General features: G+C 62.9%; 87 protein-coding genes, 4 tRNA genes, 3 rRNA genes and 2 pseudogenes (2 of these 96 cut by a window edge). 49 read left to right on the plus strand and 47 right to left on the minus strand.

Annotated elements, in window-relative coordinates:
* On the plus strand, positions 1-742 hold the 3' portion of the coding sequence (locus tag ACX5I4_RS02655; protein ID WP_461838629.1) for a PEP-utilizing enzyme. It extends 410 nt beyond the left edge of the window; 742 of the gene's 1,152 nt are visible here — the last part of the coding sequence; the start codon falls outside the window, past its left edge; it ends in the stop codon at positions 740-742.
* A gap of 1 nt (position 743) precedes the next feature.
* Positions 744-1,379 (plus strand): TetR/AcrR family transcriptional regulator, encoded by a 636-nt coding sequence (locus tag ACX5I4_RS02660; protein WP_461835280.1) that lies wholly within the window; start codon positions 744-746, stop codon positions 1,377-1,379.
* Positions 1,380-1,488: 109 nt separating this feature from the next.
* Here ACX5I4_RS02660 and ACX5I4_RS02665 read toward each other — a convergent pair whose 3' ends face one another.
* From ACX5I4_RS02665 to ACX5I4_RS02680, 4 genes and pseudogenes are all read right to left on the minus strand, one after another.
* Positions 1,489-2,649 (minus strand): globin domain-containing protein, encoded by a 1,161-nt coding sequence (locus ACX5I4_RS02665; protein ID WP_461835281.1) that lies wholly within the window; start codon positions 2,647-2,649, stop codon positions 1,489-1,491.
* A gap of 152 nt (positions 2,650-2,801) precedes the next feature.
* Positions 2,802-3,251, minus strand: coding sequence for an RrF2 family transcriptional regulator (locus ACX5I4_RS02670; RefSeq protein ID WP_461835282.1), 450 nt, complete (start codon positions 3,249-3,251; stop codon positions 2,802-2,804).
* 24 nt (positions 3,252-3,275) lie between these two features.
* The gene (locus tag ACX5I4_RS02675; RefSeq protein ID WP_461835283.1) at positions 3,276-3,728 is read right to left on the minus strand and encodes a hypothetical protein; all 453 of its coding nucleotides are present in this window, start codon (positions 3,726-3,728) and stop codon (positions 3,276-3,278) included.
* A 30-nt stretch (positions 3,729-3,758) separates the two neighbouring features.
* Positions 3,759-5,209 (minus strand): annotated as a pseudogene (locus ACX5I4_RS02680) (phosphomannomutase/phosphoglucomutase).
* Positions 5,210-5,299: 90 nt separating this feature from the next.
* Here ACX5I4_RS02680 and ACX5I4_RS02685 point away from each other — a divergent pair.
* The gene (locus ACX5I4_RS02685; RefSeq protein WP_461835284.1) at positions 5,300-7,471 is read left to right on the plus strand and encodes a RecQ family ATP-dependent DNA helicase; all 2,172 of its coding nucleotides are present in this window, start codon (positions 5,300-5,302) and stop codon (positions 7,469-7,471) included.
* Complete coding sequence (locus ACX5I4_RS02690; protein WP_461835285.1) at positions 7,468-8,907, plus strand: MFS transporter; 1,440 nt, start codon at positions 7,468-7,470, stop codon at positions 8,905-8,907. The genes ACX5I4_RS02685 and ACX5I4_RS02690 overlap by 4 nt, the downstream gene beginning before the upstream one ends.
* A gap of 97 nt (positions 8,908-9,004) precedes the next feature.
* Here ACX5I4_RS02690 and ACX5I4_RS02695 read toward each other — a convergent pair whose 3' ends face one another.
* The 3 genes from ACX5I4_RS02695 to ACX5I4_RS02705 form a co-directional block, all read right to left on the minus strand.
* Positions 9,005-10,102 (minus strand): hypothetical protein, encoded by a 1,098-nt coding sequence (locus tag ACX5I4_RS02695; protein ID WP_461835286.1) that lies wholly within the window; start codon positions 10,100-10,102, stop codon positions 9,005-9,007.
* A 155-nt stretch (positions 10,103-10,257) separates the two neighbouring features.
* Positions 10,258-10,345: transfer RNA gene (locus ACX5I4_RS02700), tRNA-Ser, on the minus strand.
* A gap of 96 nt (positions 10,346-10,441) precedes the next feature.
* Positions 10,442-12,703, minus strand: a complete 2,262-nt coding sequence (locus ACX5I4_RS02705) for a prolyl oligopeptidase family serine peptidase (RefSeq protein ID WP_461835287.1) — start codon at positions 12,701-12,703, stop codon at positions 10,442-10,444.
* Between the two features lie 59 nt (positions 12,704-12,762).
* Here ACX5I4_RS02705 and ACX5I4_RS02710 point away from each other — a divergent pair, with 59 nt between their 5' ends.
* Entirely contained in the window at positions 12,763-14,751 is a 1,989-nt protein-coding gene (locus ACX5I4_RS02710; protein WP_461835288.1) for an FAD/NAD(P)-binding protein, read from the plus strand.
* Positions 14,752-14,847: 96 nt separating this feature from the next.
* On the opposite strand, the gene ACX5I4_RS02715 is transcribed toward ACX5I4_RS02710, so the two are convergent.
* The 4 genes from ACX5I4_RS02715 to nirB all read right to left on the minus strand — a co-directional run bounded on the left by ACX5I4_RS02715 (position 14,848) and on the right by nirB (position 24,266).
* Complete coding sequence (locus tag ACX5I4_RS02715) at positions 14,848-19,347, minus strand: ExeM/NucH family extracellular endonuclease (RefSeq protein WP_461835289.1); 4,500 nt, start codon at positions 19,345-19,347, stop codon at positions 14,848-14,850.
* A 365-nt stretch (positions 19,348-19,712) separates the two neighbouring features.
* Positions 19,713-20,492 carry a VOC family protein gene (locus ACX5I4_RS02720; protein ID WP_461835290.1) on the minus strand — a complete coding sequence of 260 codons (780 nt, stop codon included), beginning with the start codon at positions 20,490-20,492 and terminating at the stop codon, positions 19,713-19,715.
* Between the two features lie 111 nt (positions 20,493-20,603).
* Complete coding sequence (locus tag ACX5I4_RS02725) at positions 20,604-21,482, minus strand: undecaprenyl-diphosphate phosphatase (RefSeq protein WP_461835291.1); 879 nt, start codon at positions 21,480-21,482, stop codon at positions 20,604-20,606.
* A 162-nt stretch (positions 21,483-21,644) separates the two neighbouring features.
* On the minus strand, positions 21,645-24,266 hold the full coding sequence (nirB, locus tag ACX5I4_RS02730; RefSeq protein WP_461835292.1) for a nitrite reductase large subunit NirB: 2,622 nt from the start codon (positions 24,264-24,266) through the stop codon (positions 21,645-21,647).
* A 280-nt stretch (positions 24,267-24,546) separates the two neighbouring features.
* Here nirB and nirD point away from each other — a divergent pair, with 280 nt between their 5' ends.
* The gene (gene nirD, locus ACX5I4_RS02735; RefSeq protein WP_461835293.1) at positions 24,547-24,915 is read left to right on the plus strand and encodes a nitrite reductase small subunit NirD; all 369 of its coding nucleotides are present in this window, start codon (positions 24,547-24,549) and stop codon (positions 24,913-24,915) included.
* A gap of 207 nt (positions 24,916-25,122) precedes the next feature.
* Here nirD and ACX5I4_RS02740 read toward each other — a convergent pair.
* Positions 25,123-25,210: transfer RNA gene (locus ACX5I4_RS02740), tRNA-Ser, on the minus strand.
* Between the two features lie 113 nt (positions 25,211-25,323).
* On the opposite strand from ACX5I4_RS02740, the gene ACX5I4_RS02745 reads away from it, so the two are divergent.
* The 6 genes from ACX5I4_RS02745 to ACX5I4_RS02770 all read left to right on the plus strand — a co-directional run bounded on the left by ACX5I4_RS02745 (position 25,324) and on the right by ACX5I4_RS02770 (position 29,510).
* Entirely contained in the window at positions 25,324-26,307 is a 984-nt protein-coding gene (locus tag ACX5I4_RS02745) for an NAD(P)H-quinone oxidoreductase (RefSeq protein ID WP_461835294.1), read from the plus strand.
* A gap of 31 nt (positions 26,308-26,338) precedes the next feature.
* The gene (locus ACX5I4_RS02750) at positions 26,339-26,920 is read left to right on the plus strand and encodes a PadR family transcriptional regulator (RefSeq protein ID WP_461835295.1); all 582 of its coding nucleotides are present in this window, start codon (positions 26,339-26,341) and stop codon (positions 26,918-26,920) included.
* 26 nt (positions 26,921-26,946) lie between these two features.
* Positions 26,947-27,444 (plus strand): GNAT family N-acetyltransferase, encoded by a 498-nt coding sequence (locus tag ACX5I4_RS02755; RefSeq protein WP_461835296.1) that lies wholly within the window; start codon positions 26,947-26,949, stop codon positions 27,442-27,444.
* Positions 27,441-28,094, plus strand: coding sequence for a bacterial proteasome activator family protein (locus tag ACX5I4_RS02760; RefSeq protein WP_461835297.1), 654 nt, complete (start codon positions 27,441-27,443; stop codon positions 28,092-28,094). The genes ACX5I4_RS02755 and ACX5I4_RS02760 overlap by 4 nt, the downstream gene beginning before the upstream one ends.
* Positions 28,095-28,102: 8 nt before the next feature.
* Positions 28,103-28,570, plus strand: a complete 468-nt coding sequence (locus tag ACX5I4_RS02765) for a hypothetical protein (protein WP_461835298.1) — start codon at positions 28,103-28,105, stop codon at positions 28,568-28,570.
* Between the two features lie 100 nt (positions 28,571-28,670).
* The gene (locus ACX5I4_RS02770) at positions 28,671-29,510 is read left to right on the plus strand and encodes an aldo/keto reductase (RefSeq protein ID WP_461835299.1); all 840 of its coding nucleotides are present in this window, start codon (positions 28,671-28,673) and stop codon (positions 29,508-29,510) included.
* Between the two features lie 72 nt (positions 29,511-29,582).
* Here the strand turns inward: ACX5I4_RS02770 and ACX5I4_RS02775 are convergent, their stop codons facing one another.
* The 5 genes from ACX5I4_RS02775 to ACX5I4_RS02795 form a co-directional block, all read right to left on the minus strand.
* Entirely contained in the window at positions 29,583-32,003 is a 2,421-nt protein-coding gene (locus ACX5I4_RS02775) for a DUF4855 domain-containing protein (RefSeq protein ID WP_461835300.1), read from the minus strand.
* Between the two features lie 822 nt (positions 32,004-32,825).
* Positions 32,826-34,094, minus strand: a complete 1,269-nt coding sequence (locus tag ACX5I4_RS02780; protein ID WP_461835301.1) for an ABC transporter permease — start codon at positions 34,092-34,094, stop codon at positions 32,826-32,828.
* Between the two features lies 1 nt (position 34,095).
* Positions 34,096-35,025, minus strand: a complete 930-nt coding sequence (locus ACX5I4_RS02785) for an ABC transporter ATP-binding protein (RefSeq protein WP_461835302.1) — start codon at positions 35,023-35,025, stop codon at positions 34,096-34,098.
* Positions 35,026-35,199: 174 nt separating this feature from the next.
* A complete protein-coding gene (locus ACX5I4_RS02790; RefSeq protein WP_461835303.1) occupies positions 35,200-35,583 on the minus strand; it encodes a hypothetical protein in 384 nt (127 codons plus the stop codon).
* A gap of 419 nt (positions 35,584-36,002) precedes the next feature.
* Positions 36,003-36,075, minus strand: a tRNA-Thr gene (locus ACX5I4_RS02795).
* 221 nt (positions 36,076-36,296) lie between these two features.
* Between ACX5I4_RS02795 and ACX5I4_RS02800 the strand changes: the two genes are divergently transcribed.
* Positions 36,297-37,040, plus strand: coding sequence for an HAD family hydrolase (locus tag ACX5I4_RS02800; RefSeq protein WP_461835304.1), 744 nt, complete (start codon positions 36,297-36,299; stop codon positions 37,038-37,040).
* 75 nt (positions 37,041-37,115) lie between these two features.
* On the opposite strand, the pseudogene ACX5I4_RS02805 reads toward ACX5I4_RS02800, so the two are convergent.
* From ACX5I4_RS02805 to tmk, 3 genes and pseudogenes are all read right to left on the minus strand, one after another.
* Positions 37,116-38,710, minus strand: a pseudogene (locus ACX5I4_RS02805) (alpha/beta hydrolase).
* Between the two features lie 49 nt (positions 38,711-38,759).
* Positions 38,760-39,908, minus strand: a complete 1,149-nt coding sequence (locus tag ACX5I4_RS02810; RefSeq protein WP_461835305.1) for a DNA polymerase III subunit delta' — start codon at positions 39,906-39,908, stop codon at positions 38,760-38,762.
* Positions 39,905-40,549 carry a dTMP kinase gene (gene tmk, locus ACX5I4_RS02815; protein ID WP_461838630.1) on the minus strand — a complete coding sequence of 215 codons (645 nt, stop codon included), beginning with the start codon at positions 40,547-40,549 and terminating at the stop codon, positions 39,905-39,907. Before tmk ends, ACX5I4_RS02810 begins: the two co-directional genes overlap by 4 nt.
* A gap of 174 nt (positions 40,550-40,723) precedes the next feature.
* On the opposite strand from tmk, the gene ACX5I4_RS02820 reads away from it, so the two are divergent.
* Together ACX5I4_RS02820 and ACX5I4_RS02825 are read left to right on the plus strand one after the other, a co-directional pair.
* Positions 40,724-41,908 carry a trans-sulfuration enzyme family protein gene (locus ACX5I4_RS02820; protein ID WP_461835306.1) on the plus strand — a complete coding sequence of 395 codons (1,185 nt, stop codon included), beginning with the start codon at positions 40,724-40,726 and terminating at the stop codon, positions 41,906-41,908.
* A gap of 10 nt (positions 41,909-41,918) precedes the next feature.
* Positions 41,919-42,257 (plus strand): DUF2516 family protein, encoded by a 339-nt coding sequence (locus ACX5I4_RS02825; protein WP_461835307.1) that lies wholly within the window; start codon positions 41,919-41,921, stop codon positions 42,255-42,257.
* Positions 42,258-42,266: 9 nt separating this feature from the next.
* Here ACX5I4_RS02825 and ACX5I4_RS02830 read toward each other — a convergent pair whose 3' ends face one another.
* On the minus strand, positions 42,267-43,079 hold the full coding sequence (locus ACX5I4_RS02830) for a class I SAM-dependent methyltransferase (protein WP_461835308.1): 813 nt from the start codon (positions 43,077-43,079) through the stop codon (positions 42,267-42,269).
* A gap of 143 nt (positions 43,080-43,222) precedes the next feature.
* On the opposite strand from ACX5I4_RS02830, the gene ACX5I4_RS02835 reads away from it, so the two are divergent.
* Positions 43,223-43,969, plus strand: coding sequence for a phosphoglyceromutase (locus ACX5I4_RS02835; RefSeq protein ID WP_461835309.1), 747 nt, complete (start codon positions 43,223-43,225; stop codon positions 43,967-43,969).
* An 84-nt stretch (positions 43,970-44,053) separates the two neighbouring features.
* Here the strand turns inward: ACX5I4_RS02835 and phoU are convergent, their stop codons facing one another.
* The gene (phoU, locus tag ACX5I4_RS02840) at positions 44,054-44,707 is read right to left on the minus strand and encodes a phosphate signaling complex protein PhoU (protein ID WP_461835310.1); all 654 of its coding nucleotides are present in this window, start codon (positions 44,705-44,707) and stop codon (positions 44,054-44,056) included.
* A 206-nt stretch (positions 44,708-44,913) separates the two neighbouring features.
* On the opposite strand from phoU, the gene ACX5I4_RS02845 reads away from it, so the two are divergent.
* Together ACX5I4_RS02845 and ACX5I4_RS02850 are read left to right on the plus strand one after the other, a co-directional pair.
* A complete protein-coding gene (locus ACX5I4_RS02845) occupies positions 44,914-46,119 on the plus strand; it encodes a sensor histidine kinase (RefSeq protein ID WP_461838631.1) in 1,206 nt (401 codons plus the stop codon).
* Complete coding sequence (locus tag ACX5I4_RS02850) at positions 46,116-46,796, plus strand: response regulator transcription factor (RefSeq protein WP_059388662.1); 681 nt, start codon at positions 46,116-46,118, stop codon at positions 46,794-46,796. Before ACX5I4_RS02845 ends, ACX5I4_RS02850 begins: the two co-directional genes overlap by 4 nt.
* 115 nt (positions 46,797-46,911) lie before the next feature.
* Here ACX5I4_RS02850 and ACX5I4_RS02855 read toward each other — a convergent pair whose 3' ends face one another.
* The gene (locus tag ACX5I4_RS02855; RefSeq protein ID WP_461838632.1) at positions 46,912-47,463 is read right to left on the minus strand and encodes a hypothetical protein; all 552 of its coding nucleotides are present in this window, start codon (positions 47,461-47,463) and stop codon (positions 46,912-46,914) included.
* A 295-nt stretch (positions 47,464-47,758) separates the two neighbouring features.
* Here ACX5I4_RS02855 and ACX5I4_RS02860 point away from each other — a divergent pair, with 295 nt between their 5' ends.
* The 5 genes from ACX5I4_RS02860 to rlmB all read left to right on the plus strand — a co-directional run bounded on the left by ACX5I4_RS02860 (position 47,759) and on the right by rlmB (position 52,256).
* A complete protein-coding gene (locus tag ACX5I4_RS02860; RefSeq protein WP_011690592.1) occupies positions 47,759-48,241 on the plus strand; it encodes a CarD family transcriptional regulator in 483 nt (160 codons plus the stop codon).
* A gap of 109 nt (positions 48,242-48,350) precedes the next feature.
* Entirely contained in the window at positions 48,351-49,133 is a 783-nt protein-coding gene (gene ispD / locus ACX5I4_RS02865) for a 2-C-methyl-D-erythritol 4-phosphate cytidylyltransferase (RefSeq protein ID WP_461835311.1), read from the plus strand.
* 26 nt (positions 49,134-49,159) lie between these two features.
* Positions 49,160-49,669 carry a 2-C-methyl-D-erythritol 2,4-cyclodiphosphate synthase gene (gene ispF, locus ACX5I4_RS02870; protein ID WP_461838633.1) on the plus strand — a complete coding sequence of 170 codons (510 nt, stop codon included), beginning with the start codon at positions 49,160-49,162 and terminating at the stop codon, positions 49,667-49,669.
* Between the two features lie 57 nt (positions 49,670-49,726).
* The gene (gene cysS / locus ACX5I4_RS02875; RefSeq protein WP_461835312.1) at positions 49,727-51,181 is read left to right on the plus strand and encodes a cysteine--tRNA ligase; all 1,455 of its coding nucleotides are present in this window, start codon (positions 49,727-49,729) and stop codon (positions 51,179-51,181) included.
* 79 nt (positions 51,182-51,260) lie between these two features.
* Positions 51,261-52,256 carry a 23S rRNA (guanosine(2251)-2'-O)-methyltransferase RlmB gene (rlmB, locus tag ACX5I4_RS02880; protein ID WP_461835313.1) on the plus strand — a complete coding sequence of 332 codons (996 nt, stop codon included), beginning with the start codon at positions 51,261-51,263 and terminating at the stop codon, positions 52,254-52,256.
* 80 nt (positions 52,257-52,336) lie between these two features.
* Here rlmB and ACX5I4_RS02885 read toward each other — a convergent pair whose 3' ends face one another.
* On the minus strand, positions 52,337-53,149 hold the full coding sequence (locus ACX5I4_RS02885; RefSeq protein WP_461835314.1) for a carbon-nitrogen hydrolase family protein: 813 nt from the start codon (positions 53,147-53,149) through the stop codon (positions 52,337-52,339).
* A gap of 280 nt (positions 53,150-53,429) precedes the next feature.
* On the opposite strand from ACX5I4_RS02885, the gene glgX reads away from it, so the two are divergent.
* Genes glgX through ACX5I4_RS02900 form a run of 3 tightly spaced genes read left to right on the plus strand, consistent with a single transcriptional unit; the run spans position 53,430 to position 56,442 of the window.
* Positions 53,430-55,535, plus strand: a complete 2,106-nt coding sequence (glgX, locus tag ACX5I4_RS02890) for a glycogen debranching protein GlgX (protein ID WP_461835315.1) — start codon at positions 53,430-53,432, stop codon at positions 55,533-55,535.
* A gap of 12 nt (positions 55,536-55,547) precedes the next feature.
* Positions 55,548-56,075 carry a guanyl-specific ribonuclease gene (locus ACX5I4_RS02895; RefSeq protein WP_461835316.1) on the plus strand — a complete coding sequence of 176 codons (528 nt, stop codon included), beginning with the start codon at positions 55,548-55,550 and terminating at the stop codon, positions 56,073-56,075.
* Between the two features lie 7 nt (positions 56,076-56,082).
* Positions 56,083-56,442 carry a barstar family protein gene (locus ACX5I4_RS02900; RefSeq protein WP_461835317.1) on the plus strand — a complete coding sequence of 120 codons (360 nt, stop codon included), beginning with the start codon at positions 56,083-56,085 and terminating at the stop codon, positions 56,440-56,442.
* 40 nt (positions 56,443-56,482) lie between these two features.
* Here the strand turns inward: ACX5I4_RS02900 and glgP are convergent, their stop codons facing one another.
* A complete protein-coding gene (glgP, locus tag ACX5I4_RS02905) occupies positions 56,483-59,101 on the minus strand; it encodes an alpha-glucan family phosphorylase (protein ID WP_461835318.1) in 2,619 nt (872 codons plus the stop codon).
* A gap of 131 nt (positions 59,102-59,232) precedes the next feature.
* On the opposite strand from glgP, the gene ACX5I4_RS02910 reads away from it, so the two are divergent.
* From ACX5I4_RS02910 to ACX5I4_RS02955, 10 genes are all read left to right on the plus strand, one after another.
* Positions 59,233-61,311: an alpha-1,4-glucan--maltose-1-phosphate maltosyltransferase gene (locus ACX5I4_RS02910; RefSeq protein WP_461835319.1), complete on the plus strand. Its 2,079-nt coding sequence runs from the start codon at positions 59,233-59,235 to the stop codon at positions 61,309-61,311.
* A gap of 5 nt (positions 61,312-61,316) precedes the next feature.
* Entirely contained in the window at positions 61,317-63,113 is a 1,797-nt protein-coding gene (gene treS / locus ACX5I4_RS02915) for a maltose alpha-D-glucosyltransferase (protein WP_461835320.1), read from the plus strand.
* Between the two features lies 1 nt (position 63,114).
* On the plus strand, positions 63,115-66,789 hold the full coding sequence (locus tag ACX5I4_RS02920) for a 1,4-alpha-glucan branching enzyme (RefSeq protein ID WP_461835321.1): 3,675 nt from the start codon (positions 63,115-63,117) through the stop codon (positions 66,787-66,789).
* 498 nt (positions 66,790-67,287) lie between these two features.
* Positions 67,288-68,810 (plus strand): 16S ribosomal RNA (locus ACX5I4_RS02925).
* Positions 68,811-69,346: 536 nt separating this feature from the next.
* Positions 69,347-72,481: ribosomal RNA gene (locus ACX5I4_RS02930) — 23S ribosomal RNA — on the plus strand.
* 152 nt (positions 72,482-72,633) lie between these two features.
* Positions 72,634-72,750 (plus strand): 5S ribosomal RNA (rrf, locus tag ACX5I4_RS02935).
* Together the 16S, 23S and 5S rRNA genes form the textbook arrangement of a ribosomal RNA operon.
* A 213-nt stretch (positions 72,751-72,963) precedes the next feature.
* Positions 72,964-73,458: an SRPBCC family protein gene (locus ACX5I4_RS02940; RefSeq protein WP_461835322.1), complete on the plus strand. Its 495-nt coding sequence runs from the start codon at positions 72,964-72,966 to the stop codon at positions 73,456-73,458.
* A complete protein-coding gene (locus ACX5I4_RS02945) occupies positions 73,451-74,020 on the plus strand; it encodes a GNAT family N-acetyltransferase (protein ID WP_461835323.1) in 570 nt (189 codons plus the stop codon). The genes ACX5I4_RS02940 and ACX5I4_RS02945 overlap by 8 nt, the downstream gene beginning before the upstream one ends.
* Positions 74,021-74,146: 126 nt before the next feature.
* Entirely contained in the window at positions 74,147-75,505 is a 1,359-nt protein-coding gene (locus tag ACX5I4_RS02950) for an FAD-binding oxidoreductase (RefSeq protein WP_461838634.1), read from the plus strand.
* Positions 75,506-75,637: 132 nt separating this feature from the next.
* A complete protein-coding gene (locus ACX5I4_RS02955; protein ID WP_461835324.1) occupies positions 75,638-76,954 on the plus strand; it encodes an MFS transporter in 1,317 nt (438 codons plus the stop codon).
* 93 nt (positions 76,955-77,047) lie between these two features.
* On the opposite strand, the gene ACX5I4_RS02960 is transcribed toward ACX5I4_RS02955, so the two are convergent.
* The 6 genes from ACX5I4_RS02960 to ACX5I4_RS02985 all read right to left on the minus strand — a co-directional run bounded on the left by ACX5I4_RS02960 (position 77,048) and on the right by ACX5I4_RS02985 (position 84,349).
* A complete protein-coding gene (locus ACX5I4_RS02960) occupies positions 77,048-78,277 on the minus strand; it encodes an amidohydrolase family protein (protein ID WP_461835325.1) in 1,230 nt (409 codons plus the stop codon).
* A 25-nt stretch (positions 78,278-78,302) separates the two neighbouring features.
* Entirely contained in the window at positions 78,303-79,325 is a 1,023-nt protein-coding gene (locus tag ACX5I4_RS02965; protein WP_461835326.1) for an ABC transporter ATP-binding protein, read from the minus strand.
* An 8-nt stretch (positions 79,326-79,333) separates the two neighbouring features.
* Entirely contained in the window at positions 79,334-80,404 is a 1,071-nt protein-coding gene (locus tag ACX5I4_RS02970) for an ABC transporter ATP-binding protein (RefSeq protein WP_461835327.1), read from the minus strand.
* On the minus strand, positions 80,401-81,402 hold the full coding sequence (locus ACX5I4_RS02975; RefSeq protein ID WP_461835328.1) for an ABC transporter permease: 1,002 nt from the start codon (positions 81,400-81,402) through the stop codon (positions 80,401-80,403). Before ACX5I4_RS02975 ends, ACX5I4_RS02970 begins: the two co-directional genes overlap by 4 nt.
* Before the next feature lie 84 nt (positions 81,403-81,486).
* On the minus strand, positions 81,487-83,211 hold the full coding sequence (locus ACX5I4_RS02980) for an ABC transporter substrate-binding protein (protein WP_461835329.1): 1,725 nt from the start codon (positions 83,209-83,211) through the stop codon (positions 81,487-81,489).
* 82 nt (positions 83,212-83,293) lie between these two features.
* Entirely contained in the window at positions 83,294-84,349 is a 1,056-nt protein-coding gene (locus tag ACX5I4_RS02985; protein ID WP_461835330.1) for an ABC transporter permease, read from the minus strand.
* Positions 84,350-84,603: 254 nt separating this feature from the next.
* On the opposite strand from ACX5I4_RS02985, the gene ACX5I4_RS02990 reads away from it, so the two are divergent.
* A complete protein-coding gene (locus ACX5I4_RS02990) occupies positions 84,604-85,275 on the plus strand; it encodes a GntR family transcriptional regulator (RefSeq protein WP_461835331.1) in 672 nt (223 codons plus the stop codon).
* 5 nt (positions 85,276-85,280) lie between these two features.
* Here ACX5I4_RS02990 and ACX5I4_RS02995 read toward each other — a convergent pair whose 3' ends face one another.
* The 4 genes from ACX5I4_RS02995 to ACX5I4_RS03010 all read right to left on the minus strand — a co-directional run bounded on the left by ACX5I4_RS02995 (position 85,281) and on the right by ACX5I4_RS03010 (position 90,369).
* Positions 85,281-86,690, minus strand: coding sequence for a DUF4032 domain-containing protein (locus tag ACX5I4_RS02995; RefSeq protein ID WP_461835332.1), 1,410 nt, complete (start codon positions 86,688-86,690; stop codon positions 85,281-85,283).
* Between the two features lie 96 nt (positions 86,691-86,786).
* Positions 86,787-87,869 (minus strand): ABC transporter ATP-binding protein, encoded by a 1,083-nt coding sequence (locus ACX5I4_RS03000; RefSeq protein ID WP_461835333.1) that lies wholly within the window; start codon positions 87,867-87,869, stop codon positions 86,787-86,789.
* Between the two features lie 195 nt (positions 87,870-88,064).
* Entirely contained in the window at positions 88,065-88,889 is an 825-nt protein-coding gene (gene otsB, locus ACX5I4_RS03005) for a trehalose-phosphatase (RefSeq protein WP_461835334.1), read from the minus strand.
* On the minus strand, positions 88,879-90,369 hold the full coding sequence (locus tag ACX5I4_RS03010) for an alpha,alpha-trehalose-phosphate synthase (UDP-forming) (RefSeq protein WP_461835335.1): 1,491 nt from the start codon (positions 90,367-90,369) through the stop codon (positions 88,879-88,881). The genes otsB and ACX5I4_RS03010 overlap by 11 nt, the downstream gene beginning before the upstream one ends.
* A 182-nt stretch (positions 90,370-90,551) precedes the next feature.
* Between ACX5I4_RS03010 and ACX5I4_RS03015 the strand changes: the two genes are divergently transcribed.
* Together ACX5I4_RS03015 and ACX5I4_RS03020 are read left to right on the plus strand one after the other, a co-directional pair.
* Positions 90,552-91,430 carry a DsbA family protein gene (locus ACX5I4_RS03015; RefSeq protein WP_461835336.1) on the plus strand — a complete coding sequence of 293 codons (879 nt, stop codon included), beginning with the start codon at positions 90,552-90,554 and terminating at the stop codon, positions 91,428-91,430.
* 313 nt (positions 91,431-91,743) lie between these two features.
* A tRNA-Thr gene (locus tag ACX5I4_RS03020) sits at positions 91,744-91,817 on the plus strand.
* Positions 91,818-92,266: 449 nt separating this feature from the next.
* Here ACX5I4_RS03020 and ACX5I4_RS03025 read toward each other — a convergent pair.
* The 6 genes from ACX5I4_RS03025 to ACX5I4_RS03050 form a co-directional block, all read right to left on the minus strand.
* Positions 92,267-92,497, minus strand: coding sequence for a hypothetical protein (locus tag ACX5I4_RS03025; RefSeq protein WP_461835337.1), 231 nt, complete (start codon positions 92,495-92,497; stop codon positions 92,267-92,269).
* A gap of 51 nt (positions 92,498-92,548) precedes the next feature.
* The gene (locus ACX5I4_RS03030; protein ID WP_461835338.1) at positions 92,549-92,932 is read right to left on the minus strand and encodes a nuclear transport factor 2 family protein; all 384 of its coding nucleotides are present in this window, start codon (positions 92,930-92,932) and stop codon (positions 92,549-92,551) included.
* A gap of 164 nt (positions 92,933-93,096) precedes the next feature.
* Positions 93,097-94,095, minus strand: a complete 999-nt coding sequence (locus tag ACX5I4_RS03035; RefSeq protein WP_461835339.1) for a sugar phosphate isomerase/epimerase family protein — start codon at positions 94,093-94,095, stop codon at positions 93,097-93,099.
* Between the two features lie 127 nt (positions 94,096-94,222).
* Positions 94,223-95,794, minus strand: a complete 1,572-nt coding sequence (locus tag ACX5I4_RS03040) for a GMC oxidoreductase (RefSeq protein WP_461835340.1) — start codon at positions 95,792-95,794, stop codon at positions 94,223-94,225.
* Positions 95,778-96,866 carry a sugar phosphate isomerase/epimerase family protein gene (locus tag ACX5I4_RS03045; protein ID WP_461835341.1) on the minus strand — a complete coding sequence of 363 codons (1,089 nt, stop codon included), beginning with the start codon at positions 96,864-96,866 and terminating at the stop codon, positions 95,778-95,780. Before ACX5I4_RS03045 ends, ACX5I4_RS03040 begins: the two co-directional genes overlap by 17 nt.
* Positions 96,866-97,261 carry a C-glycoside deglycosidase beta subunit domain-containing protein gene (locus ACX5I4_RS03050; RefSeq protein WP_461835342.1) on the minus strand — a complete coding sequence of 132 codons (396 nt, stop codon included), beginning with the start codon at positions 97,259-97,261 and terminating at the stop codon, positions 96,866-96,868. Before ACX5I4_RS03050 ends, ACX5I4_RS03045 begins: the two co-directional genes overlap by 1 nt.
* Positions 97,262-97,703: 442 nt before the next feature.
* Between ACX5I4_RS03050 and ACX5I4_RS03055 the strand changes: the two genes are divergently transcribed.
* The 6 genes from ACX5I4_RS03055 (at position 97,704) to ACX5I4_RS03080 (ending at position 104,010) form a co-directional block, all read left to right on the plus strand.
* Positions 97,704-98,975 carry an ABC transporter substrate-binding protein gene (locus ACX5I4_RS03055; protein ID WP_461835343.1) on the plus strand — a complete coding sequence of 424 codons (1,272 nt, stop codon included), beginning with the start codon at positions 97,704-97,706 and terminating at the stop codon, positions 98,973-98,975.
* Between the two features lie 95 nt (positions 98,976-99,070).
* On the plus strand, positions 99,071-99,931 hold the full coding sequence (locus ACX5I4_RS03060) for a carbohydrate ABC transporter permease (RefSeq protein WP_461835344.1): 861 nt from the start codon (positions 99,071-99,073) through the stop codon (positions 99,929-99,931).
* Positions 99,931-100,770: a carbohydrate ABC transporter permease gene (locus ACX5I4_RS03065; RefSeq protein WP_461835345.1), complete on the plus strand. Its 840-nt coding sequence runs from the start codon at positions 99,931-99,933 to the stop codon at positions 100,768-100,770. Before ACX5I4_RS03060 ends, ACX5I4_RS03065 begins: the two co-directional genes overlap by 1 nt.
* On the plus strand, positions 100,767-102,152 hold the full coding sequence (locus tag ACX5I4_RS03070) for a TIM barrel protein (RefSeq protein ID WP_461835346.1): 1,386 nt from the start codon (positions 100,767-100,769) through the stop codon (positions 102,150-102,152). The genes ACX5I4_RS03065 and ACX5I4_RS03070 overlap by 4 nt, the downstream gene beginning before the upstream one ends.
* Entirely contained in the window at positions 102,133-103,185 is a 1,053-nt protein-coding gene (locus ACX5I4_RS03075; RefSeq protein WP_461835347.1) for a Gfo/Idh/MocA family protein, read from the plus strand. Before ACX5I4_RS03070 ends, ACX5I4_RS03075 begins: the two co-directional genes overlap by 20 nt.
* 3 nt (positions 103,186-103,188) lie before the next feature.
* On the plus strand, positions 103,189-104,010 hold the full coding sequence (locus ACX5I4_RS03080; RefSeq protein ID WP_461835348.1) for a GntR family transcriptional regulator: 822 nt from the start codon (positions 103,189-103,191) through the stop codon (positions 104,008-104,010).
* Between the two features lie 58 nt (positions 104,011-104,068).
* On the opposite strand, the gene ACX5I4_RS03085 is transcribed toward ACX5I4_RS03080, so the two are convergent.
* Genes ACX5I4_RS03085 through ACX5I4_RS03095 form a run of 3 tightly spaced genes read right to left on the minus strand, consistent with a single transcriptional unit; the run spans position 104,069 to position 108,157 of the window.
* Complete coding sequence (locus tag ACX5I4_RS03085; RefSeq protein ID WP_461835349.1) at positions 104,069-105,202, minus strand: Gfo/Idh/MocA family protein; 1,134 nt, start codon at positions 105,200-105,202, stop codon at positions 104,069-104,071.
* Positions 105,203-105,247: 45 nt separating this feature from the next.
* A complete protein-coding gene (locus tag ACX5I4_RS03090) occupies positions 105,248-106,900 on the minus strand; it encodes a thiamine pyrophosphate-binding protein (RefSeq protein ID WP_461835350.1) in 1,653 nt (550 codons plus the stop codon).
* A 54-nt stretch (positions 106,901-106,954) separates the two neighbouring features.
* The gene (locus ACX5I4_RS03095) at positions 106,955-108,157 is read right to left on the minus strand and encodes an FAD-dependent monooxygenase (protein ID WP_461835351.1); all 1,203 of its coding nucleotides are present in this window, start codon (positions 108,155-108,157) and stop codon (positions 106,955-106,957) included.
* Positions 108,158-108,341: 184 nt separating this feature from the next.
* Here ACX5I4_RS03095 and ACX5I4_RS03100 point away from each other — a divergent pair, with 184 nt between their 5' ends.
* From ACX5I4_RS03100 to ACX5I4_RS03115, 4 genes are all read left to right on the plus strand, one after another.
* Positions 108,342-108,974 (plus strand): IclR family transcriptional regulator, encoded by a 633-nt coding sequence (locus tag ACX5I4_RS03100; protein ID WP_461835352.1) that lies wholly within the window; start codon positions 108,342-108,344, stop codon positions 108,972-108,974.
* Positions 108,975-109,283: 309 nt separating this feature from the next.
* Complete coding sequence (locus tag ACX5I4_RS03105) at positions 109,284-110,357, plus strand: maleylacetate reductase (RefSeq protein ID WP_461835353.1); 1,074 nt, start codon at positions 109,284-109,286, stop codon at positions 110,355-110,357.
* Positions 110,354-111,265, plus strand: coding sequence for an intradiol ring-cleavage dioxygenase (locus ACX5I4_RS03110; protein ID WP_461835354.1), 912 nt, complete (start codon positions 110,354-110,356; stop codon positions 111,263-111,265). Before ACX5I4_RS03105 ends, ACX5I4_RS03110 begins: the two co-directional genes overlap by 4 nt.
* Before the next feature lie 200 nt (positions 111,266-111,465).
* Entirely contained in the window at positions 111,466-112,554 is a 1,089-nt protein-coding gene (locus tag ACX5I4_RS03115; protein ID WP_461835355.1) for an ROK family transcriptional regulator, read from the plus strand.
* A 934-nt stretch (positions 112,555-113,488) separates the two neighbouring features.
* On the opposite strand, the gene ACX5I4_RS03120 is transcribed toward ACX5I4_RS03115, so the two are convergent.
* The 3 genes from ACX5I4_RS03120 to mobF all read right to left on the minus strand — a co-directional run.
* Entirely contained in the window at positions 113,489-114,703 is a 1,215-nt protein-coding gene (locus tag ACX5I4_RS03120; RefSeq protein ID WP_461835356.1) for a site-specific integrase, read from the minus strand.
* A 25-nt stretch (positions 114,704-114,728) separates the two neighbouring features.
* On the minus strand, positions 114,729-114,941 hold the full coding sequence (locus ACX5I4_RS03125; RefSeq protein ID WP_234751373.1) for a helix-turn-helix domain-containing protein: 213 nt from the start codon (positions 114,939-114,941) through the stop codon (positions 114,729-114,731).
* Between the two features lie 112 nt (positions 114,942-115,053).
* On the minus strand, positions 115,054-115,343 hold the 3' end of the coding sequence (mobF, locus tag ACX5I4_RS03130) for a MobF family relaxase (protein WP_461835357.1). Its footprint extends 3,283 nt past the window's final position; 290 of the gene's 3,573 nt are visible here — the last part of the coding sequence; its start codon lies beyond the right edge, outside the window; the stop codon is at positions 115,054-115,056.

Here is a 115,343-nt window from a genome sequence, read left to right on the forward strand (position 1 = left end):
CGAACCGGTGCGGCGGAGGGTGCTCGCCGCCGTGGAGGCTGTTCGAGCCGGAATGGCATTCCGCGAGGATAGCCACTTCTACGCCACCAAAGTCATCCCGCCGATCCGCCGCGCCTACCGGGAGCTCGGCCGCAGGCTCGTGCTGGCCGGAGTGATCGACGAACCCGACGACATCTATCACCTGAGGTTCGAGGAATTGGAGTCCATCACGGACGCGGACGACGACGGCGCGCTGCCGCCTTCCCTGCGGGATCGTTACCGGCCGCTGGTGTTGGCGCGAGCGGCGAAACGGCGGGAACTCGAAGGTATTCCGCTGCTTGATCCGGCTTTGCTCTTTGGCCGAGACCACCGCGGTCAGGGTCACCTTCGTCGAGGTCACCTTGGTCGGGGCCGCCGCGTGGTTGGGGCCCTTGTCTCCGGTACTCCGGCCAGCCGCGGCCAAGCAAGCGGGATTGTCCGTGTGATCCGTGGGCCGGCCGAGTTCGGCCAGCTCCGCAGCGGTGAAATCCTGGTCTGCCCTTATACCAACCCTTCGTGGACGCCGTTATTCCAACGGGCTGCCGCAGTTGTAGTGGACGCCGGTGGACTCGGCTCCCATGCGGCGATCGTGGCGAGGGAATACGGAATTCCGGCAGTCATGGGTACCGGTTCGGGAACCAGCATCTTGGCCGCAGGGCAGCGGGTACTCGTGGACGGAAATCGGGGAGTGGTCCTGCCGGCCGCTTCGGCGGGGAGTGCTTGACATGGCGGAGCAGCAGGACCACCGCAAGCTTCCGCGCCGGCGCGGAGCTGCCCTGAACAGCGCAATTTTCGAAGCTGTCCGGGCCGAGATCGCCGAATCCGGGTACGCCGCGTTGACCATGGACAGCGTCGCCGAGCGCGCCAGGGCGAGCAAAGCCTCGCTTTACCGCCGGTGGCCCGGGCGCGCGGCGTTGGTGCTTGAGACAGCCTACGATGCCATGCCCAGTCCGTCGTCCACGCCGGATACAGGTAGCCTGCGCGAGGATGCCCTGGCGATCCTGCGGCTTGTGGCCCACCAACTGGAAGGAACAGTGGGGCAAGCCATGCGTGGGCTATTGGGGGAGGCACTCCAGAACCCAGCGGTGGCTGCTGAAGTCCACGAATACACGCGTGGCAACGTAGGAAAGATCATGCGCGCCATCATTGAGCAGGCAGCGGCGCGCGGCGAATGCGATCCCAGTGTGGCCACGGAGACAAGAATCGAGGCCGGCCCCGCCTTGCTGCGTCAGCGTTTCATCTTCTCGGGAGCACCGATCGATGACGATTTCCTGGTGAAGGTGGTGGACGAGGTGATGCTGCCACTGCTGATGGTCAGGCCGACGGGGGCGGTCGCCAGCCCGCCGGGGCAGCCCAACTAACTCGCAGTTGTTGTCGTTATGCGGCCTCTAAACGACGTCTACTGCTTGGGCCCACGCCGCCAGGGTTCCCTGGCCGTGGGGACTTGCGAGGCGAGGGCGTCGGTGGGGACTAGTTGGCTAGCCAGATGTCCGGTCCGAAGACTTCGTAATGAATCTTCGTGGCGGGGATTCCGGCGTTGATGGCCTCGTTGCGGATGTGCTTCATGAACGGCAGCGGCCCGCACAGGTACAGCGAAGCGTCGGCCGGCAGGTCCACTTCGCGCAGTGACATGAAGCCCGCGTTGGACCCGGGCTGCGGTTCCTCCAGCCAGAGCTGGAGTTCCGCTGCGCTCAAGCGCTCGACGTCGTCCGTCATCTGACCACGTAACGCCCAGCTTTCCAGGTTGCTCTCCGCGTGCAGGACCAAGACCTGGCGGTCCGAGCCGGAATCTGCGAGCGAGCGCAGGATGGAAGCCGTGGGCGTGCAACCGATGCCGGCCGAGGCGAGGATCACGGGACCGTCGCCATCCTTCAGCGTGATCTCGCCGTAGGGGTTGGAGATCTCCAGGACATCGCCGACCTCCACGGTGTGGTGCAGCACGGGCGAGACCTCGCCGCCGTCGTCGATCTTGGTTGTGAAGCTCCGCTGGGCGCCTGCGCCGCCGGAAAGCGAGTATTGCCGGACCTGGCGCAGGCTGTCCGGGAGCGTGACTTTGACGCTGATGTACTGACCGGGTAGTGCTTCGGTGATGGGGGTATCATCGGCCGGGTCCAAGGTGAAGGTCATGGATCCAGTCCCTGCAGGAGACTTGGACACGACCTTCCACCGGCTCCACATCTTGCCATTGGCCTGCTCTGCGTACAGCCCCTTTTCCATTTTGATCAGTGCGTCCGCCATGAGCCAGTAGACCTCTGTCCAGGCTTCGGCAATTTCCGGCGTGATGACTTCGGCCAGGTCCTCTGCGATGGCGGCGAAAAGGTGCTCGTAGACCACGTGGTACTGCGGCTCGGTGATGCCGAGTGAAGCGTGGCGATGCGCGATACGGGACAGCACTGTTTCCGGCAGGGTTCCCGGGTTACTGACCAGGTGGCTTGCGAAGGCGGCGATGCTTCCGGCCAGGGCCTGCTGCTGGGTGCCCGAGCGTTGGTTCGAACGGCTGAATAGTCCATCAAGCAGTTCCGGGTGCGCAGCGAAGAGCCGGTCGTAGAACTTGGGGGTGATGTCGCCAATCCGGGAGCCGACCAATGGCAATGTGGCCTCGATGATGGGGAAAGACTTGTCCGAGAGCATAGGAATTCCTGTCGTAGTGGCCCGTGTGTTGCGCAGGGACCGGGTTCAATACTTGTATTCGAAATGCAAGTATCTATAGCTAATTTCTACACGCCGTAGAAGGATTTGGCTAATCGACCAGGCTGGAGACGCGTGGGCGTTTCCGCAGGGCCCTACAGTCCGGGGCGCAACCCGATCGCCTGGAATACCGGCGTCATTTGCCTGAGGCGAGGCAGGGAAGAGACGACGACGTCGTCCAGCTCCCGGTAGAAGGCTTCCCGCGCGCGGGCCAGGGCATGGCGCAAGCCGCATTCGGTGATGAGCGGGCAGTCTCCGTGGGCGGATTGGCACTCCGCGGGATCCGGCCTGGTATTCAGCTCCCGCAGGAGCTGGCCCACTGTGGCTTTCTGTCCGGCCGCGCTGAGCCGGGATCCGCCATTGCGGCCGCGCTCGACGTCGATCAGGCCCAGTTCCCGCAGCCGAACGATGGCCTTGCTGACGTGGTGGTAGGGAGTCCCCACGGCGTCTGCGATGTTTTGGGTCGTCAGGAGTTCACCTGCGGGCGCGGACGACAGAACCAGGAGCGCACGCAGGCTCACATCCGCGAAGGCATTGATCTTCATGCCAATAAGCTTACGGAGTCAGGTCTAGTCCACCCAGACAGCACGTTCATGTCCATCCGCTTCCGCAGTTCCGAACGTGAAGCCTTCGGCTGTCTGGACATATGGGACCACGGCCGCCATTAGCCCGCCGCTGCGATGTTCAGCCGCGGCGTGGATCCCGTCTGAGCTGTGTTCCGGAAGGATCACATCGCTGGCGATGGCAACCGCGCGGTATCCGTCACGGCCTTGGCGGAGCAATTCGAGGATGTCGGCCAGCATCGTCTCTGTGTCGACGTTTCCTTCGTCGTCCGGCTCGCCGGGTGTGACGAAGACGAGCCGGAGCTCGTCGTCGTCCGCAAGGGTGACTGCGAAGGGCATGAAACCACCGTTTTGCTCCAGGTGTTCCTGGGCTGTTGCCAGGGCGGTTCCAAGGGTTTCACGGACTTCGCGGAGTTCGAGTTCCTCAGTACTTTCAAGGCCGTTAACCTGGGAGTTCATGCTGTCCATATTGCTCGTCGCGATGGCCGGTTAGGACCGGACCAGTGCAAGGACGCGATCGCGTACCTTTTCCATCGTGGCCACGTCCTTCGCCTCTGCGTTCAGTCGCAGGAACGGCTCAGTGTTGGACGGGCGAAGGTTGAACCACCAAGTGCCGTCCTTCGCGGTGAAGGTGCTGCCATCCATGGTGTCGACGTCGACGTCCTCGCCATCAAAATCGGCACGGACGCGCTCAATAGCTCCCGCCTTGTCTTCAATTTCGGAATTGATTTCGCCGGAGGAGACGTACGGCTCGTACTGACGGCCAAGTTCGGACAGCGGGCCGTCCTGCTCACCCAGTGCTGCCAACACATGCATGGCTGCGAGCATGCCCGTGTCTGCGTTCCAAAAATCGCGGAAGTAGAAGTGCGCAGAGTGTTCGCCGCCGAAGACGGCACCTTCTTCAGCCATGACGGCTTTGATGAACGAGTGCCCCACCCGGGTGCGGACGGCGCGGCCACCATCCGTGGCCACGAGCTCCGGCACAGCCCGCGAGGTCAGCAAGTTGTGGATGATCACGGGAGTTTCTTCACCGGCGGCCTGGGCGCGCGCGATTTCACGACGCGCCACCATGCCTGTGATGGCAGAGGGGGACACAGGTTCGCCCTTCTCGTCGATCACGAAGCAACGGTCGGCGTCGCCGTCGAACGCGAGACCGATGTCCGCGCCGTGCTCGATGACCGCGGCTTGCAGATCGCGCAGGTTTTCGGGCTCAAGCGGATTGGCCGGGTGGTTCGGGAAAGAGCCATCCAGCTCAAAGTACAGAGGGACGATCTCGAACGGCAGGGCAGGAAGCAGTTCGTTACCGAGCACGGCAGGAGTGGTCAGCCCAGCCATCCCATTCCCGGCGTCGACGACGATCTTCAACGGACGGGAGCCCTTGAGGTCAACCAGGCTACGCAAGTACTCGGAATAGTCCTTCAGGACGTCGCGGACGCTGATCTTGCCTTGCACATCTGCAGCCGGGATGTTGCCTTCGTTGAGGTACTTCTCGGCCAGTGCCTGGATTTCCTTCAGGCCTGATTCCGAGGAGATCGGTTGGGCGCCGGCCTTGGACATCTTGATGCCGTTGTATTCAGCCGGGTTGTGGCTCGCGGTGAACGTAGCACCGGCAGCATTCAGGGCGCCGCAAGCGTAATAAAGCTCGTCGGTGGAAATGAGGTCCAGCAACTGGACATTGGCACCGCGGCGGGCAGCACCGTCTGCGAACGCCTTGATGAATTCGGGGAGGAGGGGCGCATGTCGCCGCCCACCAGCACCGTCTCGCCCGCGAGGCCCAGAGTGTCGACGAACGCGGCGCCGACAGACTCCACGATGTGGGACGTGATGGATTCGCCGACGATTCCCCGGACGTCATAAGCCTTGAAGGAAGCCGAGAGGTCGAATGTCTTGTTCTGCTCGTTAGTCACGCGCTCAATCTTACTGTGGAGTGCGGTAGGCACTACGCCAGCGCCCTCCTATGTGGAAAACGTTTGTCCACATAGATGAAGTCCTGGGTCCTGGCTGTCTGCGGGTGCTGGAATACTGAAGCCATGCCCAACAACCCGGATGCTGCCCTCCTCGCAGCGGAACAGTCCACCACCCGACTGCAGGCCCTTGAGGTACTGAGGGAGCTTGTGGGAAACGCGGACGCCCGATTCCACGACGGCCAGTATGAGGCGATCGAGGCCCTCGTTGACGCTGGCCGCCGCGCTTTGGTGGTGCAGCGGACGGGCTGGGGCAAGTCGGCCGTGTACTTCGTCTCGTCGTTGTTGCTGAGGCGTCGGGGAGCCGGGCCTACGCTCATCGTTTCCCCGCTGCTCGCCCTTATGCGGGACCAGGTGGCGGCAGCCGCACGTGCCGGTGTGCGCGCCGTGGCGATCAACTCCGCGAATCAGCTCGAGTGGGACAACGTTCGCGAGCAACTGGCTGCGGACCAGGTGGATGTTCTCCTGGTTTCTCCGGAACGGCTCACCAATCCTTCGTTTCGCGAGAACCAGCTTCCCGAGCTCATCCGCCGCACCGGCCTCCTCGTGATTGACGAGGCACACTGTATTTCGGACTGGGGCCACGATTTCCGCCCCGATTACCGGCGTATTTCCGATCTCATCGAGCAACTTCCGGAAAGCGTCCCCGTGCTGGCAACCACCGCCACGGCCAACTCCCGGGTGGTCCATGACATCGAGGAACAACTTGGAGCCGGCGTGCTCACCATCCGCGGGACACTTGGCCGTGAGTCCCTGCGTCTGGGTGTCCTGAAGCTCGCAGACTCAAGGGATCGCCTTGGCTGGCTGCTGACACATCTGGCCGACATGCCAGGCAGCGGGATCATCTATACGTTGACCGTTTCCGCCGCGGAGGACACCGCTCGGCTGCTCTCAGAGGCAGGCCACAATGTCTTGTCCTACACCGGCCGCACAGACCCCGCCGACCGCGAACGGGCTGAACAACTCCTCAAGGACAACCAAGTGAAGGCGCTCGTGGCCACCTCTGCGCTTGGCATGGGATTCGACAAACCGGACCTCGGTTTTGTCATCCACCTTGGAGCCCCGTCATCACCCGTTGCCTACTACCAGCAAGTGGGCCGCGCAGGCCGTGGCGCCGCGAATGCCGATGTGCTCCTCCTGCCCGGATCCGAGGACCGGGAGATCTGGCGGTACTTTGCCACAGCTTCCATGCCGTCAGAGGAAAAGGCTGCCGCCGTACTCAACGTCCTGGCCGAGTCCGGCTCGGCCCTGTCCACTGTGGCTCTCGAAGCAAGGGTGGACTTGCGCCGGACGCCTTTAGAACTCCTGCTGAAGGTCCTCGCGGTTGACGGCGCGGTCGAGCGCGTGGGTGGCGGCTGGAGGTCTACGGGACGTCCCTGGATCTACGACGCCGAGCGCTATGCCCGTATCGCCGAGGCCCGGGTGGACGAGCAGGATTCCATGGTGATCTACCAGGACACGGCTGGATGCCGTATGGAATACATCACCGCTGTCCTGGACGACGAGTCGGCACGTGCATGTGGTCGCTGCGACAATTGCGCTGGCACGTGGTTCCCGGCGGACGTGGCGGCAGCAGCCGCCGACGCCGCAGGGCAGACCCTCCGGCGCGCGGGTCTTGCGCTGGAGCCACGGCTTCAATGGCCCAGCGGCATGGATCGGCTCGGCGTTGCCGTGAAGGGCAGGATCAAGCCCGACGAGCTTCTGGGCGAAGGCCGCGTCCTGGCACGGCTGACCGATCTCGGCTGGGGAGGCGCCCTCCGTGAACTCTTTGCCTCCGGCGCAGCTGACCGCAATGTCGAGCCCGCCATGCTGCAGGCCTGCGTGCAGGTGTTGCGCGAATGGGCCGCGGGAGACGGTCGATCTGCAGGATGGAGTGGCCAAGGGCGCCCTGCAGCTGTGGTGAGCATTCCGTCCAGGAACAAGCCCGTGCTTGTCGAATCCCTCGCCCGCGGGATAGCCGGGATTGGCCAGATGCCATATCTAGGTTCCCTCCAGCTCCAGCACGGTGGGCCAACTGGCGGGAGGGGTGGCAACAGTGCCTACCGGCTGGCCGGCGTGTGGGACCGCCTGGTTGTGGGTCCGGAACTTGGACAGAACCTCGCCGCGCTAGGCGGTCAGGGCATCCTCTTGGTCGACGATCTTGCGGACAGCCGCTGGACCGTGACGGTTGCGGGGCGCGTCCTCAGGCAAGCCGGAGCGGGTTCGGTGTTGCCTCTCGTCCTCGGTCAAGCAGCTTGAGCAGCGCGGCATCGGACGTCCAGTCCGAGTCCCAATGGCAGCCGAGGCTCGCGTTGCTGGTTGCCGCCACTTTCTTCATGGAGTTCCTGGACGGCACGGTCCTCACCACAGCCATGCCGAGCATCGCCGCTGATTTCAAAGTGGCTTCGGCCGATGTCAACGTCACGATGACTGCCTACTTGGTGACCGTGGCCATGGGAATTCCGCTAAGCAGTTGGCTCGCAGAACGCTTCGGGGCACGTCGGATCTTCTGCCTGGCGATCGCGGTGTTCACTGTGGCGTCACTGCTGTGCGCGGTGAGCCAAGACCTCACTTGGCTGACTCTCAGCCGGGTGGCACAAGGGGCTGGCGGTGCAATGATGGTGCCCGTAGGAACCCTTGTAGTTCTGCGCGGCACGCCCAAGTCGGAGCTCCTCCGGGCCACGGCGTTCCTGGTCTGGCCTGGCTTGTTGGCTCCCGTTCTGGCGCCCCTCGTGGGCGGAGCCTTCACTACCTACCTTTCGTGGCACTGGATCTTCCTCATCAACGTACCGCTGGGGATTGCTGCGTTCATTGCGGCCCTGAGGCTGGTTCCGCGCACGGGAGGCAATGCGGGCCGCCGGCTCGACTGGCTAGGGCTCACGCTGACTACGTTCGGCGTCGGATCCCTTGTGGCGGGGCTGGAAGGAGTTGGTGGTCACGGCGCGGGCCTGGTTCCGGCAGTTGTGCTGTTGGCCGGAGCCTCGGCTTTGGCCGGGGCAGGATGGTGGATGCTCAAAGCCAAGGCTCCGCTGTTCGACCTCCGGGTCTTCGCTACACGCACGTTCCGGGCCACTTCCACCGGAGGGTTCGTTTATCGGCTAACCATCAGTTCGGTGCCTTTTCTTTTGCCGCTGTTGTTCCAGGACGGTTTTGGCTGGGATCCGCTCAAGTCCGGAGCGATGGTGGCTGCGGTGTTCATTGGCAACATCGGCATCAAGCCTGCCACGACGCCCATTATCCGGCGGTTCGGCTTTAAACCGGTGTTGGTTTTTGCTTCGCTCGCCTCGGCTGTCACTTTTGCCGCGTGTGCCTTGCTCACCCCCGAAACCCCGGAACCGTTGATATTTGCCTTGTTGCTGGCCAGCGGCGCCTTCCGTTCGATCGGGTTCTCGGCCTACGCATCCGTGCAGTACGCGGACATCGTTCCTGGGGAGCTTCCCTCGGCCAATGCGGTTTCAGCCACTCTGGTACAACTGGCTGCGGGTGCCGGAATTGCAGTAGGTGCGCTCTTCCTGCGCCTTTTCGATCATGTGTCGCTCTTCGGCGACGGCCGTTCCTCGGCGTACCGTGGGGCGTTCCTCGCCATGGCCGCCGCGATGCTCTTAAGTACGGTGGACAGCCTCACGCTGCACAGGCACGCCGGAGCTGAAGTCAGCCGCAGTGCTGTGCGCAAGCCCGAGAATCGCCGCGGCTAGGAGCGCTAGGAGCGCTGGGAGCAAAAGTCGCCGGAACCTCCATCACGGAGATTCCGGCGACTCTTGGCTGCCCGGCGTCTTGCCCGGATCGCTTTAGCTAGGAAGCGGGGTGCGTGAACGGGATCCGCTCGAACGACACCACGCTTTCTGAATCCTCCGGATTGACCGTGACCTTGAGCCAGTCCTTTGCATTATTGGAGCCGTCTACAGTGACCCGCGTCAGGTTCTTCGCCGCCGTGGCCTGGCCGTAGAAGGACAGCCACGCCGAACCGGCCGCGAGGGGGTGGTCCTGGTTGTATACGTGGCTATCTCCGTTGATGAGATATACCGGGCCACCGAACGAGTTCGATTCCTCGATCAGTGTCTGCACCAGGGGCTTGAAGGCGCCAAAATCCGCCTGGGAAGGAGCAGCGATTGTCGGGTCGAACATATCGGCCTGCGTCATCACGACGACGGCCCGGTCGCCATTGTTCCGCGCCTTCCGGAAGGTATCCCTCAACTCCTGGATGTCAGCCTCGGTCCGCTGCTGCACCTCGTTCAGTTGGGCCGCGGTGGGCTGGGTCTGGCCGAGTCCCGTCCAAGGGAGCATCGAGTTATTGCTGCCCGGAATGTTGACCGCGGTGAAGGCGACCTCATGCTTGCGGAAGCTGACGTTTTCCGGGAAGCCTTCCTTGGCCTGTGACTTCACCTGCATGGGCGAACCAAGCGTGACGCCCGGCTTCGGGAAGAAGACTTCACGAACCTTAGCCAGTCTCTCCAAGGGGTTGTAGGCTCCATTGTTCGTTCGGTGGCAGTCGGTCCACTCGTTGTCGCCCGGGGTGTAGACGAGCGGCGCCGTAAAGCTGTCGAAATTCTTCTTGATGGCTTCGAAGTACTGGTCCGTGCACTGGGAGGATCCATTCTTGATGTCGCCCACGTGTGCTACAAAGCTCAATTCCGTATGTGCGTTGAGGTCCTGGATGTAAGACGGGAACGCTTGGATCTCGGCGTTACCGTAGGGCACGTCTCCGATCACTCCGAAGCTGAAGCCATTGGTGTTGCCTTGATGCCCGTTGCCGTTAGAGCCATTCTGTCCTGCCTCAGCACCGTCGATTGCGGCACCGTTGCCAGCCGCCAGGGCAGGCGGAGCGAGCAACGTGGTTGACAGCAGGACGGCTCCGACCGTTGCGATCGCGAATCTTGACATTGAACGCATGAAACTCTCCTCGTCGTTGGTCTCGGTTACCCGGACGAGGCTATTGGCGCGAGCTGAATTCGAAGAGTCGGTGACATGAATCTTCCCCGACGGAATCCTCCACTGAGGGTCCCGGAACGCAAAAAGGCCCCGGTCGAAAGACCGGGGCCAAAACGCGGAGACGGGGGGATTTGAACCCCCGGTGGAGTTGTGCCCCACACTTCATTAGCAGTGAAGCCCATTCGGCCGCTCTGGCACGTCTCCAGTTGCTATTGCTAGCCAACCAAGGATACGCAGAACTGGGCACCCAGCGCAAAACGGGGGCGCGGGCCGCCGTCGGGCGCTCCATCGCTGAGGGTGTTACTGCCCGGCGCCCTGCTTGCCGGCAAGTGCACGCCACAGGAAGTGTTGGCTGCGGGCCTGGAGGGAGGCCGCTTGGCGGTTGTCCGAAGCGCCTGCGTGACCGCCTTCAAGTGCTTCGTGGAACCACACGTTCGGGATGCCCATCGCCTGCATCCGGGCGGCCATCTTCCGGGCTTGGACCGGGCCCACGCGGTCGTCGGACGTGGCTGTCCAGATGAACGTCTCCGGGTAGTCCACGCCGTCGCGCAACAGGTGATACGGCGAGAAGGTGCGGATGTAGTCCCATTGCTCCGGGACGTCGGGATCGCCGTACTCGGCGATCCAGGAGTAGCCGGCAGAAAGTTTGGTGTAGCGGCGCATGTCCAGCAACGGGACGCCGCAGGAGACTGCGCCGAACAGTTCCGGATACTGGGTCAACATGTTGCCCACCAGCAGCCCGCCGTTGGATCCGCCCACGCAGCCGAGCCGGCGCGGACTGGTGACGCCCCGTGAGATGAGGTCCCGAGCCACTGCCGCAAAGTCCTCGAACGCGCGGTGCCTTTTTTCCTGCAATGCGGCACGGTGCCAGGCTGGGCCGTACTCGCCGCCGCCGCGGATGTTGGCCACGACGTAGACGCCGCCACGGGAGTGTGCCCCGGAGCCGTCGTCGGATTTGATGGTTTCGCTTCGGCGCTCCAGCCAGGCGCGCCCGATGGCTCCGCTGTAGGCAGGGGTCCGGGAGACCTCGAACCCGCCGTAGCCCGAAAGCTGCGTGGGGTTCTCGCCGTCGAGGTCCAGGTCTTTGGATGCCACTTGGAAATAGGGCACGCGGGTGCCGTCTGCCGAGGTGGCAAAGTGCTGCTGGACCTCGTAGTCCGCCTCGTTGAAGAACGACGGCGATGACTTCACCACGGCGTGCGTGCTGGACACCCCGCCGTCGTGGCCTGCGTCGAGGCTGTAGGTGGCGATGCCTTGGGACAGTGTGCCGCGCATGAGCGTCGTGGGAGTGGTGAAGCCGGTTGCCACGAGCCAGTAGTCATTGCCGGCGTTGTCTCCTTCCGCTTCGTCCTCGTCGTCTATCGCGTAGGCGTTCACGTCGTGCAGGGGCGGGCACGCATCGAGCATGGTCACGGCCCACCCACCGGCCGAGTCCTTGTGAGCGGGGTCGAGCACCCTGATCTCGGAAGAGACATCGTGCAGCAGGTTCAGGAGCAAGTAGTCCCGCGTCCAACTCCAGGACTGCAGGGAAGTGTGCTCGTCCGGGGTGAAAAGCACCGTGAAGTCGCGTTCCCCGGACAGATAGTCCTCGAAGTCGGCAGCAAGTAGCGACCCCGCCGGGTACGTGGTTCCCTCCACGTTCCAATCCTGCCGTGGACGGAACATGAGCCATTCGCGGTGGGAACTGAGGCTGACGTCTGTGGGGACGTCAATGGCAAGCCACGCGTCGTCACGCAGCACGGAGGTGGTTCGGTTGAAGAAGTCAATCCAGTCCACGGCGAAAGTGCGTTCGAATCCTGGGGTGGAGTCGTGGGCGACGAGCGCCATCATGTGGTCTTCGGGGATCTCGAAGATCCGCTCGGCTTCAGTCAGGGTCTGGCCGCGACGAAGCTTCACGCCGGTCCTCGCGTAAGAGGAACTGGTTTTAGGTAGTCCGTCCGCTGTCGTGGATACCAGCAGCGTGTCGGCGTCTAGCCAGGATACGTTGCCCTTAGCGGTCGGAAGGTCGAAGCCGCTCGCGGCAGGGTCCACTAAGGTGCGGGTCTCGACGTCGAACTCGCGATGGCGGTTGGCGTCGCCGCCGTCGGGGGACAGGGCGATGATGGCGAAGCGGTACGGTTCGCCCTCGGCCGGGCGAAGGAAGTTGGCGCCGTGGAACACCCATTCTTCGCCCTCGGCAGCGGCCAGTGCATCTATGTCCAGGAGCACGTCCCATTCGGGGGCGTCGCTGAGGTAGCTCTCCCATGCGGTCCGGCGCCAGAGGCCCTTCGGGTTCTGCTGGTCTTTCCAGAAGTTGTAGTAGTACTCGCCGCGCTTGTTGACCATGGCGATTCTGTCCGTGGAGTCCAGGACTTCCAGGATTCCGGCTTCCAATGCGGCGTACTCGGCATCGTCGAGCAAGTCTTCAGTGCGGGCATTTTGCTCCCGCACCCAGGCCAGCTGTTCTTCGCCATGAACGTCCTCGAGCCAGATATTCTCGTCGACAGGTTCGGGGGCGGTTGCGGTTCCCTGGGCAGTTTCGTTGTCGGGCGCGGGCGCTTGATCAGCTGCTGTGGTGGTCATCCCTCATCCTAGAGCGACTGTCTGAGAAGGAAGCAAGTCACAAGAAGTTAGGCTTGGGCGTGGGCAAATCGCAGAACATTCGGGTGGGGCTGATCGGGGCAGGTCCTCGTGGCACCAGCGTGCTTGAGCGTTTGCTCGCCAATTGGGCCGCGACGGAAACGGAAGCGCGTTCCTTGCATATCGACGTCGTAGACCCCTACCCAGCCGGCCCCGGGCACGTCTGGCAGCCCGAACAATCCCGGCTGTACCTCATGAACACGCAGTCGTTCTACCCCACCCTGATTCCCGAGGACGAGCACCTCGCGCCGCCCTTGGCCGGGGGATCTTTCGAACAATGGCGCGCGAAGCAGCGCACCGCCGGCTCGGGACTGAGTGCCGAGGAACAGGCCGAACTTGCCGCCCTTGCCTCCCACGACTTTCCCAGCCGTGCGCTCTATGGACGGTACCTGCGCTCCACGCTCGAGGAATTGCTGGGCCGTGTCCCGGCCGGCGTGGAGATCGCCTTTCACCGGAACAACGCCGTGGCGGCGCGTCGCCTTCCGGGCAGCGCGGCGGACGGTTCGCCGCACGGCCCCGCGGACGGAGGGTTCGACGTCGAACTCGACGACGGCGGTCGCCTCACCGTCGATTCCCTCGTCCTTGCGTTGGGCCACCTTGAGTCCAGGCTCAACCCGGAGCAGCGTTCGTTCAGCGAGTCTGCGGCGGAGCTCGGGTTGCTGTACTTCCCTCCGGCAGCGCCCGCCGACGTCGACTGGTCCTTGGTGCCGGACAAGGAGACGGTCCTCGTGCGGGGCATGGGCCTGAACTTCTTCGACGTCATGGGCCAGTTGACGGAAGGCCGAGGCGGACAGTTCGTGGCGGCCAGCGATGGTCTCCTGGGGAAGCTCAAGTACTTGCCCTCGGGCCGGGAACCGAAGATCATCGCGGCATCCAGGCGTGGCACTCCGTACCGGGCTAAAGCCGGCTTGGACGGCTACTACCCGAAGTCGGTGCGCTTGCGGTATCTGACGGAAGGCGCAATAGAGCGCTTCGCCGCGGCGGGTATCCAACCTGGCTTCGACCACGATCTCTGGCCCCTCCTGCATCGCGATGCCTTGTGGGCTTACTACTCCACCTTGGTTGTCGCGGAACCCGTGGCCGTTTCCGAAGCGACGGAATTCCTGGCTGCCCTTGAAGACCTGTTGCAGCCACACGCGCATGCCACCGGGCGTTGGGAAAACCAGGTTGCAGAGCTGGTTGCCACCCACGTCGCAGCGTCGCGCCGCCTTGACCTTCTGGGCCTCGCGGCGCCATTGGCCGCGCGTTCCTACGCGTCAAGGAAGGAACTCGACGCCGCCGTCGTGGACTTTCTGGACGACGACGCCCGCCGCTCCGGGCTCGGAGAGGCGGATCCGTTGAAGATGGCCATCGGTGCCCTGCACACCGGACGGGCGATCCTGAAGAGTGCCGTGGCCGACGGCGGCATCACCGACGAATCGTGGGTGGGCGAACTTCGGGGCTGGTTCGAGTCCTTCGTCGAGGGACTCGCGAGCGGTCCGCCCGCACTGCGCGCCGAGCAGTTGGCCGCTTTGGCGCGTGCCGGCGTCGTGAGTTTCGTGGGCCCGGATCCCCGATTCAACGTTGACCGTGGCAGGGGTGTCTTCCGGGCGGTATCAGCCTGGGTGCACGACGACGCCGCGGAGGCGCGGACACTGATTGAGGCCATGTCCCCGGCGAACAGGGTGGGCGCGAGTGTTTCTCCGTTGCTGCGCCAGTTACTCGCCGATGGATTGGTACGGCCCAAGGTGATGATGTCGGCCGAGGGAATACCGGTGCAGACCTCCGGGTTGGATGTCCAGGCGCACCCCTACCGTCTGGTGGGTGCCAACGGTTCCGTGACTCCCGGGATGTACGCCTTGGGCCTGCAACTTTCCTCCGCCCAATGGGGGACTGCCATCGCCGCCGAAGCCCGGCCTTCCGACGGGCGTGCCTACCGCAGCGGCCAGCGGACCCTTCGCGACGCCGACGAAATCGCAAGGGACATGCTCGGCCTACCCCTGCAAAAATGAGCATGCTCCCCGCCCGATCCTGCGAGTGGACATAAACCTAATATGTCCATTCGCCAAGGCCGGGGAGAGCATGCTCATCTGGGGCTGGCGCTGCGGCTAGCCCCTAAGGCACTTCTGGTACTCGAGCCAGGCAAAGGCGTACTTGATCCAGCCGAGGACGTCGTACCACTTGCTTGGCTTGACCGGCGCCGTGCACTTCGGAGACAGCGGAGCGGCAACCTTGACGGCGGCCTTCACTACGGTCCCGGACTCGACGGCGGTCAGCACCAAAGTTCCCGTCCCGGCTGCCGCTCCCGCGGGTACCTTGACGTTCACCGTGGCGGCACCGGAAGCTACGCTGACCGTTCCCAATTGTGTCGCGGCCCCCTTGGCGTCCGTGAAGACTGCCTTGAGCGAGGTGTTCTGCGGGCTGCCGAGCGAGGTCAGGTTCAGTTTGGAGACGTCCAGGGTCATGGCGTCCCCGCTCCTCACCTCTGCTGCCGTGGTGTTCACGACGGCAACGGAGCGGCGCGCGAAGTCCGGCGAGACCGGGTTGTGCTCTTTCAGGTACTTGATCCACGCGTCGCGATCCACCAGTCCGGAGTCCTTGGTATTGCTGCCTTCCTTGAAGACCCGGAAGTTGTCGCCACCGGCTGCCAAGAAGCTGAAGGTACCGATCCGGTAGGACTTCGCGGGGTCGATGAGTGCGCCATTCACCCAAATAGAGGTGACCCGGTCGCCTGCCGCACGGCCGGCGTCGTACGTGTAGTTCACGTTCTTGGACACACCCAGTTGGAGGTACGGCCGGCTCGGTACGGAGCCATCGGCGTTGGTCTGCCACTGCTGCTCAAGAAGCGACTTGAACTGCGTGCCGGTCAGGGAGGTGGTCCAGAGGTTGTTCACGAAGGGCAAGACTGCGTTGGCCTCCGCGTACGTGACGGTGCCGTCGGGCGCGTAGTAGAGCTCGTTGCGCAGACCGCCGGGGTTCACGACGCCGATCTCAGCCCCGCCAAGTTCGGGTGCCTTGAGCGTATCCACCAGTGAGTCGGCCACCAGGTTGCCCAGGGTCGATTCGCTCGCGCGATCATCACGCTTGGGAGTCCCGCCGGCGGGGTCCGGCGTGAACGCCGTCGTGATGTCCGCGGTGACCGCACCAACCGGCTGATCGCCGACGACGGCGGCGTCGGCCAGGGCCTTGTCGACGATGGCCTTGACCTGTGCAACACGGGGGTACGTTCCGGACAGGTCCGTTGTGGAGCGCTTCACGTTGCCCGCGGTATACGCAGTCACCGCCATGCTCTTGGTGTCCACCGTCAGCGTGATGCGGCCGATGTTTTCGCCGTAATTGCCGGTCTGCACGATCGGGCGGGTCTTGCCGGTCGGCTGGCCGTTGGCGTCAAGGATCGGCGCGTCCCAGGCGTATTCCTTGTGGGTGTGGCCGGTGAAGATGGCCGCCACATCGGACGTGGTTTCCTTCACGAGCTTGGCGAACGGCCCGCCTGCCGCGACTTCCTGTTCGATGGTGGCACCTTCCGGCGTTCCGGCTCCCGCGCCGTCGTGGATTTCCGCGACGATCACATCGGCCAGCTTGCCGGCCTTGATCTTGGCGGCAACGCGGTTGACGGCATCCACAGGGTCACCGAATTCAAGGTCGGCGATGCCGGCCGGACTGACCAGGGACGGGGTTTCCTGCGTCACGGCGCCGATGACGGCCACCTTGACGCCGTTCATGTCCAGAACGGTATATTCCGGCAACACCGGGGTGGTGGTGCCCTTCTGGTAGACGTTGGCACCCAGGATCGGGAACTTCGCGTTATTGCCGCCGGCGATGACGCGGTCCCGCAAGTCCGCCCATCCGCCGTCGAACTCGTGGTTGCCCACCGCGGACGCCTTGAGCTCAAGCGCGTTCAGCACATCGATGGTCGGCTGGTCCTTCGCCACGGCGGAAGCGAAGAGGGAAGCACCGATGTTGTCGCCGGCGGAGATGAACGCGGTGGAACCGGGAGTGGCTCCCGCGCGGAGCTGTTCGATGGTGCTGGCGAACAGGACGGTGTTGCTGTCGATACGTCCGTGGAAGTCATTGATTCCCAGGAACTGCAGGTCAACGCTAGCCGGCGTGGTTGGCAGGTCCAGGCCGACCACCACGGGGTCGTGGTCGCTGGCCCGGAACTGGTCCGGGGCGTAGTAGTTGACCACGTTGTTGTTGTACCGGCTGTACTCGAACGCGACCGACTCCGCGGAATTGATGTTCCAGATGTCGGTCCCCGTGACCACCTCGTGAGCGGCGGGGGAAGCCAAAATGTGGTCGAGGGAGCCAACCATCCCGCCGAACAAGTACGAGTGCTTGCCCGTGCTGGTTTCCAGATCCGCGTAGCCGGCCCCCGTGAGGACGTTGATCGGGTCTTCTTTGGAATAGGCGTTGAAATCACCGATCAGGAACACCTTGTCGGTGCCCTTGGAGGACGTCAACTGATCGGCGAAGGTCAGGAGCGACTGCGCCTGCTTGGTACGGGCAACGTTGGAAGCGCCCTGGCCCTTGTCAGTGTCGTCCGGCGTGGCTGCTGAGCCCTTGGACTTGAAATGGTTCACGATCGCGATGAACTTCTTGTCATCGCTTGCCCCCACAGGCTTGAACACCTGGGCGAGGGGCTTGCGTGCGCTGGCGAAAGCGACAGTGTCGTTGTGGATGATGGACTCATCCAGTGGTTCGGCGGTGGCCTTCTTGAAAATGAAGGCCGTGCGGATCATGTCCTCATCGCTCAGCGGGGGAGCGTTGGCGGGTGTGCGGACGTAGTCCCAGATTCCCGGGGTTTCGATATTGAGGGAATCCACCAGTTTGGCGAGGGCGTCGTCGCGGTTCTTGCCGAATTGAGCTGAGTTCTCGATCTCCTCCAAGGAGACGACGTCGGCGCCGGACTTGGTGATGGCGGCGACGATCTTTGCCTGCTGGCGCTGGAGGTTCTCGGCGTTCGCTGCACCGCGGGCGTTGCAACCGTCCTTGACCGTGACCGGGTTGCCGTCGCGGTCCGTGTAGTAGGTGCAGCCAGTGAGCTGGTCACCCGTGGTGGGGAAGTAGTTCAGCACGTTGAAGGAAGCGATCTTCAGGTTGCCGCCCACATTGGCCGGTGCCTGGGGTCGGCTTCCGGCAAAGCTGGCCGGCTGTACCGAGTCCGCGTTGGCCGGGGTGAGCTGGGAGAGCGGCTGGAATTTCCAGGAGTTGTTCCCGTATCCGAGGATGACGTTGGTGCGGAAGGTCGCGGCCGACCCAACCCGGACCGGATCGCCCGTGGTCAGGTACGGGAGTGCCTGCGCCTTCGTGGAGGCGTCCTTGAGGAAGTTGGTGGATGCGCCGTCGTCGAGCTTGATGCCGCGCAGTGCGTTGTCCGCAACCACGGCGTTGTATTCGGCTGAGCCGTAGTTTGCCACGGCAGTGGGCTGGACCAACGGGGAAGTTCCCGCCGCCAGGCCGATTTCGCCGTACTGGTTGAGTGAATAGTTGTCCGTCACCGTGAAGGCGCCCTGCGGTGCCACGAGCATGCCTTCGTAGCGCTCGCGGGTGGCTTCGTCGGCCGGAAGCGCGAAGTTGCTGGGCTTGACTTCGGGTGCCGCTTCGCTGAGCTTCTTTACTCCGGTTGCGTCCGCGGTGAGCTGCGTCTGGTTGGCGAATTCGCTCACCACCCCGGTCAGTTCGAGGTAGTCGCCGATCTGGGTGCTGCCCGCCGTCGATGGCGAGTAGACGAACAACGCGTCCGACGCCGTCCTGGCCGCCGGATCGGTGGCGCCGCCACTTCCGGGCGTCTGGACGTAGTAGCCGTTGAAACCGCCCGTTGAGTAGACAGCGGTGACCTTGCCGCGGGTGGTGACAGTGGCGCCCGCGAACGGACTGGCCGCGCCGGTGCCCTGGATTTCGGCGATGGTCTTGGTTTCCGGACCTGTCGGCGGAGGAGTCACAGCACCTGCCGCCGTCGGGGTGATAGTGGCGCTGAGGCTCAGATCGGCGGAGTTGTTGTTGGTGTCCGCTCCGTTGGTCCGGTTCAGGCTCTTGACATCGGTGTTGCTTGCCGGCGCCGTTGCTGCCGCGGTCTCAAAGGTATTCGACGTGCCGTAGCCCAGGAGATCGGCCACGGCGGGGTTATCCACTACGGAACCCGTGGGGAGCGGGTTCACTGCGGTGCCTTGCTTCGCAAGGACGATTGTGCCGGCACTTCCGCTCGGGTTGAGCGTGCCGGAGCCGTCGACGTCGGCGGCTGGCAATTCTGCCGCGGTCGAGGTTGCGCTGTTGCTGGCGCCCTTGACGAGGAAGTAGCCCTTGGCGGGGATGCTGCCGTTGAGGGGAGTGATGAAGGTGGGTGGATTGACGTTGCCGGTTGCGCGGTACTGGAGCGACCAGCCGCTCAGGCTGACGGCGGAGTCGGAGTTGTTGTACAGCTCCACGAATTTGTTCCGGAACGCAGCTCCGGCGCTGCCTCCACTGAGATAGGCCTCATTGATCACCACCGACGGGGCTGTTGTCGGGGGTACATCGGCTGCCGCAGCCGGAACAGTTGTTAGCGGGGCTGCAAGCAGCCCCGCTAACAATGCGGATCCAACTAAGAATTTCCCATTTTTGAAATGCATTCGGTTCTAACTTTCAATAGGGCCCTGTAGGGCGCTTTGACGATGCCCGTCGTGGGTGCCGTCGGGCGATGGACCGGACTCTACTCCGGGTAAACCTCACGCTCGGCATCCCATCAGGTACGGGTGAATGCCGGGTTGCCGCCTGGTGACGGCGGCACGTCAGGGGTCGAATCGCCTTGGGAAGGCGAATCGTCTTTAGCCGAGAATTGTCAGGGACACGGAAAAGGTCCCCGCGGATACTCCGTGGGGACCTGTGCGAGTGGAAGGCTCCAGCGGATCCCCCGACGCTGGATTGGAAGAACCCTGCCGGCGGTGCCGACCATCGCTGGCCAACTCCGGCCGGCAGGGTCCGTGGTGGTGTGGGCTTATGAGGCCTGGTTTTCGATGAGCTTGAAGATCGCACCCGTCGGATCGGTCAGGGTGGCCATCCGCCCGTAGGGAGTGTCTTCAGCCGCCTGGATCACGGTAGCGCCCAAGGAGAGAGCCTGCTCGATGGTGGCATCGACCTTGTCCACGGCGAAATAGACGCCCCAGTAGGACGGTACCTCGGCCGGGAGGAAACCGGAGGCATCCATGATGCCCGCCTTGGAGTCGTCGCCCGCCCCGAGTGTGGTGTAGCGGAACTCCGGGGTATCGCCCACGACGGTCGTTTCCCAGCCGAAGACGTTCTGGTAGAAGGAAATTGCAGAGTCGTATTCCTTGGCGAAGAGCTCGTGCCAGGCGGGTGCGCCCGATTCGGCAGCGAGCTGATAGCCCTTCATCTCGCCGAACTGCCAGGCGCCGATCGCAGCTCCGGAAGAATCTCCATACATTGCCATGGTTCCCTGGTCCGGAACTTCCATCGGTTCCATGTAGACCTGGCCGCCGTTGGCGACGGCCGCTTCGGTGGTGGCCTTGATGTCGTCAGTGCGGAGGTATGTGGACCAGACATCGGGCATCTGGGCCATGTTTTCTTGCTTCTGCATGATCCCGGCCACCATCTTGCCGTCCTTCGAGGCCGTGATATAGCCGCCGTACTTTTCCTGGTCCCCGGTCTCGTAGGTCCAGCCGAAGAGCGTGTTGTAGAAGGACTTTGCCTTCTCCGTGTCCGAGGTCATCAGATCGATCCAGCAAGGTGCGCCGGGGGTGATGTCAGGCGTAGGCATGTTTGCTCCTGTGTAGTTCCCGCGGCTGTTGCCGCGGTTTCATGAGTGGGTGGTGGAGACAAACAGAACCCTATGCGGGGCCTCTGACAGTTTCAATGCCTTTTGCAGGTCCTATCCCATGACGAGCATCAAAAGAAAGTAGGTCGCTCCGCCGACCACTGAGTAAACGGCGAACGGCGTCAGGGTGCGCGTTTCAAAGAAGCGCAGCAGGAACTTAGTAGCGAACCATGCGGCGACACCCGCGCATAATGCGCCGACCAGGAACACGCCGCGTTCGTCGGCCATGTCCGCGGTGAAAAGCTCGGGAAGCTTCAGCACCGCGGCAGCGCCGATGATGGGGGTCGCGAGGAGGAAACTGAAGCGCGCGGCATTTTCGTTGTTCAATCCGGACAGCAAACCACCGGCCATCGATGCGCCGGAACGGGAGATGCCCGGGACCAGGGCAGCCGCTTGCGCAGAGCCGATTGCCAGGGCGCGTTTCCACGACAAGGTGGCGATGTCGGCGTCGGAAGCCGTTGCGGTCGCTGGCTGCGCAGGAGCACGGCGGCTGTCCCTGGTCCGCAGGCGTTCCGCCGCGAAAAGGACAAGCCCGTTGACCACCAAGAACCCCGCCGCGATCAGCGGAGAGGCGAAGAGGTTCCGGATGGGCTTTTCCAAAACCAAGCCGATGATTCCGGCCGGCACGGTTCCAACCACAAGGAGCCAGCCGAGCTTCGCGTAGGTATCTGACGGTGCAATCTTCCTGTCCCGGATGGAACGGCCAAGCCCTTTGGCGATTTCAATCCAGTCCCGAATGAAAAAGAAGAACAACACAACTGCTGTAGCCAAATGGGTGGCGATGAGGAAATTCAGGAATTCTGGAGCTTTTTGGTCCAGGCCCCAACCAAATAGTTTGGGCAAGATGACGCTGTGGCCGAGGCTGGAAATCGGGAAGAGCTCCGTGATTCCCTGCAGCAGGCCCATAACGATGGCCTGGATCATGTTAATCATGGGGTTGATACTAGCCAGCGCCCGTTACTGCGAGATGAACGTTTGCTGGGAGTGAGCACTGCGATCGCCTCTTGGAAAATCCCGACGGCGAGCTACGGGGCGGCGTGGTCGGAACCCGCGGCGACCACTCGCCGTCGTCGCAGCTCGCCGTCGAGATGCGTCTTAATCCTCGCTTCCGCGGACCGGGATGCTCGCCGAAGAAATCAAGACCGCGCTCTTTTCTTCGTTGGTGGCGGGGCGGATCTGGCCGCGTTCGGGGACGAAGGCGATGGCTTCGTCCTTCTCGTCCGGGGCGTTGACGAAGGAGCGGAAGCGGCGCAGCCGTTCCGGGTCCTTCAAGGTCGCGGCCCACTCGTCCTCGTAGTTCTCGACGTGCTTGGCCATGGCGGCCTCGAGCTCGTCAGCGATACCGAGCGAGTCCTCGACGACCACTTGGCGCACATGCTCAAGGCCGCCGTCGAGTTCCGTCTGCCAGTGGGCGGTGCGCTGGAGGCGGTCGGCGGTGCGGATGTAGTACATGAAGTAGCGGTCGATGTACTTCACCAGGGTCTCGTCGTCCAAGCCGCCGGCGAGGAGCTGGGCGTGGGCGGGGTTCGCGCCGCCGTTGCCGCCGACGTACAGGTTCCAGCCTTCCGAAGTGGCGATCACGCCGACGTCCTTGCCGCGGGCTTCTGCGCATTCGCGGGCGCAGCCGGACACGCCCATTTTGAGTTTGTGCGGGCTGCGCAGGCCCCGGTAGCGCAGTTCCAGGTTGATGGCCATGGAAACAGAGTCGAGCACACCGAAGCGGCACCAGGTGGATCCGACGCAGGATTTCACGGTGCGCAGGCTTTTGCCGTACGCCTGGCCGGACTCCATGCCTGCGTCAATGAGCTCGCCCCAGATGTCCGGGAGTTGTTCGAGGCGCGCGCCGAACATGTCGATGCGCTGCCCGCCGGTGATCTTCGTGTACAGCCCGTACTTCTTGGCGATCGTGCCGATCACCACGAGCTTGTCGGGCGTAATTTCCCCGCCTGGGATGCGGGGGACCACGGAGTACGTGCCGTCCTTTTGCATGTTGGCCAGGGCGCGGTCGTTGGTGTCCTGCAGGGTGCCGCGGCCGGCGTCGAGGACGTACGCGGAATGCTGCGACGCCAGGATCGAGGCGATGGTGGGTTTGCAAATGTCGCAGCCCGCGCCGGTGCCGTATTTAGCCAGGATGTCCTCGAAGGATGTCAGTTCCAGCACACGGATGGCATCGAAGAGTTCCTGGCGGGAGAGCTCGAAGTGCTCGCAGAGGGCCTTGGAGACCTCGATACCGGACTTCTTCAGCTCACCTTCGAGGAGCTTCTTGATCATCGGCACGCACGAACCGCACTGCGTCCCGGCCCGGGTGCAGGCCTTGAGGCCTGGCACGTCGCGGACCGGCTCCTTTCCTTCGCACGTCCCGCACGCGTTGACCGCGTCGCGGATGTTCCCGGCAGGGACGTTGTTGCACGAGCACAGGATCGCGTCGTCCGGCAGTTCGGTGTCCGGGGCCTCCCCGCCCCCGGCGGCGGTGAGGTAGGCGCCGGGTTCGGCGGGGAGCTCGCGGCCGAGCAGGGGACGCAGGCTCATGTAGGGGGTGGCGTCGCCGACGAAAATGCCGCCGAGCAGGGTCTTGGCGTCGTCGGTGGTGACGATCTTCTGGTACACGCCCCGGGCCGGGTCCGCGTACACGATCTCGAGGGAGTGTTCGGTCTTGGCGAACGCGTCGCCGAAGCTGGCGACGTCCACGCCGGAGAGCTTGAGCTTGGTGGCCGTGTCGAAACCGGGGAAGGTCGCCTGCCCGCCGTGCAGCCGGTCCGCCACGATCTCGGCCATGGTGTTCGCCGGAGCCACGAGCCCCAGGCACATGCCCTCGAAGTTCGCGACCTCACCGATGGCGAAGATACCCGGGATCTCGGTCTCGCAACCATCGGAAATGACAACGCCGCCGCGCTGGCCAAGCGAGAAGACCTGCTCCTCGCCCTCCGCTGCACGGAACAGCTCATCGCGCGGCCTGACGCCGATCGCGACGATCACGATGTCGGCGTCGATGATCCGCCCGTCGGCCATGAGGACGCCGGTGACCTGACCGTCGTCGTCGAACAATACTTCGGACGGGAACACGCCGCCGTGGATTTCGAAGCCCTTGTCCTTGATGAGGCGCCCCAGTGCCTGGCCGGCGCCTTCATCGAGCTGGGTGGCCATCAGCCAGGACGCGCCGTCGATGACGATCGGGGTGGCGCCCAGCCGCTCCGTGCCTGCGGCCGATTCGAGGCCCAGGAGACCGCCGCCGATGGTGACGGCCTTGATCTTGCGTCCCAGTTTCTCGGTAAGTTCGGTGATCGCCTTGTTGATGGCCCAGACGTCTTCGAGCGTGCGGTAGACGTGGGTGTGCTCGGCGCCCGGGATGGGCAGGCGGGCGGCGTTTGAACCCGTTGCGACCACGAGGGCGTCGTAGGAGTAGCTGTTGCCGGCCGCGGTTTCCACCGACTTTGCTTCGGCGTTGATCTTGACCACCCGCTCGCCTGTGCGCAGGTCCAGGGAATCGTGATCCCACATCGACGCGTGCCCGAGCGTGAGGTCGGAGTCCACATCGATGAGGGCCTTGCTCAGCGTGACCCGGTCATACGGGAGGTGCGCCTCTTCGGTCAGGACCGTGACGTGCCAGCCCTCGAGACCGCGGGTGTGCATGGCGTCGGCAAAACGGTGGGCCGCGGGGCCTCCACCGGCGACCACAATTCGGCGCGGGTTCTCTGAAGGTGAAGTGTGTCCGGTCACTGGCGGCCTTTCGCATGTGCCGCAGAACCGTGTCATCCGCGACTTGTCACTTCAGAGTAAAGACGGGCAGTTTCGCTTCAGTTTCCCTTGTGTTTCGGGGGCTTAACTTCGGCATCACGGTGAGGGTTGGGGTGGAGTGAGGTCTCCTTTACGAACAGGACACATTGATTGCATTCCGACGAAACAAGGTCGGCATACCGTGAAGATGTGGCCGCAAACGGCCCGTGCCGATGGCGGAATTGGATCCGCCGGATCGGCAGGCTAAGCGATAGGGGCTGAAATGACCGCAATTCTGGATCGGGAAAACCTAACGGGCGCGCCGACGGCGTCTGGCTGGCACCGCGTCTGCGCAATCGACGAGCTGGAACCGGCGTGGGGCGAAGCTGCCTTGGTCGGAGGCAAGCAGGTAGCACTGTTCCGCACCATGCCCAATGAAGTCCTTGCGGTATCCCAGCAGGACCCCGCAACGCTGTCCAACGTCATGGCTCGGGGGATCGTCGGTTCCAGGGGTAGCCGTCCCACCATCGCCTCGCCGCTACACAAAGAGGTCTACGACCTTGAAACCGGTGAATGCTTCACCAACCCCGAACTGCGGCTCGCAAGCTACGCCACCCGTCTGGTGGACGGATACATCGAAGTAGCCGTTTAAGCTGCCAGCGCTCGACGCCGATCCTGGCCGGTTCCGCCCACGGAACCGGCCATTGGCGTTCTCGCGTTACACCGGCGGCGTTGCGCCAGCGGTGCTGCGCCCTTCGGCGCGAAGCCAGCAACCCGCCTACATGACGCAAAAGAGGCCGGCCATGGAATCCAAAGATTCGCATGAACCGGCCTCTCAGCTGCGCGATCGTGCGCCACGCGGAAGGTAAGGGATTTGAACCCTTGGTGCGGGGTTACCGCACACTGGTTTTCAAGACCAGCTCCTTAGGCCGCTCGGACAACCTTCCCTGCCTAGTAGTGTTTCATAGGGAGTTGGCTGCGACAAAAATCCGACGCCGCAATTAATGCGATTAAGGTGTCCGAAAGGCCAACTGCGCTGAGCAAGGAATCGGGAGCACTTATGAAAGCCGTCTACATCTCTGAACCGGGCGGGCCCGAGGTTCTCGAGGTCCGCGAGGTCCCAGCTCCGGTTCCTGGCCCCGGCGAGGTTCTCATCGACGTCGTCGCGGCCGGCCTCAACAGGGCCGATGTCCAGCAGCGCCGCGGTTTCTACCCGCCGCCGCAGGGGGCCTCCGAAATTCCCGGTCTCGAGGTGTCCGGCAGGATTGCCGCATTCGGGCCCGATGTGAGCAAGCCTTTCTCCATCGGCGACAAGGTGGTTGCGCTGCTTTCGGGTGGCGGCTACGCGCAGCAAGTTGCGGTCCCAGCCGAGCAGGTTCTGCGGTTGCCCGACGGCGTGGATCTGGTGACCGCCGCGTCCTTGCCTGAGGTGGCCGCCACGGTGTACTCGAACCTCATCATGACTGCCCAGTTGCAGGCCGGTGAGACGGTACTGATACACGGCGCCACGGGCGGCATCGGTACCATGGCCATCCAGCTTGCCAAGGCTTACGGTGCCACGGTCGCGGCGACGGCCGGCACGGCCGAAAAGGTAGGGACCGCCAAAGCGTTCCTCGGGGCCGACATCGCCATCAACTATGCGGAGGAAGATTTCGCCGTAAGCCTCAAGGCACAAAACGGCGGGAAGGGCGCGGACGTGATTCTCGACGTCGTGGGTGCCAAATACTTGCAGCAAAACGTGGAAGCACTCGCGGATTACGGCCGGTTGGTGGTGATCGGACTGCAGGGCGGCACCAAAGGCGAACTCAACCTCGGCCAGCTGCTCAGCAAACGCGCGGCAATCATTGGCACAGCGCTGCGTCCGCGTCCCGCGGCGGAAAAAGGCGTTATCATGAACGCCGTCCGCGAGTCGGTGTGGCCACTGCTCGCCGACGGCCGGATCAGGCCTTTCGTGGCCAAGTCGTTCCCCCTGGAGCAGGTCCGCGAAGCCCACGAGTACTTCGATTCCGGCGAGCACATGGGCAAAGTCCTGCTGCTGCTCTAAGCCCCCAAACCGGCCGCAACGAAGGAGGGCAATGTCCATCCGGTACAGCATCCTGGCATTGCTCCAGGAGCAGCCGCGCTACGGCTACCAGCTTCGCGCGGCCTTCGAGGAACGCACGGGAGCCGTCTGGCCGCTGAACATCGGCCAGGTGTACACAACGCTCAACCGGCTGGAGCGCGACGCTTTGGTTCGCAGGAACGGCGACGACGGACAGGGACACGTGCTCTACAGCATCACCGACGCCGGGAGTGCCGAGATCCGCCGATGGTTCGCAACCGCTGTGGATAGGGGAGTACCACCGCGGAACGAATTGGCCATCAAACTGGCACTGGCCGTCACGACGGCGGGGACCGACCTCACCGCGCTCATCCAGGCCCAACGCGAGATTTCCTTGCTGGAGCTGCAGGAGCACACCCAGGCCCGCAAGGACGTTGCCGCCAACCAGCGGGTTACGGATACAGCCAGGCTGCTCGTCTTGGATTCCCTGATCTTCCACGCCGAAGCGGAGGTTCGCTGGCTGGATCTCTGCGAGGCCAGGCTGGTCCAGCAGGCCAACGGCGCCGGCAACGGCATCTCAGGAACCCTACGCGGCACGGGAACGCCCACCGCATAGACTGCTCGGCAAGGGGAGGTGCCGGTATGGCAACATTCACGAATGCTGACGTTCAGGTCCGGCTGCTCGGTCCCGACGACGCCGACGCGCTGATCCGCCTCGCGGAGGCCGATAATCTGTTCGACGAGGATCCTTCAGTTGAGCCGTCAGGCGCGTTGACGTACGACGCCGCCCGCTCCTTTTTGAACGACCCTTCCGTACTGTTCTGGCTGGCTGAGCTCGGTGGCGAGACAGTTGGGTTCCTTCACTGTTGTATCCAGCGCCGCCGCATCGCTGGCCCCTGGGCTGAACTGCTCCTCATGGAAATGGGTACCCACGTGGATTGGCGCCGCCGCGGTATCGGCCGGTCCCTCCTGGCGGTCATGGAGGAATGGATGAGTGCACATGGGATGGAGGAAGTCTGGGTCCCGGCCAACGTCTATGCCACGGGATTTTATGAAAAATGTGGTTTCGCTAAGGACGAAGGCGAAATACTCGTCAAGGCTCTGGGCTGGGTTGCGGCCCGTGAGAGTATGAACGCATGAGCGATCAGGACGGCACTCAATCCAGTGGCGAGAGCTTTGACGACATCCCGGTGGAGGGCACAACCTTGGACGCTGGCACGGCTGAGAGCACATCGGAAGCTAGCCCGAGGGTCGGGGTAAAACCTGGCGCGAAGAAGGGCAGCACGCTGCAGGATCTCGTCGACGAACCCGCCAAGGTCATGCGGATCGGCACGATGATCCGCCAGCTCCTTGAAGAAGTGAAGAGTGCCCCCTTGGATGAGGCTGCGCGCGGACGCCTTGCCGAGATCCACGAACGCTCCATCAAGGAGCTCGAAGAGGGCCTCGCTCCGGAGCTTGTGGAGGAGCTGGAACGCATCAGCCTCCCCTTCCCTGAAAACGCCACCCCGTCCGACGCGGAGCTCCGGATCGCACAGGCCCAGCTGGTCGGTTGGCTTGAAGGGCTGTTCCACGGTATCCAGACCGCTATCGCTGCCCAGCAGGCAGCCCGGGAGCACGCTGTTGCCCAGCTGCAGCTTCGCCAACTGCCGCCGGGAACCATGATCGCCCCGGGCGTCGTTATTGGCGAGAACGGTGAACCGCAGCGTGCGCACCTTCCCGGCAAGGAAGCCGAACCCGGTAAACCAGCTCGCGTGGAAGACCCGGACCGGCACCCGGGCCAATACCTCTGAGCGCTGCATTGGGATTCTTTGGGGCCGTCCGGCAGGGGCGGAAGGATGATGCTGAACTTGGCAAAGGACTGTGGAGGCGTGCCCACGATCGCTTCCATCGCGGCCTTGACCGGTATCACCAGGTGCTTGAGGGTGTGGAAGACGAGCAGCTTTACGTCGAACTCGTGGTGATTGCCAACGAACTGGCTGGTTTGTCTCCCAGGGTCCGTGCCGTCTGCGTCGAGGCGCAGCTCCGGGCACCCAGTGACGGGCTGGACATTCCGGGGTCGCTCGCAGGGGTGCACCGCGCTTTGTCCAAAGCAGGGAACTCTCTTGCTACGACGGCGGAGGCGGCCGCAATGTTGCGTCTCGCCGTCGGGCCCGTCCCGGTTGGAGCGGTTTCGGTGCGACGGCGCGCCGAAGCGGTCTACGAGCACGTGGACGAAGCGGAACGGCTGTTGAGGGCGCGGGCCGACTCCGAGCGCCTCGAAGAATAGGTGCAGGCGCGTCTATTCCCACATGGCAACTATTAAGCGCCTAGCTTAGAGACCCCGGAATCCGTAGCCACCCGGTGTGCGCGCTGGCAGGATGGAAGCCATGACTTCGTCACCGAACCTTACTTTTAACGACGGCAACACCATTCCCCAGCTCGGCTACGGGGTATGGCAGGTTGAGGACGATGTAGCCGAAAAGGTGGTGCGCCAGGCGTTCGAAGCAGGCTACCGCCACATCGACACCGCCAAGATCTATGGCAACGAGGCGGGTGTCGGACGCGCCATTGCTTCCTCCGGCCTCAAGCCCGAGGAAATCTTCATCACCACCAAGCTGTGGAACGCGGACCAGGGCTACGAGTCCACGCTTGCTGCCTTCGAAGAATCCATGGACCGTCTCGGCCTGGAAACCCTCGATCTGTACCTGATCCACTGGATGCAGCCCAAGCAGGACAAGTTCGTGGACACGTGGAAGGCGCTCATTGAGCTCCAGAAGCGCGGACGCATCACCTCCATCGGCGTCTCCAACTTCAGCAAGGAAGGCCTGCAACGCCTGATCGATGAGACCGGCGTGGTTCCGGCGATCCACCAGATTGAGCTGCACCCGTTCTTCAACCAGGCCGAGCTCCGGGAGTTCGCTACGGCACGGGGCATTTTGACGCAGGCCTGGTCGCCTTTGGGCCAAGGTGGCGAGCTCCTTGAGAACACCACCATCGCCCGGATCGCAGCCAAGCACGGCGCCACCCCGGCGCAGGTAGTCATCGCCTGGCACCTGGCGATCGGCAACGTCGTGATCCCCAAGTCCGTGACCGAGTCCCGGATCCAGGAGAACTTCGCAGCACTTGGCGTCACCTTGGATGAGGCCGACGTCGAGGCCATCAGCGGTCTGGACCGCGGCGCCGAGGGCCGCATCGGACCGGATCCGGCGGTTTCCGACTTCGCTTAGTCGCTCGGAAGTTTCGATGTGAAGGCCCCGAGCTTGCTGGAACCCCAGCAAGCTCGGGGCCCTTTTCGTGGTTTATCGCCGGGTGGCCGTGAGCTCACTGATCATGGTCCAGCCGCCGGCTTCCTGGGGAAGGTTGATCCGAAATGCGGAGATCACCTGGTTGGGAAGCGGCAGATCGGCACAGGGGATTGTTGTGCCATCGCACGCTGTCTTCGCTGTGATCGGGCCTCCGGCTCGCCAGATGCCCGCCGCGTCCCGCCAATCGAACGTGGCGGTTTTCGGCACGGAGACACCCCATGTGGTGTCGTTGTTCAGCCACAGGCGGGCCGAGGCCATGTTGGCGGGCACCGTGAGCGTGGCCTGTAGCCACTGGGCGCGGTTTCGTTCAAACCCCGTGAACTGGCCGGAATTGAAGACTGCTGGCACGGTTCCGTCAGCCAGCCCGGTGCCGGTGTTCCGGTACCCGCCCGTGCTGCTGCGAGGCTTGCTCAGGAGAATGTACGACGTGCCTTGCGCGACGTTCTTTCCTGTACTGTCCAGTATTCGGACCTCATCAAGCAGGGCCCAACCCGACGTGCTCAAGGACACTGAAACGTAGCGGCCATGGGCACCGGTGGTGAACCGTCCCGACATTGTGTCGTAGAAGGCCGCAGTCCCCGCAACGGCCGGCCGTTGTCCCGGAAAAGCCTGGGCTATGTATCCCGGGGTTGTTGTACTGGCTTGAGAACCTGTGAAACCGGCAGGGACGTTTGTAGCCAGTGCGGCCAGGCTATTGGGCCAACTGACGCCTGCGAGGCTGTCCTGGTGGGTGTCGACGTTGAAGGAGGAGAGCTGGGTGTCCTTGCCCAGATCGATGATCACGGTGACTTCGGCCTGTGACCAGCCGACGAGGCGGTCGGCGTTGGACCCCCACCAGCTTCCGTCGGTGGACTTGTTGCCATCGGTGAGCTTCCCCTTGCCCCAGCCGGCGGTAACCACCGCTGCATCGTTGAACTGGGTGGCGGTTTCGTCGTTGCTGGATGAGAAAACCAACTGCCCGGTTGATGGAACGCCGAAGGGCTCATAGGAGGACGCCATGAGCTTCGGCTGGGTGAGGTTTTGCGTCCCCGTGATCGCGGGGGTGATCACTACCGTCGCCTTCACGGCCTTGTTTGCCTGTGCCACTGGAACCATCACCGAGCGGAAAGTGCCATCGAGCTCGCTGAACCCCTGTGTGGCCGCATAGCTGGTACCCAAAGTTTTCCCGGCCGCATCAAAGGAAATCAGCCCCAAGGTCCCGGCCCACCGTTGGGTTGATCCTGTTCCGGCATCCTTGAAGTCCAGCCGGACGGTGTTTTCTCCGGGCGCCAGGACGAACGTTGAAGATTGGGACGTGATCCCGGTGGGGGTGAACGAAATGGTGCGGTCGAGGTTGCTGATCCTTGCCCCGCGCAAGTAGCCGGTCAGGTCCTGGTAGGCCCGCCACATGCTCGGCACTGTTGAAGATTGTCCTGAGACGCGATCAAAGAGGTTCGTTTCGCCGTGGAAAAACGCCTGGGGTTTCGTGTCCAGCCCTGTTTGTTGGGAAACAGCCAAGTACTGGTGCGCAACAGCCGCACTGTAGTCCGTGCCACCTTGATTGCGGATTTCGTATTCCATGCCGATGTTGGTGCCTTTGACCGTCTCCGCGAGGGCGCTCAGACGGGCGGCGGTGACTGAGCCGTTGTCTTCCCTGCCCTTGAAGGCGTATGAGGGCTGGATGATGACCCGATCGAAACCAAGTGCTTCGCCGTTCAGCCTATTGGGCGAGTCGTAGTAGGGGATCCACACGGATAACAGGCTTTGGGCCTTTATTGTCTGGTTCATGTGGGTAGCAAGGCCAGGATCGCCGCGGGCGCCAATGATGTCTTCCCGCTGGTAGTAAATGGCCGAGAGGGACGTGTTTGTCCAACCTGCATTTCGGGCCCTGTCGATGAGCTTCCCGAGGTACCAGTCGCTGACTTTGTCCCGGTCTGCTGCATTGGCGGTGTTCACCGATCCGTAGCCGGGGATCTCAAACCACATTTGGTTGCTGATCCACGGCATGCTCAACCCGAGCTGGACTCTCTGGCCGAGGGAGCGCGCGGCCCGGTCCAGCTTGGCGGCATCCGCGAACTGCTGGTCGAGGAGGGCGCCGAGATCGGAAGGGTTCAGCTCACTGTAGGCAGGATCTTTGCCATTGATCGAGGACTGGAGGAGGACATAGCTGTCAAACAGCTGGTACGTTCCGAGCCTTCCTGAGGAGTCGACTCCTACGAGGTTCTGCTGCCATTGGCGGTCTGTCCGTCCGGCGTTTGAGTAGATAAGGCTCGTCTTCATCCATCCCCAAGCAACTGCGGGGACTGGAAGGGTAATCACAGGGTTGCGCAATGGTTCTGCGGCGGCCACCGGCAGAATCGGGGAGACGGTCAATACAGCGGCCAAGATCGCCGCGCGCTTGATGAAACGAAACCGGGGTTTCCGGTGCGGGTTCATGACGTCCTTTCGGATGCCAGCGCGGGTGGAATGCGGTCATCCTTCTGCGCGAGTGCAGGGAGGGCTCGCCTTCCCCTGCCCTCGTTCGTTGTGTGCCGGTCCGCCCAGTGCCGGTTCAATTGACGAGGAGAAATCCATTGCCGTTGATGTGGCCGGATTCGGGCTGAACCCGGCGATATTGATCGGAACCTCGGACCGGTCGCATCGACCGTGGCCCGGAATGGCGGCTGCTTGGGGAGAAACTTTGAGACCGGAACAGCCGCTTTTGTCGAAAATCAAACACCTTCGCGCGTGATTCATATAGTGGCACTGACCGCGAAGCTTCGGAAGAGCTAAGTGAGCTGACCTTGCCACTTCGGCGTGGTTTTTTTGGGCTTTGGGCGGGGGAAGCCTCGCAGGAACCGCGGTTCAGGACGAAACGCCAACCGCGCCTTCAACTACTACGGTGACAACCTGCTGGACCACGTTGCCCGGGAGTTCCACGCACCTCCGGCTCATCCTTCCTGCCGCCCGCGCATTCCATTCTGGTCCGACCTGGCAGACGGGCTCGAAGCGGACGCGATGTAATTCGGCGGCGGCCAACGGTCGAGCGACGACGGGAGCTGGCCAACCTCGTAAGAACGGCACCGTTCAAGCCGTATCGCCGGATGCGGCTCCCGCAGGAACACTGGCCGGGGTGAGGGTGTACGAGCCATCCTCGTTCCCGTGTTCATGGAGAGCGCGTCGGAATGGCGAGACGTGCGCGTCGGCTCCGAATGTACGAAGGGGCCCGTAATTGCGGCCGCGCGATCAACGCCGTAGTGGCCATTTCGGATTTTCAGCCTATTTACCGGCAAGTTCAGGCGGCCGGTGGCGGAGGGTCCTGGTGATCGAGAGTTTGCTGGAGTACTGGATGGATCCGTAGCGGAAAAGGTGGACGGCCAGGCGTAGGACGAGAATGCCGAGGATGAACAGTTCAGCGATGACGATGATGGCTTCGGGAGTGTTGAGCGTTCCGAAGCCGTTGCGGAGCATGGCGGTCACCGGGGCTGAGAGCGGGAAGTAGGTGAAGGCCTGCACGGCGGAGGAGTGCGGGTCGCTGAGGATCAGGCTGATCGCGTAGAACGGGACGAAGATCAGGGCCATGAGCGGGCCGAAGATGACCCCGGCCTCCTTGGCGGTGGGCATGACCGCGCCGATGGCGACCAGGACGGCAGTGAACAGGGTGAAGCCGCCCAACAGGAGCAGGGCCCCGGTGATCAGCGGACCGGGTTCGAAGACCACGGAGCTCAGGTCGACGTCGGGCAGAGCCAGCCGGTCCCGGAAGAAGGCGTAGCCGATGAGGATCGGGGCAAGGAACACCCCGATCTGGACGAGCCCGACGAGGAACAGCGAGATGATTTTCCCGACGATCAGGGTCGTCGGGTTTAAAGTCGTGAGGATCATTTCGGTGACCCGGTTTTCCTTCTCCTCCAAGGTGCTGTTGAGCATCTGGCTGGAGAGCAGGATCATGCTGACGTAAAAGACAACCAGGAACATCAGCGGCGGAATGGCCGTCCCCAGGCCGCCGGAGACCTGCCCGTTGCGGTACGTTTCCGTGTTGACGGTGACCTGGCCGCCGACGGCGGCGCTTAGTGCCGGGGACCCGATTTTGGATTGTGCCGAGAGGGTGAGGAGCTGCTTGGCGACGGCTTCGTAGGTGTTGTTCGCGAAGATCCCCTTGTCGACGCCGTACACCTTCACGGGTTCCTTGGCGGGGTTCGCCGGGTAGGCGAAGTAGGCGTCGATGCGGCCGGCTTTCACCTCGTCCAGGGCAGTGCCCGGGTCGGTTGCTTTCGTGCCACCCATCGTTGTGGCTGCCTTGTCGGGGATGATCCCGGACGCGTCCGTGTAGGTGAAGGTGAGTGCGGCGTTCTTCTGCGCCTCGGCGGTGGCGCGGGTGGAGGAGTTGCTGGCGAAGACCAGACCGAAGATGATGGCCATCACCACGGGGATCGCCAGGGTAGCGATCCAGAAGCGCCGCTTCTTGATAGTGCGGATGAACTCAAAAGAGACGACGGTCCCGAGATTGTGCCGGCCCAACAGGGAAGCCTTGGTAGATGTTGTGGTCATTTCAGGCCCCCGCCGTTTCTTTGGCGCCGTAGACGAGGATGAAGATTTCTTCCAGGGAGACCCGCTCGGTGGTGAAGCTGCGGACGGCCACGCCGGCGTTGATGAGTTCCCGCAGCACGGCGGTCTCATCTGCGCTGTGCCTCGGGGCCAAGTCGGCGCTACCCTCGGCGAGGGCTGTGATCTCGTACAGCTCCGATACCGGAAGCACCCCGGTGAAGGCGATCCGGTAGACGGTGCCACCGAATTGTTCCTGGACCTCGGACACGGTGCCGTAGGCGCGGGAAGTCCCGTCCTTGAGCAGGATCACCCGGTCGCAGAGGCGTTCCACTTCCTCCATCTGGTGGGTGACCATGATGACGGTTGAGCCGGAGAGTTTCTGCTCCTCGATGATGTCCATCAGCAGGCGCCGGTTCACCGGGTCAAAGCCCTTAGTGGGCTCGTCCAGGATCAGCAGTTCGGGTTCGTTCATGATGGTCACGCCCAGCTGGATCTTCTGCTGTTCCCCGCCGGACAGTTTGTCTAGCCTGGTCCCGGCTTTGTCCGCCAGCTCGACCCGCTCCAGATACTCCAGGGACCATGAACGGGCCTGGGCTTTGCCGAGGCCTTTGAGGAGGCCGAAGTAAGCCATGACGTCCAGGACCTGTTCCTTCTTGTACAGGCCGCGCTCCTCCGGAAGGTACCCGAGACGGATGCCGTCGCGGGGGTCGAAGGTCTTCCCGCCGATGTGCAGGGTCCCGGCGGTGGGCTGATATATGCCCAGCAGCGCGCGAAGTGTCGTCGTTTTGCCTGAGCCGTTGCTGCCCAGGAACCCGAACGTCTCCCCGGCCCTCACATCGAACGACAAGTCTTTGATGACCTTCGTGTCCCCGAAGTCCATCCTGAAATCTTTGATGTGCACCAACGGCTCAACAGCCGCGCCCCCAGCAGTCATGCAAACACCCTATAGAAGTTCTTGGGAATTTCGCGTCACGATTCGGTTCGAACCCATACTGTCCCAGTAGGGACCAGTGTGGGTTCGAGCAGGTGGATCGCGCTCAGGTATTCATCACCGGGTGGCTCCCGCTTGTTGCGAAACCCGAGAGCATCCGCGTCCTGGCGAATTCGGTCAATTCATCGGCCAGGACTGTAATGAGGAAAGAGGCGTGATATGGACCGGGCCGATTGGCCTGAAGGTCGCTAGGCACGCGGATGCTCCGGCTCCGGCTCCGGTTCCAGGACCCGACGCGATGGCAAAGCGCTCGATGACTGTTTCGCCGCCCGACGGTCGTGGCATGGGCGCGATCAGGCCGCTCGCCTTGATTCCCAGGGTGCTGACGCCGGAAGCGTAGAAGCCGAAAGCTTCAAGGTCGGCGACCGGATGCTCGCGCCACTCGGAGCGGCAAAGGAAGTCATAGCATCGCCGCTGTAGTCCTATCAAGAATCGAAACCAGGGGGGAATTTTGGAGTTCAGCAAGTCGGCCGGCGTTTTCCTTTCGGGCATCATCTTCATCGTGGGTGGCACGGTCCTATCTGGTGTTTTCGGGTGACAGGCGAGCATGCTCGTCTCGCGCAGTTCCGGTCCCCAGCTATTTCTGATCTTGACCTATTGCTCAAGTGCGCTGGTCCTCTTGGGGTTCATTCCACTGACGGTGGCGGCGTATCGTGCGCTCGTGAAGATTGACGCCCTGCATGTGCCGGCACCGAGGGCCGTCGAGTCTGAGTGGGCGTAGATAGCCTCCGTTTGAAGCCGGTCCGGCGAGTCCGCTGCTCCAGGCAAAACGCCTGTGCACAGCTGTGCCGAAACATGCCGGGGGAGTGGCGTTGAGTACACCCGTGGGTACACCAAGGAACTTTTTGACTCGATTTAGGCATCCAACAAAGAAGCCCCGGTTCCCTTTTGTTTCAAGGGAACCGGGGCTCTTCTCTTCGAGCTTCCTATCAGAATCGAACTGATGACCTTTTCATTACGAGTGAAACGCTCTACCGACTGAGCTAAGGAAGCACCGCGCGATCGTCCGGAGACCGGCTGAATCACGCAAGATACAACTGTAATAGAGTCACCTCGTCCGGGTCAAAACAGCCCCAGGTGGAGCCCCCTCGGCGTCGTTGTTGCGGAATTCACCCTGACGTCGTGCCCGGTTCAGGCCGTCGTCGTGGACCGGGGCAAGCTGGGCGGACTAACGTGGCCGCGCGATTTCGGCCGTCAACCAGCGAAGGGGCGCCATGAGCATGGACAGCAGCAAGAGGATCAACGCGGACGACGCCGGGGCACATCGTGCACAGCGGCTCCAACTTGCTGTGCTGGACATGGTGGGCACCACGATCACGGACGATGGGCGTACGGAACGTGCGATGTCCCTGGCACTGCAGGAGACCGGCGTCGAGCCCGGTTCGCCCCGATTCGAGAGCATGCTCGGTTACGCCCGGGACACGATGGGCTTTTCGAAGTTGACCGTTTTCAGCCACCTGTTCGAGGACGTGGAGCGGGCGGAGAGCGCCAATAAGGCCTTCGAGCGCGCCTACGATGATTTGATTGCCGATGGCGGCGTCCGGGCAATTCCAGGAGCCGAGGAAACCATCGACTGGATGCACGACTCCGGCATGAAAGTCTGCCTAGCTACGGGCTTCGGCCGCCACACGCAAAACATGGTGCTTGAGTCGCTGGGCTGGATGGGGAAGGCCGATCTCAGCCTGTGCCCCGCCGACGCTGGCCGTGGGCGGCCGTACCCGGACATGATCCTCACGGCTGTGCTCGCTCTTGACCTGGACGATGTCCGTGAGGTCGTCGTAGTGGGCGACACGAGCTCGGATATGTTGTCCGGGGTGCGCTCGGGCGCCTCCGCGGTGGTCGGGGTGCTGACCGGTTTCCATTCGGAGGCGGCCTTGCGCGCGGCCGGTGCCACCGCCGTCGTGCCCTCAGTCAAGTACGTGCCGGCACTGCTGGAGCCCCGCGCCGCACGCCTGTAGCGGACGGTCCTCACGAGGATGTCGTGCACCATCCGGAGGCGATGGTCGCGTTTTGCGGCGGCCGTCAACAAACGGTCAGCACATGGTCCCGTCGGAAGGTACCTTTCCATCCACGAAGTAGTTGTCCACGGCGTCGGACACGCAGCGGTTGGAGCGTCCGTAGGCGGTGTGGCCTTCACCCTTCCACGTCACCAGGGAGGCGTTGCCGAGTTGCTTCCGCAGCGAGGCTGCCCAAGCGAGGGGCGTGGCGGGGTCTCCAGTAGTGCCGACGACAACAACCGGTGCCGTGCCCGTGTATTTGGCCGGGGCTGGCGTGTGCACGGGCTTGTATGGCCAGTCTTTGCAGATGATGCCGCCGTAGGCGAAGTAGTAGCCGAAGGTGGGGAGAGCTGCTTGAGGCGGGCTTCCTCGGCTCGCATTCCCGCGGTGTCCGAGACCATCGGGTAGTCCAGGCAGTTGATGGCGTTGAACGCGAACGCGGTGTTTGAACTGTAGGTGCCGTTCGGTTCCCGGTCCGCGCCAAAGTCGGCAATCCGAAGCATGAGCGAATCGTCGCCCTGGACTGCTGCTTCCAAAGCTTGGGTGAGGACCGGCCACGATTCGTTGCTGTAAAGCGGGGTGAAGATGGCGCTGGCAAACGTCGCCCCCGTGACCAGGCGGCCGTCCTTGGCCCGCTTGGGATTCTGCTCGACGTCGGCAATGAGGTCCCGGATCTGCTGCACCCCGTCATCGACGCTTCCTGTCAGAGGGCATCCGGACTTTGCCTGGCAATTAGCCACATAACTGTGGAGCGCTGTTTCAAACGCTCCTGCCTGGCCCGCGGTGACGTCTTCGTTACTCAGGGCCGGATCCACCGCCCCGTCCAGCACCAGCTTGCCGACGTTGTCCGGGAACAGCGACGCATAGGTGGAACCGAGTGAGGTGCCGTAGGAGAAGCCGAGATAGTTGAGCTTGGCGTCGTTCAGCACTGCGCGGAGGATATCCATGTCCTTGGCTGAGCTAACGGTGTCTATGTGCGCCAGGGCTGGCCCGGATTTCTCCACGCACTTGGCATTGAGGGCTTTGGTGTCGGCCAGGGCAGCGTTGATGCCTTGGTCCGTGTCGTAGTTGTAGACCTTCTCCCGGGAAGCATCGCGCTCGGAATCGCTGAGGCACGTCACTGGTGCCGAACGCTTGACTCCCCGGGGATCGAAGCCCACCAGATCGAAGCTGGAGCGCAGCTTGCTGGTGAAATGTGTTTTGGCCGCGTCTCGGACAAAGTCGTAGCCCGAAACCCCCGGACCCCCGGGGTTCACCAGCAGGGAGCCTTTCTTGGTGCCCTGGCTCTTGAGCCGGATGGCGGCGATGGAGATGTTCCCGGCGTCCGGTTTGGCATAGTCCACCGGCACCTTGATGTTGGCGCACTGGAATTCTTGCTCGCAGGACGTCCAGCTCACTTTTTGCGAGTAGAACTCCTGAAGGCCGGCCGGAGCCGCGGCTGCGATGGACGCGTCCGGCGTGCTCACGTTACCGCTGCCGGACCCAATGCCAGTGACGGGCACGGAGAACACGCAGCCGCTCAGGAGCAGGCTGGCGGAAATGGTGGCCGCGATTGCCGCTGCCGCTCGCCGCAGGGATGGGAACCGTGTCCGCGAAGTGGACCCGGTGGGCCGGCGTCGTGCGGGCGTCATGCGTTACTCCTCGTGCTGGGGAAGCGTGCTGTAGTTCTAAACTATCCGGCTATTGCTGAATCAGGCTGCTCGCCATGGACTCGACGGCCAGCAGCGGTGCCACGTTGGTAGTGGTGATCCGCACACGCGCCTTGTTGATGGCATCCATGCGAGCCAAGGTGACTTCCGGGGTGGAACCAGCCGCGTAAGCTTCCAGTTCAGTCCTGAGTTCAACGTTGACCAGTTCCACGGCGTTCCCCAACTGGATGACCAAGACGTCCCGGTAGAAGGACAGCAGATCGGTCAGGGTGCGGTCCAAGGAATCGGTGATGGACCGCTTGGCCCGCCTTTTCTGGTCGTCCTCAAGCTGCCTTACCTGACTGCGCATCGACGGCGGCAGCGTGCCCGACTCCGGAGCGCCCAGGCTCGCCAGCAGGGCGATCTTCTCTGCGGCATCGCGTTCATCGTTGGAGCTGTTGGCCTCATCGGTCGCGATCTTGACCAAGTTTTCCGCCATCATCACGGCAGCCGTGACGCCCCGCAGGCCCAGTGGGAATCGGACGGTCTCCAGCCGGCGCTCTCGGGCTTCAGGATCACGGGCCAGCCGTCGTGCAATTCCGATGTGGCTTTGGGCAGCGCGTGCGGCCCTGTCCGCGATGGCGGGGTCGACGCCGTCGCGCCTCACCAGCAGGGCGGCGACGTCGGACGCGGGCGGGAGCCGGAGGTTTACCGCGCGGCAACGCGAGCGGATGGTAACCAGCACATCCGCGGGGGACGGCGCGCACAGCATCCAAATGGTCCGGGGCGTCGGCTCTTCGATCGCTTTGAGGAGCACGTTCGTTGTGCGCTCGGCCATGCGGTCAGCGTCCTCCACCACGATGATCCGCCAGCGGCCCGTCGCCGGCCGGTCGCCAGCCTTGGAGACCAACTGGCGGGCTTCTTCGATGGTGATGGTGACTTTCTCGGTGCGGACAAACGTCACGTCGGAGTGGGTCTCGCCAAGGATGGTCCGGCACGAGGCACACTCGCCGCAGCCACGGAGGGCAACGTCGTCCTGCTCGCAATTCAGTGCGGCCGCGAATGCCTTGGCCGCGTTGGATCGTCCCGAGCCTGGCGGGCCGGTGAACAACCAAGCGTGCGTGAGGCCGTCGCCTTGGGCTGCCGCGCGCAATTGTGCGACGACGGGCGCCTGGCCTTGGAGTTCGTCCCAGACGCTCACGTTCGGTTCCCGAGCAATTCCTGGACGCGGCCAAGGATCTGCATGGCGAGGTCCTCGATGGGATCCTTGGCGGGAAGCACAAGGTAGGTTTCCGGGTGGGCCGCGGCCAGTTCCAGGAACGCGGCACGGATGCGGGCGTGGAAGTCATCCGGTTCGGACTCGAGCCGGTCCTCGGTGGCGTCGCCCGCGGTTCTGCGGTCCCGGCCATCGCCTGGGTGGACGTCCAACAGCACCGTCAGATCGGGTTCGAGGCCTTCGGTTGCCCATTCGTTGAGCCGCCTGACGTCCACGGTTCCGAGGTTCCTGCCGGCACCCTGGTAGGCGACGGAGGAATCGATGTAGCGGTCCGTGATGACCACTGAACCCTCAGCCAGGGCAGGTCGGATCACTTGGCATGCATGGGCGGCCCTGGACGCCGCGAACATGAGGGCTTCGGTCCGGGGGTCGATGGTGCCGTGGCCGTGGTCCAGCACCAGGGACCGCAGCTTTTCGCCGATGGGCGTACCCCCGGGCTCGCGAGTGCGCAGCACTGAAAAGCCGAGGGACTCAAGGGCCTCGGCCAGGCGGGCGGCCTGCGTCGACTTGCCAGCCCCGTCCCCGCCTTCGAAGGCGATGAAGAGCCCGGGGCGCTGGTCCGGCATGGGGCTCTGGTCCTGCTGAAGGCGCTGCGTAGTCACGGATCTAAGCGTACAGAGGAACACTGACAGTGCCCGACGACGGCGCTCGCCGACCCGCTCGGCACGCACCCTGCCGCTTGGCGAGATTCAGCCGTAATAGCTTTCCAGCCCCCTCCCCTCCGGCCGTAGGCTGGAGCAATGAGTCTTTCCCGAGAACATGCCGCAGCTCTGTCCCCCGACACTGTGGTGGTGGCGGCAGGCCGTCCCGAACGCAGCCATGACCAACCCGTCAACCCGCCCATCGTTTTGTCCTCCACGTATTTCGGCACCGGAGCACTGAGCGACGACGATCGCGGCTACGGGCGTTATGCCAACCCCACCTGGGATCCTTTCGAGGAGTCGCTGGCGCAGCTGGAAGGCGCCGAGCTGCCCGGCCTGCTCTACGCCTCGGGCCTGGCCGCGGTCAGCTCCGCGTTGTCGCTCGTGCCCGCTGGCGGGGTCCTCGTCATGCCCTCGCACAGCTACGCAGGATCCTTGGTCATGGCCACCGAACTCGCTGCCAAGGGCAACCTGGAGCTGCGGACCGTTGACATTGCGGATACCGAGGCCGTCAAGGCGCAGCTCGCCCCCGCGGATGGAAAGCCCGCCAGCATGCTGTGGATTGAAAGCCCAACCAACCCGATGCTTGGCATCGCCGACGTCCGTGCCCTGACCGCTGCTGCCCATGAGGCCGGCGCCATTGTGGTCACGGACAACACTTTCTCTACGCCGCTGGTTCAGCAGCCCCTCAGCCTGGGCTCCGACGTCGTACTCCATTCAGTGACCAAATACCTGGCTGGCCACTCCGACGTCGTACTCGGAGCCTTGGTGACATCCAATCCGGAACTGCGCGCGGAACTGCTCCACCACCGCATCATCCACGGCGGCATCGCCGGTCCCTTCGAGGCCTGGCTCGCGCTCCGCGGCCTGCGCACGCTCGCACTGCGGATCGAGCGCTCGCAAGCTTCTGCGGCAACTTTGGCCGAGCGGCTGAGCACCCACCCGCGGGTCGAGTCCATCCGTTTCCCGGGCCTGCCCGCCGATCCCGGACATGAGCGGGCCAAATCACAGATGAAGGGCTTCGGCTCCATCCTTTGCATCCAATTGGCTGGAGACGCAACCCGCAGCGGAGCCGACGCCGCCGATCAGCTGGTGCGCGCATTGCAGTTGTGGCTCCCTGCGACATCCCTGGGCGGAGTCGAATCCCTCATCGAACGCCGGCGCCGCCACACCGCGGAGCCGCCGAGCGTGCCGGACAATCTGGTCCGGATGAGTGTGGGGATCGAGAACGTCGAAGACCTCTGGGCGGATTTGGAGCAAGCGCTCAAGTCGCTGGACGGCTAGGCTGGAGGGCGTGGACGGAAAAATTTTGATTTCATACATCCAGAATGGGATTTGGTTCATTCTGGGACTGGTTGCCTTCGCTTTGGAGCTGTGGGCGCTGGTGGATTGCCTGCGTCACAAACCCTCGTCCTTCGAAGCAGCATCCAAGCGAACCAAGACCTTCTGGCTTGCCCTGACGGGCATCGCAGCGGTGATCGGCGGCCTTTCCCTCCTGGGTGGCGGCAGTGGCTTTGGCATCTTCGGGATCGCTGCCGTCACCGCGGCCTGCGTCTACTTGGCGGACGTCCGTCCCGCCGTGAAGGAAATCGGCAACAGTGGCCGCAACCAAGGCCCGTACGGTCCCTGGTGACCACCGGAACTAAACAGGAGCCACCGCGGCCCAGTCAACGGTAAGTTCGCCCAAGCGCCAACGCGACGTCCCGTCCTGAAGGGGCCAGCCGTCGTCGCGCATTGATTGGCACATTGCCGTCCACCGCTGCCTGTTCCCGAACGACGCAAGCGGAGCCGCCTCCAACCACGCTTGGTCCAAGGCGTTCAAGAAAGCGTGGATCCGCTCTCCGGGAATGTTGCGGTGGATGAGCGCCTTCGGCAGGCGTTCGGCGACGTCGGAGGGTAGCTCGAAACTGCCGAAGCGCATGGACAGGCTCAAGCTCAGCGGCCCGCCCGAATCCAGCGCAACCCACGTCACGCGGCGGCCGATTTCATCACACGTTCCGTCGATGAACAGTCCTTGCGGTGCCAAGCGTGACTGCACCAAGCCCCAGATCTCTGCCACGTCCGATTCCTCGTATTGCCGCAGCACGTTGAAGGCCCGCACCAGCACGGGATTGCCCGGAACGGGAATCTCGAAGCCACCCACGTGGAAACTGAGCCCGGGTCTTTCCAGTGCCTTGGCGATCCGGACGCGTTCGGGTTCGATCTCGATCCCGCACACGCGCACGTCAGGGCGTACGGCCTGCAGCCTTTCGAAGAGTTCGACGGCGGTGGCCGGGGAAGCGCCGTAGCCCAGGTCCACTACCAAGGGGTCGACGGCGGAGCGCAGCCGCCATGCCTGCGGGCCTGCCAGCCAGCGGTCTAGCCGGCGCATGCGGTTGGGATTGGTGGTGCCCCTGGTGACGTTTCCGACGGGCTTGCCGCGCCTGCCTTGCACCCGCTCTGCCTTTTGCACCACCGTCCCACTTTATCCTCCAACGCGGGGTCACTTACGGCCCATCTGACGCACAAACACCGGCGCTAAGTGACCCCGCGTTGCTGTCAAAGGGTAGTGGCGTAATGCCCGGTAACGGCAGGGCCTGATCGCTTAGGATAAAAACCATGACTTACAAGCTGATTCTGCTGCGCCACGGCCACAGCGACTGGAACGCCAAGAACCTGTTCACCGGCTGGGTGGACGTCGACCTGAACGACCAAGGCCGCGAGGAAGCAGCGCGCGGCGGAGAGCTCCTGGTTGAGAACAACGTTCTCCCCGACATCCTCTACACGTCCTTGCTCAAGCGAGCCATCAATACCGCGAACATCTCCCTGGACAAAGCCGACCGTGGCTGGATCCCGGTCAAGCGTGACTGGCGCCTCAACGAGCGCCACTACGGCGCTTTGCAGGGCAAGGACAAGGCCCAGACCCTCGCCGAATTCGGTGAAGAGCAGTTCATGGAGTGGCGCCGCAGCTATGACACCCCGCCGCCCGCCCTTTCCGATGAGAGCGAGTTCTCCCAGGTGAACGACGTGCGCTACGCAGGCCTCGGCGACGCCCTGCCTCGCACCGAGTGCCTCAAGGACGTGCTGGTCCGTCTCCTGCCGTACTGGGAGTCAGACATCAAGGAGGACCTCAAGGCTGGCAAAACGGTCCTGGTCACGGCCCACGGCAACTCGCTGCGCGCCCTCGTCAAGCACCTGGACGGCATCAGCGATGAAGACATAACCGGCCTGAACATCCCCACGGGCATCCCGTTGGTTTACGATCTGGACGAGAACTTCAAGCCGATCAACCCCGGTGGAACCTACCTCGATCCCGAAGCCGCGGCCGAGTCCATCAAGGCTGTAGCAGCGCAAGGCAAGAAGTAGAGCTCCACGCTCCGGTTATTGACGCCGGCCGGCCTACCTCGCGAGGTAGGCCGGCCGGCGTCGTGGTTAAGTCGCTAGGTCAGGCTAGAAGCCTTCTGGCTGCCATTCGCCGGTGACCAGGTAGGTCACCTTGCGGGCGACGGAGACGCCGTGGTCGGCGAAGCGTTCGAAGTAGCGGCTGGCGAGGGCCACATCCACGGTGGTGGCAGCCGTCTCGGCCCAGGCGGGATCTGCGATGGCCCTGAAAACGCTCAAGTGCAGATCGTCGACGTTGGTGTTGAGCTTGAGGATGTCGCGGGCAACTTCCAAGTCACGCGACTCCAGCAGCAGGGTTACCTTCTGGCTGATTTCAAGGTCCAGGCGGGCCATGTCCTTGAACGTTGCCGTCAACTGCTCGGGGATGACCGTGGCCGGGTAGCGCAGGCGGGCCAGCTGGGCCACGTGCCGGGCGAGGTCACCCATCCGTTCCAGTGACGCGCTCATCCGCAGGGAGCCAACGATCATCCGGAGATCGCTTGCCACAGGACCCTGGAGGGCCAGGATATCGATGGCGCGCTCGTCAAGGCCGTTCTGCAGGAAATCGATCCGGGCGTCGGCAGCGATGACATCCTGGGCGAGATCGACGTCTGCCCCTTCGAATGCGGTGGTCGCGTTCTGGATCGCCTCGGTAACCAGCTTTGAGATCTCGATGAGGTCCTCACCGACCTGGATGAGCTCCTCCTGAAAAACCTTGCGCACGGTGGCGTCCTCTCCTTGGAAATCTCCTCCGCACCCCTCTGACGGCGCGAAAATCTTCACAGCTAACTATGGTCCAACTAGTAAGAGTGGCAGTGATCCGTGAACGGTTGCGCACCTTTAGGTGAACGTTAGCTGAATCGGGGCCGTTTGGTGGCCGTTCCATATTTTGCGGTGTTTCCAGCGCATAAGCTAGATCCGTGGATCCAGTGCTCATCGGTGTCATCGCAGGTCTTGCCGGCCTGTCGTGCGGCGTCTTTGGCGTGCTCGCGTTCAGGCTGAGTGAACGGCAGCGGAAGATCGTGGACCTGGACGTCACAGAACCTCTCCTTCCGGAGGGAGCCGCGGAGGTGCTGTCCGTCGTCGGGCGGGCCTTTGTGGTGGTGGACGCGATCGACGGCGTCGTCCGGGCCAGTCCTGCAGCCTACGCTTACGGTCTCGTCAGGGGCCACACCGTGGTGCACAAGCAGCTGCTGGACATGACCGCGAAGGTGCGCCGCGATGGCGTGATCCTGGAAGAGACGTTCGAGCTGCCCCGCGGTCCGCTGGGCAAGGGCACCATCGTCGTGCAGGTCCGGGCGGCCATGCTCGGATGGGAATATATCGTCCTTCTGGCCGATGACCGCACCGAAATCACCCGCACCGAGGAGATCCGCAACGACTTCGTTGCGAACGTCTCGCACGAACTCAAGACGCCGGTGGGCGCGATTTCCTTGCTGGCCGAGGCCCTTGAGGCAAGCCCGGACGACGAAGAAGCCGTCCGTCGCTTCGCGAAACGCATGCACAAGGAATCCACACGACTCGCTGCGCTGGTGCAGGACATCATTGAGCTGTCCCGGCTCCAGGGCGCCAATGTGGCACAACAAGGGCACGCTGTGGATATCAACACAGTGATTACCGAAGCCGTAGATCGCTCGCAACTCCCGGCGGAGCTCAAGAACATCAAAATCGTGGTCGGTGGGCGGACGGAAACCATGGTGTTCGGTGACCAGGACTTGCTGGTGACCGCATTGCGGAACCTCATCGACAACGCCATCCGCTATTCTCCGGAAAACACCCGTGTGGGAGTGGGCGTCCGGGCCAAAGAGGGCGTGGTGGCCATTTCCGTGACGGACCAGGGCGAAGGACTTAGCCCCGAGGACCAGGAACGGATCTTCGAACGTTTCTACCGTGTGGATGCCGCAAGGTCGCGGCAAACCGGGGGAACTGGCTTGGGCCTGAGTATCGTCAAGCACGTGGTGTCCAACCACGGCGGCGAGGTCACCGTCTGGTCCCAGCCCGGCCAAGGTTCCACTTTCACCATCCGCCTTCCGGAAATGGAAGGCCAGGAGGACGACGACGCCGGGGCGAAGCCCCGAAACGTGATTCAAACGACGGGCGCGGTACGCGCCCTAGAGCAAGGAGCTGGCGCTTGAGCAGGATTCTGATCGTGGAGGACGAGGAGTCCTTCAGCGACCCTCTGTCCTACCTATTGGGCAAGGAAGGCTTCGATGTCCAGGTAGTGGACAACGGCAGCGACGCGTTGGTGGAGTTCGACCGCAACGGGGCCGATCTGGTGCTGTTGGACCTGCAGCTTCCAGGAACCCCGGGCACCGAGGTTTGCCGGCAGCTGCGCCAGCGTTCCAGCGTCCCGGTCATCATGCTGACGGCCAAGGACTCGGAAATCGACAAGGTGGTTGGCCTGGAACTCGGCGCGGACGACTACGTCACCAAGCCGTACTCCTCCAGGGAACTCGTGGCGCGGGTGCGTGCTGTGTTGCGCCGGCAAGGCGAGCCGGAGGAACTCATCACATCCACCGTGCAGGCCGGCCCGGTGCGTATGGACATCGAGCGGCATGTAGTGAGCGTCAACGGCGAACAGGTATCGCTTCCGCTGAAGGAATTCGAACTCCTCGAGATGCTCCTTCGCAATTCGGGGCGTGTGCTCACCCGTGGACAGTTGATCGACCGCGTCTGGGGCTCCGACTACGTGGGGGACACCAAGACCCTGGACGTCCACGTGAAGCGTTTGCGCAGCAAGATCGAGCCGGACCCCTCGGTTCCCCGCTATCTCGTGACGGTGCGGGGCCTGGGCTATAAGTTCGAACCGTAGGAAACTACAGCAAAAGGAAGGGCTCCCGTGGGAGCCCTTCCTTTTGCGTTCTTGCGTGGTAGCCGGGCCGCTGGCAGCCGCGGTGCAGGCCGTTTGGCGCCTAGTGGTTTGGCGCCTAGTGGCCCGTGCTGCCCGCGCTCGGCGTCGGTGTGGCGCTGCTCGTGGCCGAACCGCTGACTGAGGGGCTCGGCGTGGCCGTGGCGGGAATGTACTTCTCGTATTCCTTCAAGGAGCCGTCCAGGACCGGGATCTGCACGGTGCGGGAATCGGAACCGGTCTTGATGGTCACGGAAACCAAGGAGCCGGGGTTTCCGCCGCTGGTGCTCAGAATGGCGGCGTCGGTGGTCTCGTTGAGGTAGGTCTGGGACTTGGCCTTGACGGGAATGCTGGTCTGCGAGCCGCTGGCTCCGTTGATGGTCAGGATCGCATCGCTGGAGGAGGGGTTGAAGACGGCACCAATGACGCGTCCCGGCTTGTTGGCGCCAGTGGAGACAATAAGCATGTTGCGCAGCTGGAGCGAACCGAGGTCTTCCTTGACGCCGTCCGACGCTGCGTACTGGTGGCTGGTCTGCTGGGCGTTGATGTAGCCACAGCCGGTCACGGACAAGAGACCGATGCCGATGGCGGCCGCCGCCATCGCCAGCTTGCCGCGCTGGACACGGTTCATCGCAGTAATGCGCACGACACGTACTCCTCTTAGAGTCATTGGAACACTTTTCAGCCATAGCCTATCGGCAAACCAGCTCAAACAAGGATTCCGAGCACCATTGTGGCGGCCCTCCCGGAGGGGTATCGTGTTCCGGTACGCTGCGTCCTATGCACTTTTATACCCTCCCGTCAAGGGGGTGCTGGAGGGTCGAAAAGGCCATTTTCCGCGTATTTACGGGGTTCAGGACCCCTCTCCGTGCCAATCGTATGCCTTAAGCGTGATAAACTGGTCTGCGGGAAAGGGGAAAGTCCACATGGTTTTTGAGGTCGGCGAGACAGTAGTTTACCCTCACCACGGTGCAGCAAAAATTGAAGAAATCAAGATGCGCACTATCAAGGGCGAAGAGAAAATGTATCTCAAGCTCAAGGTGGCTCAGGGTGATCTGACCATTGAAGTTCCAGCAGAAAACGTAGACCTTGTTGGGGTTCGCGACGTAGTGGGCAAGGAAGGCTTGGAGCACGTATTCGACGTTCTCCGTGCCGAGTTCACTGAAGAGCCCACCAACTGGTCCCGTCGCTACAAGGCAAACCTGGAGAAGCTTGCTTCCGGCGACGTCATCAAGGTTGCAGAGGTCGTTCGCGATCTTTGGCGCCGTGATCACGATCGCGGCCTTTCCGCAGGTGAGAAGCGAATGCTGGCCAAAGCCCGTCAGATTCTGATTTCAGAACTGGCACTGGCTGAGAAGACCGACGAAGAGAAGGCCGCAAGCGTTCTCGACGAAGTTCTGGCTTCCTAACAAAGATTCAAAGATTTAGACCCCGGTGGCAACCTGCCGCCGGGGTTTCCTTTTGCCCGAATGCCCAACTGCCAGCCAGTTGGGCGGGTGGGCACGTAGGCTTGAGCGCATGACTACACCATCCCAGCGCGAGGCCACCGCCGTCGTCGTCGTTGCGGCAGGCTCGGGAGAGCGGCTTGGCTACGGCATGCCCAAGGCAAAGGTGCCGCTGGGCGGCGAACCCATCCTTACCCATGCCCTTCGGGGCGTCGCCACGGCGGACGTTGCCCGCCAGATCTGCGTGGCCGTCCCCGCAGGGGATCTCGAATTGCGTGAGCTCTGCGAGGAATTCCGGCAGGAGCTCGGCACTGACGGGCCTTTGGTCACAGTGGTCGACGGCGGATCCACGCGTGCCGATTCGGTCCGGGCCGCCCTTGAGGCGGTGCTTGAGGGAACCCGTGCAGTGCTGGTTCACGACGCCGCCCGTGCGCTGACTCCCGAACGGGTCTTCCACCGCGTTGCGGTTGCGCTCTCTGCAGGCGCCAAGGCGGTCATCCCCGCCATACCGGTCGTGGACACTGTCAAGATGGTTGTGGAAACCGACGGGGACGACGCCGGAATCGCGCCGGAGATCGTCACCGGCACCGCCCCGCGGGAGCAACTGCGGGCCGTGCAAACTCCGCAAGGTTTCGACTATGAGACTTTACTGCGTGCCCACGCAGCGGCCGCTGAGTTCGATGACGCCCAGTCCGCGGCGGTCACGGACGACGCCATGCTCGTCGAACTCCTCGGCATCCCCGTCCACGCAGTTCGGGGCGCCAGCCAATCGCTGAAAATCACCACGCCGTTGGACCTCATCATTGCCGAAGGCTTGCTGGAAGGTCCGCTCGGAGTCCGCTGGGTAGAAGGCTGATGGACGTGCAGCCCGGGAACCCGACGATGCCGTTGCCGCGCACCGGGATCGGGGTGGACGTGCACGCCTACGCACCTGAAGACAACCCGCAACCATTGTGGTTGGGCGGCCTGTTTTGGGAGGGGGAACGCGGGCTCTCAGGGCATTCCGACGGCGATTGCGTGGCCCATGCTGCGGCTGACGCGCTCTTCTCCGCCTGCGGTATTGGCGACCTGGGCACGCACTTCGGCACCGACCGTCCCGAATTCGCCGGCGCCTCCGGAGCGAAGTTGTTGGGGGAGGCAGCCAGGATTGTCCGTGCCGCCGGTTTCGAGATTGGCAACGTTGCAGTGCAGTTCGTCGCCAACAGGCCGAAATTCGGTCCGCGGCGCGAAGAATCGCAGCGCGTCCTCAGCGACGCCGCAGGGGCTCCCGTCAGCGTCACGGCGACCACCAGCGACGGCCTCGGCTTCACTGGACGCGGTGAAGGTATCTCCGCCGTCGCGACGGCCCTCGTCTACCTCGTGCCGGCGGCACCCCACGGCGATAGCGCCTGAACTGAGATAGATGGTGTGCAACGAAGGCAGACGGTGCGCATCGGCTAATCTGGAGCGGTGACCCTGCGCTTTTACGACACCGCATCCGCCGAAGTCCGCGACTTCGTTCCCCTCGAAGCCGGCAAGGCCAGCGTCTACTACTGCGGTGCCACGGTGCAGGGGATGCCGCACGTAGGACATGTCCGTTCCGCGATCGCGTTCGACCAGTTGACCCGTTGGCTCGAATACCGCGGGCTGCGCGTCACGGTGATCCGCAACGTCACCGACATCGACGACAAGATCCTCGCCAAGTCGTCGCAGTCGTTCGGGCCGGACTGGGCCGAGGAACCCACCGCCAAGCCCGAGGAAGAATGGTGGGCCTTGGCTTACCGCTACGAGCAGGAATTCGAGCAGGCCTACGATGTCCTCGGCGTTTCCCGCCCCACCTACGAACCGCGCGCCACCGGTCACATCCCGGAGATGCACGCCCTCATCCAACGGCTCATCGACCGCGGACACGCTTACCCTGCCCTGGACGACTCCGGGGATGTCTACTTCGATGTCCGATCCTGGAGCAAGTACGGCTCCCTGACGCGCCAGAACATTGACGACATGCAAGGCGCGTCCGACGCAGACCCGCGCGGCAAGCGCGACCCGCGCGACTTTGCGCTGTGGAAGGGCTTCAAGGACGGGGAGCCGACGACGGCGAGCTGGGTTTCGCCGTGGGGAACCGGCCGGCCGGGTTGGCATCTTGAATGCTCGGCCATGGCCACGAAGTACCTTGGCCAGCAGTTCGACATCCACGGTGGAGGCTTGGATCTGCGTTTCCCGCACCACGAGAACGAAATGGCACAGTCGCAGGCCGCCGGTGACGATTTCGCCAACTTCTGGCTGCACAACGGCATGGTCACCTATGAGGGTGAAAAGATGTCCAAGTCCGTAGGCAACACGGTGAGCCCTGCGGAAATGCTGGAACTCGCAAGTCCGCGCGTGGTCCGTTACTACCTCGGCCAGGCACAGTACCGCTCCGTCCTGGACTATCGTCCCACCTCGCTCCAGGAGGCCGCGGCTGCCGTGGAGCGCGTCTATGGTTTCGTCGCGAAGGCGTCCAAGAAGTTCGGTGGCGACTTCGCCGCCCACCCTGAGTCGAGCCCCGTGCCGGAAGCATTTGTTGCCGCCATGGATGATGATCTCAACGTGCCGCAGGCTCTTGGCGTCCTGCATGAGACCGTCCGTGCTGGAAACACGGCGCTGGCGTCGGGGGACGACTCGGGAGCCCAGCAGGCACTCCAGTCCGTATTGGCCATGACCACCGTTCTAGGACTCAACGATGTCCGCGGCGAAGTCCAGGAAAACTCCGAGACGGCCCAAGCCCTTGAAGTCCTTGTGGAAGCCCAGCTGCAGGCCCGCGCCGAGGCGCGCGCCAACAAGGACTGGGCCGCTTCCGACGCGATCCGCGACACACTCGCGGCGGCTGGAATCGCCGTCGAGGACGGCGCCGATGGGGCGAGTTGGAGCCTCAAAAAGGACTGAGAAAGTGCCGTCGTCCCGATTTAAGTTGATTCAGTAGACTTGATTGCAGACGTACTCAACACAATCAAGGGTGGAATTCATGGCCAACAACGGTCGCCGGGCTGTCAAGAACAAGAAGGGCCCCACCACTGGAACCGGTGGCCACGGTCGAAAGGCACTGGAAGGCCGGGGTCCAACCCCCAAGGCTGAGGACCGCGAGTACCACAAGGCGTACAAGAGCAAGCAGCTTGCCGAGCGCTCCGCGGCCAAGCGGGCGGCCGGGGGCGCCAGCCGCTCCAACCCGGGCGCCCGCTCGGGTCCGAAGGGCCGCGCTACTGAGGAAGTAGTCACCGGACGCAACTCCGTCGTGGAGGCGCTGCGCGCCGGAATCCCCGCGAAGGCACTGCACGTTGCCATCCGGATCGAGATGGATGATCGGGTCAAGGAGTCCCTCAAGCTCGCTGCCGAACGTGGCATCCCGCTTTTGGAAACCGGTAAGCCCGAGCTGGACCGTATGACCGACGACGCCGTCCACCAGGGCCTCGTACTGCAGATCCCGCCGTACGAGTATGAAGACGCGTACGACCTCGCTGAGCAGACGGTCGCGAAGTGGAAGAAGGGCTACATTCCCAACGCGCCCCTCTTCGTCGCGCTTGACGGCATCACCGATCCCCGAAACCTCGGTGCCATCATCCGCTCCGTTTCGGCCTTCAGCGGCCATGGCGTGATTGTGCCCGAGCGCCGCTCCGTGGGTGTCACCGCTTCTGCATGGAAGACCAGCGCAGGCGCTGCAGTCCGCGTCCCCGTGGCCCGTGCGGCCAACCTGAACAACGCCCTCAAGCAGTTCAAGCAGATGGGCATCTTCGTGCTGGGCCTTGACGGCGACGGCGATGTCTCGCTGCCGGATCTTTCCTTGGCCACCGATCCCGTCTGCATCGTGGTGGGTTCCGAGGGCAAGGGCCTTAGCCGTTTGGTCCGCGAAAACTGCGACCAGATCATCTCCATCCCGATCGACTCGGCCATGGAATCGCTCAACGCGTCCATGGCAGTGGGCATCTCCTTGTACGAAGTCTCAAGGCAGCGCGCCACCAAGTAGCCGACGCTCGCTCACTTATAGCGCCAAATAGGGCGACGCTCGCTCACTTCTGAACTGGTGAGCGAGCGTCGCTGTTTGCCCTAAAAGTCGCGGCGGTTCGCCAGGACCGGGAGCTTGATCCGCGCGTCCTCGACGACGGCGGCATCCAGCTCCGCGAACAAGAGGCCAGGTTCGGCGTCGAGCTCTTCCAGCACGGCTCCCAAGGGGGACACGACGACGGAGTGCCCCACTCCGGTGGGTGCGGCACCTTTGGGCTCGATGCCTTGGCTCGCGGGGTCGCCCTGGCCGCATGCGAGCACGAAGGTCGTGGTGTCGATCGCGCGGGCGCGCGCAAGCAGCTTCCACTGTTCGGCTTTGCCTGGGCCTGCGCCCCAGGACGCGGACACAATATTCACGTCGGCGCCGCGATCGGCATTGGCGGTAAAGAGGGCTGGAAAACGGACGTCGTAGCAGGTGGCCAGTCCGAAGGTGAGGCCTCCGGCGTCGAACGTCACGGGATCGGTTCCTGCATCAACGGTGTCCGATTCCGCAAAACCGAAGGCATCGAAGAGGTGGATCTTGTCGTAGCTGGCCTCCACTCCGGGACCGGTGGCGATCAGGGTGTTCCGGACCTTGCCATTGTTGCTGCCGTCGGAGGCCAGCCCGGGAGTGAACATTCCGGCTACGACCACGATCCCGAGGTCCCGGGCAATCTCCCGCACCCGGCTGGCCCATGGCCCATCCAGGGGCTCGGCGATGTCGAGCAGGGAATTCCCGAATGCCCGCATGGTCGCTTCCGGGAAGACCACCAGTTCAGCGCCGCCTTCCTTGGCACGACGGGCATAGTCTTCCAACAGGACCAGGTTGTCCGCCAGCTCGCGGCCGCTGATGATTTGAGCAAGAGCGATTCGCACAATTACCTCCACATTGGTGTACAGCAAAGTATGCAACGACTGTAAGGAGGATACGAACTCATCCGTGTATGGACGGGAGTATTCCGACATTCGACACAATCAGGGCAGGGGACCGGGATCGCGAAATGAGCGGGAAGTCGCGTAACACGACGTTTCAGCAGGTGAGCGGCATGTTTGCGTTCGGTGAGGCAGCCTGTGACTTTACAACTGATGGCCATGCGCACTGTCATATGAGCCGCTGGCGCGGGAGAATTGGCGTCGGAGACTAAACTCTCAACTAATGGTTATGCCGATTTTTGACACAGCATCCACAGTGGACGCCTCGCGGCCGTCGCCGCTCGGGCTGAGTATTCCGCGGTCTGCGAGCCTCGACGGACACACCCCCGCAGACAGGGTCAACGTCGCCGTCTGGGCCCCAGGTCTCACTCGGGTCGAAATCGCCTACAAGGCCCCCGGCGATTCCTGGAAAGTCCATACGTTGCCTCGGTTCGCCGACGGTGTGCACTACGGCATCGTGGATGGGCTGCCGCCCGGTACGCAATACGGCTTCCGCGCTGCGCCAGTCGGGGAGGCCCTGCCACTCTCCGTTCCCGCTCCGGACTTTGACGCCGACGACGCCGAGCAACTGCTGCTCGATCCTTACGGTCGGGCGGTGCACCAACGCGGAGAGCTGCTGAGCTCGGTCCGCATGGACTCGGCTTTTGACTGGGGTGACGACCGCCCGCTTCGCACCCCGTGGCGGGACACCATCGTCTACGAGGCACATGTCCGCGGCCAAAGCATGCTGCATCCCGATATCCCCGAGCACCTCCGTGGAACATATGCAGGCATGGCACACCCGGCCATGATTGAGCACTTCCAATCGTTGGGTGTGACGTCCGTTCAATTGCTGCCCATCCATTTCCACGTAGACGAACAGCACCTGCAGAACCTGGGCCTGACCAACTACTGGGGGTACAACACCGCCGCGTTTTTTGCCCCCCACGCGGACTATGCCACGCAAGCCGCCCAACAGGCAGGGCCCCATGCCGTCCAGGACGAATTCAAAGGCATGGTGAAACTCCTGCATGCCGCCGGAATCGAAGTGATCCTCGACGTCGTCTACAACCACACGGCGGAAGGCGGGCCCGACGGCGACACTTTCAGTTTCAGGGGTCTGGGGGAGCAGCAGTATTATCGCCACGATGCCCACGGCCGCTACCTTGACACGACCGGCTGCGGCAACACCCTCGACTTCGCCGAACCCAGGGTAGTGGACCTGGCCATTGACTCGCTGCGCTATTGGGTGGACGAATTCCATATCGACGGCTTCCGCTTTGACCTTGCCGTGACACTGTGCCGTAACGCGGGCAACGAGTTCGATCCCCAGCACCCTTTCCTCACACGGATCGCCGAGGACCCCGTGCTTTCCAGGTCCAAGCTCATTTCCGAACCATGGGATGTGGGCTACGGTGGCTGGCAGACCGGGCGGTTTCCCAAAGGGTGGGTGGACTGGAACGATCACTTCCGGGACGGCGTACGCCGGTTCTGGCTCTCGGACCGGGGCGCTGCCGAAGCCGGGATGTCAGGGGGCAGTGTGGGAGTCCTGGCCGACGCCTTGACGGGTTCCACCCGGGTCTTTGAACCCTCGGGACGCTCCAGGCTGGCCTCGATGAACTTCGTCACGGCCCACGACGGCTTCACCCTCGCCGACCTGGTGTCCTACGACCGTAAACACAACGAGGCCAACGGCGAACAAAACCGTGACGGCCATAGCGACAACCGCAGCTACAACCACGGATTCGAAGGCCGCACGGAAAACGAGACGATTCTCGCCGCGCGTGCCCTCTCAAAGCGGAATCTCATGACCACGTTGATGCTCTCCATCGGCGTACCCATGATCACTGCCGGCGACGAACTCGGACGCACACAGCAGGGCAACAACAACGCTTACTGCCAGGACAACCAGCTCACGTGGATCGACTGGACCCAGACACCCGAATCGCATGAGATGCTGCGGAGCACCAAGCGTGTGATCCGGCTCCGCAAGGAGTTCCTGCAGGCCCAGGACGCAGGCTTCCCGGACAGCCGGACGGGCCTGGACTGGTTTGATGAGAAGGGCCAGCCCATGACGGCGGCCCGTTGGCACGATCCCTCGCTGCGGATTGTGCAGCTCCTGATGAGCTCGGAGGGCGGCGCTTACCGCGGCCTGATCGTGATCAACGGGAACAAGGATGACAAGAAGATCGTCCTGCCCAAACTGATCGCGGAATCCGGCGCGGGAAGCCGTATGTTCGAGCTGCGCCTGACGACTTCCGAGCTCAATGACCGCAGGCAGGGAGCACTGGTTGCGGCAGGCGAACGGGAAGTCGTCCAAGGCAACACCATCAACGTCTACCGCACCTAGGAACCAGCACCGATGAGTAGGAACAGAAGCCGGCTGCTGTTGACCCTGGCCGGGCTGGTGATTGCCGCCGTCGTGCTTGTATTCGCAGTGGTTAGCGGCGCTGTGGTGAGCGGAACAGCGGTTAATGGCACAGCGGTTAATGGCACAGGACCGAAGGGCGCCGACGTCGCTACCTCCAGTCCCCGAACTGGCGCAACCGCAGCACCGGTGCGGTCTTCGGCGGCAGCAAGCGCTGCAACCGCGACAAACACGTCTGGCCTGCAGGCAGTGAACGCATCCCAACTGCCGAAGGAGGCCCAGCAAACGCTGGCCCTCATCGCAAAGGGAGGCCCATATCCTTACGAGCGCGATGGCATCAACTTCGGAAATTTCGAAGGCTTGCTCCCCAAGAAGGCCAGCGGCTTCTATCAGGAATACACGGTCAAGACACCAGGGGAATCGGACCGGGGCGCGCAGCGGATCATCACGGGCAAGGACGGCGGGAAGTTCTACACACCGGATCACTACGCTACATTCAAGTTCATCGTCGAAGGCAAGTAGGGACACCATGAAGATCTATTCCGCAGACACGTGGACACTGGAAGAACTGCAGGAGCAAGTGTCCGACGCCGGCCGCCGCACCGTGATGGTGCCGCCGGCGGCAAGCAAGCAGGCCGTCTTGGAAGTGTTCGGCCAGGTGCTCGATTTCCCCGAGTACTACGGCGTGAACCTCGATGCGCTCAACGATTCACTCCACGATTTCGCAGACAGTTTGTCCGAGGATGACCAGCCACCCGTCACCCTGATTTGGCAGGTCCCGGCGGCCTACCGCACGGACCGGTCCTTCGGGGTGGTTTGCGAAATCCTCCAGGACGCCGAGTCCTACTCCGGGCGGGACATCGCCGTCATCGCGGTCTTCCAGCACTAACGCGACTGGCCGGGCGGGCGATGCCCACCCGGCCTTGTCACTACGCGTTGACGATCAGCCCCAGTTCGGCCTTCGATGCCAGTGAGGGATGCTTCGGGAACACGCGGACGGTGTAGCCGAAGGATCCGGAGCGGTTGATCAGGATGGAGCCGGTGAACAGGTGGCGCCCGTTGCCGAGGTCCTCGAAAGAGCTCAGTTCGGCCACGGTGATGTCCTCCAGCTCATCGCTTTCTTCGGCCCGCCCATAGGCCACCTCCACGTTGACGTCGTCCGGTGTCAGTGTGTGCAGCGCGATGTAGGCGTTGACCTGGAGGGTGTCGCCGATCTGCGGCTCTTCCGAGACGCCCACGGAATCGACGTGTTCCACGATCAGCTGCGGCCAGGCGTTGCGGATCTTGGTGATCCAGGCCGCCAGTTCCTTCGCTTCCTTGAATGAACCCGCTACCGCACGGCGTCCCGACTCTGCCGCAGGGCGGTACAGGTTGTTCACGTAGTCCTGGAGCATGCGTTCGGCCGAGACCGCGGGGCCGAGGTGGGCCAGGGTGTGCTTGATCATGGAGACCCAGTGCGTCGGGATGGTTTCCGGGCCGGACTGGGAGGGACCCGCGGCGCCGGCGTGCTCGGAGACCGTGGAACCGTAGAAGCGCGGGGCCACCTGGGTTTCCAGGAGTTCGTAGAGGGCCGCGGCTTCGATGTCGTCGCGTTCGGAGGGGGACGCGTCGTTGTTGGCGGTGGGGATCGCCCAGCCGTTCTCGCCGTCGTACATTTCGTCCCACCAGCCATCCAGCACGGACAGGTTCAGGGATCCGTTGATGGCCGCCTTCATGCCGGAGGTGCCGCAGGCCTCCAGGGGCCGGAGCGGGTTGTTCAGCCACACGTCGCAGCCCGGGAACAGGGTGCGGGCCATGGCGATGTCGTAGTTGGGCAGGAACACGATCCGGTGCCGGACGGCGGGGTCGTCGGTGAACTTCACCAGGTCCTGGATCATTTTCTTCCCGGCGTCGTCCGCCGGGTGGGACTTGCCGGCGATGACCAGCTGGATGGGGTGTTTCTCGTCCAGCAGCAGCGCCTTCAGCCGTGCGGGGTCCCGGAGCATGAGGGTGAGCCGCTTGTAGGTGGGCACGCGCCGGGCGAAGCCGATCGTCAGCACGTCCGGGTCCAGCACGGTGTCCGTCCAGCCCAGCTCCGCATCCGCGGCGCCGCGCTTCTTCCACGCGGCCCGGAGCCGGCGACGGACATCCTCCACCAGGGATACGCGAAGCTCCCGGCGAAGCCTCCACACGTCCTCGTCGCTGACGTTGTAGGCAAGGTCCCAGCGGCCCAAGGCCTCGGCCTCTGACCCGAACTGCTGGCGGGCCAACGCGGAGATGCGCGGATCCACCCATGAAGGCACGTGGACGCCGTTGGTGACCGAGGTGATGGGGACTTCGGAGTGGTCGAAGCCTGGCCAGAGCCCGGAGAACATCTCGCGGGAGACCACCCCGTGCAGCTTGGCCACCCCGTTGGCCCGCTGCGCCAGGCGCAGGCCCATGACGGCCATGTTGAACACCGCGGGATTGCCGCCCTCGTAGTTCTCCCGGCCCAGTTCCAGGACCTTGTCCACCGGAACATCCGGGGCCAGGCCGGCCTCGAAGAAGTGCCTGATCTGCACGGCCTCGAAGCGGTCGATCCCGGCCGGCACCGGGGTGTGCGTGGTGAACACCGTGGACGCACGCCCGGCGGCCAGGGCCTCGGACCAGCTCAGCGGCGCCTCCGCGGACATCAGCTCCTGGATCCTTTCGACGCCCAGGAACCCGGCGTGGCCCTCGTTGGTGTGGAACACCTCCGGAGCCGGGGTGCCCGTGAGGCGCTGGTGGACGCGCAGCGCCTTCACCCCGCCCATGCCCAACAGCAGTTCCTGCTGCAGGCGGTGGTCACCGCCCCCGCCGTAGAGGCGGTCCGTGATCCCCCGGGCAGCGTCGTCGTTCGCCGGAACGTTCGAATCGAGCAGCAGCAGCGGAACGCGCCCGACGTCGGCACGCCAGATGTGCGCGTTGAGCTTGCGTCCGTTGGGCAGCGGCAGGGAGATCAAGACCGGCTTGCCGGTGCCGTCCTCCGACGGTTCGCGCAGCAGCGTCAGCGGCAGTCCGTCAGGGTCCAGCACCGGATACGTTTCCTGCTGCCAGGCGTCCCGGGAAAGGGACTGCTTGAAATAGCCGGCCTGGTACAGCAGCCCGACGCCGATCAGCGGCACACCCAGGTCCGAAGCGGCCTTCAAGTGGTCCCCGGCCAGGATGCCCAGGCCCCCGGAGTACTGCGGAAGCACCTCCGTGATGCCGAACTCAGGCGAGAAATAGGCGATGCACGCCGGAGCGTCCGGACCCAGGCCCTGGTACCAGCGCGGCTCACTCAGGTACCGGTCAAGATCCGCCGCGGCGTGCTGGACACGCTCAACGAGATCGTTGTTGGAGGCAAGTTGGTACAGTTGCTCACGGCCTATTGACCCAAGAAGACTAATGGGATCATGGCGGCTCTCCTCCCACAATTCGTGGTCGAGGCTCGCAAAGAGTTCGCGGGTAGGCCGGTGCCAAGACCAGCGCAGGTTCGTCGCGAGACGCGCCAGCGGCCGGATCGGCTCAGGGAGCAGGGTACGGACTGTAAACCTTCGAATTGCCTTCACGAGCGCCACACTAATCCACTCGGTGGACGGCAGGAACAGCTTTCGGTTTCTTTTAGGTAAATGACACATTGCGCCGAAGAGTCTGGGGCACCCCTTCGCAAAATGTGATTTTTCTCGCTAACGTCGAGGTTGTGACCACTACCGCAACACCGCGATCCAGCTCAGCATCCAAGTCCAAGCAGAAGGCCGGTATCACCGAAGGTCTCAGATTCGGCAGGTTCCCCATCACGGCCGTGCAGCCCGTGATCGAGGAAGGCCGGTTCCCGGCCAAGGCCTTGCCGGGCGAAGACCTTGTGGTAGGCGCCACGGTTTTCCGTGAGGGCCACGACCAGCTTGGGGTGAGCGCCATTTTGCTGGACCCCAAAGGCAAGGAGCGCCAGCGTGTCCGGCTCGCGCCGGCACCGGGCGAGCGTGGCAAGGGAACCGACCGCTGGGAGGGATTGCTGACCCCGACGACGCCGGGAGCGTGGACCTTCGCGATCGAGGCCTGGCACGACCGCTACGGCACGTGGCATCACAACGCCGAAGTAAAGGTTGAAGCCGGCATCGACGTCGAACTGATGCTCGCCGAAGGCGTCGCGCTCCTAGCGGAAGCGGCCAGCGAGAACTCGCGCAGCGCCGCGGACAAGCGCACCCTCCGTGCCGCCTCTGAAGTGCTCGCCGATACGTCGAAGACTGCGGAAGAACGCCTGGCCGCTGGTTTCAGCGCAGAGGTCGCAGCCGTCGTCGAGCGCCAGCCGATCCGTGAAATGGTGACCGTCTCGGAACAGTACCCGCTCCTGGTGGAGCGTGACCTTGCCGGCCGCGGAGCCTGGTACGAATTCTTCCCACGTTCCGAAGGAGCCGTTTTCGACCCCGCCACGGGAACATGGACATCGGGCAACTTCACGACCGCGGCCAAGCGGCTCGATGCCGTCGCGGACATGGGCTTCGATGTCATCTACATGCCGCCCATCCACCCCATTGGTTTCCAGCACCGGAAGGGTCGCAACAACACCCTGACTCCTGGTCCGCAGGATCCCGGATCGCCGTGGGCCATTGGATCGAAGGACGGCGGCCACGACGCCATTCACCCGGAACTTGGATCGTTCGAGGATTTCGACGCGTTTGTGGCTCGAGCCAATGAGTTGGGACTTGAGGTGGCGCTGGACCTTGCGCTCCAGGCCGCGCCGGATCATCCCTGGGTGAAGACCAACCCGGAATGGTTCACTACCCGCGTGGACGGCAGCATTGCCTACGCAGAGAACCCGCCGAAGAAGTACCAGGACATCTATCCCCTGAACTTCGACAACGATCCCGCTGGCTTGTCCAAGGAAATCCTGCGGATCGTCTTCCTATGGGTCAGCCACGGCGTGAAGATCTTCCGGGTGGACAACCCGCACACCAAACCGGTGTGGTTCTGGGAATGGCTGATCGGCAAGGTGAACAAGAAGTACCCCGACGTCGTTTTCCTCGCCGAGGCGTTCACCCGCCCCGCCATGATGCACGCCCTCGGCCGGGCGGGCTTCCAGCAGTCCTACACCTACTTCACGTGGCGGAACACCAAAACCGAATTGGAATCCTATTTCAATGAGGTCAGCCACGTTTCCCCGGCGTACTTCAGGCCAAATTTCTTCGTGAACACCCCGGACATCCTCACCGAATACCTCCAGTACGGCGGTCCGGCTGCGTTCCGCATCCGCGCCGCACTGGCAGCCACCGCTAGCCCGCTCTGGGGCGTCTACGCCGGATTCGAGCTGTACGAGCACGTGGCACGTCCGGGTGCCGAAGAGTACATCGACAACGAGAAATACGAGTTCAAGGACCGCGACTGGGATGCCGCGGCAGCGTCCGGGCACAGTCTTACCCCTTACATCACGCGGCTTAACGCCATCCGGAAGGCCCACCCAGCCTTGGGTGATCTGCAGAACCTGACCTTGCACCACAGCACGGATGACGCCACCATCGTGTTCTCCAAGCACAAGACCTTGCCTGACGGCAGCAAGGACACCTTGATCATTGTGGTCAACGTCGATCCCCACGGCACCAGGGAAAGCACCGTGACCCTGGATCTGTCCGCCCTTTCGCTGGATCCAGCCGACTTCACCGCCAACGGCAGGTTCTGGGTGGATGATTTGGTCAGCGGCGAAAGCTGGGAGTGGGGCGAGTACAACTACGTCCGGCTGGACGCCCATGTAGAACCGGCACACATTCTCAGTATCCGGAGGTAGCCTTAGTGAGCTTTAATCCGCAGGGTCAGAGTCAGTACTTCACGCCGAAGAACACTTTCGAGCTGAACGCCCCGGGTCTTCAACATGACCCTCATTGGTATCGGAAGGCTGTTTTCTACGAGGTGCTGGTGAGGGCCTTCGCGGATGCCAACGGCGACGGTTCGGGCGACTTCCATGGTCTGATCGAAAAGCTGGATTATCTGCAGTGGCTGGGAGTGGACTGCTTGTGGCTGCCGCCGTTCTTCGACTCGCCCCTGCGCGACGGCGGCTACGACATTTCCGACTACACGTCCGTGCTGGACGAGTTCGGCACCATCAGCGACTTCAAACGGCTCGTAGCCGAAGCGCACGCGAGGGGTGTCAGGGTCATTATCGACCTCCCGCTGAACCACACTTCGGACCAGCACCCCTGGTTCCAGGAATCACGCAAGAACCCGGACGGCCCGTATGGCGATTTCTACGTCTGGAGCGACACCGACGAGAAGTACCAGGACGCGCGCATCATCTTCGTGGACACGGAAGAGTCGAACTGGACCTTCGATCCCATCCGCCGGCAGTTCTTCTGGCACCGCTTCTTCAGCCACCAGCCTGACCTGAACTTCGAGAATCCCAAGGTCATCGAGGCGCTCCACGATGTCGTCCGGTTTTGGCTGGACCAAGGCATTGATGGGTTCAGGGCGGACGCCATTCCGTATCTCTTCGAAGAGGAGGGCACCAATTGCGAGAACTTGCCGGCAACCCACGGTTTCCTGCGGGACCTTCGCAAAATGGTGGACGAGAACTACCCGGGCCGTGTGATCATCGCCGAAGCCAACCAACCGCCGCATGAGGTCGTGGAGTACTTCGGCACAGAGGAAGAACCGGAATGCCACATGGCGTTCCACTTTCCCATCATGCCGCGCCTGTACTACGCGCTCCGCGACCAGAAAGCTTCCCCCATCATCGAGACTTTGCGCGACACCCCGGGAATCCCGGCAGGCGCGCAATGGGGAACCTTCCTTCGCAACCACGACGAGCTGACCTTGGAAATGGTCACCGCCGACGAACGTGCCGCCATGTTGGGTTGGTACGCGCCGGACCCGCGGATGCGCGCCAACATCGGCATCAGGCGTAGGCTTGCCTCGCTACTGGACAACTCCCGCTCCGAGATCGAGCTGATCAACGCCTTGCTGCTGTCCCTGCCGGGTAGCCCCTTCTTGTACTACGGGGATGAAATCGGGATGGGGGACAACATCTGGCTTGACGATCGCGATGCCGTTCGCACGCCGATGCAATGGAACCCGGACCGCAACGCAGGCTTCTCCAGCGCCGATCCCGGAAAGCTCTACCTACCTGTCATCCAGTCACTGGTCTACAACTACAGCATGGCCAACGTCGAGGCTGAAGCTGCCCATTCGGGCTCGCTCTTGCGCTGGACCCGGCAGATCTTGAGCGTCCGGAAGAACCATGCAGCCTTCGGGCTGGGCGGCTTCAGACACGTTCCGGCAGACCATGAAGTTGTCCTTGCCTATCTGCGCGAGCTTCCGGAGAACAATCCGGAAGGCGAAGACGCCGAATCGATCCTGTGTGTTTTCAACCTGTCCCAGCATCCCGTGGCTACCACTTTGGATATCCCCGAATACGCCGGGAGGGGCCTCAGGGATGTCTTCGGGGGCCAGCCGTTCCCCGGCATTGGCAACGACGGCTCGCTGACCCTCACTCTCGGCAGCCACGACTTCTTCTGGCTCCGCGTGCGCTCGGCGGGTTCCACCGGGTCCACGCCGTACACCCAGGCCATCCCCGTGCTCTCCATTGAAGGCTGATATGAGTCTTTCGGCGCCCGCTACGGTCCTGGCACCCCTTCTCAAAGAATGGCTACCCCGGCAGCGCTGGTTTCCGGTGAAGGCAGGGGCATTCGATCTGGACTTCGTCGGCTCCTTCCAGCTCCAGCAACCTGACGCCGGGATAGGCCTGGAAGTCCGGTTGCTGTCCATCCGCTACGCTACGGCCGACGGCGGGATGCAGACTGACATCATCCAGGTACCGCTGAGCTACCGTTCTACTCCCGTAGCCGCTTTGGCGGCTGCTTTGGTGGGCCAGCTCGACGCCGATGCGCCGGTCTGGGTGTACGACGCGCCCCACGATCCTGTCTTCGTGACCGCATGGCTCGATCTCATCCAGGGTCTGGCCATGGCCGAACCCGGAGAGGGGGAATGCACCGCAAGCGGGCATTCGGTGCCTGGCGGCCTGCGCCTGCCCAGCGCCTCAGGATCCGTGCGGGTCTCCTCAGGTGAGCAGTCCAATACTTCGGTGATAGTCGACGACGGCGAGTCGGCGGCGATCGTGAAGATCTTCAGGGTGTTGTCGATCGGCAAGAACCCCGAGGTGGAAGTCGGCGCGGCCTTGACTTCGGGCGGCACCCAGGAAGTGCCCTCAACGCTCGGCTGGATTACGGGAACATGGGAGGTAAGGACACCTCTTGGCCGGCACGGCACAGCGTCAGCGGACCTCGCCGTGGCCCACGAATTTCTTGCGGGCGGGCAAGACGCTTGGCGGCTCGCCGTCAACGCCGCCGCATCCGGCACGGACTTCACCGACGAGGCCCGGCAAATGGGCCAGGCGACGGCCACCGTGCATCTGCGGCTCGCGGAAACCCTTGGAACGGCCAGGGAACGGGTTCCCGGCCAGGACATCGCCGCCGAAGTAGCCCGGCGTGTCCGCCAGTCGTGGGCGGAAGCGGGTACCGCCGTCGGGCCCCATGAGCAGCAGCTCGAGGCACTCCTGACGCAACTGTCCGGCAAGGAAGCCGGGACATTGCAGCGGATCCACGGCGACCTTCACCTTGGCCAGATCCTCTTGGTACCCGGTGCCGCGGGAGAACCGGGCCGGTGGGCGATCCTGGACTTCGAAGGGGAGCCCCTTCGGCCGATCGAACTCCGTAACATTCCGGACGTTCCCCTGCGCGACGTCGTGGGAATGTTGCGGTCCTTTGACTATGCAGCCGGCGCGGCCGTCCGCGAGAATCCCGGGGCCACGGTCCCCGCCACGTGGGTTGACGACTGCGCCGAAGCCTTCCTGGCCGGTTACAGCGACATCACCCCCGGAACTATTGACCGCCGCTCGCCGCTCTTTGTGGCATTGTGGCTGGACAAGGCCTTGTACGAGGTGATCTACGAGTTGCGGAACAGACCGGATTGGTTACCCATTCCGGTCAACGCTTCACGGCAGCTCCTCGGAAATACGAGCCCCGGCACGGATGCCGCGGCGACATCGGAAGGTAAGGAAATGACAGGCTCAGCACGTACCGAACGGCCCCGAGTCCCGCTGTATGTGGACGCCGCTACCCTTGGCCGGGTGGCCGCCGGTGCGCACCACGCCCCGCACTCTGTACTGGGTGCCCACCTTGACGATCACGGTCACGTCACCATCCGCACGGTCAAGCACCTGGCGGAGTCCGTCACGGTAGTCACCGAAGCCGGTTCCACTCCCATGACCCACGAGACCGACGGCGTCTGGGTGGCGGTCCTCGAGCCGCTGCAGCACGGCCACGTGCCGGACTATCGCCTGGAGGTCGTGTACGGCGATTCCGCCCCGATAACCGTCAATGATCCATACCACTATCTTCCAACGGTCGGCGAGGTGGACCTGCACCTCATCGGAGAAGGCCGGCATGAACGGCTCTGGGACACACTGGGCTCCCACGTCCAGCACTACCGCTCCTCACTGGGCGATGTAGACGGAGTCTCGTTCGCCGTCTGGGCGCCCAACGCGCAGGCAGTTCGCGTCAAGGGCGACTTCAACTCCTGGGACGGGCGCGAACACGCCTTGCGCTCGCTCGGCTCGTCCGGCGTCTGGGAAGTGTTCATCCCAGGCGTTGCAGCAGGGGCACGCTACAAGTTCGAACTGCTCACGAAGGCCGGCCATTGGGTGGAGAAAGCCGACCCTCTCGCCTTCGGCACGGAAGTTCCCCCCTTGACGGCATCACGCGTGGTGGAGTCCAGCTACCGGTTCAAGGACGATGCCTGGATGACGGCGCGCGCCAACAAAGATCCGCACAACTCGCCCATGAGCGTCTATGAGGTCCACCTCGGTTCCTGGCGCCTTGGCCTCGGATACAAGGAGCTGGCCAAGGACCTTGTGGAATATGTGAAATGGCTTGGCTTCACCCATGTGGAGTTCATGCCAGTGGCCGAACACCCCTTTGGTGGTTCATGGGGCTACCAAGTCACGTCCTACTTTGCTCCAACCTCCCGCTTTGGGCATCCGGACGAGTTCCGTTTCCTGGTCGATTCCCTGCACCAAGCCGGCATCGGCGTCATCCTGGACTGGGTTCCGGCGCACTTCCCGAAGGACTCATGGGCTCTTGCCCGCTTCGACGGCGAACCCCTGTACGAGCACTCGGACCCCCGGCTTGGCGAACACCCGGATTGGGGCACGCTCATCTTCGACTTCGGTCGCACCGAGGTTCGCAACTTCCTGGTCGCGAACGCCTTGTACTGGCTCGAGGAATTCCACATCGACGGCCTTCGCGTGGACGCCGTTGCCTCCATGCTCTACAGGGACTACTCCCGCGAGGACGGGGAGTGGTTCCCCAACGTTCATGGAGGGCGCGAGAACCTGGAAGCCATCTCCTTCCTCCAGGAAGTCAACGCCACCATCTACAAGACCCACCCGGGCGCCGTGACCATTGCCGAGGAATCCACGGCGTTTCCCGGCGTCACCGCCCCTACCAACCATGGTGGCCTCGGATTCGGGCTCAAGTGGAACATGGGCTGGATGCACGACTCCCTCAAGTACATCTCCGAAAACCCCGTCAACCGCCGCTGGCACCACGGCACGGTCACGTTCTCCATGGTCTACGCCTTCACGGAAAACTTCCTGCTGCCCATCAGCCACGACGAGGTAGTGCACGGCAAGGGATCCATGCTGCGAAAGATGCCCGGGGACCGTTGGCAGCAGCTTGCCAACCTGCGGGCGTTCATGGCCTACCAATGGGCGCACCCGGGCAAGCAGCTCATCTTCATGGGCACCGAATTCGGACAGGAAGCCGAATGGTCCGAACAACACGGCCTTGACTGGTTCCTCGCCGACATCCCGTCCCACCGCGGGCTGCAGCTGCTCACCCGCGAGTTGAACTCTCTGTACAGCTCGACGCCGGCCCTGCATGTGCGGGACAACGAGCCAGGCGGCTTCCAGTGGATCAACGGGGCGGACGCGGATCGCAACGTGCTCACGTTCATCCGTTGGGACCACGACGGCAACCCCCTGGTATGTGCCGTGAACTTCTCCGGAGGCCCGCACGAGGACTATGTGCTCGGAGTTCCGTCTGCCGGCGCTTGGCATGAAGTTCTCAACACTGACGCCGAGGTGTATGGCGGATCGGGTGTCATCAACGCTGGTGCACTTGCTGCCACGGCACCCGGGGCCGAAGGCCAGCCTGCAGCATTGACCGTCACCTTGCCGCCCCTCGGAGCTTCTTGGTTCAAGCCTGTGGTCTAGCGGCGCTCGCTGGCCGAATGACGGAGGGTCCGGAAGCCTTGAGTTTCCGGGCCCTTTGCGTGGAGCTCGCGGGCCACCGCTGAAGCGCAGGAAGCCGCCTTGCGGGGGCTTTGCCTCCCCGGAGAAGTGGTGGTATAGTTAGTACCCGCGCTGCTCCCCAGTGGAGATCGGTGAAGTTGACTGAGTTCCTCGTGAAAATCAAGTCAAGAACGCCGATTTGACCAGGAGGCAAGCAGCCGGTAAGTTTGTGAAGTTGCTCCGGAGCGATCCTGGACCCTTTGGTGGGTGTGGGTGGTGTCGGGTGTGTCTGTTGTTTGAGAACTCAATAGTGTGCCAAGTTTGTTGATACCGGTTTATTTTATATGAATTGGTTGAATTTTGCCGGGCCTTGTCCGCCCCTGTGGGTGGGGTCTGGTATTTTTGGCTGGTTTCAAATTTTGTGCAGCTGCTTCGACCGTTGTTTCCGGTGGTTGTGGTTGTGTCTGTTTTTGTTTTACTTCAACGGAGAGTTTGATCCTGGCTCAGGATGAACGCTGGCGGCGTGCTTAACACATGCAAGTCGAACGATGATCTCCAGCTTGCTGGGGGGATTAGTGGCGAACGGGTGAGTAACACGTGAGTAACCTGCCCTTGACTCTGGGATAAGCCTGGGAAACTGGGTCTAATACCGGATATGACCGTCTGACGCATGTCATGGTGGTGGAAAGCTTTTGCGGTTTTGGATGGACTCGCGGCCTATCAGCTTGTTGGTGGGGTAATGGCCTACCAAGGCGACGACGGGTAGCCGGCCTGAGAGGGTGACCGGCCACACTGGGACTGAGACACGGCCCAGACTCCTACGGGAGGCAGCAGTGGGGAATATTGCACAATGGGCGAAAGCCTGATGCAGCGACGCCGCGTGAGGGATGACGGCCTTCGGGTTGTAAACCTCTTTCAGTAGGGAAGAAGCGAAAGTGACGGTACCTGCAGAAGAAGCGCCGGCTAACTACGTGCCAGCAGCCGCGGTAATACGTAGGGCGCAAGCGTTATCCGGAATTATTGGGCGTAAAGAGCTCGTAGGCGGTTTGTCGCGTCTGCTGTGAAAGACCGGGGCTCAACTCCGGTTCTGCAGTGGGTACGGGCAGACTAGAGTGATGTAGGGGAGACTGGAATTCCTGGTGTAGCGGTGAAATGCGCAGATATCAGGAGGAACACCGATGGCGAAGGCAGGTCTCTGGGCATTAACTGACGCTGAGGAGCGAAAGCATGGGGAGCGAACAGGATTAGATACCCTGGTAGTCCATGCCGTAAACGTTGGGCACTAGGTGTGGGGGACATTCCACGTTTTCCGCGCCGTAGCTAACGCATTAAGTGCCCCGCCTGGGGAGTACGGCCGCAAGGCTAAAACTCAAAGGAATTGACGGGGGCCCGCACAAGCGGCGGAGCATGCGGATTAATTCGATGCAACGCGAAGAACCTTACCAAGGCTTGACATGAACCGGTAACGCCTGGAAACAGGTGCCCCGCTTGCGGTCGGTTTACAGGTGGTGCATGGTTGTCGTCAGCTCGTGTCGTGAGATGTTGGGTTAAGTCCCGCAACGAGCGCAACCCTCGTTCCATGTTGCCAGCACGTAGTGGTGGGGACTCATGGGAGACTGCCGGGGTCAACTCGGAGGAAGGTGGGGACGACGTCAAATCATCATGCCCCTTATGTCTTGGGCTTCACGCATGCTACAATGGCCGGTACAAAGGGTTGCGATACTGTGAGGTGGAGCTAATCCCAAAAAGCCGGTCTCAGTTCGGATTGGGGTCTGCAACTCGACCCCATGAAGTCGGAGTCGCTAGTAATCGCAGATCAGCAACGCTGCGGTGAATACGTTCCCGGGCCTTGTACACACCGCCCGTCAAGTCACGAAAGTTGGTAACACCCGAAGCCGGTGGCCTAACCCTTGTGGGGGGAGCCGTCGAAGGTGGGACCGGCGATTGGGACTAAGTCGTAACAAGGTAGCCGTACCGTAAGGTGCGGCTGGATCACCTCCTTTCTAAGGAGCGCCATTATCATTTCCGTGGTTGCCGCATGGTGGCCGTGGGGGTGTGTGGAAGCAAAGCCCATTGCGCAGGCGTCTGTTCTGCGGTGGGTGCTCATGGGTGGAATATCAGCAGATAGCGGCCGGTTGTTTCTTTCCTGTCCTTAGTACGGATGCTCTTTGAGTGTCCTGGAACGGTGCGGGTGGGGGGTGTCCGGTTTTCGTGTTTGGCACACTGTTGGGTCCTGAGGCAACAGGGCCATGGCCTGCGGGTGTCCTTCTTCTTTTTGGGGGGCGGTGCGGGGTGTGGGTTTGGTGTTTCCGGTTGTCCTGGCTGCATGTCCTCGTGCGTGGTGGCTGCCCCTTTTTGGTGGGGTGGCTGGTGCGGGGGTGTGGTACGGGGTTGTTGTTTGAGAACTACATAGTGGACGCGAGCATCTGACACGGGCAGGCCCTTGGGGTTTGTCTTGTGTCTACAGCAATTTCTTTTTTTGAACCCGGCCCTTCTTTTGGGGGGTCTGGTTCTCTCGAGAAGTCTTTGATTTTTGTGTGGTCAAGTTTTTAAGGGCACACGGTGGATGCCTTGGCATTAGGAGCCGAAGAAGGACGTAGGAATCTGCGATAAGCCTGGGGGAGTTGATAACCGAACTTTGATCCCAGGATGTCCGAATGGGGAAACCCCGCCAGGCGCGTTTGCGTGATCTGGTGACCCGCATCTGAACACATAGGGTGCGTGGGGGAACGCGGGGAAGTGAAACATCTCAGTACCCGCAGGAAGAGAAAACAAGAGTGATTCCGTTAGTAGTGGCGAGCGAACGCGGATGAGGCTAAACCGTTCCATGTGTGATAGCCGGCGGGCGTTGCATGGGCGGGGTTGTGGGACTTTCCGTACTGGTTCTGCCGGACCGGTGGGGTGAGAGCATGAGCATAGGTGAACGGTCTTGAAAGGCCGGCCGTAGAGGGTGTGAGCCCCGTAACCGTAATGTTGTGTGCCGCCTGGAGAGGATCCCAAGTAGCACGGGGCCCGAGAAATCCCGTGCGAATCTGTCAGGACCACCTGATAAGCCTAAATACTTCCTAATGACCGATAGCGGACCAGTACCGTGAGGGAAAGGTGAAAAGTACCCCGGGAGGGGAGTGAAACAGTACCTGAAACCGTGTGCTTACAATCCGTCGGAGCAGCCTTGTAGCTGTGACGGCGTGCCTTTTGAAGAATGAGCCTGCGAGTTAGTGTTACGTCGCGAGGTTAACCCGTGTGGGGTAGCCGTAGCGAAAGCGAGTCTGAACAGGGCGAGTGTAGTGGCGTGATCTAGACCCGAAGCGGAGTGATCTACCCATGGCCAGGTTGAAGCGACGGTAAGACGTCGTGGAGGACCGAACCCACTTCAGTTGAAAATGGAGGGGATGAGCTGTGGGTAGGGGTGAAAGGCCAATCAAACTCCGTGATAGCTGGTTCTCCCCGAAATGCATTTAGGTGCAGCGTTGCGTGTTTCTTGCCGGAGGTAGAGCTACTGGATGGCCGATGGGCCCTACAAGGTTACTGACGTCAGCCAAACTCCGAATGCCGGTAAGTGAGAGCGCAGCAGTGAGACTGTGGGGGATAAGCTTCGTAGTCGAGAGGGAAACAGCCCAGACCACCAACTAAGGCCCCTAAGCGTGTGCTAAGTGGGAAAGGATGTGGAGTTGCGAAGACAACCAGGAGGTTGGCTTAGAAGCAGCCATCCTTGAAAGAGTGCGTAATAGCTCACTGGTCAAGTGATTCCGCGCCGACAATGTAGCGGGGCTCAAGTACACCGCCGAAGTTGTGGATTTCAGACAGGGACAAGCCTTCGTGGTTCAGTCGTCTGGAGTGGTAGGGGAGCGTCGTGTGGGCGGTGAAGTCGCGGTGTAAACCAGCGGTGGAGCCTACACGAGTGAGAATGCAGGCATGAGTAGCGAAAGACGGGTGAGAAACCCGTCCGCCGAATGATCAAGGGTTCCAGGGTCAAGCTAATCTGCCCTGGGTAAGTCGGGACCTAAGGCGAGGCCGACAGGCGTAGTCGATGGACAACGGGTTGATATTCCCGTACCGGCGAAGGACCGCCCATGCCAAGCGGGGGATACTAACCGCCCGGAGCCTGCCCAAGCACCCTTGTGGTGTGCGGGTTTTGGCCGAGCGCGGGACCTGATCCCGGGAGGTAAGCGTATTAACAGGTGTGACGCAGGAAGGTAGCCGGGCCGGGCGATGGTTGCCCCGGTCTAAGGATGTAGGGTCAGCGATAGGCAAATCCGTCGCTGTGTCTTGGATGACGTTCCTGAGATCTGATGGGACCCCCGTCATGGGGGGATCCGGTGATCCTATGCTGCCTAGAAAAGCATCGGCGCGAGGTCTTAGCCGCCCGTACCCCAAACCGACACAGGTGATCAGGTAGAGAATACCAAGGCGATCGAGAGAATTATGGTTAAGGAACTCGGCAAAATGCCCCCGTAACTTCGGGAGAAGGGGGGCCCCAACCTTGAACACCGCTTGCCGGTGGGAGGGGATCGGGGCCGCAGAGACCAGGGGAAGCGACTGTTTACTAAAAACACAGGTCCGTGCGAAGTCGCAAGACGATGTATACGGACTGACTCCTGCCCGGTGCTGGAAGGTTAAGAGGACCGGTTAGCCGCAAGGCGAAGCTGAGAATTTAAGCCCCAGTAAACGGCGGTGGTAACTATAACCATCCTAAGGTAGCGAAATTCCTTGTCGGGTAAGTTCCGACCTGCACGAATGGAGTAACGACTTCCCCGCTGTCTCAACCATAAACTCGGCGAAATTGCAGTACGAGTAAAGATGCTCGTTACGCGCAGCAGGACGGAAAGACCCCGAGACCTTTACTATAGTTTGGTATTGGTGTTCGGAGTGGCTTGTGTAGGATAGGTGGGAGACGTTGAAGCCCTCACGCCAGTGGGGGTGGAGTCATCGTTGAAATACCACTCTGGTCACTTTGGACATCTAACTTCGGCCCGTGATCCGGGTCAGGGACAGTGCCTGATGGGTAGTTTAACTGGGGCGGTTGCCTCCTAAAAAGTAACGGAGGCGCCCAAAGGTTCCCTCAGCCTGGTTGGCAATCAGGTGTCGAGTGTAAGTGCACAAGGGAGCTTGACTGTGAGAGAGACATCTCAAGCAGGGACGAAAGTCGGGACTAGTGATCCGGCGGTACATTGTGGAATGGCCGTCGCTCAACGGATAAAAGGTACCTCGGGGATAACAGGCTGATCTTGCCCAAGAGTCCATATCGACGGCATGGTTTGGCACCTCGATGTCGGCTCGTCGCATCCTGGGGCTGGAGTAGGTCCCAAGGGTTGGGCTGTTCGCCCATTAAAGCGGTACGCGAGCTGGGTTTAGAACGTCGTGAGACAGTTCGGTCCCTATCCGCTGCGCGCGCAGGAAATTTGAGAAGGGCTGTCCTTAGTACGAGAGGACCGGGACGGACGAACCTCTGGTGTGTCAGTTGTACTGCCAAGTGCACCGCTGATTAGCTACGTTCGGATGGGATAACCGCTGAAAGCATCTAAGCGGGAAGCTCGCTTCAAGATGAGATTTCCAAACACCTCGTGTGTGAGAGGCCCCCAGCCAGACCACTGGGTTGATAGGCCGGATGTGGAAGACAGGACCAACGACTGTTGAAGCTGACCGGTACTAATAGGCCGACAACTTACACCACACAAACAAAACTGCTTGCGTCCACTATGTGGTTCCCGAACAACAACCCGTTGTTGTCACAGGAACAAACCACAACTGAATAACAACACCACAATGTTGTAACCAGTCTTCCCACCCCCGCACCCAGCGTGCCGGCGGGACGGGTAACAAGGTTACGGCGGTCATAGCGTGGGGGAAACGCCCGGTCCCATTCCGAACCCGGAAGCTAAGACCCACAGCGCCGATGGTACTGCACCCGGGAGGGTGTGGGAGAGTAGGACACCGCCGGACATCTTTCAACGGCGAGGCCCCGACAGCGAATGTCGGGGCCTCGCCCATTAACACCCCCTCCCATCTGCAAGGCAGTGAGCGGACGCCCCGCCGGAAGGCACGATACGTGAGCGGGCGTCCCGCCCGGGACCCGCCATACGTGAGCGGGCGTCCGAAGGGGAGGCACAATGAGTCTCGAGCCGCTCGGGTCGCTGGACGGTAATGTTGGTGCACATGGAGAGCCTTTTCAGTCACGCCGCGTCGGACTCCGAACCACAGCCGGAGCAGTCCAGTGAGCTGGACCCCGTAGTCTGCACCGTCGTCGTGCCGTCGCCTGTAGCGCACGCTTTCATGGGTTTCACCGATCACCCGCATTTGTGGTGGCCAATGGAGGACCACAGCGTCTACGGCGCGGGTTCGCACGTCGAGTTCGAGGAGAACCTGATCCTGGAGACGGCTGACGACGGCCGTACATCCGTTTGGGGAACGATCGACGACTGGCAACCGCCGTTGTCGTTCCATGCAAGCTGGTATCCGGGTAGCACTGCGATGTGGTCCACTGAACTTCGAGTGGCCTTCCGCGCGGTTGACGGGGGTACGGAGTTGCGACTGGTCCACGACGGCTGGGAAGGCGCCGAGGACCCTGCCCGAACCCGTGCGGACTACGCGGCTGACTGGCCTGGAGTTCTTGATCGCTATGTCCGATTCATGGGCGGCGGAAGTGAATAGAATCCGTCGCCTCCAAGCGGCTGACTGGCAGTTGCTTCGCGAGGTGCGGCTGGAGATGCTCTCGGACACTCCTATGGCTTACGTGGAGAGCCTCGCGGCGGCGCGGCGCCAGACTGACACGCAATGGCAAGAGCGCGCCGCAACCATGTCGGGCGACTCGAGCATCACCTTGGTGGCGGATGAGGGGACTGACGGTAGCCGGATCAAGGGACTCATGCGCGTCGTTATCAAGCAGCCGCAGGATCTCTCCCGGCCGCGGCAGGCCATGCTTATCAGCGTCTATGTGGCACCTGAGCACCGGGGCCTGGGCTTGGCTGACCAATTGCTTGATGAGGCTTGCGCAGTAGCCAGTGGCGAGCTTGGGGCCGCCTTGATCGAGCTGGGGGTCCACGAGGACAACGCGCGCGCCAAGGCGTTCTATGCCCGGCACGGATTTGAAGTCACAGGTGCCACTCGGCCCTATCCGCAGGACAAAGCGAAGCTGGAAATCGTCATGGCCCGTCAGATTCCGCAGCTCTCCGGGCCGAACCAGCCGGAGCATCGGGCTATCGTCGCGTACTAGACTCGAAGCACTGAAAACACCGTGAAGACTGCCGAATCGGCGTGTCCGCGGCGCTCAGATGCGAAGGGATCCATCTTGTCGGACTACACAGCCGTTGCCGGAAACACTCAACGCACCAGCGGCTTCATGGATGAGCTCGCCGCCGCGCTGGCCCCGGGGCAAGTCGCTGTCGACGAGCACACTCGTGCCACCTATGCAGTAGACCAAGGCCCCGTCGTGGACTTGCAGCTGCCTCTGGCTGTTGTGTTTGCGGATTCCGTTGAAGACGTCCAGCACGTGGTGCGTAGCTGCGCCAAGCACGGGGTTCCGATTGTTGCCCGTGGCGCCGGTACCGGTGTTTCGGGTGGCGCCCATGCCAGCCAGGGATGCATCGTGCTCAGCCTGGAACGCATGAACCGCATTCTGCTGCTCAACGCCGAAGACGAGACTGCCGTCGTCGAGCCTGGTGTGGTGAATGCGGATCTGAACGCCGCGGCGGCCGAACACGGCCTCATGTATACGCCGGATCCCGCGAGCTACAAGATGTCCACCATCGGCGGCAATGTGGCAACGAACGCCGGCGGTCTGCGCTGCGCCAAGTATGGGGTGACCAGGGACTCAGTGCTTGCGCTCGACGTCGTGCTGGCCGATGGCTCGCTCATCCACACAGGACACCAGACCTTCAAAGGCGTGGCCGGGTACGACCTCACGGCCCTGTTTGTGGGCTCCGAGGGCACCTTGGGGATTGTGGTAGGCGTGACGGTCCGCCTGCGCTACCTGCCCCGGGAGGTACAAACCGTGGCGGCCTTCTATCCGGATTTCCGCGGTGCCGCCGCGGGCGTCCTGGCGGTTGGCAAGGCCCGTGTCCAGCCCGCCATCATGGAAATGCTCGACGCCGGAACACTGGCCCAGCTCGACGAACTGTACGGCTCTGACCTTAGCGAGCGCGGACAGGCCCTGCTGCTGATCCAGACAGACGGATTTGGAGCGGCCGCCGAGGCAGCGCTGGTGCGGGAGGTCCTGGCCGCCGGCGGCGCGACGGTGATGGCGGAAGCAAATGCCGAAGCCGAACGCCTCATCGACATGCGGCGTTCAAGCCGAGGTGATGAGGTGGACAACGAATACCGGGTGGGCGAGGACGTCGCCGTTCCGAGATCGCGACTGGTTGACTACGTGGCTGCGCTCGAAGCCATGGCCGTCACGCACGGTGTCCAGCTCAAAGTGGTGGCCCATGCTGGCGACGGCAACCTGCACCCCACGTTCTGGGTAGACCGGGTGGACATGGAAGTAGATGCGGACGCTATGTCCCGGCTCAACAAGGCGCTGGATGACTCCATCGATGCTGCGTTGGAGATGGGTGGAACCATCACTGGCGAGCATGGGGTGGGGCAGTACAAGCTGCGATGGCTCGGCCTCGAGCAGCCCCAGCCCATCCGCGAGTTGCAACACCGTATCAAGGTGCTTTTCGACCCGGCCGGAATCTTCAACCCCGGAAAAGCTATCTAGGTTTTGGTATCCCAACTCGGGGCGCGCTGATCTGGCATCACACCAGGTCGCTGTAGTGGTACTAGTTTACTTTGATCCTTCGCTCCCATAGTCTTGTTTGGTATACCAAGTAAGATTTTGAGGAGGCAATCAATGGGACAAGCACGCCCGCCGCGCCGTGGTCCGTCCGTGAAGGGTGCAAGCTTCGCGACGGCCTGGATTCTAGCCGCGCTGACCCTTGTCTCCATCAACCTTCGTCCCGCTATCACCACCATTGCGGGCACCATGGGGCAGCTCCAGTCGGGCTTCGGACTGGACTCGCATTTGCTGCCGCTGTTGGGCGCCCTGCCTGTACTTGCCTTCGGCGTCTCGGCTCCCTGTGGTCCATGGCTGGCCCGTCGCCTGGGCGCTGGCAGGGCGGTTTCCGTAGCGCTGCTGGTGCTCGCCGCGGCGCTCCTCGTCCGGGTTCTGGTGCCCGGACTACTGCTGCCCGGCACGTTCCTCGCAGGGGCTTCAATCATGACCGCCAGCGTGCTGGTGCCACAGATAGTGAAGGCCAACCGTGGTACGGGCTGGTGGACGGGGCTGTGCACCATGGGTTTCGGCTTGGGCGCCGCGCTGGGCGCAGGTCTCGTGCAGCCGCTACAGCTGGCGCTCGGCGGAAGCCTGGCCTGGGCGTTGGCGGTCTGGGCAGTTCCTGCCGTGATGGGCGCCGCGTTGATCTACCGCAGGGGTGGAGCAACTGGACGCTCTGACAAAACTGGCCGGTCGGCGTCGGGCGCGGGCTTGCCGGCAACACCGCAGGGGACGACGACGGCGGGCGGCTCGGTAAGCGAAGCCGGCACCCTGCCGCTGCGGAAGCAACGGACGGCCTGGGCTGTCACTGCCTTCTTCGGGCTGCAGGCCATGCTGTATTTCGCGATTACCTCGTGGCTGGCCGTGTTCCTGGTGTCGAAGGGCCAGACAGCGGCCGACGCGGCTTCGCTCTTGGCATGGTTCAGCGTCGCCGGGCTGCCCGCGAGCCTGGTGGCCCCCGTTCTCGCCGGGCGTCCCGCGGTTCTGAAGGTCATGGCCCCGGGGCTGGGGTTGCTCGTGGCGGCGGCTCTTATCGGAGTCCTGATGGCACCTGTGGGATTGCAATTCCTGATGGTCGGCCTGCTGGGGGTCGTCCAGAGCGCTGGCTTCGGGCTGGGAATGGCGTTGGTCGTGATCCGCTCAGCAGGACCACAGAGCGCGGGCAGCCTGTCCGCCATGAGCCAGGGCCTGGGGTTCGCGTTGGCCTCCCTGGGGCCTTTGGGTGCAGGATTCCTGCACGAGTGGTCCGGGGGCTGGGACGTTCCCTTCTGGGCCCTGACGGCGGAGGCGGTACTTCTCGCCGCAGCCGGATTCCTCGCAGTGCGCGGGCATGCCGTGTCCGTGGCAGGCGCCGAAACCGAACGTCTTAGCGAGCCAGCCGCCGTCGGGCGCTAGTTTCGCATCGGGGCGACGGTCTCCGAAGAGCCGTTAACCGCCAAAGTGGCCGGTCCCTCTCAGAGGGACCGGCCACTTTGGTTCAGTGCAGGCTTAGACGAGTTCGAGCTGGTCTGCCACGACCGTGCCACGGTGGATCACCGTACGGTCCGCGCCGCGGTCCATGACGGCGGAGGCGACCGTTTCGCCGTCGAGCAGCAGGAGTTCGGCAGGATCGCCGACCTCAAGGCCCGGGCGGTGCGCCGTGCCCTTCAGGCGGGTTGCGGAGGGGTCCAGGATGCTGGCGCCGCCCACCGTAGCAATCGCCAGGCAGTGCTCGATGAGCTCGTCCTTGCGGAAGCCGTGGGTGAACGCCAACTGCCATGTACGGTCCAGCATGTCCGTGTTGCCGTAGGGAGACCAGTAATCGCGCTGTCCGTCCTCGCCCAAGCCCATGCGGACGCCGGCTTCGGCGAGCAGCGGGATGGGCAGCTGGCCCGCCACACCGGCGGAGCCCGGCGCCACGGACGCCATGGAGATGTCCAGCTCGGCGAACTCTTCGATGAGGCGGCGGGTAGTGGCCTCGGAGACGCTGCCCAGCTGGTACGCGTGGGACATGGTGACTTTGCCTTGCATCCCCAGTGCGCGGGTGCGCTCGATCACCAGCTCGGTGCTGAAGACGCCGAGTTCGCCTGGCTCGTGGAGGTGGATGTCGATGGGAACCTGGTACTTTTCGGCCAGCCCGAACACGATGTCCAGGTGCCTCGCCGGGTCGCGGTCCAAGCTGCAGGGATCGATGCCGCCCATGACATTGGCGCCGGCCTTGAGGGCCTGGTCCATGAGGGGGACGGTGCCTTCCTCGAGGAGGAGGCCGGCCTGCGGGAACGCGATGATGTCGACGTCGGCCTGGTCCTTGAACTGCTCCTTGGCGGCCATTACGGCGTCGAAGCGCTCAAGGCGGCAGTCAACATCGATCTGGGCATAGGAACGGACACGGGTGGTGCCGCGCGCGATCATCCGGCCGAGAGTGTTGTTGACGCGTTCCTGAAGCGGGACTTCGGCATTGCGCCAGTTCTTGCGGTCGTTCATCATCATGGTCCACACCCCGGGGCCGCCGGTGTGTTCGCGGAACGGCAGCCCGATGCGGGTGGAGTCCAAGTGCACGTGGACGTCCGAGAACGACGGCACCAGGAGGCGGCCACGGCCTTCGACGACGGTTACGTCGCCAGTCGCGGCGGCGCGGGCCGGGTCATGCGGTTCGACGCCGGCGATCTTGCCGTCCGTGATGAGGACGTCGCTCAGCGCTTGTCCCCAGGGTCGGACGGCGCGGATCAGGGTGATCAATGTATTGCTCCTTTTGATAGTGGGTCTATTGCACACCAGTGAGGGCTCCCGCTGCCAGACCCGAATGGTGGCAGGCGGGGGCATCTGGGGTGGCTGGCGCGGGGATTTCGTTGATGCAGCGCTGCTGCTGGTCCTCGCTCAAGGTGCCGAACAAGGGACAACGGGTGCGGAAAACGCAGCCGCTGGGCGGGTTGGCCGGCGATGGGAGATCCCCCCGGAGCCGGATTTTCTGCTGCTGGCGCGCTTCCCGGGGATCCGGCAAGGGCACGGCGGACAGGAGCGCCTGCGTGTAGGGGTGCCGGGGATCGCGGAACAATTCCTCCCTGGATCCCTGTTCCACGATCTTGCCGAGGTACATCACGGCCACCTCATGCGAGATATGGCGGACCACAGAAAGATCGTGGGCGATGAAGATGTAGGCAACCCCGGTGTCGCGCTGGATTTCCTGAAGTAGGTTCACTACCTGGGCCTGCACCGAGACGTCGAGGGCGGAGACGGGCTCGTCGCACACAATCACGGACGGGTTCAGCGAGATGGCGCGGGCGATTCCCACACGCTGGCGCTGGCCGCCGGAGAACTCGTGGGGGAAGCGGTTGTAGTGCTCGGGTTTGAGTCCCACTTGTTCGAGGAGTTCCTTGACCCGGTTCTTCAGGCCGCCGGTCGGGTTGATCTTTTGCGCCAGCATCGGTGCCGCGATGGCCGTGCCCACGGTCTGCCGCGGATTGAGCGAAGCGAAAGGGTCCTGGAAGATCATTTGGACCTTGCGGCGGAAGTTGTACAGATCGCGGCCGCGCAACTGGCTGATGTCGACGCCGTCGATCACGATCCGCCCGCCCGTGGGATCCATGAGCCGGGCGACCATGCGTCCGGTGGTGGACTTGCCACAGCCCGACTCACCAACGAGCCCCAAAGTCTGGCCGCGAGCGAGACTGAACGAGACGCCGTCGACCGCTTTGACAGTCTTGGACCCTGTGGGGGAGAAGAGTCCACCCTTGATGGGGAAGTGCTTTTGTAGGTTCTCCACCTGGAGAATTGCCTGCGTGTCCATGGCGGGTCCTAACGCGTTTTCCGAATGGTGACGATCTGGGGGCCGCTCAGGTGGCAGCGCTTTCCGTGGCCGTCCTCGACCACGAGCTCCGGCCTCTGGCTCGCGCAGACGCCATCGCCGGCAAGGGCTGCGTATTCGCACCGCGCGCTGAAGATGCAGCCCTTCGGCAGGTCAAGGAGCGACGGTGGCTGGCCGGGGATGGGATTGAGCCGGCCCGAGGAGCTGTTCAGCGTGGGCATCGATTTGAGCAGGCCCAAGGTGTAGGGGTGCTGTGTGTCGTAGAAGATCTCGTCCACCGGTCCCGATTCGACGCACTGCCCTCCGTACATGACCAGGACGGAATCACAGACTTCTGCAACCACGCCAAGATCGTGGGTGATCAGGATCAGGGCCGAGTTGGTTTCCTGCTGGAGCTCGGACATGAGGTCCAGGATCTGTGCCTGCACCGTGACGTCCAACGCAGTGGTGGGTTCGTCCGCGATAAGCAGTTCCGGTTCGCAGATCAGGGCCATGGCAATCATGGCGCGTTGGCGCATGCCTCCGGAGAAGTGGTGCGGGTATTCGTCATAGCGCTGTTCGGGGCTGGGAATGCCCACCCTTCCGAGCATCTCGACGGCGGCCGCTCGGGCCTGCTTCTTGCTCGCCTTGTTGTGGACGAGATAGGCCTCCGCGATCTGATGGCCCACCGTGTAGAAGGGATGCAGGGCCGAGAGTGGATCCTGGAAGATCATGCCGATGTTCCGGCCGCGCAGTTGTCGCATCCCGGACTCGGGCAGCGTCACAAGGTCCTTGCCCTGGAAGAGCGCCTGGCCGGTGACCTGGGCTGAGGTTCCCTTGAGGAGCCCCATGAGCGCTTGGCTGGTGACCGACTTGCCGGACCCGGACTCGCCGACGATGCCGAGGGTATGCCCCCGCTCCAAGGAGAAATCCATGCCGTTGACAGCCGAGACAAGGCCGTCGTCCGTAGGGAACTTTACGGAAAGATTGCGGACGTCCAGGAACGCGCCGGTTTCCGTGGCGGGCTGCGCTGTTTTCGCGGCGGGATGACCGGTTGGAGCGCTGGGTTGAAGCTGGGTCATTGGAGCCTCACTCGGGGATCGATGGCGGCGTAGGCGAGGTCGACGACGACATTCGCGACGATGACGAAGAAGGCGGCGAGCATGGTGATGGCCATGGTGACGGGGAGGTCGCCGGAGATGGCGGCACGGACGGCCGTAAAGCCGAGTCCCGGCACTGAGAAGATCTGCTCAGTGAGGACGGCCCCGCCCAAAAGGAGCCCGATGTCCATGCCGAGCATGGTCACGACGGGAGTGATTCCGGCCCGGACACCGTGCTTGAACGTCACTGTTCGGGGCGCCAAGCCCTTTGCGCGGGCGGTGCGGATGAAGTCCTCGCTGAAGGTCTCGATCATATTGGTTCGGGTGACCCGGATATAGGCCGCGCTGAAGAGGACCGCGAGGGCGACCCAGGGCAGGAAGTAGTTGAGCACCCACGCCCACGGACCGAGCGGACCGAAAGGACTGTTGATCTCGTTCGTCGTGAAGGGCAGGAGGTGCAGTTGGTTGACGAACACCAGAAGCAGGAACAGGCCCGTGACCGGGATCGGCAAGGAGACACCAACGGACGCTGCCCCGACGATGAACTTGTCCGTGGCCGTTCCCTTGCGGAGGGCGGCAAGCAGGCCGAGTCCAACGCCGGAAACGGTCCAGAGCACGAGGGCGCCGACGGCCATGGAGAGTGTGTACGGCAAGGAACGGCCGATGATGTCCGAGACGTTTTCATTGGTTTGGAACGATTTGCCGAGGCACGGCCACTGGCAGATCGATTCGGCTCCGGGTGCCCCGATCATCCGCGGCGAGACCAGGCCGCGCATGTAGTCGATGTACTGGACCGGGAAAGGATGGTCCATGCCGAGGGCCACACGGGCTTCCGCTACGCGTTCGGGCGTGCACTCCTGGCCGCAAGCGGCGGAAGCGGGATCGGCTGGTCCCAGCTGGAAAAGCGTGAAGGTGATGAAGCTGACGGCTACGAGAAGCAGGACCAGGGAGCCTGTCCGGCGAAGTATGAATCTGATCATTGTGCTGGTTGCGGGCCGCCCGGTGGTGGCCGGGCGGCCCGCGTCCCTTCTGGGCTAAGTCTGGTTAGTGTCGATTGGGCCCGGTTAGTGCTGGACGCCGACGATCGAGAGGTCGATGCCGCCGAAGAAGTAGCCAACTTGGGCGTTGCGGATGTTGGAGCCCACCACACTGTTGGTGTGGCTGCGGATGAGCGGGATGATCGGGTACGTCTTCAGGGCCTTGCCGAACTCCTCGGACCACTTCTTGCCCAATTCCTCCGACGTTCCGGCCGTGTTCCGGAGCTCGTACATTGCCTTGGAAATCTGCGGATCGAAGTAGCGCGAAGTGTTGGAGAAGCCGTAGCTGGTGCCATCGTTGTTCGGACCCAGGATGGGATCGGCAGAGGTACGGACCGAAGCGGGGTCGGCGCCGCCGCACCAGCCCGAGCGTCCCATGTCCGGCAGTTGGTCGCTCGCCAGGACCGAGTAGTAGTTCGGCGCCGGGATCGGCACGAGCTGGACATCAATGCCCAAGGCCTTGAGGTTCTGCTGGACCACGGTGCCTGTGTTCTTGTAGGCATCACGGTTGTTGGCGTACCCGTAGGTGAGGGTCTTGGGGTAGTTCTTGCCTTCGAGGAGCTTCTTGGCTTCCTCCAGCTTGGGCTTGCCGGTGGGATCGATCTCCAAGTCCTGGGCTACGTAGCCGCGCATCTTGGAGTTGAGCGGGGTCTGGGTGATCTCGCCAAAACGACGTCCGCCGTACTGGACCAGGATGGACTGGCGGTCCAAGGCGAGGGCGATAGCCTTGCGGACATCGGGATCGGAGATCTTCTCGGTGTTGAGGCTCAGGACGTCGTTGCAGCCAAGCAGTCCCGAAGCGACACGGTCCTTGACCTGGGCATCAGCAAGTTTGGCTGAATCCGACGTCTGCAGTGCACCGTTGGAGTCAAGGGTGAGCGCATTGGGATCGGAGTTGGCCAAGAGCTGCTGGCTGATAGTGGCCTGCGAGGTGGAGAGCGAGAAGCTGAAGGTGTCTGGAAGCGCTGTCCGGTTGGGGTCGGTGGCCGGATCCCAATTCGGGTTGCGGACCAGCTTGAGCGATTTTCCGCGGCTGTATGACTCGACCATGTAGGGGCCTGAAGACACAGGGTGGTTGGTGTAGTCCAGCTTGGTGTCCTTGTCCTTCGGGACAGGCGAGGTGTTGGAACGGGACGCCAGGGCCGGGAATTCCGCGAACGGCTTCCTCAAGTGGAAAACGATGGTGCGCTCGTCCGGGGTTTCAACGGCCTTGAGGTCAGCGGAAGGATCCTTGTACGGCCCTTTGTAGCCCCCGGCGTCGAGCGCTGCGTTGAGCTCTTGCGGGGCCTGGGTGTAGACGTCCTGCGCGAAGGTGCGTTCAATGCCGTACTTGACGTCAGCAGAGGTGATGGGGCGGCCGTCCTCGAACTTGACGCCCTTCTGGAGGGTGAAGGTCCAGGTGAGTCCGTCTTTGGACACTTGGCCCGTGTCAGTGGCGAGGTCCGGAACGATGGTGGGCGGCTGGCCGGCCGTTTCCTTGGCCATGGTGAGGTTCCTGTAGTACAGCTGGCCGACGTTGGCCGTCTGGACGTAGTTGCTGTTGCCCGGATCCAGGGTTTGGAAGTCCGACGACATCAGGACGTTGATGTTGCCGCCCTTGGTGGTGAAACCGGGCTTGACCACTTCCGGGGCCTGCTCGGTGCTCGACGGGCCGGAGGCGGGATTTCCGGGCTGGTTCTGGCCTGCCGCGCAGCCAGTGGCAGCGGTGGCGATCAGCACGGCAAGGGCCAGCGCTCTGGTGGGGGTATTCATTGTGCTCCTCATAGGGGTGGGTGGGACGGAGATTGAAGGTGGATTGGGGCACTGCGGCGCAGTGGTCCTGCGGCGCGGTGGATCAGTGGCGGGAGGCCTTGGGGTCCAAGGCGTCGCGTACGGCGTCGCCGAGCAGGTTGAACGCCAGGACGGTGACGATGAGCATGGCGCCGGGGACTGCCAGGAACCAGGGATCGCTGAGGTACCAGTTGCCGGACTGGGCGGCGTTGAGCATCTGGCCCCACGACGGTGTGGGGTCCTTGACTCCGACGCCGAGGAAGGACAGCGCGGCTTCTGCGGAGATGTTCGTGGGAATGAGCATGGTGGCGTAGACCAACACGACACCCATGACGTTGGGAATGATCTGCCGGAACAAGACACTCAAGTGCGAAGCACCGAAGGACCGCGCAGCCTCGACGAACTCGCGCTCGCGGAGGCTCAGCACCTGTCCGCGGACGATGCGGGCGAGGTATGCCCAGCCGAAGAAGCCCAAGATGATCACGAGCGAAGCCATGGGGAGGAAACTTCCTTGGCCCAACGGGGTGTCCCGGAGCCGTGACTGCAGGATGGGTGTCAGTGAAAGCACCAGCAGGAGGTGCGGGAAAGCCAGGAAAAGGTCCATGATCCGGCTGATGATGGCGTCCGTTTTGCCGCCGAAATAGCCTGCGGCCGCGCCGATCACGGTTCCCAGGATTACTGAGACCGCAGTGGACAGCAAGGCGATGGTGAGGGAGACCTGGCCGCCGTGGGCGAGTCGCGCAAACAGATCGCGGCCCAACCCCGGTTCGACGCCCAGCCAGTGGCTGGCCGAGGGGTACATGTATCCAGGGAGCGGCAGCCCCGGAGTCTGGAGATCGTCCAGGACCTCAGGGCTCGTGTTGGACGTGAAGGGATCGTTGCCGGACATCGCGCTGAGCAGCGGGCCGAGGATGGCGAACAACATAATGGCCACCACCACACAGAGGCTCAACAAAGCGATCTTGCTCCGGCGGATCCGCAGCCAGGCCGTGGCGAGGAGGGACCGTGCCTCGGCCGTGGACGTGCGCGCGGACTTTCCGTGGGATGTATTTGGGGACGGACTCGCAGCAGTGGGTTCGACGGTGGACTGTAGCTGGGTCAACGGGGGTGCTCGATTCATGATCCAAGGAGCAAGCTCCGGAACTTTTTGTATACCAAAATCAGAGTAGAGCACGTTAGTTGCGATGTAAATCACAAACATTGTCCAGTCTGGGATACCAAACAGTAGTCGGCGTATTCGGTGAGGGACTCGTCCCGGAGGAGGGCCGAGGAGCCGTTTCCGCCCGTGTATGCTCGGGTGGAACGCTGAGCGGCAACGTCCGCCCGGCTCCAAGGACAACCGCACGATGGGGAATGGAAGGGTGGCCAAAGCCGATGACGGAAACCCTGAACGGCCGCGACGACGAGGCCCGCGCTGAACAGGTCTACCAGTTGGTTCTCGAGGGAATCGTGGCCGGGAAATACGAGCAGGGCATGCGGTTGCGCGAGCGGGAGCTTTCTGAGGTCTACAACGTTTCGCGAATCCCCGTGCGCGAAGCCATCCAACGCCTCGAGCAGGATGGCTTCGTGGAGACGTTCCCCCGCAGGGGCGCCGTCGTGCGCAAATTGACGCTAACGGACGTCAATGAACTCTTCGACGTCCGGCTGTGCCTGGAAACGTTTGCCGCCCGCATGGCGGCCGTCCGCGTCGCGGCGGGAGAGCCGGGCGGGCAGCTTCAGGAACTGCTGGACGACGCAAGGGAAGCGATCGACAACGGCCGCACTGACGACGTCGTGCGCCTTAGTGCGGCGTTTCACGCCGAAATCGTGCGGCTCTCCGGCAACCGGCTGCTCATAGAATCCGTCAAGCCGCTGTTTGGCCGCATGCGCTGGATCTTCGGCCTGGCCCACAACCGAAGCAACGAACTCCAGCGCGACGAGCACATGGAACTGTGCAACGCCATCCTTGGAGGCAAAGCCGAGCTCGCCTATACCCTGGCGTATTCACACATCGAACTCGGACGCGAACCGGTATTGGCAGGACTCGCGGAGACGCTGGAGCCCTAAACTCCCTAGTCGTCCGAATCCGGGTATTCGTCCTGCTCGTACCGGGATTCCTCGGTTTCCACTTCCAGGATCTTCAGCAACGCTGTGTCCGGATTGAGCATGATGGCGGCCTCGTCGCGCCGGTGGCGCAGCACGGTGTCCAAGTAGGACTGCACGGCTTCAGCCAGGGGGATGTGGCTGTCCTGCTTCTGGCTCATGTACCAGCGGTGTTCGAGGACTTCGTGGACTACCTCTGCCGGTTCCAGCTTGCCTGCGAGGTCGCGCGGGATGGACCGGACAATGGGCTCGAAGATCTGGCTGACCCAGGTGTGGGCGCTGATTTCTTCGTCCATGTCCGGGTTGTTGTCGGCCCGGAAGGAGTCCATGTCGTTGAGCAGCCGGCGGGCCTGGTTTTCCTGGGCGTCCAGGCCGGTGAGGCGAAGCAAGCGCCGTTGGTGGTGTCCGGCGTCGACCACCTTGGGTTGAAGCTGGATGGTGGAGCCGTCCGCGGTGGTCTTGATGGCATACTCCTCGACGTCGAAGCCGAGTTCGTTGAGGCGGCGGATGCGCGCGCCCACGCGCCAGCGTTCGCCGAGCTCAAACGATTCCTTCTCGGTGAGTTCGGCCCATAGCCGGCGGTACGAGTCCATGATGAGCTCCGACGTCGCCACCGGATCCACCTTCTCCTCGATCAGGCCGCCTTCGAGCAGGTCCATGAGTTCCCCCGCGATGTTGACGCGGGCGATCTCGAGATCGTACTCGCGCTGGCCCAGCGAAAGATCGGGGTACAGCTCGCCGGTTTCGGCGTCCACGAGGTAGGCGGCGAACGCTCCGGCGTCGCGGCGGAAGAGGGTGTTGGACAAGGAAACGTCACCCCAATAGAAACCGATCAGGTGCAGGCGCACCAGCAACAGCGCTTGGGCATCAATAAGCCTGGTGAGGGTGTCCCGGCGCAGCATCTGCGAGAAGAGCGCACGGTACGGCATGGAGAACTTGAGGTGCCGGGTGACCAGCACGGGGTTGAGCGGCTTGCCGTCAACAGTGGTGCGGCCGGTGATGACGGCAACCGGCTCGACGCACGGTACATCCATTCGGGCCAGCTTGCGGAGCATGTGGTACTCGTGGCGGGCAACGTGCTCGGACGTCTCCTTGATGGCGATGACGGAACCGCCCAAGTGCGCGAAACGCACGATGTGCCGGGAAATGCCGCGGGGCAGGGCAGCCAGGTTCTTGGCGGGCCAGTCTTCGAGAGCGATGTGCCACGGCAGGTCCAGGAGTTCGGGATCCGCTGCCGCCGCGGTGATGTTGAGGGATCCGATCACGCCCGCCGGAGGGGCGGCGTCATTGGCGCTCGCGGGCTCGGTGCGCGGGAGTTTGCCGATCTGCGCGTAGTCGGTGGGTTCGTCATGCCACTTGGCACCGCTTTGCTCGCTCATGGGTCAATTCTTCCGTATGGAGGCTGCTGTTAACGACGACGGCGGCCCGTCCACTCGGAAGGGCCGCCGTCGGTAGTGCTGTGGTGCTGGTGGGGACTAGTCGCCCAGGCGCAGGCCTGTCTTGGTGTCGAACAGGTGCACGTGGCCCGACTGCGGACGTACCCAGATGGACTCGCCCTTCATCGGGGGACGGCGCCCGTCGACGCGTGCCACGATGTCGTGGCTCTTGCCGTCAAGCGTGGTGTGGCCATAGACGTAGGCGTCGGCGCCGAGTTCCTCGACGACGTCTACCTCAACCTGGAGGCCTTCGCCGGCACCTACGGTCTCGAGGTCTTCCGGACGGGAGCCGAGCGTGACGGTCTTGCCCGTGGCGTCCTCGAGGACGTCGTGCTGGACGGGGTACACCGTGCCACCGAACTGGACGCCGCCGTCGACGACGGGCAGTTCCAGCAGGTTCATGGCGGGGGAGCCGATGAAGCCGGCCACGAAGACGTTCTTCGGGCGGTCGTACAGGTTGCGCGGGGTGTCTACCTGCTGCAGCAGGCCGTCCTTGAGGACTGCAACGCGGTCACCCATGGTCATGGCCTCGACCTGGTCGTGGGTCACGTAGACCGTGGTGACGCCGAGGCGGCGGGTCAGGGAAGCGATCTGGGTGCGGGTCTGGACACGGAGCTTGGCGTCCAAGTTGGAAAGCGGCTCATCCATGAGGAAGACCTGCGGGTTACGGACGATTGCGCGGCCCATGGCAACGCGCTGACGCTGGCCACCGGAGAGTGCCTTCGGCTTGCGGTCCAGGTACAGCTCAAGGTCAAGAAGCTTGGCTGCTTCGCGGACGCGCTCGGCACGCTCTTCCTTGGAGACGCCGGCGATCTTGAGTGCGAAGCCCATGTTGTCCGCAACTGTCATGTGCGGGTACAGGGCGTAGTTCTGGAAGACCATGGCGATGTCGCGGTCCTTCGGCGGGACGTCCGTGACGTCGCGGTCGCCGATCAGAATGCGGCCGGAGTTCACATCCTCAAGGCCTGCGAGCATGCGCAGGGAGGTGGACTTACCGCAACCGGAGGGTCCAACGAGGACCAGGAATTCGCCATCGGCGATGTCGATGTTGAGCTTATCGACGGCGGGCTTATCTGTGCCCGGGTACAGACGCGTAGCGTTATCAAAAGTAACTGTAGCCACAGTTATCAATCCCTTCACCGGCAGGTACGTGCCGGACGATCCGTTGTGAATGGTTCATGTTTATTCAGTTGGACTCCCCACCCTGAGCCGGAGCCCAGGCAGGGGAGTTCGAGTGACACCGCACGGTAGTTGTGCGTCACATCACAACCAAGAGTATGGCAGCAGCTCGAGGTATTCGCCCAAATGTTACGAACGTCACATGTGAGATGAGTCTCCCAAGACTTCGCGGCGCCGTTCGCGAAGGACCGTTTCCAAGAGCTCGGCGACGTGGACAGGCGCTTCGACGCGGAATTCCGCCTGGGTGAAATCCAGCCCGACTTTCACGCCGACATCGCCAGCGCCAAGCCTGGCAATCGCGTCCTCATCAGTGACGTCGTCGCCCGCAAAAAGGATCCCGGTGGCCCCAGTGGCTTGGCGCAGGAACTGCACTGCCTCGCCTTTCGAGGAATGCACCACCGACGTCTCAAGGACACGCTTGCCGTTCTTGAGGAAGACTCCCCGGCGGCCTTCAAGTACCGCCCGGGCAGCGGCGACGGCGTCCTCCGCCACGTCGTCTTCGGCTCGCCGCGTATGGAGTACGACGCCGGCAGGCTTGTCTTCGAGCACCGTCCCCGGAGCTTCCTGCGAGATTCCGGCCAAGACTTCGCGGACTTCGGCGAGGAGCTCCTGCTGGGCGTCGTCGAGCTGGAGTTCCGGCGAACCAGGGCCCAGCCAGGCCTCCGCGCCGTGGCTGCCAATCAGCAGCGTGGCCTCGGGCGGCGAGGCGACCGCCCGCAGACTGGCCAAAGCGCGCCCGGAGATGAGCGCCGTCGTCGTCCTCGGAAGTTTGGCGAGTTCAGCGAAAGCGGCGGCTGACCGCTGGAGCGGGCGCGCGGCGTCGGCGTGGTCCACGATCGGGGAGATGGTGCCGTCAAAGTCCATCGCTACCAAAAGGTGATCCGTTCCGGCGATCCGGCGGACGGCGTCGAGCAGTTCCGGGGACAAGCTCAAAGGCGGAGTGGCTGCCGTTTCAGGTGTCATCTCGCACCACGATTTCCGCTAGGGCCGACAGGAATTCGGCGGACCAATGATCTACGTCGTGGTCGAGGATTTGTTTGCGCATGGACTTCATCCGACGGCGCGATTCGTTCGGCGGTAGGTGCACGGCCCTCATGATGGTGTTCTTGAGCCCGTCGATGTCGTGCGGATTCATGAGGAGCGCTTGCTTGAGCTGATCGGCCGCGCCAGTGAATTCACTGAGGACCAGGGCGCCCGTGTTGTTGGTCCGGGCGGTGACATACTCCTTGGCCACCAGGTTCATGCCGTCGCGCAAGGCCGTGACAAGCATGACGTCGGCGGCAAGGTACAGGGCCACCATCTCCTCGATCGGGTAGCTGTGGTGGAGGTAGCGCACGGCGGTGTTCTGCATGGTGTCGTAGCTGCCGTTGATGTGGCCCACCGTGCCTTCAATTTCCTCGCGCAGGAGCCTGTACTGCCGCACGCGCTCGCGGCTGGGGCTCGCCACCTGGATCAGCGTGGCGTCTTCCACTGTGAGCCGACCTTCCTTGAGGAGTTCCTCAAAGGCCTTCAAACGGTGGGGGATGCCCTTGGTGTAGTCCAGGCGGTCCACGCCCAGGAGGATGGTTTTGGGGTTGCCGAGGTCCTGGCGGATCTGCCGGGCGCGCTCGATGATGTCCGGGCGCTCTGCGAGTTCGCTGATGTGGTCCACTGCGATGGAGATCGGGAAGGCCTGGGCGCGCGCAATGTGCGTAATCTGGCCGTCCGCACCTTTGACATGGATCTGCTGCTGCTTGACGCTGGCGCCGATGAAGCGGCGCGCAGAGCGCATGAAGTTCGCTGCGTCGCTAGGGCGCTGGAAGCCCACCAGATCGGCGCCGAGCAAGCCTTCGATGATGGCCTGGCGCCACGGCAGCTGGGCGAAGATTTCCGGCGGCGGAAACGGGATGTGGTTGAAGAAACCGATCCGTAGGTCCGGGCGCGCCTGGCGGAGCAAGCTCGGCACGAGTTGGAGCTGGTAGTCCTGCACCCACACGGTGGCTCCGTGGTCCGCGTGCTGGATGACGGCGTCGGCGAACCGCCGGTTGACCCGGCGGTAGCTGTCCCACCACGTGCGGTGGAACTCCGGCGGGGCAATGACGTCATGGTAGAGCGGCCAGAGCGTGGCGTTGGAGAAACCTTCGTAATAGAGCTCAATATCGTCGGTGCTGAGGTCCACGGGAACCAAGTCCATGCCACTGTGGCTGAAAGGCTCAAGGGGCTCGTCCGGGGCGCCGTGCCAGCCCACCCACGCGCCGTCGGTCTTTGTCATCATCGGTGCGAGGGCCGTCACCAGTCCACCCGGAGAGCGGCGCCAACCCTCGGCAGTGGTATCCCCGCCGTCGCTGGGGTAGCGGTCCACCGGAAGGCGGTTTGAGACCACCATGAAATCGTACTTTGCTTCCCTTGGAGCCTGCTTGCCCTCGGGCGAGGTGTCGAGTTTTTCGCTTGCCAGTTCTTGCATCGCTGCCCCTTGGAGTTGCTTGTGACTCATCTCCCACCCTACCGGCGGGAATCATCAAGGACACTTGCTCGTTCCTCAGACTGGAGTCCAAGACCCCAGCCTGGCTGTCAGTCTTCTCCCGTAAACTGGCCCCGTTGCCTTAGCTAGACCAACCAACGCCGTCGATCAATCACGAGGAACTGATGAGCCCCGCAAACGAACCACGCCTGTCCAAGGCAGAGCGCACCGCCCAGGCCCGCGAAAAGGCCCGCGAGATCCGCGAAGCGCAGCTGAAGAAAGACAAGCGCAACAAGTTGCTCATCGGGTGGGGCATTGTGGTTGCTGTTGTGGCGATCTTCGCCGTTATTGCCCTCGTGGTCACCCAGAACATTGCGAACAACGCTCCCATTGCGGACCAGGGCCCGACGCCGGCCAACTCCAATGTGCACGGCGGCGTCACCCTCCTGAAGGGCACCGACGTGACGAAGGCCGCGGCAGCCACGGTCAACCTGGCCGACCTGCCGTCGGCACCGGCAACCAAGCCCGCCGTGGTGACCGCCCCCGGCGCCGAGGCCGAGGCCGGCAAACCGGTCAAGGTGGTGGCCTACATCGACTTCATCTGCCCGGTCTGCAAGAACTTCGAAGCCACCTACAACCAGCAACTGACCCAACTGCGCAACGACGGCAAGATCAGCCTGGAGTACCGTCCGCTCGGCTTCCTGGACGCCAGCTCCACCACCAACTACTCCTCCCGTGCAGCCAACGCCGCGGCCTGCGTTGTGAACTCTTCGCCGGACAAGTACTCGGCCTTCGTTGACCTGCTGTTCGCACGCCAGCCTGCCGAGGGTAGCGCAGGCCTTTCGGACAACGACCTCAAGAAGATGGCCACCGAAGCAGGCGCAGCCAACATTGACTCCTGCGTGGACAGCAAGACCTACCGCCCGTTCGTCAAGGTTGTCACCAAGGAAGCAGCGGTCATCGGAGTGACCGGCACGCCCACGGTCTTCGTCGAAGGCAAGCAGTGGGACGGCAAGACGGACCTCATCGCCGACCTGAACACCGCCGCGGCCGCGAAGAAGTAGATCGCACTGCGGGAATCTTGACGCCGGCCCTGGCGGTGCTTGTTGTCTTAGGACAGCGGGTAACGACCGGGCCGGCGTTTTGGTTTCGTCCGGGTTGGTGGGTGTGGGGAGTGAGTGCCCGACGGCGGGCGACGGCGGCCGACGGGCGCCTGACGGCGGTGGGGCCGACGGCGGGTGGCGGCCGCGGGTCGCCGCCTTGGACCCGCGCCCTCGCGGAATTTCCGTGGGCGGGAGGTCTTGGGCTACCCTTATCTAGCGCTCGCGCGCACGAGCTCCGGTCCGCCGGAGCACCAGTTCCGGTTCGCCGGGGCGTGCCTCCTTAGCTCAGTTGGCCAGAGCACCGCTCTTGTAAAGCGGGGGTCGTCGGTTCGAATCCGACAGGGGGCTCTTAGTTTGGCTCTGACCTGCAGGTATGTTGATTCTGGTCAGAGCCATTTGAACTTTTTGGCCCCGGACTCACCTTTAACTCGCCTAATCAAGATTCGACGCTGTTAGTGAGGCAGCGCTACGCGAAACACCACCGACGTCATAGTCGGGTACTCTGGGGCCGAACGCCCGGCCCGGAGGAGCATCCTATCTGGTTCGGCGGCGGGACCTTGGCCTCTGACCTGAAACTTGGTGCCCTCCGGGAACAATGGGCTGACGTCCCGCACCTGGCCACGGAAGCTGCAGAGGAATGGAACGCAGCGGCCCATAACAAGCGCACCGTGTCCAGGAGCGAGTCCTCCAACCCAGGAGACGCGATGTAGAGACCTAGGCGGACCGCTACCCGGTGGCCCACCATCAAGACAAGCAGCCACGAGGTGTTCACGCCCGGGTGGTTTCCGGAGGCGTTCCTAGCGGAACAGTCTCCCGGCCTCTGCGAGCATCGCGGCTTGGTCCAGGTCCCGGTCGGGTGCTTTTCGCAGCAAAGACATAGCCCGGGCGACGTACGGCACGGAAACGGTGCCCAGTTCGGCGACCGGGACCCCTGAGACGCCAGTGATCGGCGTTCGGGAACGGGAGCGGTAGGTGCCGGTGGGGCCAAGCGCTTCAATCTGGAACAGCGTGTCGGTTGCTTCCATCATCACTCCTTGACTCGTTCTCGACTGTAAATCTGAGGGGCAGAGGCTCCAGAGCTAGGGTCGTGGGGTCGGCTGGTAGGCGAGCAGCTTCCAGTTCTGGTGTTCTTTGATCCACACAGACAATGCGGTGTTACTCAGCGTCTTGTCCAGCCAGTTGACGGTGATCTCCGCGTTCATCTCACCCAGCACCACGGCCGTGTCACCGATGAGGATGATGTCATGGATGGGGTGGTCGATGCGGTGATAGCGGTACCAACCGTTGCGGAGCTTCTCCATATAGCTGGTCAGTGAATCCCGGTCCCCTCGTGAGTGCGTGTAGACGAGACGTTCATGGCAGAGTGCCTCGAACGCGTCATAATCGGCGTCGACAATGACCTGGTAGCGGTGGTCTTCCAGAACCCGGATCGTGTCGATGTTGCTGCTTGTTGTATCGCCCAACTTAAATTCCTTCTCTTTTCAGTTTTGGGCTGCGGCCGGACGTCTCGGCCTTGCCCGCGGTTAGAACGGGAGCCGACTGGAATTGGCTCCGTCAGCTTGATTCAAGGTGCTGAGGAGCGTTAGCTCAAGCGGAGGGCGTTCCGGATGATCCGACGACAGAAGGGTCAGTCCTGGCTGAAGGCGGCGTCGAAGCTGGTTTGCGAGGGCGGGAAGTCGAACTTCTTGAGGGCGGCGAGGGCTTCGGGGGCGCCGTGGAGGCGGTCCATGCCGGCGTCTTCCCATTCCACGGAAATTGGCCCGTTGTAGCCGATGGCGGTGAGAGCGCGGAAGCTCGATTCCCAGGGCACGTCGCCGCGTCCGGCGGAGACGAAGTCCCAGCCGCGGCGGGGATCGCCCCAGGGCAGGTGGGAGCCCAGGACGGTGTTGCGGCCGGTGGGGCGGAGCTTGGTGTCCTTGCAGTCCACGTGGTAGATCCGGTCCTTGAAGTCCCAGATGAAGGAGACGGGATCGATGCCTTGCCACATGAAGTGGGAGGGGTCCCAGTTCAGCCCGAACGCTTCCCGATGCCCGATGGCTTCGAGGGTCCGCACGGTGGTCCAGTAGTCGTAGGCGATTTCGCTCGGGTGGACTTCGTGGGCGAAGCGGACACCGCATTCGTCGAAGACGTCCAGGATGGGGTTCCAGCGGTCGGCGAAGTCCTGGTAGCCGGCCTCGATGACTTTCTCGGGGACGGGCGGGAACATGGCGACGTACTGCCAGATCGAGGAGCCGGTGAATCCGACCACGGTGTCCACCCCGAGCGCGCGGGCGAGGCGGGCGGTGTGCTTCATTTCCTCGGCGGCGCGTTGACGGACGCCTTCGGGGTCCCCGTCGCCCCAGACCTTGGCGCCGACGATTCCCTGGTGGCGGAAGTCGATGGGGTCATCGCACACGGCCTGGCCTTTGAGGTGGTTGGAGATGGCCCAGACCTTGAGGTTGTACTTTTCCAGGACGGCGAGCTTGTTCTCGACGTAGCCGGGTTCGTCCCAGCGCCAGGCGTCCAGGTGGTCCCCGGACACGGCGATTTCCAGGCCGTCATAGCCCCAACCGGAGGCCAGGCGCGCGACTTCCTCGAAGGGCAGGTCGGCCCACTGGCCGGTGAACAGGGTATACGGGCGGGGCATTGGTTCTCCTTTCGGAGGTCTGTCATCGCGGGGCAGGAAGCAAATGATTGGAGGAGCAGGCGCACGGCCTCACTGTTGTGGCCCGGCTCAGGATGCCGTCCCGATATTCCTGGTTCGGCACTGCTTGTCAGGACAGGGCGTTCGCCGATGCTTCCTGACGGCTGTTCTGCGTGGTGAATTGCCGTGCCAAGTGGCGCGCTGCCAGAACGGCCAGTGCCATTGACGTCGGCGTTGGATTGCACGCTGTTGCCGTGGGAATCACACCGTTGCCGGCGACATAGAGGTTTTGGTAACCCCATACTCGGCTGTTCGGGTCACAGACGGATGTCCCGTCATCGACCTGGCCCATGCGCACGGACCCTTGGTAATGAAGGGAACTTCCGGCAGGCAGCAGCCGCGGGTGGCTTCCAGGGAAAAAGTCACCGACTCCGTCGGCCTGATCCGTCATTTCCCGGATGGCCCGGTCGATGGTGGCCTTGTCCTTGTCGCTGAGGTCGTAGTGGATCGTCATCTGGGGCATGCCGAATTCATCCAGTTCGGAGTCCGAGAACTCGATGCGGTCCTCGGGCCGGATGTCCTTGGTCGTGAATCGTCCCCATGTAACAACAGGACGGTCCGCCGGCGGGGTCCCTGGCATCTCGATAGGGGTGGTCCCGACCTGCATGACCTGGGTGTGGAACGGGAATTCTGGTTCATGGAAGGGAATCCAAAAGACACCGGTGAGTCGATCCCGCTGATCGGTGTTCTCCTGGGAGGATCCACGGACGCCTACAGGTTCCCGCAGCGCTAGTTGGCTGACGATCTGCGGCTGGTCATTGAGATATTTCCCGAGGGCTTCCGGGCGGATATGGGAGGCCCACAACAGCTGCGGCGTGCGGAGCGCATCGGCTGCCACCAGTACAGCCTTGGCACGGACCTCACGTGCGGAACCGGTGCGGCGGTCCACAAGGACAGCTCCCGTGACCCGGTTGCCTTCGTGAAGCAATTCGCGGCAGAGCGTCTCGGAGGCGATCCGAAACCCGTCAGGCTCTTCCGTCAACGGTCCAAGGACCGTATCGACTCCCGACCATTCCGGCAGCGCCTGATCGCTTGGTTTGCAGGCCAAAGGCATGGGCTGCACCAGCCGATCAAGAGGCCTTCCCGCGTCAAACAGTTTGGACAACGCCGCATGCAGACGCCGACTGGTGTCGGTAGAAGGGAACGCGCTGGTCGTGACGCTCAGGAAGGCTGAGGCCCGGTCAAAGGCTTCATCAAACCGGTCCTCAAGGAAACTGATGCGCTCCGATCCGCCGGGCCTGGGACAAGCGCACGTCCAGTGCGCTCCCATACCCCCGACGTTGGCTGCAAGGGCGGCCGCAGGCATCCCTGCCTGGTCGTCCTCACCTGCCTGGGGTTTCCGCAGGAGGAACGTGCCCGGTCGGGCCGCAATGTGTCCATCAGCGCGTCCGGTGTCCGAGGTGGTTTGCCCAGTCCATGACGTGGCGTGCGCCTGGGCCGTTGATCTGGCCTCAGGGTCAAGGTTGCGTACGTTTGAGCCCTGATGGTCCGTGAGCCGCGGCCCTGCCTCAACCATCAAGATTGAGAACTGGGGCGCGGCTTCGACGAATTCCCGCGCGAAAGCGGCCCCTGTGGGGCCGCTTCCGACAATGAGCACGTCAACGTCAGCAACCAACGATCCGTTCTCAGCGAGCTGAGACATCGGCATCCGATCGTGACTTCTGGAGACCTGCCCCACTCTGGATTTCGTCCAGAATGCGGCGTTCCAGTTGATGGTGGCGTGCCAGCATGTCCCACGGGTCATCCGTGCGGTTCCAGTGCCAGCCTTCCCATTCGCTGGAAATGTAGCCGTTGTAGCCGGCCTTGACGAAGACCTCGAGGATCTCACGGACGGGGACGGCCGGTTCGTTGCCGTTCTCGTCGATTTCGAAGAACTTACCGTGCATGTGGACGGTCCACGGTGCCACGATCTCCCAGTCGGACGGATCGGCATGGCCGAACAGACCGATGGAATTGCGGGCCAGAGGCTGACCGGCGACTCCAGCGCCTTCCTCCTCCAAGATCCCGTAAGCCTTCTTGTACATCTCGGGCAGTACGGAATCGTCCAGAATCGGGCCTCGTTCGTGCTGTGCGAACCAGCTATCCTGGATCCGCTCCAAGTACCGCTCGGGAAGGCCACGGCTGCGGTTCGCCTCAATGAGGCTCGGTGGCAGACGCCGCACGCTGCAACCCCAGTCAGGGATGAAGCCCAGGTGTGGGGAACCCAACTTCTCGAAACGTTCCTGCAGTGCAACGACAACCGGGTGGCGCGGCGAGTGGTGGGCATGGATTTCCATGCCGAGCTTGACGTTTTCGCGCTCAGCCAGCGGCAGCAGCCGCTCCATGTCATCCGGAGTGAGGGAGTACTGGACGCGCACCACCGGGAAGCCCAGTTTCCGGGCCGCGACAATCTGCGGTTCCATGTAGGCCACGAGTTCATCATTGGTCAGAAGCCGGTCCCTGCGGATTCCAGCATCGGCGTTGGCGCCAATCGAGGACGGCTCCAGTCCCGTTTCGTCGATCAGGGCACGGAAATCACGGATCTGCTCGTCCGTCAGGAATGGCCATCCGCGGAAGCTCTGGAAACCAACAACTTCCAGGCCCGGGCCAATGCCTCGTTCCGCGACGCGTCGGACTGCATCCTCAAACGAAACGCGACGTCCGTGGAAGTCACGGGTAATGCTATAGAGCGTTGTGCCCAGCTTGGGGCGACCGAGCGCTTTTCCGTTTGTCATCAGGCTGCCACCTTCAATTCGGCTGAACAACGATCCAGGTTAAGCAAGGGCGAACCATTGACGGGAAGGTATGGGATAAAGAGACCCATTTCCACGCTCACCTCATGGGAACCCGGCTCGGTAGCGGGCTCATAGTCCACCACGAGCTCCGCTGAATCCAGCACATACCAGTACTTGTCGATCAACGGCGCAAAGTCCGAAGCCGCCAGAGGACCAAGTTCCCCGACACTGAAGCGGATGCTCTCCGGCGGCACAGCAGTTCCATCAACCGTGACATTAATACGTTCAATACAGGACAGAGGAAGGGCCCGGTACCAGGGCAAACGCAGCCCCGTCTTGAAACCCTTGTCTGTCGGCTGCAGAGTTTCCTGCTCAATCAGCCGTTCCGAAATCAAAACTTCCTCCTCGCTTCGTCGCGATACGCCTCGCGGCTCTGTCGAGAGTAACCCCAAGAGTCGACACTTTGCAAGATGCCGGCCTTGGAGCGGGGAAAGTGGTGAGGCTTCGATTGTGATGTTTTCGTGACCGATGCGCACGCCTCCGGCTGTTGGGAGCTAGGTCGGAGGGGTGTGCAAAATTGCTCTCCGTCACGGACAAAAGTCCATAAGAATCAAGGTTTTTCCTGTTCCATCACCCCTTTATGCCCTACTCGGGAGGGCGGAAGGGTGGGGTCCATGGTGTCGGATCGGTCATCTCTGAAGCCATCTTTCATGGTGCACAGCTTTAGAAGTGTGGACAGGAAGTGTAGACAGATGCTCCTGGGAGCCTCTAGGGTGATGGGGTGTACAAACCGCGGACTCTCCGTGGTGACGCGTCCGGCAAGGAGGCCGAATCGAAATGCTCAGGAAAACGAGCGCTTTTGTTGGAATCGCTGCAGTCGCCGCACTGCTGGCAGGATGTTCTTCCTCCGGCAGTGCGAACAGCGGTTCAACGACTGTTAGTTTCAGCGGACAGACCCAGGAACAGGCAATCTGGGAGCCTCTGTTTCAGGCTTTTGAAAAAGCCAACCCAGGGATCAAGGTCGATGCCAAGTTCACCCCGAATGATTCCTACCCTCAGCTGGTACAAACCCAACTCCAAGGAGGCCAGGCCGCAGACGTCATCCAGACCACGCCCGGCACCGGCGGCGGTCTGGCTGCACTGAACCTTGCCTCCGGCGGAAAGCTCGCCGACCTCTCGAGCGGTTCATGGGCCTCGTCGCTGCCTGCCAGCACCAAGCCGCTCGTCTCTCTGGACGGCAAGGTCTACGCCTACCCGACAGATGTTGCACCGCTGTTCGTTGCGTACAACCCCGATGCGTTCAGCAAGGCCGGTGTGCAGGTACCCAAGACATTCCAGGAACTGACCGCGGCGTGCACGAAGATCGCGGACTCGGGCATCACTCCGATCAGCGTTGCTGGCGGATCCTTCCAAAACGTCAGCATCCTGCTGCAGACCATCGCCGCGAACGACGTCTTCGGGAAGGACCCCGACTGGAACCAGAAGAAGAGCGGCAAGTCGGTCACCTTTGCCGACAGCAAAGACTGGCAGAAGGTGCTCTCGGACGTTGAGCAGATGAAGTCCGCAAAGTGCTTCGCCCAGGACATCCAGGGGGTGAAGGCTCCCGTCCACCTTCAGCGGTTCGCGGCCGGTCAGGCAGCGATGGCCGTCATCCCGGCCCAGGCAATTTCCCAGATTCGTTCCTCGGCTCCGGCCAACTTCAAGTTCTCCTCGTTTGCATTCCCGGCAGATACCGCTGATCAGACCCGGGTGTCTGCTTCCAGTGGTATCGCACTGGTCGTGAACGCCAAGGCGAAGAACAACGCGGCCGCAATGAAACTCATTGACTTCCTCAGCCAGCCCGAACAGCGGGCCAGCTATGCCAAGGCAGCCGGGACCATCGCACCCGGTGCTGGACCGGACAAGAGCGACATCTACCCCGACGTACTGGGGCCCCTTAAGCCCTACATGGAATCGAGCAAGGTACTAACCCTGAACTACCTGTTCTGGCCCAACGCCGGCGTGGCCCAACAGCTGGCCACCAGCGCCCAGGGCCTGTTCACCGGTCAAAAGACCAGTGACCAGATTCTCTCTGATACTGATAAAGCATGGGACGCGAATTCCAAGTGACTGATGTAAAGAGCCGACCCGCAGCCAAAGCTGCGGGTCGGCAGACCTCTCGTAAGCCCAAGACGCCTCACGGTTCGCAACGGCCGATTCCGGGGATGCGCCTCTCCAGGCTCTGGACGCTACCGGCGTTGATTCCGGTCGCACTCCTACGGTACGTGGCCGTGGGTGTGGGCGCCTACTATGCCTTCACTAGCTGGGACGGAGTCAGCGCCCACGCCGACTTCGTCGGTTTCGACAACTTCCAGCGGATATTTTCCGACGAGGTTGCGCAGAAGGCGGTCTGGAACACCCTGCTCCTGGCAACGTGCGCCGTGATCCTCTCCAATGTCATCGGCTTGCTCCTGGCCCTGGGCCTGAACACCATGCTGAAGACCCGCCAATTTCTGCGGTCCCTGTTCTTCGCTCCGTTCGCCCTCACGCCGCTGGCAGTGTCCTACGTTTGGGCCTTCATCTTTGACTATGACGGGCTCCTGAACAAGCTCCTTGACCTGGTCGGGCTCTCCAGCTGGAAGCACGTTTGGACGGCAGATCCTGACACTGCCATCTGGACGATCCTGGTCGTGCTGGTGTGGCAGCTTTCCGGCCTGTGCATGATCATCTACCTTTCGGGCCTCCAAGGCATCCCCGAGGAAATCCTGGAATCCAGTGAGCTCGACGGCGCCGGCGTTTTCGCCAGGTTCCGCCACGTGATGCTGCCCATGTTGAATGCGGCAATCACGGTAGCGGTCGCACTGCCGACGATCATGACCCTTCGAGTCTTCGACCAGGTGATGGGCCTCACCAATGGTGGCCCTGCACAGGTCACCGAAACCCTTGCCACTCAGATCTACCGGCAATCCTTCGCAAGCGGTAACTACGGCTATGGTGCCGCAATTGCCCTCGTCCTGACCGTGCTGATCGCAGCCGTGGCAGTTGCACAGATTCTCATCCTTCGGCGAGGCGACAAGGAGTCCTGATGAGCCGAGTACGATACCGCAAAACAACACTCGTCCGCGAGATCCTGATGCTGGCCGTCGCGGCCATCTGGTGGGTGCCTTTCTACATTATTGCCGCGATCTCGCTGCAGGACAGCAACGCCGTGATCAACCGGTCGCTGGCGTTCCCCATCGCGAACCCGCAATTCGGCAATTTCGGCCAAGCGTTGTCGAGCAATGACAACGGGCTGGCCTCCGGTTTGCTCTCCAGCTTCATCATCACCGCCAGCAGCGTCGTGGTGATCGTCGTGGTCGCATCGCTGGCCGCGTACGCCATCTCTAGGTCGGCTTCGAAGCTAAACTCCTGGCTCTATTTCACCTTTGTCATCGGCATCGTCATGCCCTACCAGCTCGGGCTGATCCCGGCCTTCGTCCTGCTCCGGGACATGGGACTCGTCGGGACGCACATCGGCATGGTCCTGCTGTACACGGGTATCGAAATCCCCACGGCAATCTTCCTCTACGCGGGATTCATCCGCGCTATCCCGAAGGAATACGAAGAAGCAGCCCTTGTCGATGGCGCTAAGCCATTCAGGATCTACTGGAGCATCGTTTTCCCGCTGCTCGCCCCTGTCACAGCGACGGTCGGTGTCATCACCGCGCTGTTCGTGTGGAACGACTTCTTCACCCAGCTGGTCTTCCTGGCCGGTAGCGCGAACCAGACCCTGCCGGTGGCCATCTACGGCTTTGTGGGCGAATTCGCGACCCAGTGGAACTATGTCTTCGCCGGCATTGTCCTGTCCGTGATCCCGGTCCTGGTATTCTTCATCGTCACTCAGCGGCAGCTAGTGAAAGGCTTCGCGGGAGGTATCAAGTCTTGACCGACCCATATCAGCTTCACCTGTCCTTGACCTCAGGCGGCACCACACACCCTGGCACCGCGGCCTGGTCGGCGCGCGTCCGCCTGCCTTGGTTCAGGGCACTGCCGACGTCATGCCTCGAGAAGGTCGTCCTCTCAATCCAGGGCCGGGTCCTGCCAGAGAACGCCCTGCGGTACACCATCGGCGGGCAGACCCTGACGCTTGACCGACTTCAGGCCCTGACGGACCGCTACTGGGCTGTCGGCGAGGACCTAACGATCACGGCCCCCGACCTGCACACTCCGTCGGCAGAGGACACAGTGACGGTGGAGCTGACGCTGCGGATGCCCGAAGGCGGCAGCGCCGCCAACGGGTGGCCCCAGCGCGTCATTCGCGCATCGGCCCAAGTATCGGGTACCGAATCCCGGTGGGACCTGGGTGTCTGCACCTTCAGTTTCGGGGCGGAGTTGCGCCACGGACGCTCCATCGCGTCCTGCCTTCAGGAAACGGCAGCGCTGGGCGGATACACCGCCGTGGAACTCCTCGGCGCCCAGGTTGTCGAAGGCTACCCCTCTCCGTCGACCCGGTGGCTAGAACGGTTTGCCAACACCATCCGCGATACGGGCCTGGAGCCGCTGTGCTACGACGGCTTCATCGATGCCGGACGGCAGGCCAGCCCTGATGCCAACGACGCCGAAATTCTCGCGTGGGCCCGGAACGAAATGGACACGGCCGCGGCCCTTGGCTGCACGTACATCCGCCTGAATGTTCCTGTCCGCCGTGAGCTTTTCGAAGCGGTGGCGGAATTAGCCGAAAGGTGCGGCCTGGTTGTCCTGACCGAACTTCACGCCCAGACTGCCCGCGACGAGAGCGTACGGAAGCTGCTGGACCTGCTCCATGGACTGCAATCACCCCGCTTGGGGCTGGTTGTGGACCTCTCCTGCACCATGCAGGCACTCCCGGCAGGATTCGTTGCCAACGTCCTGCAGGAGCAGCTCCAGGAGGAGGCGGTGTGTCTCATCGAAAGCGGTTGGCAGGCCGGTGAGTCCCTGCAGCACATCAGTGACCAGCTGGCCGGCCTTGGACTCGGAAATCCCCAAGAAGCGCAGTCGCTGCTGCAGCGCACCATCCGGCTATTCCGCCGCTCCGAAAGCGAGTGGCTGCCCGAAGTGCTGCCGTTCACGCGGATCGTCCACGGCAAGTTCTTCGAGGTGCAGGACGGTTCCGAACCGGCAATCGCCTACGCCGACGTCCTGGAAACGCTCGCCCGGTCGCAGTACCGGGGGCACATCATGAGCGAATACGAAGGCCACCTGTGGACGGACTCTCCGGACACTTTCGGCCAACTTAGAAAGCACCAGCAAATGATCTCTTCCTTCTCCCATGTCCAGCCAGCACTCTGAGCGGATCCCCGTAGCCTTGCTCGGCTACGGGGGCTCCGGCTCCGGAATCCACCGCCACCTGATTTCCGCCATCCAGCAACTGCGGCTCGCGACAGTCATCGCACGCGATCCGGAACGGATCCGGCAGGCACAGGAAGACCTTCCCGAGGCCCAGGTCACCAGCGACCTCACCGCCGTGGAGGACTGCGCCGTCGTTGTCGTTGCGATACCCCCCGCCGGCAGATCCGACATCGTAGAAGGGCTGCTTCGCGCCGGGAAGTATGTCGTGGTTGAAAAACCCATGGCCTCCGGTCTGGCCGAAACACTGGAACTGGTCAAAGCCGTACCCGAACCGCGGCTGACGGTCTTCCACAACAGGCGCTGGGACAGCGACTTCCTGACCTTGGAAAAACTGCGCACCGGCGGCGCATGGACATCACCGGCCCGTCTCGAATCCCGGATCCAATGGTGGCAGCCGCAGGTCCGTGACAGTTGGCGGAACAACCCCGAGGGCGGGGGAATCCTGACTGAAGTCGGTACCCATGTGATCGACCAGGCCATCAAACTGCTGGGGCCTGTGACATCGGTATTCGCTGAACTTACAGCACGACGCCACGGCGCCAAAGCCGAGGACGACGTTTTCATCGCACTCGAACATGCTGACGGTAGCCAATCCCACCTTTCCGCCGGCCCTCTTGGCAGCCCTGACGCGCCCAGATTCCGGCTCATCACAGCGGAAACGTTGATTACCCTCGGAACGGCCGACCCCCAGCAAAGCCAATTGGCCAGCGGGATCACTCCGCTCGACGAGAGCTGGGGCCGACCCGAATCCTCCGACTGGACTCTACGGAACGGAAACGGTGCCCTGGAGCCCGTCACCGCCGCACGGGGAGGCTGGGAGGCCTTCTATGATGGTGTAGCCAAGTGGGCTGCCAACGATGGCAGTCCGGCTCCGGTATCCGTGGAAGAGGGGATGGCAACAATGCGCGTCGTTGACGCGGCCCGCCGCTCGGCCGCCGATTCACGAGTCGTTCACCTCCGGGAATGGAGTTAAGCGATGATGGAGAACCTGGTACAAGAACCGGAGGCCGACATGGATGCTCCTGCCGAACTGGTAAGGCTCCTTCAACTATCGGAACGCCGTGAACCGGCGGTCACCGAGATAGCCGTCTGGGTTGCCCTGGGCATCATCCAGGGCCGGCTGCGCCCGGGCCAGGACCTGAACAGCGTCCAGTTCGCCCAGCAATTCGGCACCAGCCGTACGCCGGTCCGCGAAGCCCTTGCTCTTTTGGAGTCTGACGGGCTAGTCGAAATGAGGGCGCGCAAGCGTCCCCGGGTGGCCACCTTCAGCTCCAAACAGATCCGTGAGATCTTCTTCCTGCGCGCACAGCTGATGTCTGCGCTGGCCCAGACGGCCGCGGAAAAGGCCTCGGCAGCCGACATCGCCGAACTGAGCACCATCGTCGAATCGTTGCGGCGCTACGGATCTGTCGGCAACGACGACCGCTACCTGTGGGTGCATTACAACTTCTTCGACACGATCGTGTCGATATCCGGCAACGGCACGGCACGAGGGATCCTCAACTCCCTCTTCCTGCAGACCCTCCCGGTCAGGCGGGCACTCTCCCGGCCTGCACGGCTGGCCGAGAGCCTGGACTATGCAGAACTCATCCTGGAGGCCTTCCAAAGACGTGACGGACAAATGGCTGCCCTCATGGTCAGCCGGTCCATCCAGGCGGCACTTGAGGCCATTGAACGCGGAGGCCTGCCCTCGGGAGAAGCTGCGCGATTCAGCGAACCTGCGGCGGCCTGGTCCGTCGGGCGTCCCCGGGCCGGGCGAAACGGCGCGGGCGAGTCCAACGTAGCTGCTGTGGAATAGCAACCTGCACGCAACGGCCGTCAACATTCGATGTTGACGGCCGTTGTCATGGGCGACATTACGCCCCCACCTCTGTCCAGCTACCTGTCGATGCGCTGGCCAGGACAGCTTCGGTGATCTTCGCCGAGCGGAGCCCGTCGGTAAAGGTCGGCAACCCCTCCGGGGCATTGCCGCTGACGGCCTCGTAGGCGTCCGCGACAAACGCCCCGAACGCGTCCCGATAGCCCTGCGGATGTCCTGCGGGCAGGAAGTTAAACCTTCCCTGGTCGGGGCTCTGGGCCCCGCCTTCGGCCCGGCGCAGGATCGTCGCGCCGTCCTCGGTGCCTAGCCAGATCTGGTCAGGCTTTTCCTGGTCAAACACAGCACTGGACAACGTGCCATCAACTTCGATCAAGAGCCGGTTTTTGTGGCCGCCGGAGACCTGCGAAATGATGGTATTGACCGTTATTCCCCGTTGCGTGCGGAAGATGACGGCGGCGGTGTCCTCGGTCGTGACGGTGAGCTGTTCCGAGGCTGCGCTGTTTTTCCCAAACGAACGCCCCGTGGGCGCTGGCCGTGTCGGGTAGGTGATCGACGTCGCCGCGGCGACGGCGCTTAACCGTTCACCGGTGATGAACTCTGCCAGGTCGCACCAATGCGATCCGATGTCGGCAAACGCCCGCGATGGCCCGCCATCGGCGGCGTCCACGCGCCAGCTGCTGGACTGGGAGTTCATCAGCCAGTCCTGCAGGTAGGACCCATGCACGAGGACGACCTCTCCAAGAGCTCCACTGATCCTGCGCGCCCGTATCTCACGAACAAGCGGATGGTACCGGTACACGAAGGGCACCGCTGCCACGACACCGGCGAAACGGGCTGCCTCTTCCAGCTCCGCAGCCTCGGCGACATTGATGGCGATGGGCTTTTCGCAGATGACGTGAAGGCCGGCCTTCAGAACCGCAAGGGTGTATTCGTGGTGTGTTTTATTCGGTGTGCAGATGTGGACGATGTCCGGGTTGTCGGCGATCAATTCCTCCAACGAGGCATAGCCCCTGCCCATGTTCCAGGCAGCCGCGGCTTCCTTGGATCGTTCGGGTGTCGAGGCCAGGACGCCGAGGATTTCAGCCCCGGCATCACGGGCGGCGCGGGCATGAACGTCACCGATCATGCCCGCGCCGACGATAGCCACACGAAGCTGAGATGTGTGGTTCACTGAGGTCCTTCCAGACGATGTAAGTCGAAGCCTTGGCGGCCGTTGTCAGTGCCGGCGGAACGCTTCCTGGAGCCGCTCAGAACGGACGCGGGGATTGACCTTGCAATCCAGAAGCAGCGGGCCGCCACCCTGTTCCTTCCATTCGCTCACGCTTTGTTCCAGCTCCGAGATGGATCGGATGGTAGCGGCACGGCCGCCCAAGGCGCTGGCCACGCCAGCCAGGTCCCGATCACCCAGGCTGATCAGTTCGGAGGAGAAGCCCATGGGCTCGAAGTGATGGACTTCAGCGCCGTAGGCGCCGTCGTTGAAAACCGCAACTACAACGTTCAGGTTCTGCCCGATGATGGCATCGAGGTCGCCAAGGCCCATCAAAGTCCCGCCGTCGCCGATGCACAGAAGGACGGTGCGGTCAGGCCGGGCCGCGGCTGCGCCGACAGCGACGCCCAGCCCGATACCGACCGACTGGAAACCCTGGGCGGCGACAAAGCCAGCCGCGTCCGGGATGCTCAGATAAGGAGTGGGGAACCAGTGGAAATGACCGCTGTCGTAGGTCACTGTCCGTTCCTGCGGCAGCAACCTGTCCAGGGCCACCACGAATGAACGCGGGTCCACGACACCGTCTTCGACGACTTCCTCATACTGTTCGGCGGCGACATACGACTTCAGCTGCAATTCGACGTCAGTGCCCCGGAAGCCCGAACCGCTGTGGCCGCGCCGTTCGAGTTCCTCCAGCAGCGCGGCCGCGGTTTCTGCAGCGTCCCCGACCAGCCCCAACTGCACAGCACCATTCACGCCGATAGCTGCTTCGTCGGTGTCGCACTGAATGACTTTGCTGCGGTCAATGAGCGTACTGTGCATCGTGGTCCACTGGTTCAAGGTGGCACCGAAGGCCAACACTAGGTCGGCCTGCGGAACGACTTCCGGGACCAGCTCGGAAGAGAACCCGCCACAGACCCCCACGCTCAGTGGGTTTCCGGCGAAGAAGCCGTTGGCCACCAGCGAGGTTCCGAACAGCGACCCGATCCGGTCACCGAGCGCTTCCAGCGATGCCCGGGCATCAGCCAGCACGGCACCGCGTCCTGCCAGCAGCAGTGGACGGGAGCATGCCTCGATGAGGTCAGCGGCGCTTGAAATGTCTTCGGCGCTGGGGCGGCTGCGGGGTACATTGCGTGAGGCCCGCGCCGGAAGTTCGTGCCACTCCGCGTCTTCCTGCTGGATGTCCACCGGAATGCCCACGACAACGGGAATCTGGTCGCGAACAGCTGTTTCGGCGGCGTGTGCGATGACGTCGATCACGTTGCTGGCGTCCTTGACCTGGACGACACGGGCTCCTGCGGCTGCTGCGAACGCGGCGAGGTCGATCGTCTGGTTCACAACGATGCCCCTGCTGGTTTCGCCCGCCAGCAGCAGGACCGGCTGGCGTTCTCGGACCGCATGAGTCAGCGTGGTCAGGGTGTTGGTCACACCCGGGCCCTGGTGCACGCAGGCGATGCCCAGACGGCCGGTGATCTGGGCGTAGGTCGCGGCCGCGGCGACCGCTGCGGACTCGTGGCGGACCCAGACGAAGCGCCCGCCGAAGTCGCGGGCAAAGGAATCAGTGAACTGGAAGTTTCCGCTTCCGAGAAGACCGAAGATCGTATCGTGTCCCAGCTCCGAGAGCGTCTTCGCTACGAGTTGGTATGCCTTTGACTGTGTCATGGCACCTCCTTTTTGTACTGCCGCGGTGCGGCACGGGCTGATTCGATGGGCTGCTTAGGAAGCGGAAGTGAGCGCGACTACAGGGTCATACTCATAGATCCACCCGTTCGCGACCAAAGGATCGTCTTGCCCAAAGGCAAGGTCACGGGCCTGCTGTTCCTCACCGTCGGGCAGGTGATTGATGTGTGCGCGCCCGTGGCTGATCTCCTGCAGGCGGGTAGTCCGGGGAATCCGGAGCGATTCGTACTTCCGCAGTGCCGCTGCCGGATCGTCAATGTCTTCGGACAGGCACAGCGCCAGCAGGGCCGCATCTTCGATGGATTGAGCTGCACCCTGGGCGAAGAACGGAAACATAGGATGGGCGGCATCGCCGAGCAATGTTGCCGGACCGTCACTCCAGTGCTCCAGCGGTGCACGGTCCAGCAAGGCCCACCGTCCCGGTGTTTCGGCTGCCGCGATAAGTTGCTGCAGGCGCGTGTCCCAACCCGCAAATTCCGCAAGGAACTCCTCGATCGTGGCCGTTGCGGTCCACGATTCGGTGGTGTCCGTGCCGGCCGGAGCGAAAGCGACCACGTTGACGAACTTGCCATCTGACACCGGGTAGTGCACTAGGTGACGGCCGGGGCCGATCCACAGGGTTTGCGCGGGACGCAGCGCGAAATCCGGGGCCTTTTCGGCCGGGACCAGAGCACGGAATGCGCACATGCCCGAGTATTTGGCAGGGCCGGGCTCAGCCACGAGCGGCCGGACGATGGAGTGGATCCCGTCGGCCCCGATGAGGATGTCCGGATGGATCACCTCCCCGTCTTCGAACCGCACGGTTGGCTTGCCTTCGTCGAGGGAGACCCCCACGCAGCGCTTTCCCAGCTGGATGGTTCCGCTGGGCACTGCCGAGTTGATGATCTCCAGAAGGTCTGCGCGGTGGGCCGTGTAGGTGTGTTCCCCGTAAAGGCGTTCGCACTCTGTCGTGAGGTTCTCGGCAGAGAGTATGGTGCCGTCCTTCCAACGGCGGAACTCCCAACCTGTTTCAAGTTGCACTGACCGCTTCTTCAGCTCGTCTAGCACGCCCAGATGACGCAGCATGCGTGCAGCATTGGGGGCCACGACCAAGCCGGCACCGACCTCTTTGATCGCAGATGCCTGCTCATAAACCTTGCTTGGAAGTCCCGCACGATCGAGGAAGGCGGCGGCGGCCATGCCACCAATTCCTCCCCCAATGATCGCGATTTGGGGCTGATGCGTCGGCGACTCTGTCACTCAGACATCTCCCGTCTTTCGTCTGTAAACGCGAATCCCGCGCCAGGATCATGTTCACGTCATCGCCTCCTCCGTGACTCCCTCATGGTCATTGAATGAACATTTCTTGGTAGAATGAATGAAGGCCTCAACCGTTGGCCGCGAAGGGATTGCGATGCCCAGGACAAGCGAACCGGGCAGGAGCGTGAGCTCCCGTCTGCTCGAACTGCTCTTCGCGTTCCGCGCAGGACGGGACTCGCTGAGCCTGGCGGATTTCGTCCGGGAAACCGGCCTGCCACATCCCACAGTTCGCCGCCTTGTCGCCGAGCTGACCGAAGCCGGTGCCCTGGACCGGCGTGAGGACGGGAAATACACGATCGGGATGCGCCTGTGGCAGCTGGCGACGCTGACGCCCCGGACTGAATCGCTGCGCGCCCTGGCCAAACCATTCATGGATGACCTCTACACCGCCTTGCACCAGCACGTGCAACTGGCTGTGCTGACCGAAGACCACGCTGTCATTATTGAGCGGATGTCCGCACCCCAGGCAGTGGGACTGGTGTCCCAGGTCGGCGGGAAACTGCCGCTTCACTGTTCCGGAGTAGGAAAGATCCTGCTTAGCCACGCGGAAAGTTCCTTCGCGGAACAAGTCCTGCAGGGGCGACTGATGAAGTACACCCCTAAGACGAAAGTCGACCCGGATGAACTCCGCCGGGACCTTGCCTCCTGCCGGCTGACAGGCATGGCCACCGTGCGGGGGAACTTTCCGAAGGTGCCGATTCAGTGGCGACCCGGATTGTTGATGGCCAGGGCCGCGTTGTCGCCGCTCTCTCGGTAGTGGTGCGCTCCGGATCTGTGAAGCTGCAGGCCGCCATACCTTCCGTCATGGCCTCCGGTCTGGGCATCTCCCGCGCACTCGGATGGAAACCCGGCACGGCCATCCGCACCTGGTAACCACACCAGTGTCCATTCAATGACCATTTGTCTTGTTGCCTGCAAATGGATAGTCGAAAGTCGTAGCCAGGCGACCTACCGGCGCCGCTGAAACCCAGATGCCAGCCTCACAGCGGGTATTCCATCCGGCCGGGTAGATCGCGACGTCATGTTTGCGGCCGAACGGCCACCACTACAAGGAGGCTGCCGGACAATGGGCATCGCTTTTGACCATAAGACCCTTGGCCAGCGTGTCGTGTTCGGGACCGGCGGGGCCGTCGAGAACACAACTGCCGCGGTGACTGAGCTGGGCAGCGAACGGGTCTTGTTGATTGCCGGCACCTCCGCGCAGGAACTTGCCGGTTCCATCGCCGCCCGAATGCCGGAAGCTGTGCGGATCGACGAAGTCATCCAGCATGTTCCGGCCAACAGCGCGGCCCGTGCTGTTGCAACAGCCCAGGAAACAACATGCGATGCCATTGTCTGCGTCGGCGGAGGCTCGGCCACGGGACTGGCGAAAGCCGTGGCGCTAAAGACCGGTCTGCCGATTGTGGCGCTTCCGACAACCTTCTCTGGTTCAGAAGCTACCGACGTGTGGGGCATCACCGATCAAGGCCGGAAAACGACCGGTTCAGACCCGCGCGTTCTGCCCGCCGTCGTCGTCTACGACGCTTCCCTTACCTCGGGGCTTCCCGCCCACCTCGCTATCGCTTCGGGGATCAATGCCATGGCACATGCCATAGACGGGTTCTGGGCACCTCGTGCCGATCCGATCAACCGTGCGATGGGCACTGAAGCGCTCCGGGCCCTTGTGCCCGGACTCAAGGCTCTCCACAACGCACCCGACAACCTCGACGCCCGCGAACAGACGCTCTACGGGGCTTACCTGGCCGCCGTCGCATTCGCCAGTGCCGGCTCCGGCCTGCACCACAAGATCTGCCACGTGCTCGGAGGCCGCTACGGACTATCCCATGCCGAGATGCACTCAATAGTCCTGGCCTATGTCACCGCATTCAACGCACCTGCGGCCCCTGACGCCGCCAGGAGGATCAGCGAAACCTTCGGCGGACTCTCGGCAGAGGAAGCTCTCTTCAGGTTCCGCGAGGAGGTCGACGCTCCGAAGTCCCTCGCCGCCCTTGGCCTGAGGGAAGAAGACCTTCCCGAGGCGGCGGCGCTCTGTGTCGAGGCCGTACCAGCAACCAATCCGCGACCCGTGACCCGACAGGATCTGGAGAAGATCCTGCGCCTGGCATGGGCCGGGGAACCCATTGAGAAAGGACAGCTGTGAATCAGACACAGACCACAACCGCGGCATCAGCCGAGCAGTCCTCGCGTGAACAGGAACTGACAGACAAGGTCGTCGCATCCTTCGCCGAGGCCCCCGACGAACGGCTGAAATACCTCATGCAGGCCCTCGTCAAACACACCCACGCTTTCGTGCGGGAAGTGCGCCTGACAGAAGCCGAATGGAATTCCTGCATCGATTTCCTCACCGCAGCTGGCCACATAACGGACCACCGGCGGCAGGAGTTCGTCCTGCTCTCCGACGTCCTCGGACTGTCCATGCAGACGATCGCCGTCAACAACGAAGCCTACAAGGACGCAACCGAGGCCACCGTTTTCGGACCGTTCTTCGTCGATGACGCGCCCTTGATCGAACAAGGCGGCGATATCAGCGGAGGCGCGCCAGGAGAACCATGCTGGGTGGAAGGAACGGTCACCGACACCGACGGAAACCCAATTCCGAACGCCAAAATCGAAGTCTGGGAAGCCGACGACGAAGGCCTGTACGACGTCCAGCACGCCGACGGCAGGATCTACGGACGCGCCCGACTCTTCTCGGACGCCCAAGGCAACTACAAGTTCTGGGCACTGAAGCCGACCCCGTACCCCATTCCCAACGATGGCCCTGTTGGAAGACTCCTTGATGCCGTTGGCCGCTCACCCTACCGCGCATCACATTTGCACTTCATGGTGGTGGCCGACGGATACCGGACTCTGGTGACGCACATCTTCGTCAGAGGCGACGAGCTGCTCGACTCCGACAGCGTCTTTGGAGTTAAAGAATCCCTCGTCAAGGACTTCCATCCGCACCCAGCTGCTCAGGCGACTCCTGACGGCAGGCCGTTGGCCGGCGGGCAAAGCTGGACGGACGTGCGCTTCGATATCGTGCTGGCCCCGGAAGACGCTGGATAACCATGCCGCTCAGCACGAACCAGCCCGCACTAATGCACTCGCGGACAGCGGCTGGCGATAACTGGTCTGGACATGGGCGGTGGACAACGCCTGCGGGAAATTCCGGGTCGTCCGCTCCGCCAAGATCTGTCCACCAGGGTGAGGTTCCAGGCTCGGATCAAGTCCTTTCACTGATCCGAGCTGGAACCGCGACCACCCGCATGGAACTGATGGAAAATACCGGGCTCTCCCGGTCGACGGTCGCTGAGAGGCTCAAAGAACTCCTGGACACAGGATTGATCGTCGGTGCGGGCCAATCGTTTTCCACTGGAGGTCGGCGGCCCTCTGTCTTCAAGTTCAATGAGGCGGCGGGGGTCGTTGTCGCGGCAGTCATCGGCTTGGTCACAATCAACGTTGCGATCCTAGATTTGGCCGGAAATATTATGAAGGAGAAAGAACTCGAGCACGACATTTCGCGCGGCCCAACCGCGACCCTGGATGTCCTCGTCGAATACGCCGGCCTCCTACACGCGGAAATCGGGCCAGAGCAACGCATCTGGGGAGTAGCAGTTGGGCTGACCGGCCTCGTGGACTTCAGCGCGGGAAGGGTCGTTAGCCCGATGGGGACGTCGGGTTGGGACGGCTTCCCGGTAGCCGACTGGCTCTTCGAGAAATACGGGTGCCCGGTGCTCGTAGATACCGACACCAACTTCATGGCCATAGGGGAGACAGCGACATGCGGCCAGCCATGTAAAGACGTCCTTTTCGTCAAAGTAGGGATGGATATCGGCGCCAGCTTAATCTTCGACGGCCGCCTGTTTCGTGGTGCAGACGGTGCCGCTGGCAACATCGGCCACACCTACCTGGCCGGCCATGACGACATCCCGTGTGTCTGCGGCAGAACGGGCTGCCTGGTGGCTGTCGCAGGCGGCCGCCGGTTGGCAACACGACTTGCCAGCGAAGGACTTCCCACAGAAACCGCCCACGATGTCGTCCTTCAAGTTCAAAAAGGGAGCAAGTCCGCAGCGTATGAAGTGCGGAAGGCAGGCCACAACCTGGGACTCGTCCTTTCCAACCTCGTCAACGCCTTCAACCCCAGCATGATCATTCTCGGCGGTGTCCTTTCAGCCGCCGGCGACCCTCTACTGGCGGGAGTCCGGGAAGCTGTCTATGGACACTGCCCGTCTCATGCCACCCGTAATCTTCACATCAACATCAGCTCTAACTGGAAAAGGGCAACGATCACCGGAGCAGCCGCAATGTTGGTAACCAAAGCTCTCGAGCTCCGGGCGGATGGTGGTCACGACTGATAGGCCTGAACTGCTGTCCAAGTTGTCGCAACTGTACGGGGATGTTTGAAACAGGTATTGATCCTGGCGGACAAGTCCGGGGTCTCGGCGGACCAATAGCACCGCATGGGATAGGAGTGGCGGAACCTCCACCGCAGCAAGCCGGTCTGCATGGCCTGCGGCGCTCCTGCCCCCCTTCCGCTTTGCATCTATAAGACGCAGGCCTTGGGATGCCTGCGCAGGGTGGGCATCGCGGCCCACCGATGGTCTCGGGCGGGCCCGGGAGCAGCCCGTGCTGGCCGCAGTCAGGGCAGGTCCCGTGGGTGCGTGTGGCGGTGGTGAAGCAGGGGCCGCAGATTTTGCCGCTTGAGCGCTTGGTCTTGTCCGGCTTGGCGAGTCTTGGGCTGGTGCCTCGGCGGTGCGGAACGATGGTGAGCCCAGTTGGGGCGGCCTTGGTCTTGATGGGCTCAGAGAAGCATGCGAAGGACTTTTCCCGCGGTGACTATTCCGCGTCTCTTCGTCCCGCCCTTCCCCCCGTGTGCTTAAGGCTCAGCCGAAGGAATGCGGCATCGGAGATCGTCAACCATGAAGGACCAGCAGGAGGCTGCGGAATCCCTCCCTCCGCGGACAGGAGGAAGTAACGGCTGTGTGAGGTTTCGGACGCGGGCTGGCGGGCATTACTGGGGGACCGCAATTACATCCGACTCACCTTTAACTCACCTTAATCGGCGGCAACCAATGACAAATCATCGCCCGCCGTTGACCGCAAAAACCCCTAGAATCTTGGGGAAAATGACCATATTCCGGGCGCACCAAGGCGTCCGGGCCTAAAGCGGGGGTCGTCGGTTCGAATCCGACAGGGGGCTCTTAGTTTGGCTCTGACCTGCAGGTATGTTGATTCGGGTCAGAGCCATTTGAACTTTTTCGATCTGGACTCACCTTTAACTCACCTGAATCAGATTTGGAGACCGGTCCTGCCAGGCGCTCCTGGTCCCCCGTTGGCTGCGTCGAAGGCGCCGAGCACGGCCCGTGTGTCGATCGCTTCTTTGTATTCCTCGACGTAGTGCTTTCGGGTCATTGACACCTTGGAGTGCCCTGCCTGGTAGGCGGCAGTTTCGGCGCCCATGGTCCGTGCAATGAGGGTCGCATTGGCCTTGCGGAACGTTTTGAACGTCACCCACGAGTATCCGATGTCGTCTGCCGCTTTGCGCCAGGTCTTGCCGACATTGTTCGGATCGCACACCGTTCCTGTGGACGAGGGAAAGACCAAGTCCAAGGGATTCCCAGTGGCGTTGCTGCGTTGCCTGAGCTGTCGTCTTCGAAGCGACTCGGCGAGATTTGGCGGTATGGTCACGTAGCGGAATCCGTGCTCGGATTTTGGGTGGTCTTGAATGGTGACACCCCCGGTGGAAGTACGGATGACTGTGGCGTGGACATGGACGGTCGGCGGGTCTGCCTCGAGGTCGACATCAGCCCAGGACAGTGCGAACAGTTCGCCTGGGCGTAGGCCGGTGGTGATGAGGACGTCGGCGATTTGGTGGAGTTCCTGGGACCTCGTGCGGCCAAGCACCGATCCCTGCTCCCAAGCAATGAGCTTGGTCCTCAGATCCAGAAACTGTCCTGGATCCAGAGCTTGAGGCTTTGCCGCCCGACTTCTCGGGATGGAGATTCCTAGGACCGGATTGATGCTCACAGCGTCGTGGCGCAGCGCAATTTTGAACATCGACGACAACACGGCCCCGCAAGTGCGGGCCGTAGCCGGGCCGGCCGCGTCGACAACATTTCGAATGAAGTGATCCACGACGCCTGGCGTGGTCTCTCCAATGCGGACAGAGCCGATTCCAGGCAGAATGTACTTCTTGACGCTGAATGCATACTTGTCTTTGGTCCGCGATGCCTTGTCCGAGCGTTGCAGCTCTGCCAGGTAAACCTCTGAGAGGTCGCGGATCTGGTCTGTTGCGCTGATGAGGGCGTTGCCTTGGGTCTGCCTTTTTTGCAGCTTGATTTGGAGATTTCGCCGTGCCGCTGCGGCGGATGGTCCGCGGGCTTCGATTTTTCGCGTTTGCCCGTCGAGGTCCCGGTATCTGGCCCGCGCACGCCAGCTTCTTGCTGTTGCCCGGTCAGTGCGGATGAGACCCCATGTTCCCAGGGGCAGTGGGTACCTGCTCATTTATCGCGTGCAGGTTTTGGGCCGGTTACGGCTCTGCGTGCAGCGACAGCCAGGCAACGAAGTCGCTTTGCCTGATTCGCAGGTGCCTGCCGATGCGGTATGCGTGTGGCCCGATGTGCTTGGCTCGCCACTGGTAGAAGGTCTGCTCCGGGATCTGTAGCTGAGCGCAGATCTCCTTCGGGGTTAGCCACTGTTGGTCAACCTCGACGGGCTGGTTGCGATTTGGCGTCGTCGTCATTGGAGTCTCCGTGGTCTTGGTCACCTGACATACGGCCAGGCTCTGTTCCAACTTCATGGGAGACAAAGGTGCAGACGGCATGACCGTGCGGAGGAGCAGAGTGATTTTGATGTCAGAGCTGCCAACCGACGCTAATGGGGCTGATCTGTCGGGAGATCGAATCTTCCAGCCATTTGCCGGGTTGTTGTTGCCGGTTGGCTTGGGACGAAGCCCGGTCGGCGACGCGCTTGAGGTGTTCGTACTGCGATGACTGTTCCCAATCATGGTCTGCCGGTGCAGGTCCCAGAGGGAGGGCTGAGTCGTCGATACCCCAACGGTCCCTGTAGATGGCAACCCTGGCGACCAGGCGGGCGGTGTCTGTCGCGGTCACGTTCGGCGGGAGCGTTTGGACGAGTTTACGTT

The sequence above is a fragment of the Arthrobacter sp. MMS24-S77 genome, from assembly GCF_054888235.1.

What these genes read in the sequence shown, in the direction of transcription:
- ACX5I4_RS02660 (WP_461835280.1), top strand. Translation starts at nt 744, where the DNA reads ATGGCGGAGCAGCAGGACCACCGCAAGCTTCCGCGCCGGCGCGGAGCT.
- ACX5I4_RS02665 (WP_461835281.1), bottom strand. Translation starts at nt 2,649, where the DNA reads ATGCTCTCGGACAAGTCTTTCCCCATCATCGAGGCCACATTGCCATTG.
- ACX5I4_RS02670 (WP_461835282.1), bottom strand. Translation starts at nt 3,251, where the DNA reads ATGAAGATCAATGCCTTCGCGGATGTGAGCCTGCGTGCGCTCCTGGTT.
- ACX5I4_RS02675 (WP_461835283.1), bottom strand. Translation starts at nt 3,728, where the DNA reads ATGAACTCCCAGGTTAACGGCCTTGAAAGTACTGAGGAACTCGAACTC.
- ACX5I4_RS02685 (WP_461835284.1), top strand. Translation starts at nt 5,300, where the DNA reads ATGCCCAACAACCCGGATGCTGCCCTCCTCGCAGCGGAACAGTCCACC.
- ACX5I4_RS02695 (WP_461835286.1), bottom strand. Translation starts at nt 10,102, where the DNA reads ATGCGTTCAATGTCAAGATTCGCGATCGCAACGGTCGGAGCCGTCCTG.
- ACX5I4_RS02705 (WP_461835287.1), bottom strand. Translation starts at nt 12,703, where the DNA reads ATGACCACCACAGCAGCTGATCAAGCGCCCGCGCCCGACAACGAAACT.
- ACX5I4_RS02715 (WP_461835289.1), bottom strand. Translation starts at nt 19,347, where the DNA reads ATGCATTTCAAAAATGGGAAATTCTTAGTTGGATCCGCATTGTTAGCG.
- ACX5I4_RS02720 (WP_461835290.1), bottom strand. Translation starts at nt 20,492, where the DNA reads ATGCCTACGCCTGACATCACCCCCGGCGCACCTTGCTGGATCGATCTG.
- ACX5I4_RS02725 (WP_461835291.1), bottom strand. Translation starts at nt 21,482, where the DNA reads ATGATTAACATGATCCAGGCCATCGTTATGGGCCTGCTGCAGGGAATC.
- nirD (WP_461835293.1), top strand. Translation starts at nt 24,547, where the DNA reads ATGACCGCAATTCTGGATCGGGAAAACCTAACGGGCGCGCCGACGGCG.
- ACX5I4_RS02745 (WP_461835294.1), top strand. Translation starts at nt 25,324, where the DNA reads ATGAAAGCCGTCTACATCTCTGAACCGGGCGGGCCCGAGGTTCTCGAG.
- ACX5I4_RS02750 (WP_461835295.1), top strand. Translation starts at nt 26,339, where the DNA reads ATGTCCATCCGGTACAGCATCCTGGCATTGCTCCAGGAGCAGCCGCGC.
- ACX5I4_RS02755 (WP_461835296.1), top strand. Translation starts at nt 26,947, where the DNA reads ATGGCAACATTCACGAATGCTGACGTTCAGGTCCGGCTGCTCGGTCCC.
- ACX5I4_RS02760 (WP_461835297.1), top strand. Translation starts at nt 27,441, where the DNA reads ATGAGCGATCAGGACGGCACTCAATCCAGTGGCGAGAGCTTTGACGAC.
- ACX5I4_RS02770 (WP_461835299.1), top strand. Translation starts at nt 28,671, where the DNA reads ATGACTTCGTCACCGAACCTTACTTTTAACGACGGCAACACCATTCCC.
- ACX5I4_RS02775 (WP_461835300.1), bottom strand. Translation starts at nt 32,003, where the DNA reads ATGAACCCGCACCGGAAACCCCGGTTTCGTTTCATCAAGCGCGCGGCG.
- ACX5I4_RS02780 (WP_461835301.1), bottom strand. Translation starts at nt 34,094, where the DNA reads ATGACCACAACATCTACCAAGGCTTCCCTGTTGGGCCGGCACAATCTC.
- ACX5I4_RS02785 (WP_461835302.1), bottom strand. Translation starts at nt 35,025, where the DNA reads ATGACTGCTGGGGGCGCGGCTGTTGAGCCGTTGGTGCACATCAAAGAT.
- ACX5I4_RS02790 (WP_461835303.1), bottom strand. Translation starts at nt 35,583, where the DNA reads ATGAAGATGATGCCCGAAAGGAAAACGCCGGCCGACTTGCTGAACTCC.
- ACX5I4_RS02800 (WP_461835304.1), top strand. Translation starts at nt 36,297, where the DNA reads ATGAGCATGGACAGCAGCAAGAGGATCAACGCGGACGACGCCGGGGCA.
- tmk (WP_461838630.1), bottom strand. Translation starts at nt 40,549, where the DNA reads ATGCCGGACCAGCGCCCCGGGCTCTTCATCGCCTTCGAAGGCGGGGAC.
- ACX5I4_RS02820 (WP_461835306.1), top strand. Translation starts at nt 40,724, where the DNA reads ATGAGTCTTTCCCGAGAACATGCCGCAGCTCTGTCCCCCGACACTGTG.
- ACX5I4_RS02835 (WP_461835309.1), top strand. Translation starts at nt 43,223, where the DNA reads ATGACTTACAAGCTGATTCTGCTGCGCCACGGCCACAGCGACTGGAAC.
- ACX5I4_RS02855 (WP_461838632.1), bottom strand. Translation starts at nt 47,463, where the DNA reads ATGAACCGTGTCCAGCGCGGCAAGCTGGCGATGGCGGCGGCCGCCATC.
- ACX5I4_RS02860 (WP_011690592.1), top strand. Translation starts at nt 47,759, where the DNA reads ATGGTTTTTGAGGTCGGCGAGACAGTAGTTTACCCTCACCACGGTGCA.
- ispD (WP_461835311.1), top strand. Translation starts at nt 48,351, where the DNA reads ATGACTACACCATCCCAGCGCGAGGCCACCGCCGTCGTCGTCGTTGCG.
- ispF (WP_461838633.1), top strand. Translation starts at nt 49,160, where the DNA reads ATGCCGTTGCCGCGCACCGGGATCGGGGTGGACGTGCACGCCTACGCA.
- rlmB (WP_461835313.1), top strand. Translation starts at nt 51,261, where the DNA reads ATGGCCAACAACGGTCGCCGGGCTGTCAAGAACAAGAAGGGCCCCACC.
- glgX (WP_461835315.1), top strand. Translation starts at nt 53,430, where the DNA reads ATGGTTATGCCGATTTTTGACACAGCATCCACAGTGGACGCCTCGCGG.
- ACX5I4_RS02895 (WP_461835316.1), top strand. Translation starts at nt 55,548, where the DNA reads ATGAGTAGGAACAGAAGCCGGCTGCTGTTGACCCTGGCCGGGCTGGTG.
- ACX5I4_RS02900 (WP_461835317.1), top strand. Translation starts at nt 56,083, where the DNA reads ATGAAGATCTATTCCGCAGACACGTGGACACTGGAAGAACTGCAGGAG.
- ACX5I4_RS02920 (WP_461835321.1), top strand. Translation starts at nt 63,115, where the DNA reads ATGAGTCTTTCGGCGCCCGCTACGGTCCTGGCACCCCTTCTCAAAGAA.
- ACX5I4_RS02940 (WP_461835322.1), top strand. Translation starts at nt 72,964, where the DNA reads ATGGAGAGCCTTTTCAGTCACGCCGCGTCGGACTCCGAACCACAGCCG.
- ACX5I4_RS02950 (WP_461838634.1), top strand. Translation starts at nt 74,147, where the DNA reads ATGGATGAGCTCGCCGCCGCGCTGGCCCCGGGGCAAGTCGCTGTCGAC.
- ACX5I4_RS02955 (WP_461835324.1), top strand. Translation starts at nt 75,638, where the DNA reads ATGGGACAAGCACGCCCGCCGCGCCGTGGTCCGTCCGTGAAGGGTGCA.
- ACX5I4_RS02965 (WP_461835326.1), bottom strand. Translation starts at nt 79,325, where the DNA reads ATGGACACGCAGGCAATTCTCCAGGTGGAGAACCTACAAAAGCACTTC.
- ACX5I4_RS02970 (WP_461835327.1), bottom strand. Translation starts at nt 80,404, where the DNA reads ATGACCCAGCTTCAACCCAGCGCTCCAACCGGTCATCCCGCCGCGAAA.
- ACX5I4_RS02975 (WP_461835328.1), bottom strand. Translation starts at nt 81,402, where the DNA reads ATGATCAGATTCATACTTCGCCGGACAGGCTCCCTGGTCCTGCTTCTC.
- ACX5I4_RS02980 (WP_461835329.1), bottom strand. Translation starts at nt 83,211, where the DNA reads ATGAATACCCCCACCAGAGCGCTGGCCCTTGCCGTGCTGATCGCCACC.
- ACX5I4_RS02985 (WP_461835330.1), bottom strand. Translation starts at nt 84,349, where the DNA reads ATGAATCGAGCACCCCCGTTGACCCAGCTACAGTCCACCGTCGAACCC.
- ACX5I4_RS02990 (WP_461835331.1), top strand. Translation starts at nt 84,604, where the DNA reads ATGACGGAAACCCTGAACGGCCGCGACGACGAGGCCCGCGCTGAACAG.
- ACX5I4_RS02995 (WP_461835332.1), bottom strand. Translation starts at nt 86,690, where the DNA reads ATGAGCGAGCAAAGCGGTGCCAAGTGGCATGACGAACCCACCGACTAC.
- otsB (WP_461835334.1), bottom strand. Translation starts at nt 88,889, where the DNA reads ATGACACCTGAAACGGCAGCCACTCCGCCTTTGAGCTTGTCCCCGGAA.
- ACX5I4_RS03010 (WP_461835335.1), bottom strand. Translation starts at nt 90,369, where the DNA reads ATGCAAGAACTGGCAAGCGAAAAACTCGACACCTCGCCCGAGGGCAAG.
- ACX5I4_RS03015 (WP_461835336.1), top strand. Translation starts at nt 90,552, where the DNA reads ATGAGCCCCGCAAACGAACCACGCCTGTCCAAGGCAGAGCGCACCGCC.
- ACX5I4_RS03025 (WP_461835337.1), bottom strand. Translation starts at nt 92,497, where the DNA reads ATGATGGAAGCAACCGACACGCTGTTCCAGATTGAAGCGCTTGGCCCC.
- ACX5I4_RS03035 (WP_461835339.1), bottom strand. Translation starts at nt 94,095, where the DNA reads ATGCCCCGCCCGTATACCCTGTTCACCGGCCAGTGGGCCGACCTGCCC.
- ACX5I4_RS03040 (WP_461835340.1), bottom strand. Translation starts at nt 95,794, where the DNA reads ATGTCTCAGCTCGCTGAGAACGGATCGTTGGTTGCTGACGTTGACGTG.
- ACX5I4_RS03045 (WP_461835341.1), bottom strand. Translation starts at nt 96,866, where the DNA reads ATGACAAACGGAAAAGCGCTCGGTCGCCCCAAGCTGGGCACAACGCTC.
- ACX5I4_RS03055 (WP_461835343.1), top strand. Translation starts at nt 97,704, where the DNA reads ATGCTCAGGAAAACGAGCGCTTTTGTTGGAATCGCTGCAGTCGCCGCA.
- ACX5I4_RS03060 (WP_461835344.1), top strand. Translation starts at nt 99,071, where the DNA reads ATGCGCCTCTCCAGGCTCTGGACGCTACCGGCGTTGATTCCGGTCGCA.
- ACX5I4_RS03065 (WP_461835345.1), top strand. Translation starts at nt 99,931, where the DNA reads ATGAGCCGAGTACGATACCGCAAAACAACACTCGTCCGCGAGATCCTG.
- ACX5I4_RS03075 (WP_461835347.1), top strand. Translation starts at nt 102,133, where the DNA reads ATGTCCAGCCAGCACTCTGAGCGGATCCCCGTAGCCTTGCTCGGCTAC.
- ACX5I4_RS03080 (WP_461835348.1), top strand. Translation starts at nt 103,189, where the DNA reads ATGATGGAGAACCTGGTACAAGAACCGGAGGCCGACATGGATGCTCCT.
- ACX5I4_RS03090 (WP_461835350.1), bottom strand. Translation starts at nt 106,900, where the DNA reads ATGACACAGTCAAAGGCATACCAACTCGTAGCGAAGACGCTCTCGGAG.
- ACX5I4_RS03105 (WP_461835353.1), top strand. Translation starts at nt 109,284, where the DNA reads ATGGGCATCGCTTTTGACCATAAGACCCTTGGCCAGCGTGTCGTGTTC.
- ACX5I4_RS03115 (WP_461835355.1), top strand. Translation starts at nt 111,466, where the DNA reads ATGGAACTGATGGAAAATACCGGGCTCTCCCGGTCGACGGTCGCTGAG.
- ACX5I4_RS03120 (WP_461835356.1), bottom strand. Translation starts at nt 114,703, where the DNA reads ATGAGCAGGTACCCACTGCCCCTGGGAACATGGGGTCTCATCCGCACT.
- ACX5I4_RS03125 (WP_234751373.1), bottom strand. Translation starts at nt 114,941, where the DNA reads ATGACGACGACGCCAAATCGCAACCAGCCCGTCGAGGTTGACCAACAG.